Source organism: Kangiella japonica (genome assembly GCF_039523535.1).
In the GTDB taxonomy this organism is placed as follows: domain Bacteria; phylum Pseudomonadota; class Gammaproteobacteria; order Enterobacterales; family Kangiellaceae; genus Kangiella; species Kangiella japonica.
This window is the reverse complement of record NZ_BAAAFM010000003.1, coordinates 288358-403700: the sequence shown is the minus strand read 5'-3', so window position 1 is coordinate 403700 and position 115343 is coordinate 288358. Positions and strand designations below refer to the sequence as shown.

At 44.1% G+C, this 115343-nt stretch carries 104 protein-coding genes (2 of these 104 only partly in view); 56 read left to right on the top strand and 48 right to left on the bottom strand.

Annotation, left to right across the window (positions count from 1 at the left end):
* Nucleotides 1-1093: the 5' portion of a multidrug effflux MFS transporter gene (locus tag ABD128_RS05270; RefSeq protein WP_343987579.1), read on the bottom strand. It extends 95 nt beyond the left edge of the window; the window shows 1093 of its 1188 coding nt (coding positions 1-1093); the start codon lies at nucleotides 1091-1093; its stop codon lies off the left edge, out of view.
* A gap of 11 nt (nucleotides 1094-1104) precedes the next feature.
* Nucleotides 1105-1716 (bottom strand): glycerol-3-phosphate 1-O-acyltransferase PlsY, encoded by a 612-nt coding sequence (gene plsY, locus ABD128_RS05265; protein WP_343987576.1) that lies wholly within the window; start codon nucleotides 1714-1716, stop codon nucleotides 1105-1107.
* A 241-nt stretch (nucleotides 1717-1957) separates the two neighbouring features.
* Between plsY and folB the strand changes: the two genes are divergently transcribed.
* The 6 genes from folB to ABD128_RS05235 all read left to right on the top strand — a co-directional run bounded on the left by folB (nucleotide 1958) and on the right by ABD128_RS05235 (nucleotide 6124).
* Nucleotides 1958-2314 carry a dihydroneopterin aldolase gene (folB, locus tag ABD128_RS05260; RefSeq protein WP_343987573.1) on the top strand — a complete coding sequence of 119 codons (357 nt, stop codon included), beginning with the start codon at nucleotides 1958-1960 and terminating at the stop codon, nucleotides 2312-2314.
* A gap of 18 nt (nucleotides 2315-2332) precedes the next feature.
* Nucleotides 2333-2827 carry a 2-amino-4-hydroxy-6-hydroxymethyldihydropteridine diphosphokinase gene (gene folK / locus ABD128_RS05255; RefSeq protein WP_343987570.1) on the top strand — a complete coding sequence of 165 codons (495 nt, stop codon included), beginning with the start codon at nucleotides 2333-2335 and terminating at the stop codon, nucleotides 2825-2827.
* A 14-nt stretch (nucleotides 2828-2841) separates the two neighbouring features.
* On the top strand, nucleotides 2842-3555 hold the full coding sequence (locus ABD128_RS05250; RefSeq protein ID WP_343987567.1) for an SDR family oxidoreductase: 714 nt from the start codon (nucleotides 2842-2844) through the stop codon (nucleotides 3553-3555).
* Complete coding sequence (locus ABD128_RS05245) at nucleotides 3555-4790, top strand: class I SAM-dependent methyltransferase (protein ID WP_343987564.1); 1236 nt, start codon at nucleotides 3555-3557, stop codon at nucleotides 4788-4790. The genes ABD128_RS05250 and ABD128_RS05245 overlap by 1 nt, the downstream gene beginning before the upstream one ends.
* Nucleotides 4787-5044, top strand: coding sequence for a hypothetical protein (locus tag ABD128_RS05240; RefSeq protein ID WP_343987561.1), 258 nt, complete (start codon nucleotides 4787-4789; stop codon nucleotides 5042-5044). Before ABD128_RS05245 ends, ABD128_RS05240 begins: the two co-directional genes overlap by 4 nt.
* Nucleotides 5045-5302: 258 nt before the next feature.
* Nucleotides 5303-6124 carry an undecaprenyl-diphosphate phosphatase gene (locus ABD128_RS05235; RefSeq protein ID WP_343987558.1) on the top strand — a complete coding sequence of 274 codons (822 nt, stop codon included), beginning with the start codon at nucleotides 5303-5305 and terminating at the stop codon, nucleotides 6122-6124.
* A gap of 36 nt (nucleotides 6125-6160) precedes the next feature.
* Here the strand turns inward: ABD128_RS05235 and ABD128_RS05230 are convergent, their stop codons facing one another.
* Together ABD128_RS05230 and ABD128_RS05225 are read right to left on the bottom strand one after the other, a co-directional pair.
* Nucleotides 6161-7402 (bottom strand): multifunctional CCA addition/repair protein, encoded by a 1242-nt coding sequence (locus ABD128_RS05230; RefSeq protein ID WP_343987555.1) that lies wholly within the window; start codon nucleotides 7400-7402, stop codon nucleotides 6161-6163.
* A gap of 3 nt (nucleotides 7403-7405) precedes the next feature.
* A complete protein-coding gene (locus ABD128_RS05225; RefSeq protein ID WP_343987552.1) occupies nucleotides 7406-7870 on the bottom strand; it encodes a DUF4124 domain-containing protein in 465 nt (154 codons plus the stop codon).
* A 102-nt stretch (nucleotides 7871-7972) separates the two neighbouring features.
* Here ABD128_RS05225 and ABD128_RS05220 point away from each other — a divergent pair, with 102 nt between their 5' ends.
* The gene (locus tag ABD128_RS05220; protein WP_343987549.1) at nucleotides 7973-9655 is read left to right on the top strand and encodes an ExeA family protein; all 1683 of its coding nucleotides are present in this window, start codon (nucleotides 7973-7975) and stop codon (nucleotides 9653-9655) included.
* Nucleotides 9655-10371, top strand: a complete 717-nt coding sequence (locus ABD128_RS05215) for a general secretion pathway protein GspB (protein WP_343987546.1) — start codon at nucleotides 9655-9657, stop codon at nucleotides 10369-10371. Before ABD128_RS05220 ends, ABD128_RS05215 begins: the two co-directional genes overlap by 1 nt.
* A 6-nt stretch (nucleotides 10372-10377) precedes the next feature.
* On the opposite strand, the gene ABD128_RS05210 is transcribed toward ABD128_RS05215, so the two are convergent.
* The 9 genes from ABD128_RS05210 to ABD128_RS05170 form a co-directional block, all read right to left on the bottom strand.
* Nucleotides 10378-11730, bottom strand: coding sequence for a hypothetical protein (locus tag ABD128_RS05210; protein WP_343987542.1), 1353 nt, complete (start codon nucleotides 11728-11730; stop codon nucleotides 10378-10380).
* Between the two features lie 13 nt (nucleotides 11731-11743).
* Nucleotides 11744-12136, bottom strand: coding sequence for a hypothetical protein (locus tag ABD128_RS05205; RefSeq protein ID WP_343987540.1), 393 nt, complete (start codon nucleotides 12134-12136; stop codon nucleotides 11744-11746).
* A gap of 55 nt (nucleotides 12137-12191) precedes the next feature.
* Nucleotides 12192-12530, bottom strand: coding sequence for a hypothetical protein (locus ABD128_RS05200; RefSeq protein ID WP_343987538.1), 339 nt, complete (start codon nucleotides 12528-12530; stop codon nucleotides 12192-12194).
* An 82-nt stretch (nucleotides 12531-12612) separates the two neighbouring features.
* Complete coding sequence (locus ABD128_RS05195; protein WP_343987536.1) at nucleotides 12613-12948, bottom strand: hypothetical protein; 336 nt, start codon at nucleotides 12946-12948, stop codon at nucleotides 12613-12615.
* Nucleotides 12949-13267: 319 nt separating this feature from the next.
* Nucleotides 13268-14731: a 16S rRNA (cytosine(1407)-C(5))-methyltransferase RsmF gene (rsmF, locus tag ABD128_RS05190; protein ID WP_343987533.1), complete on the bottom strand. Its 1464-nt coding sequence runs from the start codon at nucleotides 14729-14731 to the stop codon at nucleotides 13268-13270.
* 84 nt (nucleotides 14732-14815) lie between these two features.
* Nucleotides 14816-18019, bottom strand: a complete 3204-nt coding sequence (putA, locus tag ABD128_RS05185; RefSeq protein WP_343987530.1) for a bifunctional proline dehydrogenase/L-glutamate gamma-semialdehyde dehydrogenase PutA — start codon at nucleotides 18017-18019, stop codon at nucleotides 14816-14818.
* Nucleotides 18020-18053: 34 nt separating this feature from the next.
* Nucleotides 18054-18662, bottom strand: a complete 609-nt coding sequence (locus ABD128_RS05180; RefSeq protein ID WP_343987526.1) for a TIGR04211 family SH3 domain-containing protein — start codon at nucleotides 18660-18662, stop codon at nucleotides 18054-18056.
* A 394-nt stretch (nucleotides 18663-19056) separates the two neighbouring features.
* Nucleotides 19057-20334 (bottom strand): inorganic phosphate transporter, encoded by a 1278-nt coding sequence (locus tag ABD128_RS05175; RefSeq protein ID WP_343987523.1) that lies wholly within the window; start codon nucleotides 20332-20334, stop codon nucleotides 19057-19059.
* A 29-nt stretch (nucleotides 20335-20363) separates the two neighbouring features.
* Nucleotides 20364-21038, bottom strand: coding sequence for a TIGR00153 family protein (locus ABD128_RS05170; RefSeq protein ID WP_343987520.1), 675 nt, complete (start codon nucleotides 21036-21038; stop codon nucleotides 20364-20366).
* A 319-nt stretch (nucleotides 21039-21357) separates the two neighbouring features.
* On the opposite strand from ABD128_RS05170, the gene ABD128_RS05165 reads away from it, so the two are divergent.
* The gene (locus ABD128_RS05165) at nucleotides 21358-22887 is read left to right on the top strand and encodes a CYTH and CHAD domain-containing protein (protein ID WP_343987518.1); all 1530 of its coding nucleotides are present in this window, start codon (nucleotides 21358-21360) and stop codon (nucleotides 22885-22887) included.
* 63 nt (nucleotides 22888-22950) lie between these two features.
* Here the strand turns inward: ABD128_RS05165 and ABD128_RS05160 are convergent, their stop codons facing one another.
* Both ABD128_RS05160 and ABD128_RS05155 read right to left on the bottom strand, forming a co-directional pair.
* Entirely contained in the window at nucleotides 22951-24909 is a 1959-nt protein-coding gene (locus ABD128_RS05160; RefSeq protein WP_343987516.1) for a M48 family metallopeptidase, read from the bottom strand.
* Between the two features lie 26 nt (nucleotides 24910-24935).
* The gene (locus ABD128_RS05155) at nucleotides 24936-25523 is read right to left on the bottom strand and encodes a LemA family protein (RefSeq protein WP_110199365.1); all 588 of its coding nucleotides are present in this window, start codon (nucleotides 25521-25523) and stop codon (nucleotides 24936-24938) included.
* A 205-nt stretch (nucleotides 25524-25728) separates the two neighbouring features.
* Between ABD128_RS05155 and glnE the strand changes: the two genes are divergently transcribed.
* Genes glnE through ABD128_RS05140 form a run of 3 tightly spaced genes read left to right on the top strand, consistent with a single transcriptional unit; the run spans nucleotide 25729 to nucleotide 30298 of the window.
* The gene (gene glnE / locus ABD128_RS05150; RefSeq protein ID WP_343987512.1) at nucleotides 25729-28623 is read left to right on the top strand and encodes a bifunctional [glutamate--ammonia ligase]-adenylyl-L-tyrosine phosphorylase/[glutamate--ammonia-ligase] adenylyltransferase; all 2895 of its coding nucleotides are present in this window, start codon (nucleotides 25729-25731) and stop codon (nucleotides 28621-28623) included.
* 26 nt (nucleotides 28624-28649) lie between these two features.
* Nucleotides 28650-28862, top strand: a complete 213-nt coding sequence (locus ABD128_RS05145; RefSeq protein ID WP_343987509.1) for a zinc-finger domain-containing protein — start codon at nucleotides 28650-28652, stop codon at nucleotides 28860-28862.
* 44 nt (nucleotides 28863-28906) lie between these two features.
* Complete coding sequence (locus ABD128_RS05140) at nucleotides 28907-30298, top strand: aspartate kinase (RefSeq protein WP_343987506.1); 1392 nt, start codon at nucleotides 28907-28909, stop codon at nucleotides 30296-30298.
* 47 nt (nucleotides 30299-30345) lie between these two features.
* Here the strand turns inward: ABD128_RS05140 and nfuA are convergent, their stop codons facing one another.
* Complete coding sequence (gene nfuA, locus ABD128_RS05135) at nucleotides 30346-30924, bottom strand: Fe-S biogenesis protein NfuA (protein WP_343987503.1); 579 nt, start codon at nucleotides 30922-30924, stop codon at nucleotides 30346-30348.
* 284 nt (nucleotides 30925-31208) lie between these two features.
* On the opposite strand from nfuA, the gene ABD128_RS05130 reads away from it, so the two are divergent.
* A complete protein-coding gene (locus ABD128_RS05130; RefSeq protein ID WP_343987499.1) occupies nucleotides 31209-33701 on the top strand; it encodes a M14 family metallopeptidase in 2493 nt (830 codons plus the stop codon).
* 49 nt (nucleotides 33702-33750) lie between these two features.
* A complete protein-coding gene (locus ABD128_RS05125) occupies nucleotides 33751-36138 on the top strand; it encodes a zinc-dependent metalloprotease (protein WP_343987496.1) in 2388 nt (795 codons plus the stop codon).
* Nucleotides 36139-36342: 204 nt separating this feature from the next.
* On the opposite strand, the gene ABD128_RS05120 is transcribed toward ABD128_RS05125, so the two are convergent.
* On the bottom strand, nucleotides 36343-36876 hold the full coding sequence (locus ABD128_RS05120) for a hypothetical protein (RefSeq protein ID WP_343987493.1): 534 nt from the start codon (nucleotides 36874-36876) through the stop codon (nucleotides 36343-36345).
* Nucleotides 36877-37041: 165 nt separating this feature from the next.
* On the opposite strand from ABD128_RS05120, the gene ABD128_RS05115 reads away from it, so the two are divergent.
* Together ABD128_RS05115 and ABD128_RS05110 are read left to right on the top strand one after the other, a co-directional pair.
* Complete coding sequence (locus tag ABD128_RS05115) at nucleotides 37042-37515, top strand: GNAT family N-acetyltransferase (protein ID WP_343987490.1); 474 nt, start codon at nucleotides 37042-37044, stop codon at nucleotides 37513-37515.
* Between the two features lie 206 nt (nucleotides 37516-37721).
* Nucleotides 37722-39101: a Na+/H+ antiporter NhaC family protein gene (locus ABD128_RS05110; RefSeq protein WP_343987486.1), complete on the top strand. Its 1380-nt coding sequence runs from the start codon at nucleotides 37722-37724 to the stop codon at nucleotides 39099-39101.
* Here the strand turns inward: ABD128_RS05110 and ABD128_RS05105 are convergent, their stop codons facing one another.
* From ABD128_RS05105 to ABD128_RS05080, 6 genes are all read right to left on the bottom strand, one after another.
* Nucleotides 39102-40430, bottom strand: coding sequence for an MATE family efflux transporter (locus ABD128_RS05105; protein ID WP_343987483.1), 1329 nt, complete (start codon nucleotides 40428-40430; stop codon nucleotides 39102-39104).
* Nucleotides 40431-40512: 82 nt separating this feature from the next.
* On the bottom strand, nucleotides 40513-41184 hold the full coding sequence (gene ung, locus ABD128_RS05100; protein WP_343987480.1) for a uracil-DNA glycosylase: 672 nt from the start codon (nucleotides 41182-41184) through the stop codon (nucleotides 40513-40515).
* Entirely contained in the window at nucleotides 41181-41507 is a 327-nt protein-coding gene (gene sugE, locus ABD128_RS05095) for a quaternary ammonium compound efflux SMR transporter SugE (RefSeq protein WP_343987477.1), read from the bottom strand. Before sugE ends, ung begins: the two co-directional genes overlap by 4 nt.
* Before the next feature lie 80 nt (nucleotides 41508-41587).
* Nucleotides 41588-42304, bottom strand: coding sequence for a ZIP family metal transporter (locus tag ABD128_RS05090; protein ID WP_343987474.1), 717 nt, complete (start codon nucleotides 42302-42304; stop codon nucleotides 41588-41590).
* 10 nt (nucleotides 42305-42314) lie between these two features.
* The gene (rnk, locus tag ABD128_RS05085) at nucleotides 42315-42728 is read right to left on the bottom strand and encodes a nucleoside diphosphate kinase regulator (protein ID WP_343987471.1); all 414 of its coding nucleotides are present in this window, start codon (nucleotides 42726-42728) and stop codon (nucleotides 42315-42317) included.
* A 123-nt stretch (nucleotides 42729-42851) separates the two neighbouring features.
* Nucleotides 42852-43568, bottom strand: a complete 717-nt coding sequence (locus ABD128_RS05080; RefSeq protein ID WP_343987468.1) for a ComF family protein — start codon at nucleotides 43566-43568, stop codon at nucleotides 42852-42854.
* Between the two features lie 119 nt (nucleotides 43569-43687).
* Here ABD128_RS05080 and bioB point away from each other — a divergent pair, with 119 nt between their 5' ends.
* The 4 genes from bioB (at nucleotide 43688) to bioC (ending at nucleotide 47657) form a co-directional block, all read left to right on the top strand.
* Nucleotides 43688-44773 carry a biotin synthase BioB gene (bioB, locus tag ABD128_RS05075; RefSeq protein ID WP_343987464.1) on the top strand — a complete coding sequence of 362 codons (1086 nt, stop codon included), beginning with the start codon at nucleotides 43688-43690 and terminating at the stop codon, nucleotides 44771-44773.
* A 48-nt stretch (nucleotides 44774-44821) separates the two neighbouring features.
* Entirely contained in the window at nucleotides 44822-45967 is a 1146-nt protein-coding gene (bioF, locus tag ABD128_RS05070; RefSeq protein WP_343987460.1) for an 8-amino-7-oxononanoate synthase, read from the top strand.
* 65 nt (nucleotides 45968-46032) lie between these two features.
* Nucleotides 46033-46809: a pimeloyl-ACP methyl ester esterase BioH gene (gene bioH / locus ABD128_RS05065; RefSeq protein ID WP_343987457.1), complete on the top strand. Its 777-nt coding sequence runs from the start codon at nucleotides 46033-46035 to the stop codon at nucleotides 46807-46809.
* Nucleotides 46806-47657: a malonyl-ACP O-methyltransferase BioC gene (gene bioC, locus ABD128_RS05060; protein ID WP_343987454.1), complete on the top strand. Its 852-nt coding sequence runs from the start codon at nucleotides 46806-46808 to the stop codon at nucleotides 47655-47657. The genes bioH and bioC overlap by 4 nt, the downstream gene beginning before the upstream one ends.
* Here bioC and ABD128_RS05055 read toward each other — a convergent pair.
* On the bottom strand, nucleotides 47654-48409 hold the full coding sequence (locus ABD128_RS05055; protein WP_343987451.1) for a hypothetical protein: 756 nt from the start codon (nucleotides 48407-48409) through the stop codon (nucleotides 47654-47656). The two genes, bioC and ABD128_RS05055, sit on opposite strands and share 4 nt — an antisense overlap.
* 133 nt (nucleotides 48410-48542) lie before the next feature.
* Between ABD128_RS05055 and bioD the strand changes: the two genes are divergently transcribed.
* On the top strand, nucleotides 48543-49229 hold the full coding sequence (gene bioD / locus ABD128_RS05050) for a dethiobiotin synthase (protein ID WP_343987449.1): 687 nt from the start codon (nucleotides 48543-48545) through the stop codon (nucleotides 49227-49229).
* On the opposite strand, the gene ABD128_RS05045 is transcribed toward bioD, so the two are convergent.
* Both ABD128_RS05045 and ABD128_RS05040 read right to left on the bottom strand, forming a co-directional pair.
* Nucleotides 49206-49625, bottom strand: a complete 420-nt coding sequence (locus tag ABD128_RS05045; protein ID WP_343987446.1) for a hypothetical protein — start codon at nucleotides 49623-49625, stop codon at nucleotides 49206-49208. The two genes, bioD and ABD128_RS05045, sit on opposite strands and share 24 nt — an antisense overlap.
* A 112-nt stretch (nucleotides 49626-49737) precedes the next feature.
* Nucleotides 49738-50337, bottom strand: coding sequence for an alpha/beta fold hydrolase (locus ABD128_RS05040; protein ID WP_343987444.1), 600 nt, complete (start codon nucleotides 50335-50337; stop codon nucleotides 49738-49740).
* Between the two features lie 89 nt (nucleotides 50338-50426).
* Here ABD128_RS05040 and ABD128_RS05035 point away from each other — a divergent pair, with 89 nt between their 5' ends.
* Nucleotides 50427-51257, top strand: a complete 831-nt coding sequence (locus tag ABD128_RS05035; protein WP_343987441.1) for a Dam family site-specific DNA-(adenine-N6)-methyltransferase — start codon at nucleotides 50427-50429, stop codon at nucleotides 51255-51257.
* Nucleotides 51258-51260: 3 nt separating this feature from the next.
* On the opposite strand, the gene ABD128_RS05030 is transcribed toward ABD128_RS05035, so the two are convergent.
* The 3 genes from ABD128_RS05030 to ABD128_RS05020 form a co-directional block, all read right to left on the bottom strand.
* The gene (locus ABD128_RS05030) at nucleotides 51261-51608 is read right to left on the bottom strand and encodes a DUF2970 domain-containing protein (RefSeq protein ID WP_343987438.1); all 348 of its coding nucleotides are present in this window, start codon (nucleotides 51606-51608) and stop codon (nucleotides 51261-51263) included.
* A gap of 63 nt (nucleotides 51609-51671) precedes the next feature.
* Entirely contained in the window at nucleotides 51672-51977 is a 306-nt protein-coding gene (locus tag ABD128_RS05025; RefSeq protein ID WP_343987435.1) for a hypothetical protein, read from the bottom strand.
* A gap of 84 nt (nucleotides 51978-52061) precedes the next feature.
* On the bottom strand, nucleotides 52062-53441 hold the full coding sequence (locus tag ABD128_RS05020) for a 3-deoxy-7-phosphoheptulonate synthase (protein ID WP_343987432.1): 1380 nt from the start codon (nucleotides 53439-53441) through the stop codon (nucleotides 52062-52064).
* 439 nt (nucleotides 53442-53880) lie between these two features.
* On the opposite strand from ABD128_RS05020, the gene radA reads away from it, so the two are divergent.
* The 4 genes from radA to ABD128_RS05000 are packed head-to-tail and all read left to right on the top strand — an operon-like array spanning nucleotide 53881 to nucleotide 57579.
* Nucleotides 53881-55245 carry a DNA repair protein RadA gene (gene radA / locus ABD128_RS05015; RefSeq protein ID WP_343987430.1) on the top strand — a complete coding sequence of 455 codons (1365 nt, stop codon included), beginning with the start codon at nucleotides 53881-53883 and terminating at the stop codon, nucleotides 55243-55245.
* Between the two features lie 53 nt (nucleotides 55246-55298).
* On the top strand, nucleotides 55299-56477 hold the full coding sequence (locus ABD128_RS05010) for an ion channel (RefSeq protein ID WP_343987427.1): 1179 nt from the start codon (nucleotides 55299-55301) through the stop codon (nucleotides 56475-56477).
* A 16-nt stretch (nucleotides 56478-56493) separates the two neighbouring features.
* Nucleotides 56494-56949, top strand: coding sequence for an MgtC/SapB family protein (locus ABD128_RS05005; RefSeq protein WP_343987424.1), 456 nt, complete (start codon nucleotides 56494-56496; stop codon nucleotides 56947-56949).
* Between the two features lie 9 nt (nucleotides 56950-56958).
* Nucleotides 56959-57579, top strand: coding sequence for a class I SAM-dependent methyltransferase (locus ABD128_RS05000; protein ID WP_343987421.1), 621 nt, complete (start codon nucleotides 56959-56961; stop codon nucleotides 57577-57579).
* Nucleotides 57580-57593: 14 nt separating this feature from the next.
* Here the strand turns inward: ABD128_RS05000 and ABD128_RS04995 are convergent, their stop codons facing one another.
* Together ABD128_RS04995 and ettA are read right to left on the bottom strand one after the other, a co-directional pair.
* A complete protein-coding gene (locus ABD128_RS04995) occupies nucleotides 57594-57971 on the bottom strand; it encodes a PilZ domain-containing protein (RefSeq protein WP_343989359.1) in 378 nt (125 codons plus the stop codon).
* A gap of 145 nt (nucleotides 57972-58116) precedes the next feature.
* Nucleotides 58117-59787 (bottom strand): energy-dependent translational throttle protein EttA, encoded by a 1671-nt coding sequence (ettA, locus tag ABD128_RS04990; RefSeq protein WP_343987418.1) that lies wholly within the window; start codon nucleotides 59785-59787, stop codon nucleotides 58117-58119.
* A 96-nt stretch (nucleotides 59788-59883) separates the two neighbouring features.
* Between ettA and ABD128_RS04985 the strand changes: the two genes are divergently transcribed.
* Together ABD128_RS04985 and ABD128_RS04980 are read left to right on the top strand one after the other, a co-directional pair.
* A complete protein-coding gene (locus ABD128_RS04985) occupies nucleotides 59884-61551 on the top strand; it encodes a peptidylprolyl isomerase (protein WP_343987416.1) in 1668 nt (555 codons plus the stop codon).
* A 9-nt stretch (nucleotides 61552-61560) separates the two neighbouring features.
* On the top strand, nucleotides 61561-61959 hold the full coding sequence (locus tag ABD128_RS04980) for a hypothetical protein (RefSeq protein ID WP_343987414.1): 399 nt from the start codon (nucleotides 61561-61563) through the stop codon (nucleotides 61957-61959).
* A gap of 351 nt (nucleotides 61960-62310) precedes the next feature.
* On the opposite strand, the gene ABD128_RS04975 is transcribed toward ABD128_RS04980, so the two are convergent.
* Nucleotides 62311-62790, bottom strand: coding sequence for a GNAT family N-acetyltransferase (locus ABD128_RS04975; RefSeq protein ID WP_343987411.1), 480 nt, complete (start codon nucleotides 62788-62790; stop codon nucleotides 62311-62313).
* Nucleotides 62791-62864: 74 nt separating this feature from the next.
* Between ABD128_RS04975 and ABD128_RS04970 the strand changes: the two genes are divergently transcribed.
* Nucleotides 62865-63680 (top strand): TerC family protein, encoded by an 816-nt coding sequence (locus tag ABD128_RS04970; RefSeq protein WP_343987408.1) that lies wholly within the window; start codon nucleotides 62865-62867, stop codon nucleotides 63678-63680.
* A 51-nt stretch (nucleotides 63681-63731) separates the two neighbouring features.
* Here ABD128_RS04970 and ABD128_RS04965 read toward each other — a convergent pair whose 3' ends face one another.
* Nucleotides 63732-64106, bottom strand: coding sequence for a hypothetical protein (locus tag ABD128_RS04965; protein ID WP_343987405.1), 375 nt, complete (start codon nucleotides 64104-64106; stop codon nucleotides 63732-63734).
* Nucleotides 64107-64127: 21 nt separating this feature from the next.
* Nucleotides 64128-66953 carry an excinuclease ABC subunit UvrA gene (gene uvrA / locus ABD128_RS04960; RefSeq protein ID WP_343987402.1) on the bottom strand — a complete coding sequence of 942 codons (2826 nt, stop codon included), beginning with the start codon at nucleotides 66951-66953 and terminating at the stop codon, nucleotides 64128-64130.
* A gap of 275 nt (nucleotides 66954-67228) precedes the next feature.
* Between uvrA and ABD128_RS04955 the strand changes: the two genes are divergently transcribed.
* From ABD128_RS04955 to ABD128_RS04945, 3 genes are all read left to right on the top strand, one after another.
* Nucleotides 67229-68602 carry an MFS transporter gene (locus ABD128_RS04955; RefSeq protein WP_343987399.1) on the top strand — a complete coding sequence of 458 codons (1374 nt, stop codon included), beginning with the start codon at nucleotides 67229-67231 and terminating at the stop codon, nucleotides 68600-68602.
* Nucleotides 68603-68667: 65 nt separating this feature from the next.
* Nucleotides 68668-69141: a single-stranded DNA-binding protein gene (gene ssb / locus ABD128_RS04950; RefSeq protein WP_343987396.1), complete on the top strand. Its 474-nt coding sequence runs from the start codon at nucleotides 68668-68670 to the stop codon at nucleotides 69139-69141.
* Nucleotides 69142-69202: 61 nt separating this feature from the next.
* A complete protein-coding gene (locus tag ABD128_RS04945; RefSeq protein WP_343987393.1) occupies nucleotides 69203-69910 on the top strand; it encodes a Bax inhibitor-1/YccA family protein in 708 nt (235 codons plus the stop codon).
* A 76-nt stretch (nucleotides 69911-69986) separates the two neighbouring features.
* On the opposite strand, the gene ABD128_RS04940 is transcribed toward ABD128_RS04945, so the two are convergent.
* Both ABD128_RS04940 and ABD128_RS04935 read right to left on the bottom strand, forming a co-directional pair.
* Nucleotides 69987-71093: a mechanosensitive ion channel family protein gene (locus tag ABD128_RS04940; RefSeq protein ID WP_343987389.1), complete on the bottom strand. Its 1107-nt coding sequence runs from the start codon at nucleotides 71091-71093 to the stop codon at nucleotides 69987-69989.
* 162 nt (nucleotides 71094-71255) lie between these two features.
* Nucleotides 71256-72386, bottom strand: a complete 1131-nt coding sequence (locus tag ABD128_RS04935; RefSeq protein ID WP_343987386.1) for an OprO/OprP family phosphate-selective porin — start codon at nucleotides 72384-72386, stop codon at nucleotides 71256-71258.
* Nucleotides 72387-72646: 260 nt separating this feature from the next.
* Between ABD128_RS04935 and ABD128_RS04930 the strand changes: the two genes are divergently transcribed.
* Genes ABD128_RS04930 through phoR form a run of 6 tightly spaced genes read left to right on the top strand, consistent with a single transcriptional unit; the run spans nucleotide 72647 to nucleotide 80163 of the window.
* Complete coding sequence (locus ABD128_RS04930) at nucleotides 72647-74890, top strand: ABC transporter permease subunit (protein ID WP_343987383.1); 2244 nt, start codon at nucleotides 72647-72649, stop codon at nucleotides 74888-74890.
* 12 nt (nucleotides 74891-74902) lie between these two features.
* On the top strand, nucleotides 74903-76510 hold the full coding sequence (gene pstA / locus ABD128_RS04925) for a phosphate ABC transporter permease PstA (protein WP_343987380.1): 1608 nt from the start codon (nucleotides 74903-74905) through the stop codon (nucleotides 76508-76510).
* 22 nt (nucleotides 76511-76532) lie between these two features.
* Nucleotides 76533-77336, top strand: a complete 804-nt coding sequence (gene pstB / locus ABD128_RS04920) for a phosphate ABC transporter ATP-binding protein PstB (RefSeq protein WP_343987377.1) — start codon at nucleotides 76533-76535, stop codon at nucleotides 77334-77336.
* Between the two features lie 39 nt (nucleotides 77337-77375).
* The gene (gene phoU, locus ABD128_RS04915) at nucleotides 77376-78110 is read left to right on the top strand and encodes a phosphate signaling complex protein PhoU (protein WP_343987374.1); all 735 of its coding nucleotides are present in this window, start codon (nucleotides 77376-77378) and stop codon (nucleotides 78108-78110) included.
* Nucleotides 78111-78167: 57 nt separating this feature from the next.
* Nucleotides 78168-78860, top strand: coding sequence for a phosphate regulon transcriptional regulator PhoB (gene phoB / locus ABD128_RS04910; RefSeq protein ID WP_343987371.1), 693 nt, complete (start codon nucleotides 78168-78170; stop codon nucleotides 78858-78860).
* A gap of 10 nt (nucleotides 78861-78870) precedes the next feature.
* Entirely contained in the window at nucleotides 78871-80163 is a 1293-nt protein-coding gene (gene phoR / locus ABD128_RS04905) for a phosphate regulon sensor histidine kinase PhoR (RefSeq protein WP_343987368.1), read from the top strand.
* Here the strand turns inward: phoR and ABD128_RS04900 are convergent.
* A complete protein-coding gene (locus ABD128_RS04900; RefSeq protein ID WP_343987366.1) occupies nucleotides 80160-80441 on the bottom strand; it encodes a hypothetical protein in 282 nt (93 codons plus the stop codon). The two genes, phoR and ABD128_RS04900, sit on opposite strands and share 4 nt — an antisense overlap.
* A gap of 139 nt (nucleotides 80442-80580) precedes the next feature.
* Between ABD128_RS04900 and ABD128_RS04895 the strand changes: the two genes are divergently transcribed.
* Both ABD128_RS04895 and ABD128_RS04890 read left to right on the top strand, forming a co-directional pair.
* Entirely contained in the window at nucleotides 80581-81555 is a 975-nt protein-coding gene (locus ABD128_RS04895; RefSeq protein WP_343987363.1) for a PstS family phosphate ABC transporter substrate-binding protein, read from the top strand.
* Nucleotides 81556-81678: 123 nt separating this feature from the next.
* Entirely contained in the window at nucleotides 81679-82548 is an 870-nt protein-coding gene (locus ABD128_RS04890) for a 1-aminocyclopropane-1-carboxylate deaminase/D-cysteine desulfhydrase (protein WP_343987361.1), read from the top strand.
* 59 nt (nucleotides 82549-82607) lie between these two features.
* Here the strand turns inward: ABD128_RS04890 and mscL are convergent, their stop codons facing one another.
* Together mscL and ABD128_RS04880 are read right to left on the bottom strand one after the other, a co-directional pair.
* Nucleotides 82608-83006 carry a large-conductance mechanosensitive channel protein MscL gene (gene mscL, locus ABD128_RS04885; protein WP_343987359.1) on the bottom strand — a complete coding sequence of 133 codons (399 nt, stop codon included), beginning with the start codon at nucleotides 83004-83006 and terminating at the stop codon, nucleotides 82608-82610.
* Between the two features lie 354 nt (nucleotides 83007-83360).
* Nucleotides 83361-86834: a M36 family metallopeptidase gene (locus tag ABD128_RS04880; protein WP_343987356.1), complete on the bottom strand. Its 3474-nt coding sequence runs from the start codon at nucleotides 86832-86834 to the stop codon at nucleotides 83361-83363.
* Between the two features lie 272 nt (nucleotides 86835-87106).
* Between ABD128_RS04880 and ABD128_RS04875 the strand changes: the two genes are divergently transcribed.
* Both ABD128_RS04875 and ABD128_RS04870 read left to right on the top strand, forming a co-directional pair.
* Nucleotides 87107-87574, top strand: a complete 468-nt coding sequence (locus tag ABD128_RS04875) for an Mpo1 family 2-hydroxy fatty acid dioxygenase (protein ID WP_343987353.1) — start codon at nucleotides 87107-87109, stop codon at nucleotides 87572-87574.
* Nucleotides 87575-87615: 41 nt separating this feature from the next.
* Nucleotides 87616-88902, top strand: a complete 1287-nt coding sequence (locus ABD128_RS04870; protein WP_343987350.1) for a DUF819 family protein — start codon at nucleotides 87616-87618, stop codon at nucleotides 88900-88902.
* Nucleotides 88903-88961: 59 nt separating this feature from the next.
* On the opposite strand, the gene ctlX is transcribed toward ABD128_RS04870, so the two are convergent.
* The gene (gene ctlX, locus ABD128_RS04865; protein ID WP_343987347.1) at nucleotides 88962-89888 is read right to left on the bottom strand and encodes a citrulline utilization hydrolase CtlX; all 927 of its coding nucleotides are present in this window, start codon (nucleotides 89886-89888) and stop codon (nucleotides 88962-88964) included.
* 447 nt (nucleotides 89889-90335) lie between these two features.
* On the opposite strand from ctlX, the gene ABD128_RS04860 reads away from it, so the two are divergent.
* Together ABD128_RS04860 and ABD128_RS04855 are read left to right on the top strand one after the other, a co-directional pair.
* Nucleotides 90336-91241, top strand: a complete 906-nt coding sequence (locus ABD128_RS04860; protein WP_343987344.1) for a transcriptional regulator GcvA — start codon at nucleotides 90336-90338, stop codon at nucleotides 91239-91241.
* A gap of 219 nt (nucleotides 91242-91460) precedes the next feature.
* Nucleotides 91461-92255: an SDR family oxidoreductase gene (locus ABD128_RS04855; RefSeq protein ID WP_343987341.1), complete on the top strand. Its 795-nt coding sequence runs from the start codon at nucleotides 91461-91463 to the stop codon at nucleotides 92253-92255.
* A gap of 43 nt (nucleotides 92256-92298) precedes the next feature.
* Here ABD128_RS04855 and ABD128_RS04850 read toward each other — a convergent pair whose 3' ends face one another.
* On the bottom strand, nucleotides 92299-93936 hold the full coding sequence (locus tag ABD128_RS04850; protein ID WP_343987338.1) for a GGDEF domain-containing protein: 1638 nt from the start codon (nucleotides 93934-93936) through the stop codon (nucleotides 92299-92301).
* A gap of 211 nt (nucleotides 93937-94147) precedes the next feature.
* Nucleotides 94148-95872, bottom strand: a complete 1725-nt coding sequence (locus ABD128_RS04845) for a M28 family metallopeptidase (RefSeq protein WP_343987335.1) — start codon at nucleotides 95870-95872, stop codon at nucleotides 94148-94150.
* Nucleotides 95873-96281: 409 nt separating this feature from the next.
* Between ABD128_RS04845 and ABD128_RS04840 the strand changes: the two genes are divergently transcribed.
* A complete protein-coding gene (locus tag ABD128_RS04840) occupies nucleotides 96282-98702 on the top strand; it encodes a prolyl oligopeptidase family serine peptidase (protein WP_425545681.1) in 2421 nt (806 codons plus the stop codon).
* A gap of 81 nt (nucleotides 98703-98783) precedes the next feature.
* Here the strand turns inward: ABD128_RS04840 and ABD128_RS04835 are convergent, their stop codons facing one another.
* Together ABD128_RS04835 and ABD128_RS04830 are read right to left on the bottom strand one after the other, a co-directional pair.
* Nucleotides 98784-99656: a BPSS1780 family membrane protein gene (locus ABD128_RS04835; RefSeq protein ID WP_343987330.1), complete on the bottom strand. Its 873-nt coding sequence runs from the start codon at nucleotides 99654-99656 to the stop codon at nucleotides 98784-98786.
* A gap of 11 nt (nucleotides 99657-99667) precedes the next feature.
* On the bottom strand, nucleotides 99668-100279 hold the full coding sequence (locus tag ABD128_RS04830; RefSeq protein ID WP_343987327.1) for a malonic semialdehyde reductase: 612 nt from the start codon (nucleotides 100277-100279) through the stop codon (nucleotides 99668-99670).
* Between the two features lie 90 nt (nucleotides 100280-100369).
* On the opposite strand from ABD128_RS04830, the gene ABD128_RS04825 reads away from it, so the two are divergent.
* Nucleotides 100370-101185, top strand: a complete 816-nt coding sequence (locus tag ABD128_RS04825) for a tetratricopeptide repeat protein (protein WP_343987324.1) — start codon at nucleotides 100370-100372, stop codon at nucleotides 101183-101185.
* A gap of 79 nt (nucleotides 101186-101264) precedes the next feature.
* A complete protein-coding gene (locus ABD128_RS04820; protein WP_343987322.1) occupies nucleotides 101265-101975 on the top strand; it encodes an SPOR domain-containing protein in 711 nt (236 codons plus the stop codon).
* Here ABD128_RS04820 and ABD128_RS04815 read toward each other — a convergent pair.
* Nucleotides 101972-102484: a thioredoxin family protein gene (locus tag ABD128_RS04815; protein ID WP_343987319.1), complete on the bottom strand. Its 513-nt coding sequence runs from the start codon at nucleotides 102482-102484 to the stop codon at nucleotides 101972-101974. The two genes, ABD128_RS04820 and ABD128_RS04815, sit on opposite strands and share 4 nt — an antisense overlap.
* A complete protein-coding gene (gene msrB, locus ABD128_RS04810; RefSeq protein ID WP_343987316.1) occupies nucleotides 102481-103749 on the bottom strand; it encodes a peptide-methionine (R)-S-oxide reductase MsrB in 1269 nt (422 codons plus the stop codon). Before msrB ends, ABD128_RS04815 begins: the two co-directional genes overlap by 4 nt.
* A 37-nt stretch (nucleotides 103750-103786) precedes the next feature.
* Here msrB and ABD128_RS04805 point away from each other — a divergent pair, with 37 nt between their 5' ends.
* The gene (locus tag ABD128_RS04805; RefSeq protein ID WP_343987313.1) at nucleotides 103787-105166 is read left to right on the top strand and encodes an AmpG family muropeptide MFS transporter; all 1380 of its coding nucleotides are present in this window, start codon (nucleotides 103787-103789) and stop codon (nucleotides 105164-105166) included.
* A gap of 45 nt (nucleotides 105167-105211) precedes the next feature.
* Here ABD128_RS04805 and ABD128_RS04800 read toward each other — a convergent pair whose 3' ends face one another.
* Nucleotides 105212-105967 (bottom strand): TIGR04219 family outer membrane beta-barrel protein, encoded by a 756-nt coding sequence (locus ABD128_RS04800; protein ID WP_343987310.1) that lies wholly within the window; start codon nucleotides 105965-105967, stop codon nucleotides 105212-105214.
* 137 nt (nucleotides 105968-106104) lie between these two features.
* On the opposite strand from ABD128_RS04800, the gene tcdA reads away from it, so the two are divergent.
* The 3 genes from tcdA to ABD128_RS04785 all read left to right on the top strand — a co-directional run bounded on the left by tcdA (nucleotide 106105) and on the right by ABD128_RS04785 (nucleotide 109561).
* Nucleotides 106105-106878 carry a tRNA cyclic N6-threonylcarbamoyladenosine(37) synthase TcdA gene (gene tcdA / locus ABD128_RS04795; RefSeq protein WP_343987307.1) on the top strand — a complete coding sequence of 258 codons (774 nt, stop codon included), beginning with the start codon at nucleotides 106105-106107 and terminating at the stop codon, nucleotides 106876-106878.
* A gap of 58 nt (nucleotides 106879-106936) precedes the next feature.
* Nucleotides 106937-108898, top strand: coding sequence for a S9 family peptidase (locus ABD128_RS04790; RefSeq protein ID WP_343987304.1), 1962 nt, complete (start codon nucleotides 106937-106939; stop codon nucleotides 108896-108898).
* A 189-nt stretch (nucleotides 108899-109087) separates the two neighbouring features.
* Nucleotides 109088-109561 (top strand): Hsp20 family protein, encoded by a 474-nt coding sequence (locus ABD128_RS04785; RefSeq protein ID WP_343987301.1) that lies wholly within the window; start codon nucleotides 109088-109090, stop codon nucleotides 109559-109561.
* Between the two features lie 95 nt (nucleotides 109562-109656).
* Here the strand turns inward: ABD128_RS04785 and ABD128_RS04780 are convergent, their stop codons facing one another.
* Complete coding sequence (locus ABD128_RS04780; RefSeq protein ID WP_343989357.1) at nucleotides 109657-110886, bottom strand: Zn-dependent hydrolase; 1230 nt, start codon at nucleotides 110884-110886, stop codon at nucleotides 109657-109659.
* Between the two features lie 112 nt (nucleotides 110887-110998).
* Here ABD128_RS04780 and ABD128_RS04775 point away from each other — a divergent pair, with 112 nt between their 5' ends.
* The 5 genes in view from ABD128_RS04775 to asnB are tightly spaced (at most 53 nt apart) and all read left to right on the top strand, a layout consistent with a single transcriptional unit that may run on beyond the window.
* Nucleotides 110999-111550, top strand: coding sequence for a hypothetical protein (locus ABD128_RS04775; protein WP_343987298.1), 552 nt, complete (start codon nucleotides 110999-111001; stop codon nucleotides 111548-111550).
* 2 nt (nucleotides 111551-111552) lie between these two features.
* Complete coding sequence (locus tag ABD128_RS04770) at nucleotides 111553-112980, top strand: sodium:solute symporter family protein (RefSeq protein WP_343987295.1); 1428 nt, start codon at nucleotides 111553-111555, stop codon at nucleotides 112978-112980.
* Nucleotides 112977-113099 (top strand): hypothetical protein, encoded by a 123-nt coding sequence (locus tag ABD128_RS04765; RefSeq protein WP_343987293.1) that lies wholly within the window; start codon nucleotides 112977-112979, stop codon nucleotides 113097-113099. The genes ABD128_RS04770 and ABD128_RS04765 overlap by 4 nt, the downstream gene beginning before the upstream one ends.
* 5 nt (nucleotides 113100-113104) lie before the next feature.
* Nucleotides 113105-114163 carry an aspartate/ornithine carbamoyltransferase family protein gene (locus ABD128_RS04760; RefSeq protein WP_425545680.1) on the top strand — a complete coding sequence of 353 codons (1059 nt, stop codon included), beginning with the start codon at nucleotides 113105-113107 and terminating at the stop codon, nucleotides 114161-114163.
* A 53-nt stretch (nucleotides 114164-114216) separates the two neighbouring features.
* Nucleotides 114217-115343, top strand: the 5' portion of a protein-coding gene (asnB, locus tag ABD128_RS04755; protein ID WP_343987288.1) for an asparagine synthase (glutamine-hydrolyzing). It continues 886 nt past the right edge of the window; only the first 1127 of its 2013 coding nucleotides appear in the window; the start codon lies at nucleotides 114217-114219; its stop codon lies beyond the right edge, outside the window.

Sequence of the window (115343 nt, the reverse complement as noted above, 5' to 3'; positions counted from 1 at the left end):
TGTAAAGCAGGGCAAGCAATGGCCCGGCGAAGGCACCGGAGCCAAATCTTAACGTGCCTATTACGGCAGTGGCGGTACCACTTTTTTCGGCGAAGGTATTAAGCACTAGTGCATCGGAGTTGGTGGTGATGAAAGCAAGCGAACCGAGCAAAAGGAAAATCGAGGCGGCGGTAATATAAAGCCCTAGGTCTAATTCTAAAACTGTAAAGAAAAGAGTACCCGTAAATAAAGCGTATACAGAGCCGAAGCGTAGGAGTTTTCGGGAACCAAACCTCTCAACAATGCGGCTATTGATGATATTGCTGATAAATAGCCCGATGACGTTTGCCGCAAACAGAATACTGAATGTTTTTTCATCTGCACCAAAGTGACTAATATAGAGGTATGAGATCGAAGTCAGGTAGCAGAAAAAGGCAAAAGTCGCGAACATCGAGGTGAACAAGTCCAGTCGCACCGATTTGTTTGCAAAAACAGACTTGTAGTTATTGGCGAATTCTCGTAACCATTGTCGGTTTTTCTTCTTCGGCATGCTGCTTGGAAGTTTCCACACCACAAATCCAAGAATAAGCACTGCATAAGCGGCTAATACGAAGAAAATATTTCGCCAGCCCGTAAAGTGAAGAATCAGACTACCAATGCTCGGAGCTATCATCGGTGCAATCATCATGATCATGCTGACGTAAGACAGCCCTTTTGCGGTATGTCGTCCGTACATATCACGAATCACACCGGGCACGACTACTGTGGCGCCGCTACTGATGGCTGCTTGGAAAAAGCGTAACGTTAGGAAACTCTCGATAGACTGTGCAAAAGCTAAGGCAACAGAAAAGAAAGTAAAACCTAATAGTCCAATGATTACTACACTCCGACGTCCAATACGGTCGGCGATTGGACCGAATACGAGCATACCTAAAGCATACCCCGCCATGTATATACTTAATGAATTTTGCACAGCGGTGGGGCTGGTATTGAATTCTTCGGCAATAGTTGGCATCGCCGGCAAGTACATATCGATAGCTAAAGGTGAGATGGCAACGATGGAGGCGAGTAGAGGTAGTAGTCGAAGGGGATTTATAGCTTTATTGTGACTCATTGTTTTGATTTCTATGCCTCGTTTTTACTACGTGATTTTTTGTCAGTGATTTTTCGTTCAGTTCCGTGCCACAGGTTTTTGATGTTCTGGCGATGGCGCCAGGTCAAGATCAAGAACATGGCGAACAACGGGAAAAAATATCTATGGTCGATGTAAAACCCAAAGGCTGCTACCGCAAAACTGGCGAGTAGTGATGCTAGCGATGAGTAGCGGCTAAAAAACGCAGTAACGGCCCAAGTAACTACACAGAACCCTAATAATAATGGCGACAGAGCAACTAAGGCACCGAAGTAGGTTGCCATGCCTTTGCCACCTTTAAAATTAAAATACAGCGGGTATAGGTGGCCAATAAACGCCATAAAGCCAACCCAGCCTAAATTTCGATTATGCAAATCTAGGGCATAACCTATTAGAATGGGAATGATGGCCTTGAGCATGTCACCCAAAAGGGTGAATAACGCGGCTTTTTTCCCTCCAAGCCTTAAAACGTTGGTTGCACCTGGGTTGTTGGAGCCGAAATCACGTGGATCGGGAAGTTGCATGACGCGACATACAATAACTGCACTCGATATTGAGCCGGTTAAGTAAGCCAGTATCCATAGTCCGACAACGCTCCAATCCATCAATTAACCTCTAGCTTTAGGCTAACGTAGATGCTGACAACGATGTTATGGGGTGCACTTTCGATACACATAGTTGCGACTAACTCCATTTCGCAGATTAGCAATTTTTAATGGTTTGGCGCCATTTGACGCGCCACCTTAATTTTTCTTTAGTGTATACAAAAAATTCAAGGATTGATAACAAATTGGCTGGAATTTGATATTCTATCAGACTACTAACTATAACAGTTTGAGAAATCGCGTGGATATTGTTTTTATTGAAGATTTAAAAGTCGATACGGTGATTGGTATTTATGACTGGGAGCGTCAAATTCGCCAAACCATCAGTATTGATCTGGAAATGGCTCATGATATTCAGCCAGCAGCGTTAGAGGATACGATTGACAAGTGTTTAGACTATAAGTCGGTCGCTAAAAGAGTCATCAGTTTTGTTGAGGAGTCCGAGTTTCAGCTGGTCGAGACGCTGGCGGAGAAGATCGCAGAAATCATTCGTACCGAGTTCAATGTCCCGTGGTTAAAATTAAAGTTGAGTAAACCAGGTGCGGTACGTGGTTCTAAGAATGTTGGCGTCTTGATTGAGCGTGGTTCAAAAGGGTAAGCGCCCACTAGGATTATTATGCCAAAGATATATATCAGTATAGGCAGTAACCAGGACGCTGAGAACCGGATTCGATTTGGCGTCGAGCAACTCGGTTATTATTTCTCTGAATTAAAGCTTTCTAAGGTTTATGAAAGTGAAGCTGTGGGTTTCGATGGTGATAACTTTTTGAATCTTGTGGCCTCGGCCAAGACTCAGATGACGGTGTCACAGGTTGACCAAGCCTTTAAGCAGATTGAAAAAGCTGCTGGGCGGATTCGCGGCGAAGCTAAGTTTAGTAACCGAACGCTAGATATCGATCTGTTGCTGTATGATGATTTAGTGTGCGAAAAGCCGGTTCGGCTACCAAGAGGTGAAGTGTTATACCATGCTTTTGTGCTGTTACCTTTGGCTGAAATCGCGCCCGATTTAAAACATCCGGTCGCAGGTAAGACCTATCAGAATTTGTGGCAATCATTCATTAACAAAGACAAACAGCCACTGTGGCCGATTGATTTCGAGTGGCAAATATAAGGAGCAAAGTAGTCATGGCTCGTAGAACGGCATTAATCACTGGGGGAGCGATTCGAGTAGGGCGAGCGATTGCCTTGGCGCTGGCTGAGCATGGCTATAATATTGCACTGCACTACAACCGTTCTTCGCACGAAGCAGTGCAAACAGCGGAAGAGATTAAAAAGTTTGGCGTGAGCGCTAAGCTTTATCAAGCCAATTTAACTGAGCCACAGCAGTGTCACGCATTGGTTGAGCGTGTCAGTAAAGAAAATGATCTCACTATTTTAGTCAACAGTGCCGCTATCTTTCCGGAGACTGACTCCATTTTAGATGGGCTAGCCGACTGGGATGAAGTCATGAATTTGAATCTACGTGCGCCACTTTTACTAGCCGAAGCCTTTGTCGCTAACACGCCTATATCTGGGCACATCATCAACGTCTTGGACGCCCGAATTAAGCGACCAGCCGGCGATCATTTAGTGTATCGATTGTCTAAATCAAGTTTGTGGCACCTGACCGAATCGTTAGCGCTCGATTTAGCACCTAACATTCAAGTGAACGGGGTTGCGCTTGGAGCAATAATGCCACCACCTGGTGCCGATCAAGATCATTTCGAACGTATGAGTGAGAAGATCCCACTTGGCAGAACAGGTTCGCCGAAACTGGTTGGTGAAGCTGTTACATTTTTAGTCGGGCAGGAGTTTATTACGGGCGCTATTCTGCCGATTGATGGTGGTGAGTTTTCTTAATGGAGTTAGATTGCTCATCATACCCCGAATTCTGTCGAAACTTTGAGGATTACCGCAGGAGTCTCACAAAGCAGTGCCAAATCTTAGAGGTTCCATGTCCGGACGAGCATGCAATAGAGGTTAGTTACCAACTAGCTCAGCGTGTTTCGCAACAAATACACTTCCACGGCAAAATTCCTTTTTCGGAATTTATGCAACAAGCCTTATACGCGCCTGGCCTTGGCTATTACAGTGCTGGTAGTCGTAAATTAGGAGTAAGCGGTGACTTTGTCACAGCACCAGAAATTTCCGCCCTCTTTGGGAAAACCTTAGCGTTAAGTGTGCAGCAAGCATGGCAACATACGACTAAAAATATCCTAGAATTCGGCGCAGGCTCTGGTCGATTGATGTGCGATATATTACGCCAATGTGAGGCTGACAGTTGTTTGCCAGACACCTATTCAGTTATGGAAGTGTCAGCTGAATTAAAACAGCGTCAACAAGATTTACTTCGAAAAGAGCTACCTCACCTTTACTCTAAAGTTACTTGGCTAGAACAATTGCCTCAGTCTTTTGATGGCGTAATGCTCGCTAACGAAGTCGCGGATGCCATTCCTTTTGAACTGTTAATGCAGACAGAGCAAGGGCTCACTCAGGGCTTTGTACAAACTGACGCGCAAGGCTTTAGCCTAACCTTTACGCCAACAGATTTTAGTCGCGGTTGGCAAAAGCGACATCAGGATATTTGTCAGCAATGGCCGGATGGCTATTTGGCGGAGGCCTACAACCACCGTTCGGATTGGCTCAGCGCATTGTTAAACTCTCTAAATCAAGGCTGTGTTCTATTACTCGACTATGGTTACGAAGAAGAAGAGCTTTACTCGCCATATCGACCACAGGGCACCCTGCAGTGCTACTACCGTCAGAAAAAACACTCGATGCCGTTGACCCTGTTGGGGCTTCAGGACATTACGGCTTCAGTAAACTTCACACAGTTAGCACATCAAGCGCTAGATTCAGGTGCACAAGTGTTGGGATTTACCAGCCAAGCACAATTTCTCACTCTAAGTGGCATTGAGCGGTTTGTGGCGCAGGATGATGATTCTGATACAATGTCCAGCGCATCCATAGCACAGCAATTACAGACCTTGTTGATGCCTAATGAAATGGGGCAAAACATCAAAGTTCTTGGTTTATCCAAAGGATTTTCTGGAACAGTCTCTGGATTTAATTCTCTCGGAAAACATACAGTATGAAAAAAATAATATTCGCTGGGTTTGCTCTGTTATTCTCACCTTTAGCTTTAGCCGCTTCGGGTAAAGGGGTAAGTTGGTATTGGCTATTGGTCATTGCGGTCGTCATTTCAGCAAGCCTATCAACATTGCTCGTATGGAAAAGTAAAAAACTCAATACCTTCACTTTAAAAGCCGTCGGCTTTGGGGCTTGGTTTTGGTTTATTATTTTTATTGAGGTTATGGTGTATGGGTTTTATGTAGGTCTTACGAAGTAAGTCTGCCCACAGGTCTTTTTTATTTGATACGGCGTTAAAAATGTACTCGATTTCGTCATTTATTAACAATAAACTCCTCATCTCCGTGCATTTTTGCCTTGTCTAAAATAAAAAATCCTATGTGTTTGGATATAAAGACAAGACCTAACGACTGAGCGTCTATTCTTTACGCCCTTTTCTTTGAACCTCAGGTAATACCTTTAGGCACTAAGAAAATGGTAGAGAATATATGAATATAAACAATATAGAGTGATCAATATGGATTGGCTTCAAGCAGTATTTTTAGCATTAATTCAGGGCTTAACTGAGTTTTTGCCAATTTCGAGTTCGGCGCATTTGATTTTGACGTCGAAGATTTTAGGCTGGCAGGATCAGGGCTTGGCCTTTGATGTTGCGGTTCATGTCGGGACATTGATGGCGGTGATGCTTTATTTTCGTAAGGAGATTGCGGAGATGGTCGTTGCTTGGTTTGGTTCAATCTCTGGGAAAGGTTCGACGCCTAATTCTCGACTAGCATGGGCTGTGATCTGGGGTACGGTTCCGGTTGGGCTGTTTGGTCTGTTCTTGGAAGCATTCGATATTGTTGATAACTATTTGCGCACGATACCTGTGATTGCCGCGACAACGATAATTTTTGGTTTGCTGTTAGGTTATGCCGAAACTCGTTATAGCGGTAAGAAACGTCAGGATTTCAAGAGTGAGTATGACTTAAGGTTGCGTGATGTTGTGACCATCGGTATAGCGCAGGCTTTGGCGTTAATTCCAGGAACTTCGCGCTCAGGTATTACCATGACAGCTGCGGCGATGTTAGGTTTTTCTCGAACCGCTGCCGCTCGTTATTCGTTCCTTCTATCGATTCCAGCAATTCTACTTCCAGGTGGCCTCAAGGGGTATCAGCTAGTCGAAGAAGGTGCCAAGTTTGATTGGAGCTTCTTAATTTTGGGTATTGTTGTTTCGGCGATTAGTGCTTTTGCCTGTATTCACTTATTCTTAAAGTGGCTTGAGAAAATCGGTTTTATGCCTTTTGTTTGGTATCGTTTAGCACTGGGAATCGGACTACTAGTACTTTTCTACAGCTAGTCGTATTTGAATTTAGAATGAACAGACAAAAGCGGCTTATTCTTTAGCCGCTTTTTTTATATCTTCAACCGTCGTTTGAATACGTTTTATCCTTTCCCGTTCAATAGCCGTGCCAAGCTTCGCGCCTTCATAACCTTGCTCTATAAGTGGCTGTGCATCTATCTTATAAGATGCTTTATAGCACTCTCGAAGTAAGTCACCTTGTGCATAAGGTTCGTCCTCAAGCCCTAAGCGGCCGTTAAAGTCTGCTTCACAAGCGACAATAAACTGTTCGAGAATAGACTCTTTTTTATAAGCACCGATAGACATTAAGACTTTATGAATGGTTTTGGGGCGAAGCTCAAACATTTTATGACAGTGTAGGTGGAAGCGGGACACCATCACAGCGAGGTTCTCATAGTCTTTTGGTGCTTTGATCCTTCGGCATAAATTTTTAATTAAGGGCACTCCAGCTTCTTCATGACCGCGGTGTTGTGGCCAATATTCTTTTTTGGTCGCACCTTTACCGAGGTCGTGCAGCACGGCAGCAAAACGTACGCTCACATCGTCAGTTTTACGTGCAGCTTGCTCAAGCACCATCAGGGTATGAATCCCTGTATCAATTTCCGGGTGCCACTTTTCTGGGTTGGGGATACCCCACAACACATTGATTTCAGGGAATAAAACCTTTAGCCCACCACAACTACGCAAGACCTCAAAATAGACCTGGGGGGATTGAGTGGTTAAAGCCTTTTTAGTTTCTTGCCACACTCGCTCCGCCGTTAAAAACTCCAGTTCGCCTTGATTCACTAGCTCGGTCATTAGAGCCAAGGTTTCTGGTGCAACGGCAAATCCTAAGTGAGCGAATCGAGCTGCAAAGCGAGCTACGCGCAAGACTCTTAAGGGATCTTCTGCGAAGGCTGGGGAAACATGGCGCAGCACTTTATTTTTCAGGTCATCTTGACCATCAAAGGGATCAATAATAGCGCCATCTTGCGCTTGCGCCATAGCGTTGACGGTCAGGTCGCGACGTTCTAAATCTTGTTCCAGTGTGATCGTTTTAGAAAAATCAACTTCGAAACCTTTATAACCGTGTCCAGACTTACGCTCCGTCCTTGCTAGCGCATACTCCTCACCAGTGCGGGGGTGTAAAAAAACAGGGAAGTCCTTACCGACCTCTTTAAAACCTTGTTGCTGCATCTCTTCGGGGGTAGCACCAACAACTACATAGTCGTGGTCGGTCACTTCAAGGTTTAATAATTGATCGCGTACAGCGCCACCAACTAGGAATATTTCCATAAACTAACGACACACCTGAGTATTTGGATTCTTTGCCATACAGTGTAGCAGGGTGTTGAGCTTGGGATCAGCTTTGTGGCAGTTTTTTACAGTGATACGCTTTTTTAAGGTTTCTAATTCCGTAAGCTTTTCTGCAAACTGCATATCATTTATCTTACTCTGGGCCAGCTCTTGTTCAATCTTCTTTTTATGGGTGGCGAAGTTTTTGCTAAAGTTATCAACCGCTTGTCGGCACATGGAGCTTGATAATGCTTGTGTTTTAAGCGGTCGCGGCATATCCACAATATTCATATTGTCGAGTTTTTGCTGAGTAGCTTTAAGTCCTTTATCTTTGGGTGGTTTGTCTGAAAAGTGTGTATTTCCTTCTTTATCGACCCATTTATAGATTTTAGCTGGACAGCTAAACGCTATCGCACTCATAATCATAAATAGTAATGCTCGATTTCCTGTGAGCCAGCTTGTGATCATAGCAATTGTACCAACATTGGCTTTAGCATATATTACCCATAATCATAGACAAAGCTGAAATAATAGACAATAAACGCTCACAAAGAGTGTGAGCCATTCTTTATGTATAACGATTTTTTTGGATTTAAGAAAACACCTTTTACCATTGCGCCCGATCCCCGCTTTTTGTACATGAGCGAACGGCACCGCGATGCTTTGGCCCACTTACTGTATGGAATCAGTAACGGTGGAGGCTTCGTTATGCTTACTGGAGAAGTCGGCACCGGGAAAACGACGGTTTGTCGCTGCTTATTGGAGCAGTTATCTAGCAACGTTCGTCTAGCCTATATCTTGAACCCAAAGCTAGATGCTATCGAGCTCATGGCGACAATGTGCGACGAGCTGGGAATCGAATATGAGCCGGGTGAAAAAAGTCTAAAGGCATTTACTGATTTATTAAGAGACCGTTTGTTAGAGAACCATGAGCAGGGGCTCAATACGGTTTTGATGATCGATGAAGCACAGAATCTAAGTGTTGAGGTCATGGAGCAAATTCGATTGCTGACCAATTTAGAGACTAACGAACGGAAGCTTCTACAAATTATATTGATTGGGCAGCCCGAGTTACAAGAGTTGCTAGCCAAAAAAGAGTTACGTCAATTAGCACAGCGGATTACAGCAAGATATCACCTTAAACCATTAAGCTTAAAAGAAACGGCTTCCTACATCGAGCACCGACTGCGAGTAGCGGGTATTCAACGCCCATTGATTAAGTCCAGTGCCATTAAGCAAATTTACCAATCAAGTGGTGGCGTTCCTCGTCTTATCAACATCATTACAGACAGAGCTCTGCTGGGAGCCTTTGTTGAGCGCAGAAATACCATTAATGACACAGTGGTCAAAAAAGCGGTGAATGAGGTCTTGGGGAATTATGAAGAAAAGAAATCATCACGAGCTGGTAATAGTCGTTGGTGGTTTGCCGCGGCATCTGTGGTATTCGTCATATTGTTAAGTTATATCGTTGTTAAACAAGCCCTCAAGCCAGCTGATTTTGTCGAGGAAAAGGAGTTATCACAAAACACTGAGAGCAAGACCCAGAGTTCTTCAGGTGTCGATACAATTTCTGAAATGAGATCTCCTCTAGTTCGCGCGACCACGAATGATGAAGTAGCTGAGCAATTTTGGCAGGAGCAAAGCTGGGATCGAACCGGCTTTGTGTCTGCGCGTAATTTATTCGCGCTCTGGGGAGTCAGCTATTACCCTTATCAATCAGGTGAACCGTGCGATTACGCGCTGAATTATAATCTCAACTGTGACTCCGGCAGAGCTGACTGGGCATACATTAAGCAACTAAACCGACCAGTAAACTTAAAGTTCAGCACTGAAACCTCAGGTCACTTTTGGGGGACGCTCAAGGAAATTGATGGTGATTACTTGGTGTTACAGTTTGCTGATAACGAAGTTAGAGTATTGCCTCGTCGGTTAAACCCTTTGTGGCAGGGGGAGTACCAGTTGTTTTGGAAGGCGCCTGATGGTTTTAATGAACATGCTAAAAAGGGGGATTCTGGTGCTACAGTGCGTTGGCTAACAGATGCGATATACAGTATTGACCAGGTGGATATTTCCCCCGCTGATTACTTTAGTCAAAAGGTCGAAGATTGGTTGATTCTGTTTCAAATGGAGAATGGTTTAGTGTCTGATGGGATTCTTGGTAAGCACTCGGTAATTATGATCAATAATCACGTGATAGCTAATATTCCTAAGCTAGTTAATGATCTATCGGTAGCACAAAGAGGAGCGCAATAATGTCTTATATTCTTGATGCTCTGAAAAAAAACAAGCCTGATAACGACAAGGAGCAGGTGCCAGATCTTTCGAGCGACCACGGTGCAGAGCATGACTACCATAATTTCGATGAAGAAAATTCATTGAAGCGATGGCTGTGGCCAAGTGTGGTAATGATATTACTCTTAGTCGTTGCTATTTTATCGTTTATGCTGCTTAACCCTTCGGCTGATGAAGCGTATCAACAGCTTATTCAACGTCAAGTTAACACGAGCATAAACGCTAACAATAGTGATAACGAAAGTGCTGTTTCGACAGTTAATTCTTCCTTAGAAGATAACGATAAAGCAACTATAAGTTCATCGATTAGACAAAATACTTCGATCTCGAAAGACGCTGTGGTGGTGAACAAGCCCCTACAAGTGGCTGAACCTGTGGTACAAAAAGTGACAAGATCTAACCTTTCTGCACAGTCTAAAAAAACGAGTCAACAAAAGGTTAAAACTACTACCACAATGACTAAGTCCGACCTACCTAAAATCATCTACACCACGCACATCTATGCAACTCAGCCGAGCGATCGCTTTGTGATGCTGAATGGCCGAGCCTATTCTGAAGGTGATAAGACGCAGGAAGGTTTTTTGATTAAGGAAATTTTAGAGAACGATCTGTTAATTGTGTATAAAGGCCAGGAGTTTACATTGCCCAGCCTTGAAGATGTTAACGCGAACGACTAATGCAGACTAATAGGTCCAGCGAGCATTGCGCCGTACGGGTGCATTAAGCCAAAGCGCTAGGTACATATCACTACTGAATTTATCATCCTGCTCAGACAATACACCCTTGCGGATAAAGTCCTCATGCAACATATCTAAAACTAAATCTAAGCCTAAAGCGTTATATTGGGCATTATTTTTCTGATACAGCTTTAGCAAACCCGAGAGTAACTCTTTCTTGCTGGTGAACTGCACTTTAAACGTTTTTCCAGTTTGTCCATCTTTGATTGCAGTTTGAGATGGTTCGAGTGGACGGGGAACGTGTTGTCTCACTTTGTCATCAACATATTCAGCATATTCATAGCTCGAGCGAACAGATAATAATAAGTCCTTGTCTCGTTTATCGATCAAATCTGTTTCTTCATCTGGTGTCTCTGGCTCTTCTTTTTCTTTTTGAAGTTCGGCAAAGTTAATCACACTATCCGTGCCAATTAAGTCTTTGAAGTAGGCCGTTTCTTTATTGTCAGCATTTGGTAAACATTTCCAATACGGAATATACTCATACTTACCTAAAGTTTCTATCATCCCCCATTCAATCAGCAATCGAATCGCTTTGTGGCGCGCATCGACGATAGAATGAGACACGGCGTAACCGAGAGAGTTACCGTCTACGCTAATGCCATAGCTACGGTCATGACCACGTTGAAATAATTGAACCGTATTGGTTGCGCTGCTGTGGTTAACGATATCGCCAACGAAACCATGCGCTGTATAAAAGTCCATGGTCATGCGGGCGGTATTTTTGTCATCAAATCGACTAAATTCAAAATCAGTCTCGCCACTACCTCCACCAACTTCGACCGATGCATCACGTGAGCGACGTGCGTTTCGGATAAAGCGATCATACTCGGTTAAAGCACCATAAATTTGAATGGTATCTTGACGGTAATGACTGGCTCCATAAGTATTGAAAAAAGGGTCTTTTTTGCCTGGAGTAGCGCCGTACTGGTAAGCACTGATGATTTCATTATCTTTTGGGATATGAACTATTCGTATTGGGCCCCCAATTTTCGAGGCTATGCTTAAAGTCATATTAGTGAAATCGTTGGGGATTTCACTATTAGGGTATTGAACGGTTGAAATATTGGTCGCATCGTTTACCGAAACAATTGCTATGCGTAATGGATCAACAGTGCCATTCCCTGCGGCGTAACGATACTCGGTTAGCATATCCCCAAAGCAACTTAAGTAGTCCGTAGCGACGGTTTTAGTTGGTTTTGGCATCTCCAACTTTTTGGAAAACTCTGTCGTTGACGTGGACACTGCACAGCCATTAATCACGGCAGCCACACTGATGACTAAAAGTCCTTTTTTCATCATTCCCCCCCTAGTCTTAACGTTTAATAGCTATCGGAAAACCTGAGCCATCGTTATAAATTATTAGCTCGTCGGCATTGACGCCAGGTAACACAAACACACTACCACTTGCTGTTGGTATGATGTATTCGTCTAAATCTTGTAGGATATCGCTACCCTCGCGGATTGATTTTTTAACAGTACCGATAATATCGGCCTTGATGTATTGAATGTTTACCAGGTCGGCACCGTAGCGACCATAAAAGCTGGTGGCTTTACCGTTTAGACCCTTTGCCTGATAGCGTTCATTGGCCTCTGTTTCGGCTGGTAAAAATATAAGTGCATGGAAGACACTAAGAAAACAAATACTCTTCAAAAGCATTTTCTTGTCTCGTCCTCCATGAAGAACAGATAAGCGTTTTGTGTTCATAATTGTCTCCTTAATGTTTCCATGCGGCTGGTAGTGACCAGTTTATGAATATGACCTACAGACCATATCCAGCGTTAATCACAACAGAGCCTGCGTTTGCTGCACCAAATGCTAGTGCATTGCGGCTTTTGTTATCGATAACAGTTTTTTTACGGCAAGGGCAGCCATTCACAACGACTGAACCTGCATTGGCACGTTTGCCGGCTGCGTAGATAAAGCCACCTTCAAGGGTTGTGCCATCGAAGCTTCCCGCTGCTGCAAATAATTCACCGCCAACTGCTGTTGCGTTTCGTGAATCATTCTTTACAACAAGTTTGCCACGCTCATGCGCCGCTGCTGCTGTGCTTGCTACTGCAATTACTGCAGCAATTGATAAAGTAGTTAATAATTTCATGATAATCTCCAAATATTTTTATTAGAAACCGGAGCCACAATCTTTTGCGGCTCCATTACCGCAAAGTTTAACCCGTTATTGATTAATCAAGTCCGGCGTTAATGACTACAGAACCCGCACTGGCAGCGCCTAGTGCCATCGCTCCGCGGCTTTTGTTATGCACCACAGTTTTCTTACGGCAAGGACAGCCATTAATTACAACTGAACCTGCGTTAGCACGGTATCCCGCCATTTCTAAGTAAGTTCCACCTGAGCCAAACACGCCAGAATAGAAACTTTCGGAAATCAGCTCACCGCCAACCGCTGTAGCGTCTCTAGAGTCGTTTTTCACGACAAGTTTGCCACGCTCATGAGCTGTTGCAGCTGAGCCAGCAGCAGCAAGTAGTGCAGCCAAAGATAATGTTGTTAATAGTTTCATTACTTCCTCCTAAATAGGATAGTTTCCATGATACTCATTATTGAGTTATTGCTTCCCTAGATTGTTCTAGGCTTTCACTACCATGTAATTTAAAAACCTAAATTACGATTAAAAATGTAACGCTATAGTGATTGAAAAAATAGATGTCGAAAAAATAGACATTTTAGGAGTTGCTAATAAAGTAACTTTAATGCAGTTTTGATTTGTTTTTGAGGCAAGTGTCATAGATGTTATGAGAACTTGGGTGGTAAATTGGCTTGAAACTGTTTCAGTTATGGAACACTTATGACAAAGGGCGTCATAAGTGTCAGGTATTTTATCAAGGTAATTGGTTGAAAGTTTTATCCCGCACAAGATCCCTTGGTAAATTATTTTTTAATTTATTCCCCAAATGTTTTACTAAACCAAGAGGCGTTTGCTTGAAAGTCACCATGAACTCCTTATTGGTCGGAGCCTTTATGGGGGTATCAAGGAAAATATCTTTTCCCTGATAATAATCTTCTGCTTGTTGTGCGTTTAGCTCGATATGTTGCTTGGAGAATGTATGCCCAAAGCTTATGGCGGCTTGGTGATGGAGTTTTACTCCATGTTTACTGATTTCCATTAATTTGATGCCATACCGATTCAGCTTAATGTGCCGACAGAGCTTTTCCGTAGACTTGGGTAGATACCAAATTTCTAGTGATTTTCCGCGATTATCTTTTTGCCACAACTGTTGTTTAATGGGGCCAATATCCCAGCCGAACAGACTCGTATGAGTAGACGCTGATGTGTAATGTTCAGAGGAAATAGGCGAAAAACTGAATCGAGTGTTTTGATTGCTGGTGTTATCAGTGATCAAAACGTCTGATGGTTTTTTTTCAAAACAGGCGACAAAAAATCCTTCGCAGTCATAAAGGTTAGGGTAGACGTGCAGATAACCCTCTTTGGTGATCGCTTTGTTTGCGCCTTCAAATAAGTCTGTTAAGGGTTTAATTTGGATAGAATCTCCGTATAAATCCAACAAGTGCTGACAGACTTCTTGGTTTTCCTCCTTCGATAAAGTACAGGTGGAATAAACCAATCGCCCACCCGGCTTTAGCGCTTTATAAGCACTAACGATAAGATCTTTTTGCAGCTGTGAGATGGCACGTACGGCATCGATATTCCAGTTGGCTAACGCTTGCTCGTCCTTGCGCACGGTGCCTTCACCGCCACAAGGCGCGTCCAACAGAATCGCATCAAAAAACTCAGGGGTACTTTCGCCAAAATGCCGAGCATCGGTATGACAAAGTACCGAGTTAGTAACACCGCAACGCTGGAGGTTGTAATGCAGGCCCTTGATCCGAGAGGATGACAGTTCGTTGGCAACGACTAATCCCTGATTGTTGATTTTGGCTGTCAGTTGAGTCGTTTTTGAGCCTGGCGCGGCTGCCATATCGAGGAAGGCTGATTCTTCGTGGCATTCAAAATCATGTAGCAACGCTTTGACTGGTAACATGGAGCTGGCTTCTTGGATGTAACATTGTCCTTCAAGGTGAGGTAACCAGTTTCCAAGGTTTTCGGGTAATGCCTTTTCGTCTTCATCAACCCAGAAGCCTTCTTCGCACCAGGGAATGGGTAACAGTTTATAGCCGTGTGACTCGAATTCTTGGCGCAGCTCTTGGGGTGACATTTTAAGGGTATTGGCTCGGATACTCTTGCGCAAAGGGCATTGGCAAGCACTCAATAAATCGTCGAGAGGAACGGATTCGGGTAGCTGTTTTTCAATGTGTTCTATAAATTGTTGGGATATTTGTGCCATAGGCGTTTGTCTGTATTTGGGTGCTTCTGAAACACAAAAGGCACAGACGAGCTGTGCCTTTTGGACGTTTTAACTAGCTAGCAATTACGAGTCCTTTAAAAACTCTGGCGATACATCTTCATCACCCAGTGATAAAAGTGTGGCGTTACCGCCGATTGCTGCTGTGTTGTTGGTACGAGTATGCTCAGTTGCAAAACGGTACAAGTAGAAAGGTCCGCCCGCTTTAGGGCCAGTACCCGATAAACCTTGACCACCGAATGGCTGAACACCTACCGTAGCACCAATCATGTTACGGTTAATGTAGACGTTACCAACACGAGCACGCTTATCGATGTACATCGCTGTTTCTTCGTTACGCGAATGCACACCAAGTGTTAAACCGAAGCCATAATCGTTAATTTGATCGATAACCTTATCCAAGTCTTTCGCTTTGTAGCGCACGATATGAACGATTGGACCGAACCACTCTTGGGTCAAATCGTTAATATGATCAATTTCGAAAGCGACAGGCGATAGGAAGCTACCGTGGCCTTCTAAACCTTCTGGCATTGGCGTTTCAGCGATAAGTTTGCCGGCTGCCTTAAGCTCATTAATGTGCTCTTGTAGCTCTTCACGCGCTGCCATATCAATCACAGGACCAACGTCGGTAGATAAGTCCGTTGGATTACCAAGGCGTAATTCTTGCATCGCGCCTGACAAGACTTCAATGATTTTGTCAGCGATCTCTTCTTGGACATAGAGAACGCGAAGGGCTGAGCAACGTTGACCGGCACTAGTGAAAGCCGAATGAATGACGTCGTCTACTACTTGCTCTGGTAACGCAGAGCTATCAACGATCATGGCGTTCTGACCTCCCGTCTCAGCGATTAGCGGTGACAACATAGCATCACGGCTGGCTAGAGTGCGGTTAATCGTGTGAGCGGTGCTTGTCGAACCTGTGAAGGCAACACCAGCAATACGGTTGTCAGCTAGAATCACCTTACCTAAGACCGAACCACGAATTGGAACAAATTGAAGCACGCTGCCTGGAATACCTGCTTGGTGCATCAATTGAACCGCACGGTAAGCGACCAGTGTTGTTTGATCTGCAGGCTTAGCGATAACTGTATTACCCGCGACAAGTGCTGCCGCAACTTGGCCGATGAATATCGCTAATGGAAAGTTCCATGGGCTGATACAAGCGAATACACCACGGCCTTGTAAGTAAAGGTCGTTGCTTTCACCGGTTGGGCCTGGCAAATGGATCTCGTGACCGAACTGGTTACGCGCGTTGTAAGCATAGTAGCGACAGAAATCAATCGCTTCACGGATTTCATCGATACCGTCTTGGATGCTTTTGCCACCATCACGGCTACAAAGTGCAATTAGTTCGTGCTTATGCTCTTCCAACGAATCGGCAACCTTGTCTAATAAAGCTGCGCGCTGTTGTACCGGCGTCATGTCCCACGCAATGAAGTTTTTATGGGCAACGTCTAAAGCTTGTAGCGCTTGCTCTTCGGTAGCTTTATGAACAGTACCTACCGTATGGCTATGGTCGTAAGGACAAATCACTTGCTCTTCAGTGCTGGTGTGTTCTTGACCGTCAATAATCGGCTTTGCGTGCCATTGGTTATCTAAGAAATGTTTGACCTGGTTCATAAAAGGCTCTGTCTCACTATGAATATGTAAATTAGTACCACTTGAGTTTTCGCGATCTTCGCCAAAGTCTCTGTATAGCTGTGGCGGTAGCGGGATGCGATCGTTATGCAAGGTTTCAAAGTTCTGCAATGTAACGCATGGATGCTCTACTAAATCATTGATCGGCGTATTCTCATCCACCAACTGGTGTACAAACGACGTGTTTGCACCATTTTCAAGTAATCGTCTTACGAGGTAAGGCAGTAAGTCTTTGTGGTTACCTACTGGCGCGTAAATGCGGCAGCTTAGGTCTGGGTATTGCTTTAATACCAAGTCATACAAGGACTCGCCCATGCCGTGCAAGCGCTGGAATTCGAAGTCTCGATTATTGCCGGCCATATCCAGAATACTATACACCGTTTGCGCGTTGTGCGTCGCGAACTGTGGGTAGAAGGTGCCTTTGGCCTGTAGTAAGTATTTCGCACATGCTAAATATGAAACATCAGTACCACATTTACGAGTAAATACAGGGTAACTGGCGTAACCACCTTGCTGTGACCATTTGATTTCCTGATCCCAGTAAGCGCCCTTTACTAGGCGTAATGGAATTCGACGGCCGTGTTTGGCAGATAATGCATCGAGCCATCCTAGTACCGGTAACGCACGTTTTGAGTAGGCTTGAACCACAAGTCCGAAACCTTCCCAGTCTTTGCACACAGGTGAATCATAGACTGCTTCAAAAACTTCCAAGGAGATCTCTAGTCGATCGGCTTCTTCCGCATCAATCGTCACCGCAACATCAAGCTGTCGAGCTTGCTCAACCAGTTGCTTAACGGTTGCGACTAATTCGGTTAATACGCGGTCACGTTGGCCGTCTTCATAACGAGGGTGGAGAGCTGAAAGCTTGATCGAAATGCTAGGAGCTTTGACGCCGTCTTGAGTTTTTACCTTACCAATTTCGTCAATTGCATTGCTGTACGCTTGGAAATAACGCTTCGCATCAGGCATGGTGTAAGCTGCTTCACCGAGCATATCGAAAGAGTGGGTATACCCTTTGTCTACGCTCTTAGAACCACGCTTAAGTGCTTCTTTAATGGTGCGACCCAATACAAACTGGCGACCCATGATGCGCATAGCTTGGTTCATGGCTTGGCGAATCACAGGCTCACCAAATTTAGCCACAAGGCCACGAATCATGCTATCTGGCTTACCATCACCATCTTTGTCGGTATCGACAATTTTACCGGTAAGCATAAGTCCCCAAGTCGAAGCGTTAACGAGGTATGAATCGCTTTGACCAGTGTGCTTTTCCCAGTCGGCAGCGGTCAGCTTGTCACGAATTAAATCGTTAGCAACGCGTGCATCAGGGATACGCAATAATGCTTCCGCTAAACACATCAGAATAATGCCTTCTTTGGTGCTCAGGCTATATTGCTGAAGAAATGCTTCCACACCGTCTTTAGAGCGTTCATCTTTGCGAATAGCAGTGACAAGATCGCTGGCTTGACGAGTAACTTTTTCAAAGGTGTCCTTATCAGGCTTGGCTAGCGCCAGCAGTTCATTCAGATAATCCGATTCATCGACTGCGTAATTTTGGGTGATCAATCCCTGCCATTCGTCCAGTGACAGGTGCTTGTAATTATCTGAAAATATATGACTAGCTCTTAACATTCTTTTATATACCTAAAACATAAACCTATAAACCTTAACGCCAGCCGGATCGTTGACGTTTCTTTTGACTAAATCTTGATACTACCCAACTTAAAAACATTCCAAACAGTAACACTAAAGCTCCCGCATAAAAAACATCTTTGTGAAAACGATCTTTTTGCAAAGATGCTTGCTGACTGAGTATGTTGCGCTCATTCTCGAGCTCTGAGACTTGCTGTTGTAACTTATTATTAAGTTGAATAATGTTGGCTTTATCAGCGATATCCTGCGCGAGCTCTTCAACCTGCTGCTTGAGTTTATTGTTTTCTTCTAAAAGCAGTTGGTATTTGGCGCGCACAGTGGGCTGATCGGTGATGTAATCGGACTGAATCCAACCTGTATCACCATTAGCGACTTGGACTTTACTGCTCTTATTGGCAGCATCACGTTCTAAGATCGTGATAGGGGTGCCGGCCGCTATTTTGCCTGTGACTCGATAACGATTGGTCGGCCCGCTTCGCAGAACTACGCCAATATCGTCTGAGATATAAAAGTTTGTCGATGCTTGAGGGCTTTCAGAGGTGTTTTCTTCCGCGGCATTAACCCGTTCAACGGATAGCGCAGATGTGAAGAATATTGCCCATAAAGTCAGGATACGTAACATATCAATCCTGGTCAGATTAAACGGTTCAAGGGGGGAGTATAAGTAGGTTTTTCTACCCAGGCAACCTGTAAATTCGCGTTTCAGAACTTTTCTAGATAACGCAAAATAGTGGTCACTGCAAAAACCATCGATTTGCGCTCGAAGTCAGCCCCTCAGAAACAACAGGAATTACCCTGATCGAAGGTATTATAGGGGGTACAGAGTATCTGTGAGAAGGTGTTTAGAGCCCATTTACAAGATTATTAACTTGCGTCAAGAGCTTGAAAAAGAAGGTTTTTTAAGTGATGAGCCAAGTATGGTGTATATTCAAAGTCGAGAAATAAAAAGAGGTGGTCAGACAAGCTGACCACCTCTAAACATTTCAATCGATTTTTTGACGCTACATCGGCTCAGCTTACGAGAAGATGGCCTTGAAGATGTAGAAGAAAATAACTGACAGAATCGCGCCTGCAGGCAATGTCACTACCCAAGACACAAAAATGTTCCTAACTACGCCTAAGTTCAAGGCAGCGATACCACGAGCCATACCCACACCTAATACCGCACCAACAAGGGTTTGTGTAGTAGAAATCGGTAGGCCGATACCACTTGCGATGATGACCGTTGATGCTGCTGCTAACTCGGCAGCAAAGCCACGGCTTGGCGTTAGGTGAGTGATTTTTTGGCCGATAGTTGCCATTACACGGCTACCTAAGACGATCAAACCAATCACGATACCAATAGCACCTACTAGTAAGATTCGAGGGTCTACGGTTGCGCTTGCACCAATTTCACCGCCACTTTGGATAACACTAACAATAGCAGCCAAAGGACCAATAGCGTTTGCCACATCGTTAGAACCGTGAGCAAAGGCCATGCCACAAGCGGTAACAATCATTAAAACAGCAAACACTTTTTCAACGCTAGCAAAGTGATACTCTTTGTTTTCCTGCTTATCTATCTTTATACGGCTAATGAAAAGAGCACCAATAACAGCAATAATCAGACCGACACCTGCGGCGATAAAGTACATTTCCGCAGTCGATAAGACGATGCTCTGATCCTTAAGAATATGCTTCAGACCTTTCATAATGGTCACTAGGGCGATAATAAAGCCCGCTAAAAACATATAAAAAGGAACGTATCGTTTAGCTTTTTGGAAAGGATCTTCAGTGTTTAGAATCAATTTTTGAACGCTTAACACGATCAGGAAGGAAATAACACCAGCCAATAAAGGAGTGACGACCCAGCTACCAACGATAGAGCCGACTTTGCCCCAGCTTACAGCATCAAAACTGACGCCAACCGCCGCGAAACCGATAATTGCACCAACGATGGAGTGAGTGGTTGAAACTGGCCAGCCGAGACGGGAGGCAATCAATAACCAGATGCCTGCTGCCAAGAGCGCTGCCATCATACCGAAAATTAAGAGTTCTGGTTGCCCCGAAAAGTAAGTGGGGTCAATCATGCCTTTGCGTATGGTTTTTGTGACTTCGCCTCCTGCTAAGTAAGCACCTGCAAACTCAAATATTGCAGCAACAATGATTGCTTGTTTTAGAGTTAGTGCTTTTGCGCCAACTGACGTCCCCATGGCATTGGCAACGTCGTTGGCTCCGATCCCGAAGGCCATAAGGAAGCCAAAGGCTACGGCGATCCAGATAATGGTATCTGAGTTTTGTAATATAAAATCCAAAAGTTCCCCCTACTGAACTTGATTTGTCTTTAGCGAGCGACGGTCATTTCGAAGCGCGAGCCAACGCTTTGAGCGCTATCTGCAAGGTCTCCGACTTGACGAATCACTTTATACATAAACATGACAGCGACTGGTGGAAGCTCTTCTTCCTGTTCGAAAATCTTGAATAGAAGGGCTCTTTGCAGTTCGTCTGTATCATTCTCAATGACATCCAGCTGTGATACGAGCTCTTCAACGAGATCAGCTTCACGGCCGCGGAATCCAGTAGCGAGTAACTCATCAAGCTCATTAATCGCTTTGAATGCTTGCTTAGAAGCATCTATAGAGCGTTTAACTAAGCCAAGTAGGTCGCTGTGAATATTTTCTGGGAACTCCATTTTCCTAGCGAACACTAGGCCCGAAATGTCACGTGCAATATTAGCAATTTTATCCTGTTTGCTGAGAAGCGATAACAAGTCAGTTCTTGCAACAGGCAAAAATAAGCCTTTTGGCAATTGCATTCTAAGACCGTGTTTTAAATCGTCAGCATCATTTTCCAGTTGACGAATCTCATCTTTTATCTTTTCAGCTTCCTGCCAATCTTTGGCTAAAGCTGCTTCGAAAAACGGGACCAGTTGCTTGGCGGCTTGGTGCACCTTGCTCATATGATCCTGCATCGGACGAATCGGTGATGACGCAAACATATCAAGTATCGAGTTGGCCATATCTACCCCAGAAAGGTTTTAATTTAATGAAATTTGATGCCACATTATAGATAAGTTGCTATTCGCTGGCTACAACTACCTACTATAACTGCCTAAAAAATATGCACAAAGGTACTTGAGGTTGAATTAGTCTTGGGCTAGGAATCATTGTGCGTCTGCTGAATTAAGTATGTAAATTCTGAGTGATAGTTGAGGCTTATGGGGGCTGGCTTTGGAAGGATAGCTTGCTTTTAATCAAGGCGCCCATAATAGGGATTTGGCAAGAAGTGATTCGCGCTGTAAACTTAGGCCATGAGTTTGCTATTAAGCATAATAAATAATGTCGATTGAAATAGAACTAAAGCTGTCTGCAAGCACTGATAAGATTCAAAGGGTTAAACAATGGTTAGTCGAAGTTGGAGCTTCTAAGAACAACACAGCCGCGATAGAGTGGGAGCAGAAGCAGCTCCATAACATCTATTACGACACAAAAAACCATCGATTGAGAGAAACGGATATCGGCCTTCGCATTCGCAAAGACGGTGATCGTTATATCCAGTCTGTAAAGTCAGCCGGCCGTGTCGTTGGTGGTTTGTACCAAAGAAACGAGTCTGAAAGTGATATTGCTGAGAATAAACTGCAGCTTGAGCTAGTGGACGAGCCATACCTGATGATTTTGCTCGAAGAGGCGGAAGAAGAAGATGGCCCTTTAGCACCTATATTTGCAACCAATTTTACGCGCGATCAAGTCACTATCGATTATCAAGGCGCTGAAGTTGAGGTTGCATTGGATCAGGGGCATATTAATTGCATTGGGGACGATGTCGTCGCTGAAAAGCTTGAGTTATGTGAAGTCGAGCTGGAGCTAAAAGATGGCGACGCCAGCGTGCTTTTTGCATTGGGTAACGAACTCATCGAACGTTTTGGACTCGCGCTAGATAGCGAAAGCAAGGCCGAACGTGGTTATCGTCTGTGCCATAACGCGCCAGAATATACGAAACGTCTAAATATTGTAAATTTAACTTCTAAAACTTCAGCGGAAGGGGCCTTCGAAAGTATTGCTCATAAAGGATTAGGCCATTGGCAGTATTACATCAAGAAAATCAAACGTGAACCCAGTGTTGAAGCGGTATTACAACTGAATAGAGCTTTGATGTTTATGCAGACCATGTATTCGGTGTTTGCTGCGGTAATTCCGCGCCATAGCCTGCTAGATCTGCGTCGAGACTGGCGCGAAATTACCAAAAACCTTTCTAAGCTCATTGTTATTGCGGAAGAAATTAACTGGCTAAAAAACAGCAAGCTTTACGGATTTGAATATTCCGAACTAACGCCAGAAGAGTCTCGCCTAGAACAAGAATTTGCCACAGAGCACCAAGAATTTGTCGAATATCTACAGACACCGTCGTACAACTTGAAATTACTACGATTTTCACGTTGGTTGTATTTAAAAAAATGGCGCGAAGCCATTGGTGAGTCAAATTTAGAGAAAATTCAGAAAAAAGAAGTATTTCCATACGCTAGAAAGCAATTGCAACATTTATTGCGTGACTTAAAGCGCCACCTTTCTGACAAGGTGTCTCTCACCAGCAAAGACTACATCAATTATTTGCCTAAGATGTCACGAACCTTGGATATCGGGCTATTTTTCGGTTGTTTATTTGATGATCGCGCGCGTCGTGAGTACCGACAAAGCTGGGCCGACATCGTCGCCAACATTCAGCTACTTGAGCAGCTGGCATATCTCGACAAAACTCTAAAAGAAAAGGGTGTTGAAGATCCGTTGATTGCCGAAATCGAGGCTGAGACCTTGATCGTTCTGCAAGAAATGCGCGAAGAAGCTCTGTCTAAAAACCCATACTGGAATTGAGTTACCGTTAATAAAGTAGCTGCATAGGGAAACCTTATGCAGCTATTGATACTTTAAGAAAGTCTACTTTTGAACTGAAGCCAAGACTTCTTTTTGAGAATTTTCAATAATCGGTGGAATAGGGCAGTCGAGACATTCGGCGATTGCTCTAAGTAGTTCAATTTCTAGGTGTTTTACGATTCCGTCGTACTCTATAGCTTCTTCTAATCCATTCAATAAAGGCTTTTTAAGCATGGGTGATAGGCGGCGTAGGGTTTTGAGTGCTTGGTGGAATTGCTCAGCATCAAAATCTTCGGCTAACAATGTTAGTTCATTTGAACTGAAGCCGGAAAAGACTTGTTTGAATACCTTCTCTTTAGTGGCCTGATCTTGACCACTGGCATGGATCACTGCAGATAATAGAATTTGCAGTTCTTTTTCGACTTTACCAAATCGTGTTATTGATTTGTTGCTCTGATCGCCATTGCCGATGAGGTGCTTGTGAATTAAACAATACAGCACATATTCAAACTGACTAACGTGGTTGTCTTGGTGAATGAGCTGACGCAATAAGCCGAAAAATTGTTTACGCTCTTCATTCGAAAGGCGTCTTAGGCTCGGTATCGCAAGATCTAAAATCGCGAGACGGAGCTGGCGCTGATCTTTGGTGATGTGGCTGGCAAGCTCTAGAATTCGTTCGCTACTTTGTGCGCCGTATATTTGCTCGATTGCTTGTAGCGAGGCTTCTTCGACTTGACCATGATCGCTTAGTAATAGAGCGAACACCAAGTGCATGGCATGACTGTTTGAGTGATGCCCGTGTGCCGCCTGAGTTATAACTTCAGGTAGAGCCAACAATAGCGCGCCGGCTGCATGCATGTGCATAGTAGTGGGTTTGCCCACGGTGTCAGCCAGTCCACCAATATCAAAGCCTTTCTGTTGTGTTTGCGACTGCTGTCGAGCTTCTTCGCGTATCGCTTCTTGGACTGAACGGCGAGCTTCGCGTTCAGCCTCTTGATCTTTCTGCTCTTTAAAACTTCTCCAACCAGGCATAATAGCTGATAACCGCTTTTCAATTGGCGGGTGGGTGGCAAGGCTGTTAAGGCTGAGCTTTATAGGCTCGGCGATACACATATGGCTGGTTTCTTCAGCGTGCGAATTATTCAATAAAGAGCTTTGTCGCTGAATCTTAATAAAAGCACCTGCCAGTCCCTCATTATCACGTGCATACTGAATCGCGGAGGCATCCGCCAAATATTCTCGTTGGCGCGAGATGGCGGCTTTGATTAAACGGCCAAAAAAGAGTCCAATAGAGCCAATGGCGTAGACGGAAATGCCAATCATCACTATGGCAACGACAATGCCACCGCTATCTTTGTTGCTGCGGGTTGAACCACCGTAGCGAAAGGCACGCATCATGAAGTAACCGGCCTGGCCGAGCATTAAAATACCGGCCAAAATACTAATTAGACGTACGTTAATCTTCATATCAGCGTTGAAAATGTGGCTGAATTCGTGCGCCACAACGCCTTGTAATTCCTGCCTAGTAAGTTGCTCAAGAGCCCCACGAGTAACCACCATGACCGTATCGGCACTTTCAATCCCCGCCACAAATGCATTGATGGTATTTTCTTGATCCATGACGTAAACCGTAGGTACTGAGGTTCCTGAGGCGATGGACATTTCCTCGACGACGTTGAGAAGGCGTCTTTCTAACAGATCGTTGGTGTCAGGCAAGACTTCTCGAGCATTAACCATGCGAGCGACGGCTTTGCCGCCATCTGCCAAGCTGATCCAACGATACAAGCTGCCGAGTAGAATTAGAGCAATCGAACCAATGGTAATGTAAAAGAACCAGCTTTCCTTAAACCACTGCGCGAGGCTGATGGATTGTGCGTTATTACTAAAACCACCGCTGAGATTGAATAAACCCCAGAGTGCAAGATTGAGAGCCGTAACGATAAGAATAACGGCGCAGAGGAAGTAAAAAACCAGCAGCTTGGTTTTGCGCCGAGCTGCTGCTTGGTGTTCAAAAAAGTCCATACTTTAACGTTAGATCGTTTTGATAATTAATCGAACGATACTTTAACGGCCTCACGAACTTGTTCATCTTCAACCTCAAACAATTCTGCTTCTTTGAAGCCGAATGGGTTGGCGATAAAGTTATTCGGTACTTGCTCGCGATAGGTGTTGTACTCCATTACTGCATCATTATAGGCCTGACGAGCAAAAGCAATTTTATTCTCAGTGGTGCTAAGCTCTTCCATCAGCTGCTCCATCGTTTGGTTGGCTTTTAAATCCGGATATGCTTCTGATAGCGCGAATAAACGGCCTAAGGCACCGGTTAATTGGCCTTCGGCTTGATTCAGGTGCTTAATAGCATCAGGATCATCAGGGTTCGCTGCTGCCGCTTGGTTCGCTGAAACAGCACCATTTCGGGCGCTGATAACCGCTTCTAAGGTTTCTTTTTCATGCTTCATGTAACCTTTTGCAGTTTCCACCAAGTTTGGAATTAGGTCATAACGACGGTTTAATTGAACATCAATTTGCGCAAAAGCATTTTTAAATCGATTACGAAGTGTGACCAGCTTGTTATATATGCCGACTAAGAACAGCACCAACGCTGCTATCACAGCCAAAGTAATAATAGTACCCATTTGGAAAGGCTCCTTTCTTTTAACAACTCTATAATCCTAGCAATGACGCCTAATTTAAACTACTTTTACTTTGTAAACAACTGTAACCATCGAATAATCAATGGCTTACAGCTTAATGTGTGATTATTAAAAATTGATTTGTTGGGTCCTTCCAAGTATTGTCATAAGATCAAAAACACCTTAATTAATGGCAACCCAAAACTCCATGAGAACTGACTTTACACTACCAGAAGCGTTACAAGATCTTGCTAGAAGGCGCTACAGCGAGTGGTGTCGAGAGCTCGAGCAATCAGATAGTTACAGTAACGAAGAACTAGAAGCTGTGGCTAAGTTAGTACTCGCTTCGAGTGATTACGTTTATCGATGGGCAATAAAAAAGCCACAATGGCTACTCGATGCTCTAAATGGTCAGTCTATCGAAGAGGGGCTGAATGATTTAAGTGGTAAGTTTGATGCCAGCCTGACCGAGTTTGATATTAAGCAAAAGCTTCGATTAGAGCGACATTATTGGTCGTTGCTGATTGCGGTTGAAGATATTTGCCAAAGACAGGACATTAAGGCCATCACCTTTTTCCAGTCGACACTAGCAGACATCCTAATCCTAGCTGCCTATCGTTGGGCCGAGCACCATTGCCATCAAAAGTATGGCGTTCCTATGTGCGCTAAAGGCGATAAACAACAACTCCTCATCTTAGCCATGGGAAAACTGGGTGGCAGAGAACTGAACTTTTCTTCAGATATCGATCTGATTTTCACTTTTCCTGAGGACGGTGAAACCGATCGTGAGCCAAAAGCCATTGAAAATCAGAAGTTTTTTACCCGTTTAGGGCAAAAGCTCATCAGTTTACTGGGTGATATTACGCCCGATGGGTTTGTCTATCGAGTCGATATGCGACTGCGTCCTTATGGGCAAAGTGGCGCCTTGGTGACGAATTATAATGCGCTACAGGACTATTATGTGGAGCAGGGACGTGAGTGGGAACGGTTCGCCATGATTAAGGCGCGCGTGCTAGGTGGTAATGATACTCAAGCGTCTGATTTAGAAGATATTATTCGCCCCTTCAGCTATCGCCGATATATTGATTTTAGTGTTTTGGAGTCGATACGACAGCTCAAGCAAAAGATCGCCAGCGAATTGTTACGCAAGGATAGCGCGGGCAATATTAAGCTGGGTGAAGGGGGGATCCGTGAGCTTGAGTTTATTGTGCAGTCACTACAGCTCATTGGTGGTGGGCGACATCCTGTATTACAAACTAAAAACTGGTGGCACAGCCTGCAAACACTAGAAGCTCAGAATTTCATACCCACGGAAGAAATTGAACCCTTACAAAAAGCTTATGAGTTTTTGCGTAAGCTCGAAAATGCGCTTCAAATTCGGAACGAAGAACAAACTCAGCAGTTGCCGATTGATAGCCTTGAACAGTGGCAAATTGTTGGCATGATGGGGGTAAGCAGTTGGCGAGCGCTAACTGACACTCTAAAAGCGCATCAAAACTATGTGGATACTTTCTTTAAGGGCTTATTCCACGATCCGCATGAAGAAGGCAAGCTCGATCAAGACTACGAGCAAGTTAAGCGCTGGATAGAAGGGCGGTTAGAAGAGTCCAACCAACAAGCGCTACAGAATAAGTTACCGCTTACTCTGGCGATGATTGAGCTGTTACAACAATTTCGTGCGGAATTTTCCGAGCGTAAAATTGGTAGTCGCGGCCTTAATCGGTTAGACCAACTGTTGCCGCATTTGCTTTTAGAAGCTTGCCGTCAGCCTGAGCCGGAAACTACCTTGCAACGTTGTGTTGAGTTGTTGCAGGGGATTGGAAGGCGCACCGCTTATTTTGAAATGCTGGCTGAAAACTTGCCGGTGTTAGAGTTTTTAGTACAACTAGTTGGGCGCTCTAGGTGGCTCGCAAAACAGGTATCTATTTATCCGTCGTTGCTCGATGAATTATTGTTTCCGAGCAACTTTGGTAAGCAGTTGAGTAAAAGTGATCTCGCTAACCAGCTTCGGCAATCGTTAATTCGAGTAGAGGTTGAGGACTTGGAAGGGCAATTAGTTGCACTCGGCGGTTTTAAGCAGTCTAGTCAGTTTAAAATAGCCGCTGGCGATCTGACCGAACGATTCGATATTAGCGCCGTCTCGCAGCAGTTAACCGATCTGGCGGAAGTTATCGTCGAATATTTATTGCAGTATGCATGGCGAGAAACGGTTGCCAAATATGGTGCACCTCCAAATTGCAATGAAACCCTGGCTTCGGGCTTTTTAGTGCTTGGTTATGGTAAGTTAGGTGGCGATGAACTGGGTTATGGCTCTGATTTAGATTTGGTGTTTTTATATCAAGGCGATCCTCAGTCGGAAACGTCTGGGCGTGATCATTCTGGCGAAAAATCATTGGAACTGCATCAGTTTTACACTCGCGTGGCGCAGCGTTTGGTGCATTATTTAGGGACTCGAACGCAACAGGGCATAATGTATGAAGTTGATACTCGCTTGAGGCCTTCTGGGCGCGCTGGCATGTTAGTGAGTCATATTGAAGCTTTTAAAAAGTATCAACATAATGAAGCTTGGACGTGGGAGCATCAGGCTTTGGTTCGCGCGCGACCAATTGCAGGCGATAAACCGTTAACAGGCGAATACATGGATTTAAGAGCCCAGATATTGGCTAAGCCCGAGTCTTCCCAAACGCAAAACTCAGAGCTGGCCGAAGATGTCGTCTCTATGCGCCAAAAAATGCGCGCCAATCTCGATAAAACGGATTCGAAATTGTGGGATATAAAGCAAGGCAACGGTGGCTTAGTGGATATTGAGTTTTTAGTGCAATATTGGGCACTAAAGCACTCACAGCAAATCATGGATACTAATCCTAAGACACAGCTTCCTTTTAATAATGTCGACTGGCTACAGTTGTTAGCGAAACATGGCTTTATCTCGCAAGACGTTCGTGACCAGCTGATAGATAATTATCGAACTTTCCGAGATATCGCCAATCGGAATGTATTGCAAAGTCAACCTCAGCTCATTGCAGAAAGCGAACTGCGCTTTGAAAGAGAGCAAGTTTTAGAACTATGGAGTTCGACTTTTAAAAACGCCAAGGTACAATGATTTTAAACAAAATATTGGGAGCAACCGTGGACAACCCTAGAGTAGATAAAGACGCCACCGAAAAAGGTTCCGAGCAGAAAGAGCAGAAGGCTATCGAGATTACTTCCGATGACTTGCCTTTGAGTTGCCCCATGCCTGACGTTACTTTATGGAGTCAGCACCCGCGAGTATATATCCCTATAAAGGACAACCAGGGGCATTGCCCTTATTGCGGTAATAAATTCATTTTGAAGTCGTAACTGATTGTTACTAAGTAAGTGGTTACTAAAAAGAATATTTGACTATGACTAAAGATTCACAAAGCCCTTCATGGGTCGTTTTAAAGTTCGGTGGCTCTAGTGTGTCCAGTCGTGAAGATTGGAATAATATCGTTGGGATTATCCGCTCTAAGTTGCAGGAAGGCTTGAAGGTCGCCGTGGTACATTCGGCATTTAAGAATGTGACAAATCGTCTTGAAGAGTTAGCTCAATTGGCTGCGAGTAATGCCCATCATGAACTACTGGATGAATTAAAGGATTACCACCAAGATATGGCGGAGCAGTTAAAGCTTGAGCCATCTCTTTTAGCCCCTTGGCTCAATTCACTGACTAAGTCTGCGAAAGACATTGTTGAAGGTGGCGAGTTAAGTTCAGCATTGCGCGCAAAAGTGGTTGCTCATGGCGAGCTTTTGTCGTCAGCACTTGGTGCCGCTTTTCTCGAGCAACAGTTAGCAGAGGATAATAAGAAGACGAAGTGGTTAGATGCCCGTGACTTGTTTATTTCGGAAGTTGAAACACACAGCAACATAAACGATCAATATTTAAATGCCGTTTGTCATCCTCGTCCTGACCATGAGTTAGCCGAGCAGTGGTCACAAAACTATGATGTGGTGTTAACACAAGGCTTCATCGCTAGCAATGAAGCCGGTGAAACGGTGCTTCTTGGACGAGAAGGCTCGGATACTTCAGCCTCCTACTTGGCCGCGTTGCTCGAAGCGAAAAAGCTAGAAGTTTGGACCGATGTTGCGGGTATGTTTACCACCGACCCCAATAAGATAGCTGACGCAAAAAAGTTGGAGCAAGTCAGTTATGCCCAAGCCTTCGAGATGGCAGAGGCTGGAGCCAAGGTGTTGCATCCGCGCTGTTTGAGCACGGTGATGCCCTACCATATTCCCATTGAAATCAAAAATACTCACCAGCCTCTTGAATCTGGAACCTTAATTAACGGCGAGGAGCAAAATTCACGCTGGGTCAAAGCGATTGCCATAAAACAGCAGGTTCCAGTCATGACTTTATTGTTAGGGCGTCGCGGGCAACAGCCAAAGACCTTGCAGAAAGTATTTGCCATCTTTAATGAAATGGCGCTTGGTTGTGAGCTATTGGCTTCGACAAAAGAGTCTTTAGTTATCGCCGTAGAAACCAGCAACAGTGTTCACGACAAACATATCTTAAACGATTTGTCTGTGAAGCTAGCAGAAATGTGTCGTAGCGTATTATTGTCACACAGCGCCATTATTACACTGGTTGGCTGTCCATCGAGCCAAGCGCTGTGGCACTTATTGCAAATCGACGCAGAGCTACCGGAGCAGTGGTTGCTACTCAGTCAAACCTCAAGCGATCAGCATTTATCCTTCCTCGTCAGCGACGACGAAGCGCTGGATATTGTGAAATTACTGCACAATCATTTAATACAATAAGAAAGGCGCTTAATAGCGCCTTTCTTATATATTATTTGGAGACAAACCTAGTAGTAAGGGTTCTCACCAGCAGCGTGTTCCGTGACGTCTTTAACGCCTTTAACTTCAGGAATACGCTCTTTTAAGGTTTTTTCGATACCTTCTTTTAGGGTAACGTCAGCCATGCCACAACCTTGGCAACCGCCACCAAACTGTAGGACAACGATGCCGTCATCAGTAAACTCAGTTAAGGTTACCTGACCGCCATGATTGGCGAGCTCTGGGTTAATCTCAGCTTCTAGATAGTAACGAATACGATCCACTGCAGGCGCATCGTCAGCCACTTTACGCGCTTTGGCGTTTGGCGCTTTTAGCGTTAACTGACCACCAGTTGCTTCTTTTTGGTAGTTGATTTCGGCGTCTTCCAAATAAGGCGCGCTTTCTTCATCGATAAACGCTGAGAAGCCATCAAATTTTAACTCTGTATCATTATCTTCCACCGCGTCAGGTGGGCAGTAAGAAACACCACATTCTGCATGCGCTGTACCTGGGTTTACGACAAAGACACGAATACCCGTATCTGCGTCTTCTTGCCCAGCAAGTAAGCGACGGAAGTGTTCTTGTGCTGCTTCTGAAACATTAATCATATACAACTAAACCATTTTGCTTTTAATGAAACCATTATACACCTAATCGACTTCGAAATGCACAGCCTGCAGTACCCACTTTGCAAGGCGGGACTATAGACTATAAAGTCATAGCTTTTGTCTAAAACTACGATTTTCCGAAGCAATCCTATGAAAAGGATCTGAGGGCTTGCAGCTGAAATTGCAACCGTTAGAATAAGGAAAACGATCAATATCTCCAGATAATGATAAACTTCAAAAAAACTGCATTATTTTCAGTAATATTAATTACTTGCGCAGCATTGTTGCCAGCTTCAAAGGCTCAAGAGCCGACATTAGAGTATTACTTCAACCAGTCGATAGACTATTCCGATGATGTCTTAACACCAAAAGATATTTTAGGGCACCAAGTGGGCACTTGGCATGTGCGCCCTGAGCAGTCGGTGGCTTACTTCCAGTCTTTGGCGCATTTGTCTGAAAAGGTTGCCTTAAAAGAGATTGGACGTACTCATGAAAATCGTCCTTTAATCACTGCTTACATATCCTCGCCTGAGAATATTGCTCGCCTTGAACAGATTAAAGCGTCTCGCCAAAACCCAGAAAAGTACGATGGGCCAAATTTAGTATGGCTCGGTTACTCGGTTCACGGCAACGAAGCGAGTGGCGCTAATGCGGCCTTGTTAGTGGCTTATCGCCTAGCAGCTTCAAAAGAGCCTTGGGTCGAAGAATTACTGGAAAATTCAATCGTTATGATTGATCCCATGCTTAACCCTGATGGCTTGGCGCGTTTTGCTCACTGGGTAAACAGCTACAAGGGCAAGCAGCTGGTAAGCGACCCTGCTTCGATTGAGCATAATGAAGACTGGCCTCGTGGACGTACCAACCATTATTGGTTTGATCTAAATCGTGACTGGTTGTTGCTACAGCATCCAGAAAGCCAAGCGCGTATCGAGCACTTTTATCAGTGGCGACCGCACATAGTGGGCGACTTTCACGAAATGAGCACCAACTCGACCTACTTTTTCCAGCCGGGCGTGCCGAGCCGACAAAACCCTCTAACCTCTCAAGAGAACTTTGACTTAACTGCGGACATCGCCGAGTTTCATGCAAAAGCACTCGACAGCTTAGGATCGCCGTATTACAGCAAGGAAGGCTTTGATGACTTTTATTACGGCAAAGGCTCGACCTTCCCCGATATTAACGGTGGCGTTGGAATTTTATTCGAGCAAGCGAGCTCAAGAGGGCACTTGCAAGAATCGGTTAATGGCGATTTAAGTTTCCCTTTCGCTATTCGTAACCAAGTAGCGACCTCATTTTCGACCTTAAAAGCCTCGCTACACCTCAAAGACAAGTTACAGAAATATCAACGTGACTTTTTCGCCGGACGAGAAAAAGCGGCAAAGAAGGATTCTATTAAAGGCGTCATCTTTAGCTCAACCGATAAAGGCCGATTGCAAGAGCTGTTGAGAATATTACAGAGTCACCAGGTTGAGGTTAAGCAAGTCACCAAAAGCATTAAGTTTGACGGCACTGAGTACCCAGCTGAATCATCATTCGTGGTCGATTTTAAGCAAACTCAGTATGGCTTGATTAAAGCTATGTTTGAAACGCGCACAAAGTTTAAAGACAACACTTTTTATGACGTTTCTGCGTGGACATTGCCGTTAGCTTTTAATATGTCTTTCACGCATCTTGATGCTGGCGATTTATCAGACGTAAAAACAAAACCGGTCGTATTAGCCTCGCAAGGGCAGTGGTTTGGTGGTGACAACCCGGTAGCCGTAGTCGTGCCCTGGAATAACTTCAATGCTGCTAAAGGTTTGACGCGTCTCTTGAAAGATAAGGCAAAACAACAACTGAACCCTAAAGTCAGCACTAAGCCTTTTTCGCTTACGGCTAAAGGCGAGCAAATTGACTTTACCGCCGGCTCGATAGTGATTCAGCTACCGGGCGACGCTCAGGCCAAGCGCGAAAGTGTGGCGCTAATCAAAAAGTCATTCCTTGAAGCTGGCGTTGATGTGTATGGTGTCGATTCTGGTTTAGCCTTAAAAGGCATTGATTTAGGCAGTCCAAGTATTCGTCCTATCAGCATGCCGCGATCGCTATTGGTCATTGGTGGTGAGTCTTCCTCTTACGAAGCTGGTGAAGTTTGGCATTTATTGGATACGCGCCTTGAAATCCCGCTGTCGATGCAGAATGCGAACTATATTGATTACAATACCATCGACCGTTATAGCCACTTAATCATGGTGAATGGCTATTATGCGGATCTTAACCCTGAGGAACACCGAGCCCTGACCGAGTGGATCATGGAAGGGGGCAACCTGATTGTGACCCGTGGTGCTGTCGAGTGGGCCATCCGAAATCAGCTACTCAGCTTCGAGATTTCTGTTCCAGAAGAGCCAAAACCAGAAGGACACCAATTTAGCCATCGTGATGATGTGATCGCTAAAGGCATTATTGGTGGTGCGATTTATCAGGCACACTTGGACAATAGCCACCCGTTAGCTTATGGTCTTACTAATGACACTATAGCTTTCACCAAGGCCGGTACTCAGGTCTTAAAGCCTGCGACGCAGGATTTTCTGACGGTTGCAAGCTACACGGATTCTCCGTTGGCTGCGGGTTATTCCTCAAAAGAAAACGTTGAGCGCATAAAAAACACACCTGCTGTATTGGCTCAGCGCGTAGAACGTGGCAGTATCGTAGTGTTTAACGACAATCCAGTGTTTAGGGGCTATTGGCTAGGGGCTTCTCGCCTGATGGTGAATAGTTTGTTTTTTAACAGAGCCTTTTAATCGGGCTGTGATCAATAATTAAAGCTAATAAAGGTATAGGGAATCGTTCATGCGACGTTTTATTCAGTCTATTGTTATCGCGTTAGTTTGTGTTGCCAGCGTCAGCGTCAATGCAGCTAGCTGGTCGGAAATTCGAAATCAATCGAAACGTGTTAATGGTTTTATTCCATATCAAGTGAGCAATAGCCAAGGAAAGATTTGGCTAGAAGTGGATGAATTTGAGAAGCCTTTTATTATGTACACAGGCTTACCCTACGGCATTGGCTCTAATGATATTGGCTTAGACCGTGGCCAGTTAGGTGAAAGTCGTTTAGTGCAGTTTGAGAAATACGGCGATAAAATTTTTCTCAAACAGTTGAACACACGGTACCGAGCCGATACTGATAATCAAGCCGAGCGTTCGTCCGTGGAGCAGGCTTTCGCCAGCTCAGTGCTTTATGGCTTTAAGGTTGAAGCGCGCTCAGGCAAGCGTCATCTGATTGATATGACAGGCTTTTTAACGAAAGACTTACATGGCATCAGTCAGCGTTTACAGGCGACCAAGCAAGGCTCATACAGCGTCGACGCTTCGCGTTCAGCATTGGTTACTGCAAGTAGCAAGAACTTCCCTAAAAACACCGTATTCCAATCGATTCTGACCTTTAAGGGCTCTAATCCTGGTCAATTTGTGCGCCAAGTCGTACCTTCGCCAAGCGAAATCACGGTACAGCAACAAGTTCAGTTCGTGGCGTTACCAGACGATGGTTATAAACCTCGCAAATTCCACCCAAAAAGCGGGTATTTTGATTTAACCTATGCGGATTATGCGTCTCCTATCACTGAGAATATTAATAAGAAGCTGATCTACCGTCACCGCCTAACGCGCGATGAAGAGGGCAATATCGAGCCGATTGTGTATTATTTAGATCCAGGTGCGCCAGAGCCGATTAAAACGGCTTTGCTTGAAGGCGCGAAATGGTGGGGCCAAGCCTTCGACGCTGTAGGTCTAGAAGGTGCTTATGAGGTAAAAGTCCTGCCTGAAGACGCCGATCCGCTAGATGTTCGTTATAACGTCATTCAGTGGGTTCACCGAGCGACACGAGGCTGGTCTTATGGTTTAGCCTTGGCCGATCCGCGCACTGGCGAAATTATCAAAGGCCACGTGACGCTAGGCTCGTTGCGCGTTCGTCAGGATTTGTTGATTGCTAATGCTTTGACTGGTGCCGCAACTAACGACGAAAAACAGCAGAAAGCTTTGGATATGGCGCTAGCACGAATTCGTCAGCTTTCTGCACACGAAGTAGGCCACACTCTAGGGATCGCTCATAACTTCGCAGCGAGCGTTAATAATCGTGCTTCGGTGATGGATTATCCACACCCTTATGTGACCTTGAACAATGGCAAAATCTCTTTAGAGAATGCTTATGCTGAGGGAATTGGGCGTTGGGATATTGAAGCTGTGCGCTATGGCTATGCGGAGTTTGAAGCTGAAGAGGAAGACAAAGCCTTGCGCGATATTGTGCGCGATACCAGCGCCAAAGGCTTACAGTTTATTTCTGACGCAGATGCTCGCCCGCAAGGCGGATCGCATCCTGCGGCCCATCTTTGGGATAATGGCGCTGATGCTGCCCAAGAGCTGAGCCGTGTGCTTCAAGTGCGCCAGCAGGCTTTGCAAAACTTTGGTCATGCCAACCTGAAAGATGGTCAGCCATACTCAGAGTTGGCCGAAACTCTGGTACCGCTTTATTTATTCGACCGCTATCAGGTCGAAGGTGCGGTTAAATTAATCGGTGGCGTTAATTTCGAATACAGCGTTAAGGGCGATAGCTATCGCCCCGTCAGCGCTGTGTCTAAAGAGCAACAAAAAGCTGCGCTGGAGATGTTGCTATCGACACTACAGGTCGAGCAGTTGAAGTTGCCAGAGCATATTTTGAAGCTGATCCCACCAAAAGCATACGGTTATTATAAAAACCGTGAAAGCTTCCCAAGCCAGACAGGTTCTAGCTTAGATCCAGTGGCGATGGCGGATGTGGCGGCTCAGCACACTCTAAAGCTACTGCTTAATCCAGATCGTATGGCGCGTCTATTGCAACAGAAAGCTCAAGATGCTGAGCAGGTGGGGCTAGAAACTATGCTCAACGAGCTCTTGGTTGCAACACTCCGCAGTACCGAGAAGAAAGGGCTAGACGCGTTAATCCAGCAGCGAGTCGATTATTTAACCGTAAAACACATACTGATAGCAGCTTCTAATCCGCAGGCCTCTCCTGAGGTTCGTGCTCATATGCACAGTGAAATTGGCAAGTTGGAAGGGTGGTTAGTGACTCAAGCGAAACGTAATCCGCTGCGTTATTTATGGTTAAAGTCGCTGGTCGATAAGTACCAAGCGGGTGAGTTCAAGGTGGACTATGTGAAACCATTGCAAATACCACCTGGCTCGCCAATCGGCATGTCGCTTTAATCAATCACTATCAATTAAAAAGCCGCGTTACGCGGCTTTTTTTATGCTGGTTTGTTTATAGAAGGAGAGAAAGGTGGCCTTGGGTTAACGCTAAAGTAGGGAGAGCGTTACTTTGGATTAAGGGGTATGTCTGGGGGAACTCGTTCCAAAAATACCCAAGGCCAAAACACTAACTAAATACTTATTCTATGTTTAGAATCTGCATTACCAACCGATGACGGAACCAAGGATTATGCCTACTGCTAACGGCTCCCAATAACGGTGGTGACAATATCTAGTATGGATATGGTGTCTTGGGAACGGGTGGTAATAACCGCCATAGTAGTACCAGTCTTGACCTAAGTAGTACACATTCGCTGGGTAGGATCTTGGGTGGTAGTGTCTATAGTGACGGTGCTTATAACGCGGGCGGTGATGATTTCTATAACGGTCGTGTGAGTAATGACGACGGTTATCGCGATAGTGGTCATCTCTATGACGTCGACTATTATCAGCATGTCGACGACGTTCTCTATCGCCACGATAGCGATGCTTGCCATTATTGTCTCTATGGCTGTCTGCTCGACGCTCGGCTCCACGATGACCTCGATCGCGTGAAACACCACGATCACGAGCGCTACTCGAGTTGTAGCTAGAGCCACGATCGGCACTTGGGCCTTTATGTTCCTTAGCTTCGGATACCTGCGAGAAGCCAAACAATAGGCTCGCGCTAATTAGGGAAATGATTACTTTATTCATGGCTAACTCCTCGAAAAACACTATAATACGGTTACGAGTGAGGCCTTTTATTCTGACAAGCTGTTTAGCTAAGGTTTGCCTTACTCATTGCGTTATCAGTTACTATATACAGAGTAAACTGAATTCTTACTGAACATATTTTGACCATATATTAAGGACCTCACATTGGATATTAGAGCCTGTACTATTGATGATTTAGAGTTGTTAGTGCCAGCTTTTGATAAATACCGCCAATTTTATCGCCAAAGCTCACAACCAGAGCAAGTTCGAAACTTCCTTAAGCCTTTGATAGAAGAAGAAAAATCAAAAATATACTTATCCTTCGACGAGGATGAGCTAACTGGCTTTATTCAGTTATACCCGTCTTTTTCAAGTATCGGTTTAGCGCAAATATGGACGCTGAACGACTTTTTTATATTTGGTGGTGAGGATCGTCGTGCAACCGCGAAAGGCTTGTTAGACGCTGCTAAAATGCTTTGCGAAGAGACTAAGGCGATTCGGGTTGAGGTGACAACGCGTAAAGAAAATCATCGCTTGCACAAAATTTATCGCGATTATGGCTTTGAGAAAGATTATAAATATGATTATTACTTTTTGCGTTTAGCCAAAGGTGAGCCTGGGTCGAGCATTCTTAAGTAAAAAACCAGTTTAGACGGCTAAACATCCATCTGTTGAATAATAGGAGCGACTTGGTTATAGTTGCTCCTTCGCGCTGATTTGTTCCGATTGCGGGCGCACTCTAGTTAAAGAGTAAATACTGCTAAAGAGAGCTTCCATTATTCTTTTCTGTCCGCATCCCCAAGCCAGCACTTTAATCCCTTGTAGCAACAACATGCAGGTATGGTATGACAGAAGAGACTCTAACTCCTACAGATAAAGCGAGCGCAAATCCCGCCATTCGCGAGAGCCACCTTAGTCAGGTGAATTCTGTAACACCGAGTTTTATTCCGCTAATTCCTATGATGGTATTTTTTGTCCTGTTTTTGGGCACTGGAATTTATTACACCTTGGATGGCGTTGAGCAGGCATTTTATCAATTACCAGCGCCCATCGCTGTGTTGCCAGCTATAGCTTTATCGATTCTGTTAGCCAAAGATTCACTAGAGAAAAGTATCGGACATTTGATCGCGGGCATGGGTGATAAAAACATTATCGCCATGTGCCTCATTTACCTGCTAGCCGGCGCTTTTGGTGCGCTGACAACACAAATTGGTGCTGTCGCTGCGGTGGTTAATTTATGCCTAGACCTAATCCCTGCCTCATTTATTTTGCCAGGACTCTTTTTAATCGCCTCGATTGTGTCTTTTTCCATGGGCACCTCAATGGGCACATTGGCTGCACTCGCGCCAATTGGCATGGGTTTAACCGAAAGCCTGCAAGTCTCGCCAGCGTTAGTTGCTGGGATTTTATTAAGTGGTGCTATGTTTGGCGATAACTTGTCGGTAATTTCGGATACCACCATCGCTGCAATAAGAACCCAAGGTGCGACCGCAGCTGACAAACTAAAGCAGAATGCACGATGGGCGGTACCGGCGGCAGTCATCACCGTAATTCTGTACAGCATATTTGCAGACGGAGGCGAAGCAGTCGAGATAAAGGATTACCAGTGGTACAACTTAATCCCTTACGCCTTTATTTTGGGCTTGGCACTGTTCGGTTGGAACGTCTTCGTTATTTTAACCATAGGTATCGTGGTTGCCATTGTTGTCGGGCTAATTGGAGGGAGCTTTGCGGGTGATTCTGGCGTTGCGGTAACCATGTATCAAGGTTTTAGTAGCATGCAGGAGATCTTCTTGCTGTCGATGTTAGTGGGCGGACTTGGAGGATTGATTAAGGCGCAGGGTGGACTAGTCTGGTTGGTGCAAAAGATCAGCGGCTTGTTTGGTGTAGCCAAATCTCAGCTACGAGCAAAGTTAGCCTTACTAAGCACCACGGCAGTAACCAACTTAGCCATTGCCAATAATACGGTAAGTATTGTGCTGACTGGCGACGTCACCCATGAATTAGCCCGTAAGAATAATATTTCTCCAAAGCAGAGTGCTAGCTTGGTGGATATTGGAGCTTGCTCAATTCAGGGCGTGCTCCCTTATGGTGCACAATGTTTATTGCTGGGGTCGAGCTTTTCCATATCGCCGCTAGCACCAGGGCAGTACGCTTGGTATTTACCATTGCTATTAGTCATCGCTCTAGCTGGAACGATAAAAACCAAACAACCGGAAGACTAGCTAGTCGACCTGAATGCGGCTCCAGTTGCGGCGCTGCCAGAGCCAAACGAAAGCGCCCGACTGGACGATACGATAGAGTAGATACGCGAGCCAGATGACGGTTAAACTTTTGCCAAGGTAGGGTCCTAAATACCATGCGACGGGTAAGAACAGTACCCATTGGGTTAGGATAGAGACATACAAGGTGGACTTGGTGGAGCCTGCACCATTAAGTGCATTGAGGAATACTAGCCCTACAGCGTCAACCACGATGATTAAGGCCGATAATTTAAATGGCCAGTGGGCATAGGCAAGTGCTTCAGGCTCTTTGAGGAAGATTCCCATGATCGGGTCAGTGAAAATAAAGAAGATGGCGCCGAGCCCAATGGCAAAAATAATCGCCATTTTGACCACATCCCAGCCCCACAAATAAGCATTATGCGGTTCTTCTCGTCCGAGCGACTGTCCAACCAAAGTGGCGGCGCCAATGCCTAGAGCGATACAAGGAAGGATTGCTACCAGCATGACGCTAGTGATGGCGTTAACCGCCGCTAGTTGATGAGTACCGACCGTTCCCACGATCCAGAATAAAGCCGTAAAACCACCGGCAAAAAACAGCTGTTGTAATGCTGAGGGAATTGAAATTTTAAGGATGCCACGAACCGTTGGCCATTTAGCTAATTGTGACAGATAGCCGTGATTCTTAGTGTGTTTATGAGCTAGAAAGTGGTAATACAAAGTTCCCAGAGCGACAGAAATTGTGGTGCCGATCCCTGCGCCAAGCGTACCTAGCTCGGGCATTCCGAAGTGGCCAAAAATTAAAGTGTAATTTAGGAAAATATTGATCGTGTGCATGATCAATAGAGTACGTAAATAATACTGGGTTTGATTAATTGCGCTCCAGTAACTGCGGTAACTAAAGTTTAAACCCACTGCGACAATGCCGACGAAACGGGCTTGCAGGTATGGGATTCCTTCCTGCAATAGTTCAGGATCATCGTTTAATAAATGAAGAATCTTCGGTGCTAAAAAGAATAAAACAATACTGGTGGGAAGCGCCAATAGTGTGATGATGGCTAGTGCAGCATTCATTGGATATGCCGCTTCAGAACTTCGTCCTTGACCAATGCGACGAGAGACCATGGCTTGGACACCGGCCGCGAAGCCGGTAAAAAATGCCACCGCCATAAAATTAATAAACCCAGCAATACCAATAGCTGCGATCGCAGCACTGCCTTGAGTACCGACCATGGCAGCATCAACCAGATTCAATATATTCTGTGAGACCATGCCGCCGACGATGGGTAATGATATTTCGAGAACTTGGCGGGATCGATCTTTATTTAGCAAACTGCAGGCCTGAAAACTATTACTAGAATGGCCCGCATTGTATCAGGTCTTGCGGGTAGCTGTCCGTTATAAAATGTAATAATCAAAGCTCTGAAGGTAGGTGCCAATTGATTGGTGTTTTACCATCATCTACTAAAATTTCGTTAGTCTTTGCGAAATGGTTACAGCCAAAAAAGCCACGGTGGGCAGAGAGTGGAGAAGGGTGCGGTGCGGTTAATACATAATGTTTGTGCTTATTGATGTGTTGCCCTTTCTTCTTGGCGTGGCTACCCCATAATAGAAAAACAATGCCTTGCCCATGCTGATCTAGGGCTTCAATGACCTTGTCGGTAAAGCGTTCCCAGCCAATTTTGGCATGAGAGTGGGCTTTACCTTGTTCTACGGTAAGCACTGTGTTGAGTAGTAACACACCTTGCTCGGCCCAGCTTTGTAAATAACCATGGGGCGGTATTTCGAAGCCTTTAATGGACTGCGCCAACTCCTTATACATGTTTGCTAAAGATGGCGGTGGCTTAATTCCCGGCTGCACAGAAAAGCATAAACCGTGGGCTTGATTGGGACCGTGATAAGGGTCTTGCCCTAATATTACGACTTTGACATCAGAAAATGGGGTGGCCTTGAAGGCATTAAAAACCTGCTCTTTCGGTGGGTATATGACTTTGCCATCTTCGCGCTCTTGCGCGATAAAGCTCATCATTTGCGTAAAGTAGTCTTGGTTCTTTTCATGACCGATCACATCACTCCAAGTTTTCACGCTTCCCCCTTAGAGACTAACTTAAGACCGACGATTCCTGTGACAATTAATAGTAAACACAGAATACGCAAAATATCTTTCGATTCATTGAAGAGAAACATACCAAGAATGGCAACGCCGACTGCGCCAATGCCAGTCCAGACCGCGTAGGCTGTGCCAACAGGGATAGTCTTCATGGCGATTGAGAGCAGCCAAAAGCTAATTATCATAGCTACGATTGTGAAGGCGGTCGGCACTGCTTTTGTGAAACCCTCTGTGTACTTTAGGCCGATAGCCCAAGCACATTCAAACAAACCTGCGATGCATAAATAGACCCAAGCCATGAAAACCCCTAAAGACAATCATTAAAAATTCGATAAATATAAAGGCGCTAGTGTAGCACCAGCTTGAGAAAAGATTAATCTTAATGAATCAGTAGCTGACCGATAAGACCAAGCAAGAAGCCGGCGACAGCACCAAGCGGTGGTCCCCAGTGTTTTTCGAGCTTGGCCTGTGGCGCAATGTCTTGGAAAGTCAGGTAAAGAATACCACCCGCAGCAAATATCATGATAGCGCCCACCACCGTTGGGAAGGCTGAAAGCCAGAAATACCCTGCTAATCCTGCAATTGGGCCGAGGAAGGTCATGGCTAGGAATGCCAAGATAATGACGGTGGGCTTAAAGGCTTTAGCTTGGTTCATTTCACGGAAGGCGTTGAACCCTTCGGGTAAGTTTTGCAGGGCGATCAAGCCTGCAAGAAGCAAACCTGCGGAACCTCCACCGGCAAAAGCAGCACCAAGGGCAAGGGCTTCTGGAATAAAGTCGGAGAGCATGGCGGCTAACTGGCTGGCGGGACTTTTTAGGTAGTCTAGAAACCAGTCGAGTGCCATAAAAGACAAACCGCCTAATGCGAAGTAAAAGGCGGTTTCTGGAATACTCAGTTTTGCACTCCCTTCGGGGACTAGCACTAAAGCGATGGCAGAAAGTAAAGCGCCACCGCCAAAGGCGATTATGCTATGGCGTAATTCTTGTTCTAGCCAATTCGGGTGGATATTCTCGAAGCGTGCTATGACTGCTCCTATGGGCATTGACAAGCCCGCACCAAAGGTCAGAAGAACAATAAGTAGCCATTCTGGGAGCATTCTTTATCCTTTAGATGTGGTAAATACCTTCACGCTCTGGCTGAGAAACCACTTCATCGACAGTAACTTTCATAATACCGCCGCCAGGTTTTGGCCACTCAATGCTATCGCCTTCTTTAAGACCAAGCATAGCGCTGCCTACTGGCGCTAAAATAGAGATGGTTTTGCCGGTGTCATCAAGATCTTTAGGGTAAACCAGTTTCAGCACAAAAGAGTCTTGTGAGTCGGAGACTTTGAACTTCACTTCTGAGTTCATTGTTACTACGTTTTTCGGCATTTTTTCTGGTTTCTTTACCGACGCCCGCGCCAGTTCTTCTTCTAGCGCCTCAATGTTCGGGTTGGTGGCCTTTGGCATCTTATCCAGTAGCGCTTCCAGTCTAACTAAATCCAGTTCAGATATAGTGATTTTAGGTAATTTACTCATGATTCTCTTTTCAATGATAAGTAGCAAATAACTCTAGGTTACTGTGCATTTATTTTTCGTCAAGACAAATAGCGTGGTTAGGCCTTTTATACATGGCTTTCAGGGGTTTTTAGGAGAAAAAGGCTAAGTTTTAGCCAAGCACCATACGTCCACGCGTTGCGCACCATATCTTAAACACAATTTAGTTGCTTCATTTACCGTCGAGCCCGTCGTTACCACGTCATCAACCAGTGCAATATGAGAAGGTAAAGTGCCACGAACATCGAAGGCATTATTCAGGTTTTTACGCCGCTGCTTTTCGCTAAGACCAATTTGATGGGGCGTATTTTTCACTCGAATTAAGTTGCCAGCCGTTGGAATGCCAAGGCTCTGCGATAAATGCTTAGTGATGATCTCCGATTGGTTAAAGCCACGCTCTTGCAACCTCTTTGGATGTAAAGGAACGGCTAAGATAGCCTCTGGGTAGGGTGCATCGAAGTAGTGCAACTTAATCTGCCGTTCAAGCACACAACAAAGACTCCGCGCATAGTGCAGTTGTTTGTTGAATTTGAGTTCACTTAAAGCTTTATCGACAGGAAACTGATAACGGCTAGCTGCAATAACTTTGTGATAGTGAGGCGGTTTTTTGATGCACCTACCACAAAGTACCGACTTTATGGTCTGTGTTCGCTTATGAGTAATAGCGCTTGCACATCGTCCACAAGATATATCGTTACTTTCAATCGCAACAAAGCAGGTATCGCAGATTCCCGTTTGTGTTTGCGCGACATTACAGAACGAACAGCTACTGGTATTAATCGTGGAATGAACCGCCGTTTTAAGGCCACTAAAGAAGCTCATTGTAAACCTAAATTCCTTTTTCTTGGTTGACAGTGTAATCTTGAGAAGTAAACTTGCACGAATATTCCAGTTTCTTACGCAAAACGTGCAAAAAACATACTATAAGGGTTAATGAAGCAATGAGCAATTTAGATTATCTAAATAGTGGTAAAGTTCGCAATGATTGGACTTTGGAAGAGATAGAAACCATTTACAATCAACCATTTAACGACTTGTTGTTCGCTGCGCAACTGATCCACCGTCAGAACTTTAACCCGAATGAAGTTCAAACAAGCACCTTGCTCAGCATTAAAACCGGCGCTTGCCCTGAAGATTGCGCCTATTGCCCTCAATCTGGGCACTACAATACAGGCCTATCGAAAGAAAAGCTGATGGCAGTGCAAAAGGTTATTGAGAAAGCACAACAAGCAAAGAAAAATGGTGCAACACGGTTCTGTATGGGCGCAGCATGGCGCTCGCCGCGTGAGAAAGATTTAGATGTAGTTATCGAGATGGTGCGCCAAGTAAAAGACTTAGGTCTTGAAACTTGCGTGACCCTTGGCATGCTTACTGATGAACAGGCAGGAAAACTCGCCGAAGCAGGCCTAGATTACTATAACCATAACCTCGACACCTCGCCTGAGTATTACGAGCAGATCATCACTACTCGTAGCTATGAAAATCGTCTAGACACGTTGCAAAATGTTCGCGATGCGGGCATTAACGTTTGTAGTGGCGGTATCATCGGAATGGGTGAAAAAATCAATGACCGTTATGGCTTGATTAAACAGTTGGCGAATATGCCTGAGCACCCACAAAGTGTGCCGATTAATATGTTGGTAGCTGTGCCGGGAACGCCATTAGGTGAAGTAGAAAAACTAGATGAGTTTGACTTCATCCGCATGATTGCGACCGCTCGAATTGTAATGCCTAAGTCTTACGTGCGCTTGTCGGCGGGACGTGAAGACATGAATGAGCAAACACAAGCGCTTTGTTATTTCGCCGGTGCAAACTCTATTTTCTATGGCGAAAAGCTACTAACTACGGCAAACCCAGAAGCCGAAGCCGATTCGCTCCTATTTAAGCGCTTAGGAATTCAGCCTGAACAACGTCATCACTCGAAAGAAGCGGTAGAAGCTGAAACTGCAGAGCTAGTGGCGAACACGGCCGAGCAATCAAACGCTGATTCCAAGCCACTGTTTTACGACGCGACCAAAGTTAGCTAGTTATAGCCACTTTACACAGATCGTTAATCATTAACCGCTAGGATATCTATGTGGAGCAAGCTGCAAAGCCAGCTAAAACAACGGCAGGCGCAAGATATGATGCGTCGTCGTTTGACCTTGGAGTCTGGTCAAGATACTGAAATAAGTATTAATGGCCAGCATTTCATCAATTTTAGTAGCAATGACTACTTGGGTTTGGCGAGTCATCCCAAACTAATCGAAAGCACGCTAAAGGCGACGCAGCGTTTCGGAACTGGAAGTGGCTCATCACATCTAGTGGCGGGGCATAGCCACGAGCATCATCAGCTTGAAGACGAGTTGGCTGAGTTTTTGGGCGTTGAAAGAACTTTGCTCTTTTCCTCAGGCTTTATGGCCAACTACGGTGTCTTAACTGCGCTATTCGATCGCAAAGATTTAATCGTTCAAGATAAGCTTAACCATGCGTCACTAATCGATGGTGGCCGTGCTAGTGAAGCCAAAATGTTGCGTTATGGTCATAACGACATGAACTCCTTAGAGCGACAGTTACAACATCAGGTCGAAACTAAAGTTGTGGTTACCGATGGTGTCTTTAGTATGGACGGTGATCTGGCGCCTTTACCGCAAATTTTAGAGCTAACCGAACACAGTAAAAGTAATTTGATGGTTGATGATGCGCATGGCTTTGGGGTATTAGGCACTTCAGGTCGGGGTACTATAGAGCATTTTGGGATCGAGCAAAATAAAGCAGACATTTACATGGCGACCTTTGGCAAAGCCCTTGGTGGATATGGTGCTTTTGTTGCCGGAAAAGAGGTTTTAATCGAAAGCTTAGTGCAGTTTGCGCGTAGCTATATTTATACCACGGCGCTTCCGCCAGCGGTTGCTGCGACAAATCGGGCTGGTTTAGCGCTTGTACAAAGCGAACCAGAGCGACGCCAACAACTGCACGACAACATTAATTATTTCAAGCAACTGGCTACAGAGAAAAGCTTACCGCTGATGCAATCGGATACCGCTATTCAGCCAGTATTATTGAGAACCAATGAACGTGCGCTTGAAGTTAGTCAAGGCTTGCTCGAAAAAGGGTTGTTAGTGGTGGCGATCCGACCACCGACGGTGCCCGAAAATAGTGCGCGTTTGCGCATAACACTAACGGCGAATCACCGTCGCCAGCACATAGAGCAATTAGTCGAAGCTATTTCCGAGCTATAGAAAAAGCGCAACTCAAAGGTGCGTTAAAGCACTTTGTAAAGGCACTTAGTAAAGAGTATTAAACAATGAGCAAATTAGAACCCTATATTGAAAGTATTGGGCAAGGTCCCGACTTAGTTTTGCTTCATGGATGGGGGTTACACTCGGGGATCTGGGAATTAATGACCGAGCAGTTATCGAAAAGCTATAGACTGCACTTAATCGATCTGCCTGGCTTTGGTCGCTCGCCGCTCCCCGGTGGTGACTATACGGTTGAACTTCTTTCTGAACAGATTCTAAAAGTTGCACCAGAAAAAGCACACTACCTAGGTTGGTCTATGGGCGGTTTGGTTACGACCAATATCGCCATCAACCATCCAGATCGTGTTGAATCATTGATTACAGTTTCCAGTTCGCCACGCTTCGTCCAAGCAGACGACTGGCAGCACGCGATGAAACCGAACATTATGGACAGCTTTTGTCGTTTTTTGGAAGAAGACTATCAAGGCACCATCATTCGCTTTCTAGCGATCCAAGCCATTGGTAGCGAAACACAAAAAGAAGATATACGACGCTTACGTGACACCGTTTTTATACACGGTATGCCGGCTTCAAGAGCGTTACGAGAAGGATTGAGTTTGCTTAACGATGTAGATTTCCGCTCACAGCTGAAAGATATTACTGTACCGTTTTTGAGGCTATACGGACGTTTGGACTCACTAGTCCCAGCTAAAGCGGCGGACGAGGTGAAAAAACTGTCGCCTCACAGCCAGCACCATGTATTTCCTAAAGCAAGTCATGCTCCTTTTTTATCGCACACCGATCAATTTATTGAAAAAGTAAATGAGTTTTTAGCCTCATGAGTCATTTAAGTTCTAGCGACGTAGCCCGCTCCTTCAGTAAAGCTGCCAGCACTTACGATGCGGCGGCATTCTTCCAGCGTATTGCTGGCGAGCGTTTATTTGAGCGCTTAGATTACTTTAAACTCGAGCCAAAAAAGGTCATTGATTTAGGCTGTGGTACCGGCGTTTTTACTCGCCAATTATCCGAGCGTTTCCCTGAGGCGGATGTGACCGGGGTGGATATCGCAGAAGGAATGATTGAATGGTGTAAACAGCAATCATCAGCAGAGCAGTACGTGTGTGCGAACGCGCTAGCACTACCCTTTGAAGACAACTCTGTTGACCTGTTCTTCTCGAACTTATCGATTCAGTGGGTCGAGAATTTACAAGACTTGTTTATTGAATTAAACCGAGTGTTAAAGCCTGAGGGCTTGCTACTCTTCACCACATTAGGGCCTGATACGTTAAAAGAGCTCAAGCAAAGTTTTGCCGAAGTTGATCAGTACCAACACGTAAATGACTTTATTGATATGCATCATGTCGGTGATGCAATGTTGCAAGCTAAAATGTTAGACCCAGTGGTAGACGCTGAACCAGTAGTGATTAGTTACGACAAAGCGTCAGAGTTAATGCGTGATTTAAAAGACATTGGTGCGCATAACATCGACAGTCGCCGTAGTTCAGGCTTGATGGGCCCAAAGAAATTACGAGCTGTAGAGAAAGCTTACCGTCAATTTGCACTGGACGATGGGCAATTACCAGCAACTTACGAATTAGTATACGGTCATGCGTTTGGGTCTGTCGAAAAAAAGGCGACTAGTTACCACGAGTATATCGTTGAGTTGGCGGAAGGGAAAAGAGACGTTTAGCTGTTTGAGTTCTTTTTGTTCTCAAACTGAATAACTTTTTCTTCGAGCTCTTGCTCTTTCGCTTTTAAAGTTTCTTTGACGTTTTTCATTTGAGCATCGTGGAGGAAGTCGCGCAGAGTTTCGAACTCTGTACGGTAGAAATCTCGCTCATCACGTAGATTGTCGGTATTTTTGCTTAAAGTTTGGTTGGCAGTGATAAGGCGTTTATGACTTTTTTTGATATGTTCGTAATCAGCCAAATAGTTGGATTTGAAGTTATCGATTTCGTCACGAGACTCTTTGCGGACGTTGTTAACTTTTTCTTCAGCGTCTTCGCGGATTTTCTTAATCGCCGCTTCTTGTTCAGTTTTTAATTGATCCATTTCGTCTTCAAGCTCACGCTTGGTATCGGAAATCGACTGTAAGGCGTCCAAGTAATTTTTTTGGGCTTCTTCATAATTTTTGAGCGTTTTTTCAAACTTAGTATTGAGTTGGCGATGCTCTTGAATCAGTGTAGTGTTACGTTCGGAAAGACTGGTTAGAGAGTCTTGAAGCTTTTTATAGTCGGACTCAAGGTCCTCTATTTTTTGCTTCTTTTTAGCAATGTTTTGAGTGTTTTCTTTGATGACCTGCTTGAGCTCATCATTTTTTGATTCAAGCTGACGCACTAAGGCATGTTTTAATGCAGCTGTAACTACAGCACCCAATATCATGACCAGAGCAAGAACGCCCAAGATCAAAAGAATCATGTTGTGGTCTGTAATGTTATCCATAAATGAACTCTTAGGCTTGAAAAAGTAACCCTTGGTACCCAAGGTAAACCGACTCTACCAATATTGCTAGTTTCCAGTATAAAGCAATAGTATATATCAATCATACTCGATTAATTGTGCGAGGTATAACAAATTGAGCAAAGCTAAATCCTTAATATTTGTCACAGGGACTGATACAGAAATCGGCAAGACCTTTGTCAGTCGGAGCATCATCAGAGCACTGGTAGCACAAAACAAACGTGTTGCAGGCTTAAAGCCCATTGCTTCGGACGCCCATCGCGTAAAGGGCGTGCTACAGAATGAAGATGCGTTACAGCTACAAAAAGCTTCAAATCTAGAGCTGAGCTATGAGCAGGTAAACCCTATTTGTTTTGAGCCGGCTATTGCGCCTCATATAGCGGCGGACTTAGTGGGGCAGCAGTTAAACGTTGATGTGCTAACGTCCAAGTTGAAAGTACCAGAAGAAGCCGATTGCGCCATTATTGAAGGTGCTGGGGGCTGGTTAACGCCGCTAAACCTCAAAGAAACCTATGCAGACTGGGTAGAAAGTCAGAACTTTGAAGTCATACTCGTTGTTGGGATGAAGCTGGGTTGTCTGAATCACGCCATGCTAACCGTGCGGGATATCGAGCGACGCGGGCTAAAACTTGTAGGTTGGGTTGCGAACTTTGCGCTAGGTGAAATGAATATGGCTGAAGATAATTTACACTGGCTAAAGCAAAATATTCCCGCGCCATGCCTGGGCATAGTCCCCTATCAGGAGAGCCCAGACTGTGCGGATAAAGTCGCTGAACTATTAAATGTTAGTGCTTTGACTTGAGTTTGTTAAACACTGGTTGCGAACACAGCTTACGCCTGGCTTTGGAGTCACAACACAGGTACCCATGAATTGATTTTCCTGGTTGTATTTTTTGCGCTGCTCGCTGTACTGTTGTCCTAAGCTTTTAAGCTTTGCGACATCAGTATTGTTTTTTGAGTAAGCCAAATAAGCTTCAGGGCCACCGCAAGGCTTGTTACCAACGGCTAATAAAGCGCAGTCAGAACTGGTGCTACAGCCTTCTACGCTGATGCTTTGTTGGATTTGGCTATATAAGTCTTGGGGCTGGGATGAATCTACCTTTTGTGCAGCTTCATCGTTATTCGCCTGTGTGCATGACTGAGTTAAAGCTAAAAGAGCTATTAAGCTTATTGAAATCAATGTCTTTCTTGGTGTCATAATCAATCCTTGTTTTGTCAGTTGGCGCCAGTTTACAGCTTGCAAAGAACGGGGTTCTTTCTACTCCCTCACAATCCTACTAAACTCTGATTGGTTTTGTCACTTAGAGATATTAAGAGTTAGTAGCTTGAATAATAAAGTGATGTGTTTTTTGTGCCGCTAAACGCCAAGTGTCTTCGGTAGTGAGCGCTGAACGCTTCAATGTCTCAAAGCTATGATTGCCATCACCGAGCCACTCCACGGAAATCTGTGGACTTAATTGGTAGCCGGCGACTTCATCGGGCTTACCAAAAGGATCGCGCGTACCTTGCAGAATCAGCGTTGGTGTTTGCAAGTCAGCTAAATGCTCGGTACGTGTTTTCTCAGGCTTACCCGGCGGATGAAAGGGATAGCCCATAGCAACAACTCCATCGACATTATGATCATCCGCGATCATGGTGGCGACGCGCCCACCCATAGACTTGCCGCCAATAATAACGAGGTCTGTGTTGACTTGGCGTATCTGCTCGCTGAAGCTTTCAATTAACTTAGGCATACGATCAGGCGGAGACTTTTTGCCGGTTTGATGACGACGAAACATATACGGGAAGTCGAAAGTGATTACGTTTATCTGATCATTAGCAATTTCTCTTTGCATAAACTGCATAAACTCTGACTGAGAGTCGGCGCCAGCGCCATGGGCTAAGATAAAGGTAATACTTGTTTGATTCATACTCGATGCCTTATAAATCGTGATTTTCGCTGTTATTCGTGATCGGTTTTGATAAACTAGCGCCAATGTCTCTTTATTAATACTACTACATGTCGATAGCCCAGCCTCTAAAGTTCCAACGACCTTTCCTTAAATGGGCTGGTGGCAAGTTTAGATTATTACCGAAAGTTCTGCATCATTTACCGCAAGGAAAAAAGTTGATTGAGCCATTTGTCGGCTCAGGCGTCGTTTTTTTAAATGCGGATTACGACCGTTATTTGCTGGCTGACATAAACCCCGACTTAATTAATTTATTTCGTGATTTAAAGCGCGGTAAAAGTAGTTTTATACATTATTGTGCTAATTTTTTTACTGAAGAATACAATAACGAAAAACGGTTTTATGAACTGCGCGAATACTTTAACCAGTTAGAAGCGAGTAAAGAGCGTTCGGCTTTATTTTTATATTTCAATCGTCACGGCTATAATGGTTTGTGTCGCTATAACCGTTCTGGTGGTTTCAACGTGCCTTTTGGGCGTTACAAAAGACCTTACTTTCCTGGCCATGAATTAGAGGTATTTGCTAAGAAGTCGCAAAAAGCCGAGTTCAAATGTCAGGGCTTTAGGCAAAGTTTCAACGCGTCACGTAAGGGCGACGTCATCTATTGTGATCCACCCTATATTCCGCAAAGCCTTACGGCAAACTTCACCGATTATACTAAGCAAGGTTTTACTTATGGTCAGCAGGTGGAACTAGGCTATCTCGCCGAAAGAGCGAGGGAGAAGGGCGTTGTAACGGCTGTATCTAACCATGATACGGTGGTTGCGCGAGAAATATATAAAGAAGCCACGACAGTTGCTAGCTTTGATGTGCAACGTTTTATCTCTTGTGATGGTAATAATCGGGCTAAGGCTAAAGAGTTATTGGCTGTGTATAAATAAGTGCTAGCTGACCCCAGCATTTTCTAGTGCTGAATTAACAAAGTATAAGATGGTTAAAATAAAGACCACTACAAAAATAATGCCGCCAATTATAAACTGAACAGGACTTCCTTTTTCGAAATCTTTTTGACGCTGCTGTTCCGATTGAACCCCAAACATGGCTCCAAGAATGGTCTGTAATGTTGATAAAATACCAGTGCCTTCTTTAGAGGGTTGATTCGTCTCAGAGGCTTGAGTGGTGTTACGGCTTGTTTGAGAATGGTTTGTTTGAGATTGGCTTGTTTGCGACTGTTTTGATTCAGCATTATTGTCCAACCCAGAGTGGCTGGAAGTAGGATGTTTTTGACTCATTATTCTATTATCCCAAATGGCTTACCTTAGATTAGGTTAACATAACCTAGTCTAAGGTAGAAATTAAGATCTTTCGAATAACTCCAAAAACTGAATGAAGTGTAGGCTTGGCATATTGTGCGACTCTGTTAACCAAGAGAACCAGTTGGTTGATTTCTTTTGAGCCATCTCAGAACCCATTTGATTGTGTGCAGGCTCTAGAAGTTCAGGTTCTATGGAGGTGATAATATGAAGCTTGTCACTGTTGTAACTGACTTGGTTACTGTCAGAGCAAATTTGAGCTTTTGCGATAGCATTAGAACTGCCCAGGATGCTTAAAGCAACGCCGGCAATTATTAATAGTTGTTTAATGCTTTTATTCAGTATCATGGTTTACTCTCCTACCCTTGTGGTGCACCCACACTTATCCCATTAGAGATATCTCCTGAATATACGATAGAATGCGCTTATGGATCAAGAGCTTGATGAGCTTTTTTGCTCACGTGAAGGGTTTTTTACAGAATTCAGTTCTAAACTATCAATTAATTCAAAGGCTTGACTCAAGTTGAGTCGAGGGTCAACTAAGCTGGTATAAGCTTCGCCAAGCTCCTTAGGCTCCACGCTGTAACTGCTACCGACACACTCCATGACTGCCTCCCCAGTCATTTCTAAGTGTACTGCACCTAAAAATGAGTCATATTCTTTATGAATATCAAAGGCTTGCTGTAGTTCAGACAAAACGTGTGCAAAGTCACGAGTTTTAAAACCATTTGCGCTGAGCTCGGTGTTACCGTGCATAGGGTCGCAGCTCCAAAGAACTTTGATGTTTGCTTTCTGTAAGGCTTCTATCATCGCTGGAAGTGTTTTACCAATCTCTCGGTGTCCAAAGCGTTGGATTAGCGTTAATCGACCATCCTCGTTATTGGGGTTAAGCCATTGGCATAATTCAACTAAATCCTGGGGGTTGACCGTTGGCCCGACTTTGATTGCGATTGGATTCGCAATACCCCGCAAATACTCCAAATGGGCGCTTTCGCTCTGCACAGTTCTCATGCCTACCCAAGGAAAGTGGGTCGATAGGTTATACCAACGACCGTTAATCGCTTGACGAGTCAATGCTTGCTCATAATGCAAATGGAGCGCTTCGTGACTGGTATAGAACTCGGTCAGGTTCTTGTGAGCAGCTTGTTTACCATTGAATTGATGAAAAATACTTAAAGCATCTTGGAAGTTGCGTAAACTTTTATGGAGCTCTTTTTTACTCGCTAAGCTCTTAAGCGAAGAAACTTCATCTTCAAGGTTAAACAGTTGATCCATCTCGCTTTCTAGTAAAGAGCGAATATAGTTCAAGGTCAGAGATGCGTAGCTATAGCCCTCTAACATTCGAGCCGGATCGGGGGCTCGAGCAGACTCACTAAAATGAACATGATTCACTAAATCGCCACGATAACTGGTTAAAGTGGTGTCACCCTGCGTTTCCGTTAAAGCTGAGCGAGGTTTTGCATATTGTCCTGCGATTCGCCCTACACGAGTAATCGGCTTTTGAGTCTTTTGGCTGATCAGAAGGCTGAGGCTGAGTAAGCTACGAACCTTCCTTGAAATAGCGTCGGCATTACAGTCCGAGAAGGACTCAGCACAATCTCCACCCTGGACAATAAAGCGTTCGCCGCGTTGAGCCTCTGCTATGTGCTCACGCAAAGTATCAACTTCAGATGAGGAAACTAAAGGAGGGAGTTGGCACAGCTTAGCGACCACTTGCTGCAAAGCTTGTGGATCACCGTATTTAATTTGTTGGCTGACGGGCTTGGATTTCCAGCTATCGGGACTCCAACCATCAGCATTACGCTTAACCATGCTGAATCATTTTAATTACTTCAATAAATCTATTCTATCCCATAAGATAGAGGCGGGCAAAAGTTGTCGCTTGCAAGGTCGGCTCGAGTAAAGTGAGGATGTGAGCCATTGAGCTTATGCTAGCGCTAGCTCTTATGAGCTCTAATAGCCACCAACAGAATAACGTAGTAAGAATTGTAATAAACAATTAGGGATATTATTCAAAAAGGGGTTGGGTTATTGGGCTCAACATCTAGAAGTTAAGAGAGTTACCAGAAAACGGTTTGGGTTTTGGGACTCACTTAAAAAGTTAGGAGAATTACTATAAAACGGCTTGTGCAAAGTGTGACGAGACAAAGTTTTAGAGATGATTTGAGTTTATTAAGCAATAAATGATAAGCATTGATTAAAGCTTTAACAAAGTCACACTGATGAACAAGGCGTTTGGGATTTTTGATTTATGGCGAAAGTAAAAACAACCTACGTCTGCCAAGAATGCGGCTCAGAAACACCACAATGGGCAGGGCAGTGCGGACAATGTAAAGCGTGGAACTCTTTAGTAGAGCAGGCTAGCGTGAAGCAAACCAAGGGTGAGAAAAGCTCTCGCTTTACGGGGTATGCTGGTGAGCAAAGCAAAGTCGTGCAGATGAATAAAGTGGACTTATCTGAAGTGCCACGCATGGGCTCTGGCCTGTCTGAGCTAGATCGAGTACTTGGTGGTGGTTTAGTGCCTGGATCGGTGGTGCTTATGGGCGGCGACCCGGGAATTGGTAAATCAACCATTCTTCTACAAAGCTTGTGTGCGATTAGTAAAGAAACACCTGTGTTATACGTCACGGGTGAGGAGTCGATGCAACAGGTCACCATGCGAGCGCAGCGCTTGGGACTAGAAACTGGCGACTTTTCATTATTGACCGAAACTCAAGTTGAACACATAACTACACAGGCGTTAATGCAAAAGCCAAAGGTGATGGTGGTGGATTCGATCCAGACGATTTACACCGAAATGTTGCAGTCGGCTCCGGGTGGTGTGGCTCAGGTTCGAGAGTCAGCGGCACAGCTTGTCAGGTTCGCCAAGCAAACAGGTACAACCCTGCTGGTCGTAGGTCACGTGACCAAAGACGGTGCTTTGGCCGGGCCTCGTGTTCTGGAGCATATGGTGGATGCGGTTTTGTATTTTGAAGGTGAGCGAGATGGACGCTTACGATTATTACGAGCCGTAAAAAACCGTTTTGGTGCAGTCAACGAGTTAGGCGTTTTTGCGATGACCGATGAAGGCCTAAAGCAGGTTAAAAATCCGTCAGCTATCTTTTTATCGAAATATACTGACCCAGTTGCAGGTAGCGCCATTGTCTCCACGTGGGAGGGTACTCGACCGATGTTGGTGGAGATTCAGGCGCTTGTCGATACCTCACATGCACCGCAACCAAAACGAGTGGCCGTTGGTTTAGATCATCAGCGAATTGCAATGTTATTAGCGGTACTGAACCGACATGGCGGAGTCGCGACCTTCGATCAAGATGTGTTTGCCAACGTGGTGGGTGGCGTACGTGTAATGGAAACCAGTTCCGACTTAGCCCTTATTGCCGCTATTATTTCTAGCTTACGCAATCGTCCTTTGGAGGAGCATTTAGTCATCTTTGGTGAAGTCGGATTGGCAGGCGAAGTGCGGCCAGTACCGAATGGTCAGGAGCGTTTAAAAGAAGCGGCGAAACATGGTTTTAAAAAGGCGATTATTCCGAAAGGAAACTTACCGTCTAAAAAACTGGAGGGCTTGGAAGTGCATGGTGTCAGTCGTTTGCAGGAAATGATTAATTTACTGTAAAGTAAACTAGCTAACCCCAGCATTATTAATGCAGTCAGAGAAGGTATGCTTCCATGATAAGTATTTTAAATGACGAGTGGCGCAAAAAAATTGAGGCATTAGGAAAAGTACTTAAAGCTAAGTACTGGTTTCCGCATGGAGTAATGGCCACGTTATTCGTTATAGGTGGGGTTTGGTTATTCCAAACAGATTTAGGTGATCACTGGCTTCCATATATAGAAAATATATTTACAGGTGATAGGGAGTTATCACCAAGAAACCTACCGCCGCTTGTTATTGGAGGTGGCATGATATTGATGTCGTTAGGTTTGCTGCTCCACTCCAGGGTAGCTTGGTCGATGTCTTTATTTCTAGCAGGTTTAGCGCTAGTGAGCATCATCTGGTCGAATAGAAGTAACTGGCAACTAATCTATTTTATCTTTCTAATTGTATCCTTAGCCTTATTCAGGCGTTCGTTCTATAAATCGAGCTTGGCGGCAAACTCTATATTTGCGTTGTCATCCACAGTGATGTTGCTTCTCTATTCGGTGATAGGCAGCTACTACTTAGGCAAGGATTTTGACCCGCATATTACAGAGTGGATAACAGCTCTATATTTCTCGGTTGTAACGATGACCACCGTGGGCTATGGGGATATCAACCCTGTGACGGTGGAAGCTAAGTTGTTTAGTATTTCAGTAATCATTCTTGGCGTTGCAGTGTTCGCAACATCCTTAACCGCAATTATCGCGCCCATGATAAAGGCGAGCCTGACGAAGATAATGGTACATAAAGGTAATTCTATGAAAAGAGAAAATCACTATATTGTTATAGGGAATAACTCACTTGCGATTAACACTTGCAATGAATTAAAAAACCGTGGCAAGCACGTCACACGAATAGTCCAACCAAATGTTGATAAAGATAGTGTTTCTGGCGACGATGTTATCTTTGGCGAGCCGAGTGATATTGATAACTTAGAAGAGTCTGGCTTGAAAAAAGCCAAGGCTGTGATTTCGTTGTTGGATGATGACTCTGAAAATGCTTTTGTAATTTTAGCGGTCAAAGAGGTTTGTGATTCAGTTAAAACGGTCACTGCCGTGAATGACACTTATAACTTGAAGCGCGTAAAACTGGTTCAGCCGGACGTTATTATTGCACCACAAATTCTAGGTGGTGAGCTGGTGGCGATGCACCTAGAAGGCGAGGAAGTTACATCAGACTTTTTGATGGAGCGGCTTTTTCAGCAGTAATCTTTAGGAGCAAACTATGTTAGAAATTGATTGGAATGTGGTACTCAATCACCTTATCACAATGGTGGTGGCTTACATTTTAGCCTTTCCGATTGCTTGGAATCGTGAAAGTGAAACGAAAAGTGCTGGGATCCGAACATTTCCATTAGTCAGTATTGCCTCTTGCGGTTTTGTCCTGATTGCAATGGATATATTCAGTGACGCAAGTGCCCAAGCAAGAATTATTGAGGGTGTGGTCACTGGAATCGGTTTTATCGGTGGTGGAGCTATTTTGAAAAACGGTGGAAGTGTTTCAGGCCTAGCAACGGCTGCAAGTTTGTGGGGCACTGCGGCGATTGGCATTGCCGTCGCAACTCACCGTCTAGAGATTGCGATACTCTTATGTGTCGTCACCTTTGTAACCCTTCAGGTCATGGCAAAAGTAAAAAAGAAGGTTCCTGAAAATGAAGAACGTTGTGAAAACGATGGTTAGTAAAGCTCAATGAATACAACAAAAGAACGAAAATTTAAGCCGGAAAAGCTGTTTGAACCACGAGACTTTAAGCGTCCTGAAATTCAAGATAAACAGTATTTAGAGATAGGTGCAGGAAAGGGTATGCATGCGATGCAGTTTGCAGAGGCAAATCCGAGTAAGCACTTGATCGCAATAGAGCGTACACGCGCTAAGTTTGATGTGTTTTCAGAAAGGTCCAGGGAGCTAGCGCTAAACAATTTGTTACCTGTTCATGCCGATGCAATTCCTTGGGTCGTTCATGCCTTGCCACCAGAATCTTTAGAAGGGGTCTTTTTATTGTACCCAAATCCTGAGCCTAAAAACTCCAGCCAACGCTGGCTTAACATGCCTTTTTTTGAATTCCTCATTTCACGAATGAAGCCTAATGCGACCCTAGTTTTAGTGACTAATATAGTGGATTATTTTAAGGAAACCACCGAAGTTAATCGTGATGTATGGAAGCTGAAAGCAGAAGAAAGTGAAGTCCCTAAAGATAGTGCGAGGACACACTTCGAAATCAAGTACCTCGCGCGTGGCGAAAACTGCTACCAGCTACTACTGACAAAGCCACATAACTATAAAACTTCTTTTGATGAATGGGCGATATAAATAAAAAGGAGAGTTTAGGAGTCTATATCTTCAGCATTTTTTTCCCAGAGAGCTTGAGATTCCTGGTGAATAGTTTCTGAGTCGTTATTGTGTAACGTTAAAATGGTTCTGAGGTGAAGCATGCTATCAATATCAATTTCCTTGCACTCGACGCCATAGTCGTGGTCCTTGTGATAAACAATCTTAGCAATCATATCGACAGGTGGAGATAGCTCATCAAAAATGATGTGCAATTTTATAGGAGCTTCACTGCTCAAGTCGGCTTCTGTGATTAGGTGGGCACCATTTAAGGAAACGTCGGCAACTTTGGCAACAAATTTTTCGCCAAATTGTTCAACTAGGGCTTTAGCCGAAACCGGAATACGAGTGAACTGTCTGCGTTCTTCGTTGATAGTACAATTCCTTTGTCTAAACGATTAAGATTTTGTTTAGGTTAGCAAAAGTGCTTGAAGTTGTCGAAGGGAAAAGGTGTGAACTATAACTAAAAGTTGGCAACACCTGCGCCGTTTGCGACGCGGATGTTGCCATGCTTGATGATTATGACTTAGTGATTTTACGGTATTTAATACGGTGTGGCTGATCGGCTTCTGCGCCAAGGCGACGCTTGCGATCCGCTTCGTATTCTTGATAGTTACCTTCAAACCAAACCGTTTCACTGTCGCCTTCAAAGGCTAAGATATGCGTTGCGATACGGTCCAAGAACCAACGGTCGTGCGAAATAACCACGGCACAACCAGGGAAGGCCAGTAGCGCATCTTCAAGAGCTCGTAAGGTTTCCACGTCCAAGTCGTTGGTCGGCTCATCGAGTAGCAACACGTTGCCACCGCTTTTCAGAAGTTTCGCTAGGTGAACACGGTTACGCTCACCACCTGATAAGTTACCGATAAGTTTTTGCTGATCGGTGCCTTTAAAGTTAAAACGACCCACATAAGCACGCGAAGGTGTTTCGTAGTTGCCTACAGTAATGATGTCTAAGCCATCAGAGATCTCTTCCCATACAGTCTTACTGTCGTCTAAAGAATCACGGCTTTGATCAACATAGGCTAAATCTACAGTTTCACCAACGATTAGCTCACCGGAATCCGGCTGCTCCTGCCCCGTGATCATTTTAAACATCGTTGACTTACCAGCGCCGTTCGGGCCAATAACACCAACGATACCACCTTGCGGTAGGTTGAAGTTTAGGTCGTTATATAACAACTTATCGCCAAACGTTTTGGTTAGGCCTTTAGCTGTGATGACCTGTGCGCCTAAGCGCGGACCTGGTGGAATGTAAAGCTCTCGTGTTTCGTTACGTTGCTGAAACTCTTTACTCGATAGTTCTTCGAAACGTGATAAACGCGCTTTAGATTTAGCCTGACGGCCTTTCGCGTTCGAGCGAACCCACTCTAGCTCTTCTTTCATGGTTTTCTGGCGAGAAGCTTCTTGCTTCTCCTCTATTTCAAGTCGAGCAGATTTTTGCTCAAGCCACGAAGAATAGTTACCTTCCCATGGAATACCTTCACCACGGTCAAGCTCTAGAATCCAGCCTGCAGCGTTATCCAAGAAATAACGGTCGTGGGTAATCGCCACAACGGTACCGTTATAGTCTACTAGGAAGCGCTCTAACCAAGCTACTGACTCAGCATCAAGGTGGTTAGTCGGCTCGTCGAGAAGCAGCATGTCAGGGTGTTCAAGAAGCAATCGACAAATAGCGACTCGGCGACGTTCACCACCTGATAAGTGTTCTACCTTAGCGTCCCACTCTGGCAGTCTTAGTGCGTCAGCAGCCCGCTCTAGAGCGTTTTCTAGATTATGCCCGTCACTTGCTTGGATAATTGCTTCTAACTCGCCTTGGCGTTTTGCTAAAGCGTCGAAGTCTGCGTTTTCTTCAGCGTAAGCAGCATAAACCTGATCTAACTCGGCTAGAGCTTCTTTGACGTGAGTCACCGACTCTTCAACAATTTCACGAACAGTTTTACTTTCGTCAAGTTGAGGTTCCTGTGGCAAGTAGCCAATTTTAATCCCGGGCTGTGGACGTGCTTCGCCATCATGATCCTGGTCAATGCCAGCCATGATGCGTAATAGGGTTGATTTACCGGCACCGTTTAGACCCAAAACGCCAATTTTTGCGCCAGGGAAGAAAGATAAAGAAATATCCTTTAAGATAGTTTTATTCGGGGGAACGATTTTGCTCACCCGATTCATGGTGTAGATGTATTGAGCCATTAAAATAATACCTTAATCAATGTTGCGGGCATTTTACATGGCCTGAACAGCTTAAGCTATACCCATTACTATGTTGAAGGACTTTAAGGAGACATGATGAAGCATTGGTTTTTATGGGGGGTGACGGGATTTTTAGCGGTTTTTTGTGCAATAGGGTCAGTAGAATCTAGAGCTTGTGTGCACCCCAATGATATTTATTACTGGGCGGACATGCGCGACGTACAGCATTATAAATTTGAGGAAGCTTTAAACTGCGATGATTTACCCTTGGAAACCCTTGAAACGACCTTAATTTCCTTTGGACGAATTGGTGGTGAAAGTGCCGTGAAGCAGGTGCTTCCGTATCTACAACATGAAAATGCCACCATCCGAAAAGCAGCTGCTTTTGCGCTAGGTCTTGCCAAAGTTCCTACCGTGGGAGCATCGTTAGCCTCTGCCCTAGAGTCTGAAAGTGACCCAGAAGTACAATATCGCATGGCATTAGCGCTAGGCAATATGGGTTATAAAGACGCGCAAAGCGTTTTGACGCAAATCATCAACCAAGGCCTTTCGGATAAGAATCAGTCAAAACAAAAAGTCCGTGGCGCCCTTCATGGCTTAATGATTCTAGCGACTTTCCATAACAACAAAGTTGAGAGCTTCGACAAGGTTGATACAAAGCAATTACTGACTTACCTCAAACATCAAGAGACTCAGCTAGAAGCCAGCTATTTACTCGCTAGAGCACCACTTCTCGATAGCGACAATATGAGTCCGTTTCTTGAGCTATTACCTGAGCTCGCGCCACCCGCGAAAGCTAACCTAATTCGAGCTTTAGCAAAAACGAAACAACGCCAAGTGTTACCAACGCTTCTAAAACACCTCGACAGTGAGCATATTGGAGTTCGTGTAAATTCGATTCGTAGCTTAGCGAATTATCAGGATAACCCAGTGTCGATAGCCGGAATTTTACAGGCGCTGACTTTTGACGACACTATAAGCCAAGTAACGGCTTTGCAAACGGTGCAGGCAGAATGGCTAAAAAGTCCCGAACTTCTCAACAGCGTGAACGCAAAACTCAAGCATGACAACAGCTGGGTACAGTCGGAAGCTTTGCTAGCTTTAATTCGAGCCGATAAGGGCGATAGAAAAACTGCGCAACAGTGGCTAGAAAGTGACGACTCCAATCATCAGCGTGCAGCTATCGCTTACTATGTGAAGCAGAATGATAAAGATAAGCTAAAAACACTGGCTGAAAGTAAACGGAAAATTATCGCAAACGGCGCCAAACAAGCACTAACGCCGGAGCAAGAAACTGCCAAAGAAGCGAGTAAGACCGAAGACGCCCTTCCTAAGCTTCCAGCTATTGTTAAGTTAGAAACTACTAAAGGCATTATCACAATAAAGCTTTTCGCTGACACGCCTTATACCTCTGCAAACTTTATAGAGCTAGTCGAGAACGGATTTTATAACAACACCTATTTCCATCGAGTTATCCCTAACTTTGTCGCGCAGGGTGGTAGCAAAGTTGGCGATGGTAGCGGCAATGTAGACTACAGTATTCGCGAGGAGCTTTCTTACCGTTCGCACTTACCCGGCACTGTCGGTATGGCGACCATAGGCAAAGATACCGGTGGGGCTCAATTCTTTATCAATACCGCCCCAAATATCCACCTCGACAGCAACTACACCATCTTTGGCGAAGTTATCGACGGCATGGGGGTAGCTATAAAACTTGAACAGAATGATAGGGTTATTTCTGCTAAAACTACAACAGATCAATAAGGAGCTACGGTGAGTATAGCAGTAAGAAGCTTATGGAAAGGTTACCTTTTAGTGTTGCTAACTTTGACTGGCATGGTATTACTATTTTTGAGCTATTACTCTTACGGGTTAGCTGGAACAGATATTATCGTTATTAGTGATAAACTCAACAGTTTTATAGGGTTATTTCTAATAGTTGAGGAAAATAGTGATGCTGTTCTTCAAGTTAAAGAGGCTCCGTGGTACTACTTTTATGAAGACCAAGCTATACAGTGGTTTGCAGTAGTAGGGTTATTTTTTGCGTTGGTGTCTCTTTTATGGATAGTTAAGCTTAGGAAGCTGCATCACTTAAAGCCTTATTGTGCTTTTGCTGCATCATTCTCCATGATTTGTTTGGTATTTGGTTCATTACACCTGTATCGATTGTAACCCTCCATTAAACCAATATAAAATTAATAGTGTTCATAGCAGATGGTAACAGCGAGCATTAAATTCTCCTTATATTGAGCCGAGCTAAACCCAAAATATAGTAACCAAAATCGTGGATGATTTTGGTAAGAGTTTTTAGCACAAGGAAGTGCTATAAACTCTGGTACGTTAAGTAATTTGGGGATTGCTCGGGTAGTCATTCTTAGAATGACCTCAATATAGGAGTGAGCTTCTCTTTGGATACTTTCTCTTGCTCATTCAAGAGAAAGTATCTCGACGAAGGGCGAAAACAACACTCAAAGACATATAACAGATGTTAAATTTATACTAATTGACACAATAATAGTTAACCTACAAAAACATCTCCATCACAATATCGCACCGACTATAATCAACCCGAGACTCATGGTTAACGAACTCTTTAAAGCCGAGCTTCTGATAAAGATTCATGGCGGGGGTGAGCTTGCGGTTAGACTCAAGGAATAGTCGCTTGCAGCCTCTTTGCTTAGCTTCTTCGATAATAGCTTCTGCTAAGGCCTGGCCAATCCCGGTGCCTTGGTATCCTTCTATCACGCCCATCTTTGACAGTTCATACTCATCATCAGCCCACTTTTTAAGAGCGCATGCAGCGACCATTTGCTGAGTTTCGTTGTCATAAACAAATAGGATATGCCCGCCAGTATCTATTAAGTACTTCTTCGGATCGTTCAAAACTCTGAGGTCTTCGGCTTCTACTTCAAAGTACTTCTCTATCCAAGCTTGGTTAATATTTTTGAAATCATCGGCAAGATTTTGTGTAAAAGGGATGATGGAAAAGCGGGATGGATTCATAATAATTCGTTCTCGAAATGTCAAAAGTCTGTGCTAAGATGCACTAGATTAATCATAAATAAAGAGAAGGAATAATGGAACTATTTACGATAGAAAACCTGTTGACGTTAGGTATGTTAATTGTACTGCAAGCGGTACTGGGCTTCGACAATCTACTTTATATCTCCCTCGAATCAAAGCGTGCACCGCTCGAACAGCAGAAGAAAGTACGCTGGTTTGGTATTGGATTAGCCGTAGTACTGCGGATCGTACTGCTATTTGTGCTGGTTCAGCTAATTGAGTATGTACAAGACACTTTGTTCACCATCCAATGGGAAGGCGTAATAACTGGTACCTTCAACCTTGAAAGTGTGATTGTGTTATTCGGTGGCTTTTTCATCATGTATACCGCCGTTAAAGAGATTTGGCATATGATGGCGCTTGAAGTTGGTGATGGCAAAGATAGAAAGCCACAGTCAGCGACCAAGGTTATTGCGCTTATCGTGATGATGAACCTTGTGTTCTCCTTTGACTCGATTTTGAGTGCTATGGCGCTGACGGATAACTTCTGGATTATGGCCATTGCGATTATCTTAAGTGGTATTGCCATGATCTGGTTAGCCGATACAGTATCTGACTTCCTTCAAAAGAATCGGATGTTTGAGGTGCTAGGCTTATTCATCTTATTAGTCGTAGGTATCATGCTTCTGGCTGACGGTGGCCAAAAGTCCGAGCTACACTTCTTCGGCTATCCAATCGAGTCAATGAACAAAGCGACCTTCTATTTCGTCATTGCGGTAATGGTCTTAAGCGATATTGTGCAGTCAAAGTACCAAAAGAATCTCATGAGACGAAAAGAAGCGGCGGCAAAAGCCAAAGCGGATCAAAAAGCTCAAGAACAGATTATGTAATTAATTTTGCTCACATAAAAAAGCCCGCGAATTGCGGGCTTTTTTATGTGTCTAATAGAGCTTTAACTCTAGAATAGAGTCGTTAATGGAATGAGGTATCTGATGTTTTTTTAATTCTTCAGAGACGCTTGCAATATTCTGACTTTTTTTCATACCCAAAGTTGTAATAAAGGTTTTGGGTATAATTATATGAGCAAGCTCCTCAAAGTGGAAAGGTTGGCCCCAAACCCCACTATCCTTTATATAACTTTCTCCAATGTCCTCTTTAGCTGGAAAGCCGCTAGTCCAGTAACCGCAGTCTGAGGCCATCAGCCTATCAAAAGTAGTCCAAGAGCACCAAGAGTCACTAAAAGCCATACTGTGTGAGCCATTGATTAAAAATTTTGAACCAGTTTCAAAAAATATTTTCCACTGATGATCTGTCATTACTGTTAAGTCCTTTTTATTCTAAAGCATCGGCTTTAGGTATTTACCGGTATAGCTACCTTTTTCTTTAGCGACGTCTTCTGGCGTTCCTGTAGCGATGATGTGACCACCTTTGCTACCGCCTTCGGGGCCTAGGTCAACAATCCAGTCGGCGGTTTTGATCACATCGAGGTTGTGTTCGATGACGACAACCGTATTACCGTGATCACGTAAGCGATGCAGAACTTTTAGTAGCTGATTGACATCGTGGAAGTGTAGACCAGTGGTCGGTTCGTCCAGAATGTAAAGCGTCTTGCCTGTATCGCGCTTAGACAGTTCGCGCGAGAGTTTGACGCGTTGCGCTTCACCGCCGGATAGGGTGGTCGCTGCCTGGCCAAGCTTGATGTAAGACAAACCAACATCCATTAGCGTCTGTAGCTTGCGAGCTACTGCTGGAATGGCGTCGAAGAACTCACGCGCGTCCTCAACCGTTAGCTCCAACACTTCGTGGATGTTTTTACCTTTGTATAAAACTTCGAGTGTTTCGCGGTTATAGCGCTTACCTTTACAGACGTCACAAGCCACATACACATCTGGTAAGAAGTGCATTTCGACTTTAATTACGCCATCACCTTGGCAAGCTTCACAGCGTCCGCCTTTAACATTAAAGCTAAAGCGACCAGGTTTATAGCCTCGAGCACGAGATTCTTGTGTGCCTGAGAAAAGTTCACGAATAGGCGTGAAGATTCCCGTATAAGTGGCTGGGTTAGAACGTGGCGTGCGGCCGATTGGGCTTTGATCAATATCCACCACTTTATCGATGTGGTCTAAGCCATCAATTGAGTCATAGGCTTTCGGCTGCAAGCTCGATTTATTAATTTTGCGTGCAACGATAGGGTAAAGCGTATCGTTAATTAAAGTCGATTTACCTGAGCCAGAAACTCCCGTGATACAGGTCAAAAGCCCTACAGGTAGGTTGAGGCTGACTTTGTTTAAGTTATTTCCGGTCGCGCCTTTGAGTGAGATAAACTTCTTTTTATCAGCTTGAGTACGTTCTTTCGGCACTTCGATTTTTAGTTCGCCAGTTAAGTATTTGGCGGTTAAAGATTCTTTCTTCTTAAGAATATCTTTTAATTCACCTGCCGCGACTACTTCACCGCCATGCACACCGGCGCCAGGGCCAATATCAACCACATAGTCGGCGGCGCGAATAGCGTCTTCGTCGTGCTCGACCACGATAACGGTGTTACCCAAGTCGCGTAGGTGAACCAATGTTTTAAGTAATCGGTCGTTATCGCGCTGATGTAAACCAATCGATGGCTCGTCAAGAATATACATAACACCGACGAGGCCTGCGCCAATCTGACTGGCGAGACGAATTCGCTGTGCTTCACCGCCTGATAGCGTGTCTGCGCTGCGTTCGAGCGTTAGGTAATCAAGGCCAACATTGACCAAGAAGCCTAAGCGGTCGCAGATTTCTTTTAAGACTTTCGCGGCAATTTCACCACGCTGACCCGGTAAATCGAGGGTATTAAAGTAATTGTGACTGTCTTCAATCGACCAGCGTGTAATTTCAGGTAATGAAGTTCCTTCGATAAAAACATTGCGCGAGCTTTCATTCAAACGAGTCGCATTACAGCTCGAACAACTCTGTGTGGTCATGTACTTTTGCAGCTCTTCACGTACAGCGCTCGACTCTGTTTCATGATAGCGGCGCTGCATGTTTGGAATAATGCCTTCGAAACGGTGCTTACGATGGTAGCTATCACCACGATCATTGCTGTATTCGAAGTTGATTTGTGTGGTTCCACTACCGTGCAAGATAACATCCTGAATTTTCTTACCAAGGCTGCTCCACGGTGCCTCGATGTCAAAGTCATAATGCTTGGCTAGCGACTGTAACATGTGGAAATAATAGACATTTCTGCGATCCCAGCCGCGAATAGCGCCACCTGCCAAAGAAATATCTTCATTAGTAATAATCTTCTCAGGGTCGAAGAACTGATCGACACCAAGGCCGTCACAAGTAGGGCAGGCGCCTGCTGGATTATTGAAGGAGAAGATTCTTGGTTCTAGTTCCTGAATCGAATGACCACAAGTTGGACAGGCATATTTCGCCGAAAAGACCATATCTTCTGAAGGATCACTTTTATTATCCATCGCCGCTACGCGAGCGATGCCATCGGCTAGATCCAGCGCTGTCTCGAATGATTCAGCGAGACGCTGTTGTTGATCAGGTTTTACTTTAAAGCGATCCACAACCACTTCAATAGTGTGCTTCTTACGCAACTCAAGCGTCGGAGGGTTCGATAGTTCATGAACTTCGCCATTGATACGGGCGCGCACAAAGCCTTTGGCTTGAAGCTCTTGCATCAGCTGAATATGCTCGCCCTTACGGTTTTGCACCACTGGCGCTAGCAGCATCAACTTTTCGCCTTCTTCTCGCTCTAATACCAAGTCCACCATTTGGCTCACGGTCTGGGCCTGAAGCGGGAGTTGATGTTCAGGGCAATGAGGCGTTCCGACTCGTGCAAACAATAGTCGCAGGTAATCATAAATCTCAGTAATAGTACCTACCGTCGAGCGCGGGTTGTGTGATGTCGATTTTTGCTCAATCGAGATCGCCGGCGACAAGCCCTCGATATGCTCAACATCAGGCTTTTCCATCAGCGATAAAAACTGGCGCGCGTAAGCCGACAGTGACTCCACATAACGTCGCTGACCCTCGGCATATAAGGTATCAAAGGCAAGTGAGGACTTACCAGAACCAGATAGGCCAGTAATCACAATTAGCTTATCTCGTGGTAGGGTAATATCAATGTTTTTGAGGTTATGGGTTTTTGCACCGCGGACGTCTATGGTATCCATCAAGCTCCTACTGCTTTAAATTTTGGTTGATTTGCATTTATGTTGTCACTGTACTTTTTACCTCAGTGGCCGCGTCATATTGAGTGACACAATCAAGAGACACATTGTGCCTGAACCTATGTGAATTAAAAGCCAACGCGGACTAATATTCATGGGATCATTAAGAAAATAAATTTGGTCTTTACGCCATAAAATGCGAGAATCACAAACCGTTAACTATAGCGTGAAACAAGGCCTTGCGAAAAGCCTTTTAGAGATTATTAATTGAATCAACTATGAAGTCTTCAGCCTTAACTCCCGTCGAACGTCGTTCTGCGATTTCACTAGCCAGTATATTTGCCTTACGAATGTTAGGGTTATTTATGCTATTGCCCGTCATTCGTATCCTAGGCGAAGACTTAGAGGGCGCGACGCTACCACTATTAGGCCTGGCACTAGGTATTTATGGCCTTTCGCAAGCCATCCTTCAGCTCCCCTTAGGGCTACTTTCCGATAAAATCGGTCGTAAGCCAGTTATCTATGGCGGCTTATTAGTTTTTATTGCCGGTAGTTTAGTGGCGGGCTTTTCAGAAACAATTTGGGGACTCATTGCTGGCCGAGCGTTGCAAGGCGCCGGTGCTATTGCAAGCGCCGTGATGGCTTTGGCGGCCGATTTAAGTCGCCCAGAGCAACGCTCTAAAATGATGGCCATGATTGGGGGGAGTATTGGTCTAGCCTTTGCTATCTCTTTGATTTTAGGGCCTTTATTAAGCGAATGGTTATCCCTACAAGGACTATTCTTTGTTATCGCAGCATTAGCCTTTGTGGCTTTAATCGTAGCGATGACGCTAGTACCACGTGGCGGCCAGACGAGTAAAATCAGCCTAAACTTGAGTTTTGCTGAGCGCTGGAAGCATGTTACCGCTAAGGGTCGAATTTTTGTGTTGGCCATTGCAGTATTTGTCATTCACTGGTCTCTAGTCGCTGTTTTCATGATAGTTCCGGAAAAGCTGGAGCAAAGTGGCTTTGCCTTGGTTCAGCACTCATGGATTTACCTCACAGTATTAGTGCTTTCTATCGTACTGATGGTGCCTATGATGCTTGGCGCAGAGCGTAAGAAAAAACACCGAGAGGTGATGCAATTAGCTTTTGTGGTGATTGCGCTGGCTTTAGTCAGCCTATTTAGTGGCTTTACGCATATCGTATTTTGGTTGGTGGTGTTAACGCTGTTTTTCGCAGGTTTTAACTTGCTGGAAGCGAAGCTACCATCGACCGTGTCCAACCTATTTGGCTCGCAGTATCGCGGCACAGCGCTTGGTATTTTTAGTACCAGTCAATTTCTAGGTGCTTTCCTAGGCGGTAGTATGACAGGGTATTTACTACCTAAATTGGGTGTCGAGGGCATCTTGATCTTGAATATCGCGCTAGCGGTAGCGGCAGGCTTGGCGTTAGCCTTCTTAGGGAAACTGCCGGAAATTGAAAAAATTGCTATAAAACTCGATTCGAGTGATGATGACTCGATAAAAAATACGCAGATTTCGGCATTAAAAATGCCTGGAGTGCTCGAAGCGTTTGCGAACGATGGTGAAGGCAAGGTATATTTACAAGTCGATAAATCAAAAGTCCAACAAAAGGAATTGTTGAAATTAGGGACTGTAGAGCGCACATAAACGTTAAACAACCCACAGGCCAATTGTTGGTTAAATTAAAGAATTTATAGAAATAGGAGTATTACATGGCCAGTCGTGGCATTAATAAAGTAATTTTAGTCGGTAACTTAGGTAAAGATCCTGAAATTCGTTATACCGCAGACGGACGCGCTATTGCCAATATTACAGTAGCGACCTCAGAAACATGGAAAGATAAAAGCTCAGGTCAGCAGCAAGAACGCACCGAATGGCACCGTGTTGTTATCTTCGGCAAATTAGCTGAAATCGCTGGTGAATATCTGCGCAAAGGCTCGCAAGTTTACTTCGAAGGTAAATTGCAAACCCGTAAATGGCAAGATCAGTCAGGCCAAGACAAATACACCACAGAGGTGGTGGTAGACATTAACGGCCAAATGCAGATGCTTGGTGGCCGTAGCGGTGGCGGCGGTGGTGATACATCTTTTGGTAACAACAACCAACAACGCCCACAGCAACAAAATCAACAGCCACAGCCAGCTCCGGCGATGGATGATGATTTTGATGATGATATCCCGTTCTAGCAGTGTTTAAATCAGTAACAAATAAATAACAATTAGATAGGCTTTAGCAAAGGAGAAATTAATGAGCTATCAAGATATTCAACAAGAGTCAGCGGTTAGTCGTCCTGGCTTGGGCGATCGCGCGCAGTTTATTACAAGAACCTACAACCACTTGTTGGGTGCTATTTTCTTGTTTGTAATTGTAAGCGTTGCTTTATTCCAATCAGGTACTTCATACAAAATCGCTTCATTCTTTGCTTCGATGGGCATGGGTGGCAACTTATTGATGATGGCGTTATTCGTCGGTATCGGTTGGTTTGCGAGCCGTTTTGCACATACAGCCGACTCGAAAGCGGTGCAGTATTTGAACTTGGTGATCTTCACTGGCCTGTATGCCGTGTTTTTCTCGCCGATTCTTTTTATTGCCGCTACAAAAGCGCCAGGCATGATTCAAAGCGCAGCGACTATCACTTTAGTAGGCGCTGGTATTTTAACAGCGATTGCTTTCGTCACGCGTAAAGACTTCTCATTCTTACGTGGTGTTGTTATGTGGGGCTTCGGTTTAGGTCTTCTAGCCATTATGGGCGGAATGATTTTTGGCTTTAATTTAGGAACCTGGTTCAGCGTTGCCATGATTGGTATTTCGGGTGCCGCTATCCTTTATGATACTTCAAATATTATCCACCATTATCCTCAAGATAAATATGTTGGCGCAGCCATCTCTTTATTCTCAAGTATCGCGATGATGTTCTTGTATATCCTACGTCTATTTATGGCGGGTGATGATTAAGTCCTAATTGTGAGTGTAAAAAAAGCGGCTTTATAGCCGCTTTTTTATTGCTAGTAATGATAATGACTAAGTCAACTTAATCCTTGGGTGGTTCGTCTGAATTTTCTTTCGAGATTTCTTTACCTTCACGACTAATCTCTTCTGATTTTGTACTGAGAAACTCAACTAGCTTAGCCTCTCTAACCTTAAGCCTTTCATAGCTTTGTTTAAGTTCCTGCTCGATCTTATCACTTTCCGCGTGATCAATGGCTTCTTTAGCTTCCTTCATACGCTCCAGTAATTCTTGGTGTTGTTGTTTCATTTCATCCAGTTTTCCGGCTTTGTCAGCTTTGTCGAAGATGACATCTTCTGGGTTTTCGACGTTCTTTTGTTGGGCTTTATTGTTGCGTTGCTTAGGGATGAAGGTGTGTTCATTAACCTGGCGTTGGTTCATGAAGGTTGGGGAAACAATCTCGACACCTGCTTGGTGCAGTTCATCGAGTACACGTCGGTTCAGCATAGATCGTGCTGACAATATGGTGGTTAAATCTTTCGCTAACCCATGGATTTTATAAACGATAGAGTAATCACCCAAGTTATCAATATAAACAAAGGGTTTTTCTAGTTCGGCTTTTTCTGCAGCCGCTAGCAACAACGGTTCAATAACTGAGTGGTCAATATCATAGCCCAGTGATATTTGCGTAGAAATAATGGTGCCATCGGAATGGCTCACAGTCACGGGGTTGGAGGCTAAGAAAAGGTTAGGCAAAGTGATCAAGTCGCGGTCAATACTTTGTAATTCAGTGTGTAATAGGCCTCGCCCAGATACTCGACCAAACATACCCTTAACTTCAACAAAATCACCAAGTCGGAAGTTTCGCACTGAACGTAACCAAATCCCGGCCATGATATTGCCTAAGAATGTAGCGGAACTAAGAGCGATTGAAGCGGAAAGTACGATACCTATTAAAGCAATAATCTGGTTTTTAAGGCTATCTTTTATTGGCAAAACAATAACGAAAATGATGATTAGAAGTAGAATAAAAACAATGTTGGTTAATTGTTTTTGTAATACAACGTTAGTATTTTTGTTTTTACTTAAGTCAAAAAATTTCTGTAGGACTTTGTAGGAAAAGAAGCCAACCACAAGGACTAGGCTAGGTATAAGCACTCCTGACCAATTAATATCGAACGATTCAAGCATAGGTTGTCCCTATTTACGAGTTCTGAAAGACGTCATTGGTTTTATGATAGATGTTTACTCAAATCTTGCAAGTCTCAATAAGATTGAGTCTGTACCCCTTTATAAATCTTAATAAAAAAGGGTGCCCTAAAGCACCCTTAATCACACATGAAGTGAACTATGTTAGAAGACGTACTGGAAGCGAAGGGCTAATGCGTTTCCGTCTTTGTTAACGCCACCTTCGTTCATGTCACCATTTACATAGTTAATACCAACGCGAACTGCTTTGTTGGCATAATAGTTTAAACCTAAAGTATAGGCATCGGCTTCATCAGATCCTGGTGCGTAGTGGCTTAAACGTCCGAAAACTTCCCAAGCACCAGCCGAACCTTTTGGCGTTACACGCTTGAACTTGCCTTTACTGTATGGGCGTGATTCGCCAGTCAACACGTAACCAAACTGGGCGTAGTAACCGTCAATATCAGTGTCAGCAGTCCAGCCACCACCATCAACTTCACCCTCAAAATACTCGGCTTGCATGTGGAAAGGTCCCGCAGCGTATGCCAATTCTAAGTTATAAGCAGTAATGCTTTCGCCCATGATAGTGCCTGAGCCCACTTTTTCATCAGCGGTATGCACTTCTAAGCGTTGATCACCATCTTTGTAAACATTGCCCGCTAAACGACTTTGACGGAAACCTGCACCTAGGTGCAACACTTCGTCATCAGTGATGATAGGTGCGAAAGTCATGCGACCAGTAATACCAGTAGCAATGTTGCCACCTTCGTCGCCATGGTCAAATACACCAAACTGCCATGTGAATTCGTTGCTAGCTGAACCAAGAGAAGCACCGTAGTTTTTGCCTGGGGCAAGAGCGTTGATGATCATAGTGCGCTCGATAGCCGTGATATCTTTAGACGAAGTTTGCTCTTCAAGACCAAAAGGCTCTTTGTGCTTACCTAGCGTTAACGCTAAGTCATCCCAGCCGTTGTACTGAAGGTAAGCGTCACCAAGTTTCGTGCTTCCATCATCTTTAAAGTCGCCTTGCACTTTAGCTTTCCAGTCACCGAACTCACCGCTGACGTAGATACGGGCACGGCGCAATTCTGAGTCAGAACCAGAACCTGTATTGCCTGTAAATGCTTCGTCATCAAACCAGTCGATGTCATACATCAGACGACCACCAACCTTAATGCTAACATCATCTGTTTTAACTTTTAGACCGCCACCAGCTTTTGCTTGTGCTTCTGTTTCTGCGTAAGCCGGAGTAGACATTATTGCGGCTACTGCCACTGTTATTAATTTTAATCTCATTGTTCTCTCCAAATGTTTTAAAAGACGGTGTGAATTTTACGGTTTTTTTGTGACAGTTAGATGACAGAATCGCTAAGGGTTTGTTAAATGCTTGATTTTATCGAAACTTTAATTCGATATTCGCCTCACAATTGGTTTGAGCCATCATTTATTACATTAAGCCACGATTGTCATATTTCTCCCCCTAATATTACAGAGGTTTAACAATACTGTCATATTTCCTACCTATAATTTTCCCATGATTTTAGTATTGGTTTGCCATGAGTACTTCAATAAAAGAGACCACACGCAAGTTGCTAGATAAGCAAACGCAAAGTGGAAAACATAAAAGACGCAAGATTAGTGACCGACTCGCACGTTATGGCATCGCCATAGGCGGTATGTCAGTGATCATGGCGGTTGGACTGATTTGTTTTTACCTATTATGGGTTGTGCTACCTATCTTTAAGTCTGCGACTGTTGACTTGGAACAAGAGTATGACTGGTCACAGCAGAACATCATGCACCTGAACGTTGAGGAGTATGGCGAGATAGCCTTTTCGCTAGATACGAAAGGGCAAATGCTATTTACCGATGTTGCGACACATGAGGTTATCGCGGAGTCGCAGCTTCCGCAGCAAAAAAGCATTACAGCTTTCGCTCAGCTAGATTTAAAGGGCATGATGGCTGTGGCCTATGGAGACGGTAGCGTGCAACTGATGCAGCAGGATTACGCCATTAGTTATCCTGATAACAAGCGAAAACTCACGCCAAGCGTTATCTATCCTTTCGGTCAAGACTCGCTAGAGTTCTCACAGTCAGAGCTAATCCTTCTCAATGGCAAGTTTTGGCAGGATGGCCTAATCCTCGCGGGGCTTACCAAGGACTATAACGTTATCATCAAGCAGTTTGATGTGGAGCAATCGTTCCTTAGCGAAGAGTTGGTATTAGAGAAATCATACTCTGGTACCCTCGAGCTTGGCTTTGAACCCCAGTATCTGTTAGTGACTCAAGGCCCTGATTGGTTGTATGCCATCGGACAGCAGGGTGAGTTAAGTACTTACCGTTTCAAAAGCAATGAATGGCTATTGCAGGATACTAAGCAGATAACCGAGTCAGGCGTTTCGGTGACTCAGGCTAACTTCCTGCTTGGACAAGCCTCTTTGATGATTGGGCAATCCAACGGTGTGATTAGCCAATGGTTCCAAGTTCGAAATGAAGAGGGTGGCAGTGAGCTGACCAAAATTCGTGACTTTAAACTAGCTGATAGTGCTATTACGCACCTAGTGCCAGAGGCTCGTCGAAAAGGCTTTATCGCGACCGACAGTAATGGGCAGTTAGGGATTTTTTACACCACTTCTGAGCGTTTATTGAAGACAATCAACTTCGGGCAACCAATAGATTCGCTCGCTATCAACTCACGAAGTAATAAATTATTGATAGTTGGCGAAAACGGTCAAGCGAATACTTTTGTCGTGGAGAATGAGCACCCTGAAATATCATGGTCGGCGCTCTGGAATGAAGTCTTCTATGAAGGGTATAAAGAGCCTACCTATACATGGCAGTCATCAGCGTCGACAAATGACTATGAGTCTAAGTTTTCACTGGTGCCCTTGAGCTTTGGTACTTTTAAAGCAGCTTTTTATGCGATGTTGTTTGCAGTGCCGCTAGCTATATTTGGCGCGATTTTTACCGCTTACTTCATGGCACCGAGAATGCGCAACATGGTCAAGCCAACCGTCGAAATCATGGAGGCCTTGCCAACGGTGATTCTGGGCTTCTTGGCAGGTTTATGGTTAGCGCCAATTATCGAGGAAACCCTTGCTGGCTTTCTATTGACGCTGGTCTTACTACCGCTATTCACGATTTTATTCGGGTTACTATGGCACAAAGCACCCAATAAACTGCGTCATGTGGTTCCGGATGGTTGGCAGGCTGCGTTATTGCTTCCAGTCATTATCGGGGGCACCATGTTTTCCTTTTGGCTCGGCGAGCCTGTAGAGGCGTGGTTATTCAATGGTGATATGCCCCGTTGGTTAGATCAGCACGGCATTAGCTATGATCAACGTAACTCCCTGGTGGTAGGCTTAGCCATGGGTTTTGCTGTGATCCCTACGATTTTCTCTATCACTGAAGACGCGATTTTCAGTGTTCCAAAACATTTAACCAATGGTTCGCTTGCGCTTGGCGCTAGTCAATGGCAGACCCTAACTAGGGTGGTACTACCAACGGCAAGTCCCGGTATCTTTTCGGCGTTAATGATTGGTTTGGGACGTGCCGTGGGTGAAACCATGATTGTACTAATGGCTACAGGCAATACGCCGATTATGGATATGAATATCTTCGAAGGTATGCGCACCTTATCGGCAAACATTGCCGTAGAGATGCCTGAGTCCGAATTGGGAAGTTCGCATTACCGAGTCTTGTTCTTAGCGGCGTTTGTATTGTTCTTATTCACTTTCGCATTTAATACGATTGCTGAAGTGGTTCGTCAGCGGTTGCGTAATAAATACGGTTCACTGTAGGGGGTACAACGGATGAGTAAAAAATTCTTTAACAGTGGGCAACACTGGGTATGGCTTAACGCTGGCGCTATCAGTATATCGATTATCATGGTCGTTGGCTTGCTGGGCTTGATTGCAGTTCGAGGCTTGGCTCACTTTTGGCCAGCGGAAGTAAAAACGTTTGTGGTAGCTGATGGTGATAAAGTCACTTTAGTCATGGGCGAGATTCACAGCACTGAAGATGATGTCCAGGCTGGCCTAGAGCGACAGCAATACCTAGTCAAGATGGGTAATCGCGATGTTTATGGATTAGATTTTAAATGGTTAGACGTTAAAAATATCGAAGCCACATCGGTTGATGAAAATGTCATTGTCGTCGAGCGTCGCGAGTGGGGTAACTTATACGGATATTTAGATAACGTGGTCAAAGATGGCGTCGTTCATGATGGTGATACACAAGCGCTAGAAGAGATTGTGGAACGCGCTAACGATTTACATCAACAGATCCGTGAGATTGAAAAAGAGGATATCGGTAGTATCAATTACGAGCTGGAGCAGTTGCGTTTAGAGCAACGTAAATTGGAGCTTGATAATGAACTAACGGACGCTGTCTTGGCTGATTTAGAGCAGCAGCGCGTAGCATTAGAGCAACAGTTTGTAGAGTACCAACAAGAGCTACAACTCTTGTACAGCGATATTAAGCGTGACTCGGCTCAATTTAGCACTATTGGTGGAGAAAAGATTACTCTAACCGCTGGCAACATAGTCCGCGCCTATCAGCCTAATCAAATGGGATTCTGGTCAAAGTTGGGGCATTACTTTTCAAAAATCGGTGAGTTTATCTTCGATGAGCCACGCGAAGCTAATACTGAGGGTGGAGTCTTCCCCGCTATTTTTGGCACCGTATTGATGGTGTTATTAATGTCAATCATCGTTACTCCGCTTGGAGTTATTGCGGCGGTTTACATGCGCGAGTACGCGAAACAAGGCCCAGTTACGCGGACGATTCGGATCGCCGTTAACAATTTAGCGGGTGTGCCTTCGATCGTTTATGGCGTGTTTGGCTTAGGATTCTTTGTCTATTTTCTAGGTGGCTCTATTGATGAGTTATTTTACCCAGAAGTAAGCCCTGCGCCGATGTTTGGCACTCCTGGGTTGATTTGGGCATCGTTAACACTAGCGCTACTGACGCTCCCTGTGGTGATTGTCTCAACCGAAGAAGGTCTGGCTAGAATCCCAAAATCGATTCGAGAGGGCAGCCTGGCTTTAGGTGCTACTAAGTTTGAAACCTTACGCAAAACGGTTTTGCCGATGGCGAGTCCTGCGATGATGACTGGCTTGATTTTAGCCGTGGCGAGAGCCGCTGGAGAAGTAGCACCGCTTATGCTGGTAGGCGTGGTTAAATTAGCGCCGACATTGCCACTCGATGGAAATGCTCCTTTCTTGCATTTAGAGCGTAAGTTCATGCATTTAGGCTTCCATATTTATGATGTTGGGTTCCAAAGTCCGAACGTAGAAGCTGCACGTCCGTTGGTTTATGCCACAGCGTTATTACTGGTATTAATCATCATCCTATTAAATATTGCGGCCATTAAGATCCGTAATAATCTGCGCGAAAAATATAAGTCGCTAGAGCAATAAAGAACTCTATTGAGGTATTGAAATGACACAAGTATTGGCTGACAAAACGATTGAACAACGTTTAGCGGACGAAAAGATCTCGATTGAGGTTGAGAAGCTTAATTTATTTTATGGGCAGAAGCAGGCGCTACATGATATTGACATGAAGATTCCTGAGAAGAAAGTGACTGCCTTTATTGGCCCTTCGGGCTGTGGTAAATCGACCTTACTGAGATGTTTTAATCGCATGAATGATTTGGTCGATATCGCGCGAGTTAGTGGCAAGATCAATATTCATGGTAACAACATCAACCAGCCGGGTGTGGATGTGGCTGAGTTACGCCGTAACGTGGGGATGGTATTTCAGAAGCCAAATCCTTTCCCTAAGTCGATCTATGAAAACATTGCTTATGGTTTGCGCTTGCAAGGCATCAACAAACGCCGTGTGTTGGATGAGGTGGTGGAGTGGGCGCTGAAAGGTGCTGCGCTGTGGGATGAAGTCAAAGACAGATTGCATGAAAACGCGTTAGGCATGTCGGGTGGTCAACAACAGCGCTTGTGTATTGCGCGAGCCATTGCGGTACAGCCGGAGGTATTACTGCTCGATGAGCCGGCTTCAGCGTTAGATCCAATTTCGACCTTGAAAATTGAAGAGCTTATTCATGAGTTAAAAAACAATTACACCATCGTCATCGTGACTCACAATATGCAACAAGCAGCTAGAGTTTCAGACTACACAGCGTTTATGTACATGGGCGATATGGTGGAATTCGATCAAACGGATACCATCTTCACCAATCCTTCGCAGAAAAAAACCGAAGACTATATTACCGGTCGTTACGGCTAAGCTTTTATTATAAGCTATCATTAAGTGAGGTTACCAAAAATGGATACTGAAAATTTAGGGCAGCACATTTCTAAGCAGTTTAACCAAGACTTAGAAAACATTCGCGAAGAAGTGTTGGCTATGGGTGGTTTAGTCGAAGAGCAGCTAAAAAAAGCGCTTGAGGCATTTAGCCAACATGATGTCGACCTTGCCAATGAAGTCATTGATAACGATGATCGGGTCAATAACTTTGAAATTTCCATCGACGAAGATTGCATTAAAATCTTAGCAAAGCGTCAGCCAGCAGCAAGTGATCTGCGTTTAGTTTCAACCGTGTTAAAAGCCATTACTGATCTTGAACGCGTCGGCGATGAAGCTGAAAAAATTGCTCGTATGGCAATAGAAATCGCGGAAACAAAGGATAAGTCGCCACTTAATGGAGAACTTCCTTACAGTGCTTTGCAAAATTTGGGCAATGTCGTTAAAACAATGTTGCACCAAGCTTTAGATGCATTTGCTAGGATGGATGCGGACGCTGCTATTGAAGTCGCCAAAAAAGACAAAAAAGCGGATGATGAGTATGATGCTATTTCACGTCAGTTAATGACCTATATGATGGAAGAGCCACGCAGTATTTCTAAGGTGCTCGATTTCCTGTGGTCTGCGCGAGCTTTGGAGCGAATCGGTGATCATGCTCATAATATTTGTGAATACATTGTTTATTTGGTGCAAGGTCAGGATGTGCGTCATTTGACCTGGGATGAAATTCATCGATTAGTGAAAAGCCGTAACTAACTAGCAATAGTAGGAATCTACAGCTATTATCCCTTTAAAAAGGAGTCTTAAAAGTTAATGAATGCCAACATTCTGATTTTAGAAGATGAACGTGACATCCGTGAGATGCTTGCCTTTTGCATGACTCAAGCAGGTTATGAGGTTGAGCAAGCGGCGACGGCTGAGCGTGTTTTTGGATTGATTAAAGAGGGGTATAAACCTGACTTGATGCTAGTAGACTGGATGTTACCGGGAGCTTCAGGTATTGAACTGACTAAAAAACTGAAAAAAGATCCAGAGATGCAGTCGGTACCGGTTATTATGCTTACAGCGAGAGGCGAAGAAGACGATCGTGTGCAGGGCTTAGAAGTAGGTGCCGACGATTATGTAGTAAAGCCATTCTCGCCTAGGGAACTGCTAGCTCGGGTACAAGCGGTGCTACGCCGTAGTGGCCTGGCTGGGAATGTGAATGAGCAGATTTCACACGGTGCGATACAAATAGATACCGCCAGTCATCGGGTGACGATTAACGGTTCAGAAGTACATCTTGGGCCAACAGAATACAGAATTCTTCATTATTTCATGAGTAACCCTGAAAGAGTGTATTCACGGGTGCAACTATTGGATTCCGTATGGGGCCAACAAGTCGTTGTCGAGGAACGTACGGTCGATGTGCATATTCGCCGATTGCGTAAAGTGCTAGCTGAGTACGGGGTTGAAAAGTATATTCAAACGGTTCGAGGTTCTGGTTATCGCTTTTCGAGCAAATAAGGCTTAATCGATGTGGACTAATCGTCATTGGCAAGCAGAGTTTTGGACATTAGCTTTTATTACGCTTGTCGTAAGTTTAATAGGCTCGCTGTTTGATAAGGCAGCCGCTTGTATCGCTGTGATTCTTTTTGCGTATTTGTTATGGAATCTGGTCCAGCTCTCTAGGCTGTTTTATTGGCTAGTAAAATCAAAATCATTGTACCCGCCTTCAGCACCTGGAATTTGGGGTGAGGTGTTTAACCATCTTTATGTGTTGCAACGCAAGAATCGTAAAGAACTCAAAAAACTTAAAAGCATTATCTCTGAGTTTAGAGCTTCAACCTCAGCACTAAGAGAAGGAGCCTTGATCATTAGTAATCAAGGTGAGATCCGTTGGTTTAATAAAGCGTCGGAAAAACTTTTGGGGTTAAAAGCCAATACGGACATTGGGCAGCGTTTGTTTAATCTACTGCGACATCCAAACTTTATTGAATATGAGAAAGCTAGGGATTATGAGAAACCTCTCACAATCCAGTCACCGGCGGACGAAAATTTAATGCTCAATGTTCACATCACTCCTTATAACAACGATCAGCGCTTAGTTATTATTCGTAACATCACTGAGAAGCATCGATTAGAGCGAGTGCGCCAAGATTTTGTGGCTAACGTTTCTCATGAGCTTAGAACACCACTTACCGTCATTCGCGGTTACCTTGAAATGTTGGACCCAGAGTTATATCCCGAACTTAAGAGTGTTGAAAAGCCTTTAAGCATGATGCGCCATCAGGCACTGAACATGGGTCGTTTAGTGGATGACCTTCTACTATTATCTCGACTCGACGCAAAGGATTTACAAAGCAGTACGTCACAACAGATAGAGGTTAACTCAATGCTCGAAAGTATTTGCACTGAAGCAAAAGCATTGAGCGGGGATAAGGGACATACCATCGAGTTTCATTCCCAAAGCAACAAAAAATTAGTTGGTTCTGAAAAGCAAATCCGAAGCGCATTTTCTAACCTTGTTTTTAACGCGGTGCGCTATACACAAAAGGGCGGTCGTATTGATATTTACTGGAAAGAAACGGAACAGAATTTAGTCTTAAGTGTTAGCGACAATGGCCCTGGTATTAAACAAGAACATATCCCAAGATTAACTGAACGCTTTTATCGCGTTGATCCTGGGCGCAGTCGCGAACAAGGAGGGACAGGGCTAGGATTGGCAATCGTAAAGCACGTTCTTGAATTGCATGATGGATATTTAAAGGTTGAAAGTACTGTCGGTAAAGGCAGTACTTTCAGTTGTGTCTTTCGGCTTCATCCTTAGAACGAATAGTTAAAACTGACAACGGCGCTAAATCCAGCTTCGGCGAGTAAGGGTAGCGTTGGATTATCGGCTGCAAAACCCAGAACGCTGTTGCTTTCCCAATAATTCTTATCCGTTACATTAAAGAGCGCGAGATTAACCTCCATCGAATCAGCAATCTGCCATTGAGTTAACAAGTCCCAGCGGCTATAACCTGGCGCTGAAAAAAGCTCTTCACCATTGTCTACAATATACCTTTGCGACTTACTAAAGGTTCGTAATAGACTTGTACTCCACAAACTAGAATCTGCTTATCTAACAAGCTCATATTAGTATTTGGAGGTAATGTCATAAAAGCGTAACACTCCAGTCACCTTGCTTTCATATAATCGCCGCATAATGACATCGTCTGTTAATAATAACTATCTGGAGATTTCTATGAATTTATTTAAAAAAGTTGCTGTCGTTGCTGCAACTTCAACTTTTGCGCTTGCGACATCATTGAGTACAACTGCACAAGCTAAAGTTGATGAAAACTTGCCTATTTACGTAAAAACAAGCGGTATCTCAGGCAACCTATCGAGCGTTGGCTCGGATACATTGGCGAACTTGATGACTTTATGGGCGGAAGAGTTCAAGCGCCAATATCCTAACGTGAATATCCAAATTCAAGCTGCCGGTTCGTCAACGGCGCCACCAGCGCTAACCGAAGGAACGGCTAACTTCGGCCCAATGAGCCGTATGATGAAGGATAAGGAATTAGAGTCTTTTGAAAAGAAACACGGCTACAAGCCAACGCCGGTAGCAGTAGCCATCGATGCTTTAGCGGTATATGTGCATAAAGACAATCCAGTCGAAGGCTTAACCATCGCTCAGGTTGATTCAATTTTTTCATCAACACGCAAATGTGGTGGTGATAGCGATATTTCAAACTGGGGAGAGCTAGGAATTGATGGTGTAGGTGATATTCAGCTTTATGGTCGTAACTCTGTGTCAGGCACTTATGGTTACTTTAAAAAGAAGGCATTGTGTAAAGGCGACTTTAAGAACTCAGTCAACGAGCAACCAGGTTCAGCATCGGTAGTGCAGTCGGTAAGCTTATCGAAAAACGGTATCGGTTATTCTGGGATTGGTTATAAGACATCGGGTGTTCGAGCGGTACCTTTAACCAAGAAGAATGATACGAACTATGTTGAAGCGAATGCTGAGACGGCAATTTCTGGCGAGTATCCACTAGGACGTCAGTTATTGTTATACGTTAATAAGCATCCAAACAAACCGCTATCTCCAATTGAATTAGAGTTCCTAAAAATGGTTCTTTCAAAGGTTGGACAGGAAGTTGTAGTAAAAGATGGTTATATTCCACTGCCAGCTAAAGCCGCAGAAATGCAGCTTAAAAAGCTAATGAAATAAAAAAAACACCCCTACCTTGGTATTTGTTGGCCGGCTGCTCCCTAACAGGACAGCCGGTTTTTTATATTAGTCTTGATAACAGGCCTCAGTTAAAATAGTTCGAAATGATCCCAAAAGGCCAAGATGCTCAAGCTCAATCCTTCACCAATTCAAAAAGTTGAGTGGCAACTCGCTAGTGATAATTCTATCAGCGTTGATATTAAGCGCGATGATCTGTTGCATTCGATCGTATCCGGCAATAAGTGGCGCAAGCTTAAATATTTACTGGCCGATGCCAAGGTAAAGAGCTCCTCGCACATTATGACCATGGGTGGTAATTGGTCGAATCATTTGCATGCAGTAGCCTTTGCTGGGAAAACGCTCGGCTTTAAAACTACGGGCATAGTCAGAGCGCATCCTGAACAAGCATTAACGCCGACTCTGAAAGATTGCAAGCGCTGGGGCATGGAGCTTCGGTTTACGACCCGCAGAGAGTACGCGAAATACCGAAAGTTTCAAGCCTGGGATTCCTTCCATAACAACCAGCCTAACAGCTACTGGCTTAGTGAGGGTGGCTTCAGCGAGCTAGCAATAAAAGGCGTCATGGATATCGCCGATGAGGTTGATAAACACTACGACTATATTGTGGTAGCTTGTGGCTCTGGGGCTACACTGTGTGGTCTTGCAAAAGCCTTTCCTAAGACTCAGATTATTGGCGTCGCGGCTTTTGCTGGAGCTGAGTATCTGCGTGATGAGCTGGCGCTCTATGTAGGATGTGAGCTTGAAAACTGGATAATAGATACCGAGCATCACTGCGGTGGCTTTGCTAAAACGAACGAGTCACTCAAAGCAGTGGCCACTGAGATTGAGAGTAATAATAACTTTAAATTAGACTTTGTTTATAATGCTAAAAGCTTTTTGGCACTGAGCACACGAATATTGACGGGGGCTATTGCGCCTGGCAGTAACGTGCTAATAATTCATACTGGTGGATTACAAGGGCGTCGGGACTAAATGTAAAAGCCCTTATGTAAGGGCTTTTTTATTGCTGACTCATAGAACAAACTAATAGATTATTTTTGCAAAAGATCCCTAATCTCAGCCAGTAACACCTCTTCATTCGTTGGCTTAGGTGGTGCGGCAGGTTTTTCTTCTTCCTTCTTTTTCATTCGATTCATGCCTTTTACCACCATGAAGATTGCGAAGGCGATAATAATGAAGTCGAGTGCGGTTTGAATAAAGTTACCGTAATTTATTGTCACTGCTGCTGTTTCGCCAACCGCCTCTTTTAGCGTGTACGAAAGCTGACTAAAGTCGACACCACCAATCATCATACCAATAGGTGGCATTAGGATGTCATTAACAAAGGAACTGACAATCTTACCAAAGGCCGCGCCAATGACGATGCCCACAGCCATATCAACCACATTCCCCTTCATCGCAAACTTTTTAAACTCACTAACCATTCCCATAATAAAACTCCTGTATCAGTTTATATAATTGTTTTGCTCGAGCTGATAGCCCAAAACTATTTATTATTACCACATGTCGATAAGGATAGGGGGCTCATGCTGTGAATTTTACATTTGCAAATAAAGATTACGAATTGCTTAAGAAAGTGCTTAGTTAAGCAGAGGGTTGCATCATATTGTAAATTTAGCGGTATCAATGATACACAAAGGTAGATTTAAGTGACGTTTAGTGAGTGACTTAGTAGGCAGTGAAAAAGTTGATAGTTTTAATGGGATAGATGACGAAAGGGCGAGGTTTCTTTCATGACATTAGAAAAGAAGCAAACGCCCATTGCTGGGCGCTTGCTAACGCTATTAATTTAAAATAGCTAAAGGAGAGATAGTATTGGTCATTGGATTGACGCTAAAACGTATCGTTTCCTTCTGTAGGCCTGTACTGCCCGATGAGCCACCCGTCTGGGTTGCATCAGCTGGGTCAGTGACTAGCTGATCGATCACGATGGTATAGGTGGTTGGCCCATTGGCGTAACCATTAACGCGCAACGTATACTCTTTGCCCGGTTGAGTTGCACCACTAACCTGTTCATTTGAACCTAGGTTACCTGATGAAGACATCTCATTACCCTCTGAATCCAATAATAAGAAATCCAGATCCGGATAAGCGACAGCATCAACATCAGCTGACAGGGTAGCAACAACGCCTAGCGCGCTTGGAAGGGCCGTGAACTTAACATCTACATAGTCCACTCCATCGACTAGAGTTTGGTCTGTTGAACTCGCAAGAATTACTCCAGAGCGCTCTTCGAGGGCATGATAGATGACTTCTTTGTTAGCTGTGCCCGAAGTATCTTTCGGATCCTGCTCGCCAGATGCTGGGCTCGAGGCGTGGTTACGATAGCCAGTAACTACAGCATCAAAAGAGAACATTTGTGCGTTAGGGTTATCAAACTTTATATAACGTGCAGCAGATGTTTCTCTCGAATTCAAAGCACCTGAGTAATCAAAGCGTGCTGGATCATTTTGAGTTCCTGAACCCCCATTATCAGCATTTACAACGGTGACTGAACTATTACTAACGTTCACAATGTCAAAGCTAATTGGGCCATATATGGTCTCGTTAGCGTTGTTAATCAGTACTTGGTTAAATGCGAAAATTCCGCCGTCGTAAGAGACATTGCTAATTCGAGTATCAACCATGTCGCTAAAGTTGTAGGCTTTGAGACCAGTTGTAGCTGTTCCTGATAACTTAGAGAAGCCAACCTGACCACTATCATTAGGCATGATTGCACGAACCACGTACTGATAATCCAGAGCATCAATCTCTAAACTAGCACCACGACCATAACCTTGACCTGTATCAGAGTACTGAGTATCGCCCATGACAAATTCTACGTGGGTATACCCTGAAAACTCTGTATCACCATCATAGTATTCGCGATCTGGTACGCCGCTAAATAAACGTGCTGGACTTTGGCCTTTACGTTTCAATACTTGATAAGCAATTGCGCCACTCACTTCATCCCAGCTGACTAAAATTTCATCTTCGCTAGTAATTTGTGCGACAACATTTTGCGGTGTTGCTGGAGCGTCCTGCTGTGCTGTAAATTCACTAACGGCAGTTGAAATTGTTTGACGTCCACCTACAGGTGCTTCCGCGTTAGAGCCTATTTCACGTGCAGCAAATACGCGCTCGATCAGTGCATGGTGTCGTCCTGGAGCATCTAACGATAATGGATCCGTTGGATAAAGCACTGAGTCTGCAATCAGAACTGCATCACGTGCCTTGACGAATGTATCAGGAGCCGTAAGACCAAGAACGTACATCGAACCTAGGAATACACGCTCCCAAGCTTCTTTACCTTGGCTAATATCTTGAGTCGCTTCACCAGTAACTGGATCTGGACGCTTAAAGTCCTGTGATGGATACATCGTGGTCATTAACTCACGCAAATCCCACATGGCACCAGCGTAAATCTCACCATCACGGTGCTCTTCAAACTCATTACCGCGAGTACCTAGCTGTGAGTATCGAATCTGACTTTGGCCACTACGAATGTATTGGTACGAATCAGGATTACCGCCGTTTTCACTCACTGCTCTGAGTAAGTCACACGAGTTGATTGGATAAGTACCTAAATCTGGAGTTTCACCAATTGTGTAAGCCCATAAATCTGCTTGACCTTCGTTCAGCGCACCACCTTCTGGGTTGCCTTCGAAGCCTGCGATAGGTGTAATTGTGGCGTGCGTGCCTTCGTGGATAGGGACACTGAAATCAAGCGCTAAGTTATTAAGCAAATTACCATGGCCATAAGCTGTTGGGTTAACCACAACTTCTTCACCATTAATTTCCTGCGATAAAGGAACTGCGAAAGCATTATCCATACCCAGTAAGTATCGAGGTAGTTCGCTTGGTGGCATGCTGCTAACTACTTCAACCGGATCTTCCTCTAATGCGACGAAAATATTCGGCATGTGCACTAAGCCAACAAGAGGCACAGATTCGTTAGGGTATTCGTTCGGGAATGAACCTTCGCCAACACCACGGCTATGAACTGCATCACCTTCTTTATGCATGTAATCCAAGTATTCCATCAAATTAGTAATGTGGATAAACTGGCTTACACCGTCTAAATGACTCGATGGAGTTGGTGTGATGTGCTCTTTTTCGTTAGGGCGTGACTCAACACCAGGAACGTTATCACGGAAATGATAAGTACCTGTAGCTGCTTGTGCAAAAGCGGCTTTTGTCGGTAGTAAGTTTTCGATTAACGCATGTTTACCGGTTAATAGACCTTCAACACCCGTTACTCGGTTTGTGTCATTGAATTTACGTAAGCCAATACGATCCATTCCAACAGGTTCTTCGATTTCGTTTCCGTTGGCATCTTCAATCTTACATTCGTTCTTTAAACCTGCCGTAATTGGCGGGAATGTTGGGAAGTAATCAGCAGTTTGTGGTAATGGAGACTCATCAGTCACAGGAACGATAGTTCTAACTTGGTCCTTACGGCTTAATACTTCGCTTGTTTGTGCATCAATCACGTACTTAAATACACCAAAAGGGTTGGTGGAATAATAGTAAAACTGCCAAGCTAGCTTATGCTCACCACCGCTCTTAACAATAATTTGCTCTGGGTGTGGAGTGGCGAATACACCTAGGCTTTTAGATAGCGCATCAAATCCAGGCTGTAATACTTCAAGCATCTCTGCTGGAATATGCTTTTGGTTTTTAGCTAAATCCAATTCAGCAGCTGCGACTGCGGATGTACCATCTAGCACCGAAGTCATGTCGACATCGATGTATGGGGCGTAATCGGCCATAACTGCTTTGACTCTATTATTACTGTCGATAACCAGACCAATACCACCGTGTAAAACCTTTACACCATTGATTGCTTGATCGAGTCTCACTAAGTTTCCACCAAGTGCCGGCTTAGAGCGGTATGGATTGAATCTCAATTGTGAAATATCAAGACCCTTAAAAAGGTTGGGGTTAGCGCTAACAAAATTAAATGCGGCTTCCTCCGCTGTCGCACCGTTGGTAGGTATACCAATGCCATACATGGCTTCGATAATCCCTGTAGATTGATTTTGGCGTACCGTAGCATTTGGGTATGTTTGCTTGATATTAGCAATCGCTTCGAGTTGCAATGCATCGCTGATATTGTTCAAGCTTGCATTCGCATCGAGCTTATCGATAGCTGTTAGCTGTTTAGCCGTCATACTAGCAACATGCTCTGGGTTTTTGTTGATAGTGGCTGCGTTACTAGCAGCAACCGCGGGTATTGCAAGCGCAATAGCTGCTGTTAGCAGGTTTAGTTTCTTCATGTATTACCCCCATTGGAATGGTTTTTTATAGGCTCCTAGAAATGATATTGTTAGACGGAGCCACGTTCGCTCAACACCCTCCCACAGAAAACAATAAACTGGCTATAAGGTAAATCCTTCATAAAATTTAGGGGGTAACCCCCTATTTTCTGGAAACAGATGTCTTGGAAAATAAATTAGGTTAGGTATTACTGCCCATAGAATCTTGGTTATCGGGAGTATTTGTAGCCGTTTGTTGTGATATGATTATTTTTTTGAAAAATGAGGGTGTCATGAAAAGCGGCCAAGAATGGATTGCTGAATATAGCGAAAGCCATCGAAATCCAACGAACAAACTGTTGCACTGGATATGTGTGCCAGCCATTATGTGGACGGTATTAGCGTTCTTATGGTCAATTCCAGTACCAGAACCCATGCAAATTCATCCTTGGGTGAACTGGGCGACAGTATTTGTCCTTATAGCACAGGTGTTTTACATAACTTTTGGCTTTGCCATCTTCTTAACTATGTTAATCGTAAGCGCTCTTATGCTGCTCTTCACGGCATGGCTCGAGCAGGTCGCACCTTTTGCTTTATGGCAGATCGCATTGGTGGTGTTTATTATTGCCTGGATTGGACAATTTATCGGTCATCATTTCGAGGGCAAGAAACCTTCATTTTTCAAAGACTTATTGTTTTTATTCGTTGGACCTGCGTGGGAAGCTAATTATTTCTTGCGTAAGATCCGTATAATTTCTTAAGATTCACTTTTTCAACCAGCTTGCAACTTGGGGATTGACTCATGGCAGTATCCGAAACTACTGAGACAGTAGCATTGATTCAGTCTGACGCCGTAGCCTTTGGCTTAATCATGGCGGTGTTAGGACTTATTTTTTATACATCGAGCCGTCAACACGGTTTCTGGCATAAATTTTATAAGCATATACCAGCATTGCTGTTGTGCTACTTTGTACCAGGACTGTTAAATTCCATTGGTATTCTGCCTTGGGTACCTGATAATTATAGCTTCTTCACGAAAGGTGCAGGAGAAAGTATTTATCACATTTCTTCGCGCTACTTGCTGCCTGCCAGTTTATTCTTATTGACCTTAAGTATTGATCTCAAAAAGATTTTTGGTTTGGGTTGGCGCGCGCTTGCGATGTTCTTTACCGCGACAGTTGGTATTATTATCGGTGGCCCTTTAGCTATTTGGCTATTCCATGTCATCAGCCCTGAGTGGGTTGCAGGCGATGTTTGGAAAGGTATGTCTACAGTAGCCGGTAGCTGGATTGGCGGTGGTGCTAACCAGGCCGCGATGAAAGAACTGTATGATGTTCAGGAAAGCCTTTTTGGCACCATGATTGCGGTCGATGTTCTGGTCGCTGAAATTTGGATGATTGGCCTTTTAATCATGGCTAAAAAATCCGACGGCATGGACAAAATGCTAGGTGCCGATAACTCTAAGATTGAAGATTTAAAAATTACGGTAGAAAAGTACACTCGCGAGAATGAACGTGTTTCATACCTGAATGACTACATGATTATTCTGGGTATTGCTTTTGCCGTAGTTGGCATTGGCCACTTGATTGGCGGCTGGTTAGCGCCTTTCTTTGATCAGTATGCTTGGGCAAAAGAGTACAGCTTAAACAGTAGCTTCTTATGGTTAATTCTTACGGCGACCTTCGCTGGAGTAGGCTTATCCTTTACGCGGACTCGTGAATACGAACACGCTGGCGCCTCGAAGATAGGCTCGGTCTTTATCTATGTGCTAGTGGCGAGTATTGGTATGAAGATGAACCTCGGTGAAATCTACCATAACTGGCAGCTGTTCTTTGTTGGCGCGGTTTGGATGTTGATTCATATCATCCTGCTATTTATTGTAGCGAAAGCCATCAAAGCACCGGCCTTCTTTATTGCCGTCGGCAGTAAAGCCAACGTCGGTGGTGCCGCTTCAGCACCAGTGGTAGCGGCAGCTTTCCACCCGTCGTTAGCTCCAGTAGGCGTATTATTAGCGATTCTAGGTTACGCCGTTGGTACCTTCGGCGCTTACTTAACAGCAGAAATGATGCGTATGGTCGTTGGCGGTTAACGTTTTGTATGGAAATAAAAAAGCGGCTATTTAGCCGCTTTTTTTTATGGGGAATTTACTTATTGCTTAGGTAAAAAGTTTTCAGCAATCATACAACGGGCACTGCCGCCACCAACACTTTCTATGGTGTGGATATCACATGGAACCAGCTTGCCGTGCGCTTCGAGCTTTTGTTTTTGCTCCTTAGTGAAAGCGTTATATGCGGACTCAGACAATACGATCAGAGGATCATTCTTTTTATTGCGCAATTGAATGAGGTTTGCGCAGAAGTGCTTTTCGGCTTGCTCTAGGCTGATATCAATAATGTCTTTTTGAGATTGCTTTAGTTGCTCTTCGACGTGGGCACGTTGCTTCGGTGCCTTTATTGAGTCGAGGCAGATTACCGCAAACTGCTCACCCACACTCATCATAACGTTAGTATGGTAAAACGGCGCGTCGTTGCTACTGGCGCTATTGAAAGAAACCGTTTCATAGTCACGTAGCGCGTTATATTCGGCAAGTAGTTCTGCGTCACAACGCTCGGAAATAGCCGCATAAGTTTTATTATGACGATGATCAAAGATCATTGCGCCGGTTCCTTCTAAGTAGGCGCCGTTGCTTTCTCGGTGGTCGTTAATCTTTTGTACTTGGTACCCATTATGGGTCAGTAGCTTTTCTAAAGCCTGTGGGCGCACTTCAACTTGCCGGTTAGGGGTTTTCATAGGGAACAAATCGATTGTGCCGTCTGGGCGCGTACAGAACCAGTTATTAGGAAAAACGGCATCAGGCATTTCAGGCTCGCCGTGATGCTTGTTTAAGAGCAATACTTCGATATGGTTATCACGCAGTTGATTAACCATCACATTGAATTCTTCAAGAGCGTTTTCTTTGATCAAATAGTGTGGCGAATCTGGGGTTTGCTGGAACTCGTTGTCTTGCGCGGTTTCATGGTTAAAGCAAAAGTCCGTTGGCGGTACCATGATTATTGAGTGAGTTGTCTGGGACATAAGGGTTAGAGGTTTTAAAACGTGAACGTAAGATAAAAAAAAGGCTTGCAATATGCAAGCCTATTATTAGCAATATGCGGGTCATAAGGACCAAATGGGGGTAGGTATATAAAACATGCCCGCTCGCTAAACAAAGGAGTCAGTCTATGAAACTGTTTACCAACTTACCAGAAGAGGACTTCTGGCTAGAATAAGCGTCGCTTATTCCTTCAAACCACTAGGCTAATCTCTTTACTCATTAAAAAAATTAACAAAGTATTTGCCTTTTGATAAGAGGATTTGACAGAATAGAGGCATCTGGCCAATATTTGTCTAGCCCAAGCTATAACTTAATGTTAGTTTGGACTCGCCCCTCAAGGCAGGTCAAATAATATACAGTAGTACGACCAGATACAAACGATATTTTTTCATGGTTCAGATTAAAAAAATTAATGTTAAGGAGAGGTAATGCCTAGACGGTTGCCCCCACTGAATAGTTTAAGAGCTTTCGAAGCTGCCGCACGACACTTAAGCTTTACTAAAGCAGCGGAAGAGTTATTCGTGACACAGGCTGCAATTAGCCACCAAATCAAGGCCTTAGAGGAATATCTAGGTGTTGAGTTATTCATCCGTAGAAATCGGAAGCTATTATTAACTGACGAAGGTCAGTTATATTGGCCTAAGATTCGTGATGTTTTTGAAAAACTAGTCAACGCTACGGAGCAGGTTAAAGCTCAAGGCGCGACTGGCTCATTGACGGTAAGCGTTATCCCGACCTTTGCAACTTTGTGGCTAGTGCCACGATTAGCAGAGTTTAGTCAGCTGTACCCTGAAATTGATGTGCGTATTAAAGCATCCGATACAGAAGTTGATTTTGTACGTGAAGATGTGGATATCGCGATTTATTACGGTCAGGGCGAATATGCTGGGTTACATTGTGATCAGCTGTTCCAGGAGCACTTAACGCCGGTTTGTTCGCCAGCGATGGCGGAGTCGGGAACCTTGAATACACCGCAGGATCTGGCGAATCATACTTTATTGCATGACGCCTGTACCGATGAGTGGAAGACTTGGATTAAACACGCTGATGTGAAAGGTGTAAATCCAGAGCAAGGCCCTGTATTTAGCCATTCTGGCATGGTGCTTCAAGCTGCGCGTCATGGACAAGGTGTGGCTATGGGACACAGTGTCTTATCACAAATGGACTTAGACACAGCTCGATTAGTGGCACCTTTCGATATCGTTGTCGATAGTGGTCATTCTTACGACTTAGTGTGCCCTGAAAATTCACACGATCGTCCAAAGATTGTGGCTTTCAGAGAGTGGTTGCTCTCTAAAGTCAACGAAGACGTTGATGACGAGGTCTTGTACTAATCTCAGCAAGTGCTACTTATCAAGTGATATATGCCATCCCTAGAGCGTTAAGGGGTGGCATCGTTTCTAGCGGTGTTTTCTCAATAAAATCTAATTTAAAAACCTCCTTCTTTATAGTTCTAATTATTCAAACTATATTTCAGTCAGCTATGGTCGGCAGTGATTATTTTCGTTATAACGGGAACAGGTCATTTGGCTGATGGAGTTATAGATAACTTTATGGTTGATATAAAAGATAAAACAGTTTGGATCACAGGTGCATCGTCCGGCATAGGCGAAGCTTTAGCTTACGAGCTTGCGAGGCGAGGCGCTAAATTGGTGCTGTCTGCCCGTCGCACAGAGGAATTAGAGCGGGTAAAAAGTGCTTGTGTGAATAGCCACGAACATAAGATTATAGCGTTAGATCTTGCTGAAAGTTCGGGCTTTGATGCGTTAGTAGAAACAGTTTGGCAAGACAGTTCTGGAGTTGATGTATTAATTAATAACGCAGGTTTAAGTCAGCGAGCTCTGGTTATGGATACGTCGATCGAAGTCCATCGACGCATCATGGAAGTTAACTATTTTGGCACTGTGGCTCTAACTCAAGCCATATTGCCGCACTTTCTCATGCAGAAAAGTGGAGGCGTTATTACCGTCAGCTCGCTTGTTGGCAAGTTTACAACACCATTACGCTCAGCTTATTCAGCCTCGAAGCACGCCATCACTGCTTATATGGATAGTTTGCGTGCGGAATTGCATGACTCAGGCTTACAGTTCACCACTATTTATCCGGGCTTTATTCGTACTAACTTAACGTATAAAGCTCTGCTTGGTGATGGTGCCGAGCAAAACTCGATGGATCGAGCGCAAGAAGAGGGCATGCCACCTGAAGAGTGTGCTAAAAAGATTATAAATGCTTACCAAAAAGGGAAGGCGGAAGCTTACATTGGTGGCAAGGAAACTAGAGCTGTACTTTTAAAGCGCTTTTTTCCAAGTATTTTCGCGAAAGTGGTGCGAAAAGCTAAAGTAACCTAATCGATATTAGATTATGAATTGTGGTAAGTGGAAGGGCGAGTTACTAAATATGGACTCGTCCTTTTTGTTTAACTTTACCTTTGATTAAGATCTCATCGGCTTCTTCGATCAATTCTTCTGCGGACTTCGTGTCTCCAGTGGTTGTGCTAACACCACCAATAGTCACACTAATCTGAAGGCTTTTTTTATCATTGGTGGTTATTGGTGTTTCGGTAATACTGGTATGAACTCGCTTTAAAAACTGAAGCGCATCATGATGGTCGGAGACTTGAGCCGCTAAAATAAATTCGTCGCCACCATATCTACCAAGTAGGTCAAATTCACGAAGTTCTCGATGTGCGCGCTTTGCTACCGTGCGTAAAATCGTATCGCCAACAATGTGATTGTACTTATCGTTGATCTGCTTAAAGTTATCCAAATCGAGTAACGCCAACACCAAGGTGCCATTATTGCGATGGATTCGCTGTAGCTCTTCGTTAAGTCGCTCGGTGAATGCCGAACGTCTTAGGCTATTTGTCAGAAAGTCATAGGTAGCGTCTTGATAATAGTGCCAGTGTTTGTGGATCAGGATGAGGGTTAAAACGATAAAGATGCCGATTAAAAATAGCGGTGATAGCAGACCTTGAAACTTACCCATGACTGGCGGGATCACTTGTAAATCAACCAAAAAGTCGATAATTACGGCGAAAATAAAAAGCCCTAAGGTCCATGCCATGAGCTTTGCGTAAGCTAGGTTCTCTTTGATAGCACGATAAAATAGGTATGAATAAAAAGGTGCTAATACAAAGGCGCTTAGTGTTTGTAGGAGGTAAACCACAGAGTAAATGTGGTCTATCGGAAGAACAAAAGGAATTATACTGAATACAGTGAGTAGACTAATCAATGACCAATAAAACCAGCGGTGAACGCGGTACTTAAAGAAACAGGTCATGAACAAAAAGAATAGCAAAGTTAAGATACCAAACAGGGCGATATTAAATCGAAAAATAGTATTAAGCTCGACCCCTGTAGTTTGGATAAACTGCGAGTAGGTCAGTATGTAGAGCGCTTCGGCGATACAGAAAAGGCCAAAATAGAGGTGATCTTTACTATCGGTCTGTGCCGCGAAATAAAATAGTTGAACCGTTGCGATAATGACCATGATGCCAATAAACAGCATCAGCAGACTTTCCGCTTCAAGCTCTTGAGCTTTAATTTTTTCAGTTGTGTCTATTGTTGGAGCTTGACCGCTAAAGCCACCTTGGCGCACGTGATTGAAAACTCTGACAACGATCTTATTGTCTTGCTCCGCTCCGTAACGCAGTAAATTATTAGGCAAAGAATAACTTCGTGAATATAGGGTCGCTTTCTGGAAGTTTGGTGGGAATTGACCCGATTGACCAATTTGCTGTCCGTTAAGGAACACTTTGTCTGCATCCCTGAGGTGTGAAATATATAGCGACAGGGCGATATTAACGAGACCTTCGTCGAGTTGGAATCTGGTGTGGTAAATGGCTTCGCCGTCGTAACCGTCAAACGTTTTTTCGATGGCGGCTAAGGTTGGCTGCTGTTGGCAGTTGATTTTTCTTTGGCCTATATTAACGCAAAGCGTCCAGTTATTGTTTAGCGTTAAAGGCAGCTGGGATTTGGCGGGAGCTTCTGCATAGAGGCTATCAGTATAAAAAATACTGATAAATAGCAACCCTATAGTTGCACTAATAGTTACTAAAATCGACTTTATAACGATCCCTCCCTACAAGCATCCTATGCCAATTCCTTAGGTATTGTAAAGCTGAAGAGTAGCTAAGCTTTTGCTATAGGACTGTGGTGCTTAAGTGTCAGAGGAGTTGAAAGAGTTTAGGGGGAAAGGTGAAAGTCTCCATGCCGAGAGATTCGGCATGGAGGGCTTGAGGCTACTGTTTTAAGCTTTCGTCACGAATGCTTTTAAACTCAGTGCCTTCGTACCAGTTCGGGAACTGATCGCTGTTGCTGAGTAAATAACCAGCTTCAAAGAAGATTTGGACATCGTCTAAAGCTGCCTGCCATACCCAGTCTTCTTGGTATTCATCACACAGCTCATGGTAGCATTTGCCACGCATTTCAGCCCACTTTTTGGCTGCTTCTTTATCAGCATCGTCTTGTAGCTCGGTACCGCCACCGCCATAAACAGCTGGCACACCAAACTTCGCTAAGCTGAAGTGATCAGAGCGGTAATAGCCGCCACGCTCAGGTGCGCTCTCTGGACTTAAAGCACGGTTTTGGCGCTTGGCTGCTTGCTCAACGAAGGTTTCAACTTCAGATTTCGGGTAACCAACGACGGTGAAGTCTTTCATGCGGCCACTGGTGTTCATGCTGTCGATGTTGAATGCGCCAACGATTTTATTCAAAGGAACTGTTGGGTTAGCTGCGAAATACTTTGAGCCGAGCAAACCTTGCTCTTCGGCTGTAACCGCCACAAACGTTACGCTACGATCAGGAGCTTCTTCCAGCTGGCTGAAAGCTTCGGCAATACTGATAATACCTGCTGTACCTGTCGCGTTATCGATCGCGCCATTATAAATATGGTCGCCATCAACACCTTTACGTGAGCCTAGGTGATCCCAGTGTGCCATATAGATAACGTGCTCGTCAGGACGCTTTTTGCCAGGAATTGTCGCAATAACGTTAGCGGATTGCGACTCTTCGATAGTGTTGTTGATTGTTACGGATGCTGTGCTTTTTAGAGGCACTGGCTTGAAGTCTTTGCTTAACGCTTTTTTCTGCATTTCAGCCAAGTCTAAGCCTGATTGCTTAAAGAGGTTGTGCGCCTGATCTAAGGTAATCCACATTTCAGCTTTTACCTTAGGCTCATTACCCGTGCTTGGTAAGTGGTATTGTGGGCCCGACCAACTGCTAGACACAACATTCCAACCATAAGAAGCAGGAGCTGTATCGTGGATAATGATGGCACCAGCAGCGCCTTGGCGTGCGGCTTCTTCGTATTTATAAGTCCAGCGACCATAATAGGTCATGGCTTTGCCTTGGAAAATGCCTGCGTCAGGCTGAGCAAAACCAGGGTCGTTAATTAGGATTACGGCAGTTTTGCCTTCCATATCAACGCCTTCGTAATCGTTCCAGTCATACTCAGGAGCAACCACGCCATAGCCCACGTATACCAACTCTGAGTTATCTAAGCTAATAGATTCAACCGTTTGCGAAGTTCCAGCAACAAAATCTTTGCTGTATTCCAAAGTCGAATCACCTAATTGCAACTCCATGTTTGAGTCTGCTTCGATGCTGATAAGTGGCACCTGTTGGAAATAGCTGTCGCCATTACCAGGCTTCGCGCCTACCGCTGCAAACTGCTTTTTCAAGTATTCAGAAGTTTTACGACCACCTTCTGTCGCAGGGCTACGACCTTCGAATTCGTCGCTTGATAAGGTTTTGACGCGCTCTTTATACACGTCAAGATCGATATTGTTATAAGCAGCAAGGAAAGAGTCAGGCGTATCATTGGTATCTTTCTTTGTGCTGACTTCTGCTACTTGTTCTTTTTTATCAACAGCTTGCGAGCTGTCTGGGTTCTTATTTGTCTTATCGTCGCCACAAGCTGATAGCAAAAGCGCAGCGATAGACAAACTTAAGGTTGTTTTTTTCATAGTACTACCTTTGTTTAATGAGTCGGCTCATATTACCCATGGTGTCGACGAATCTCAATGCTTTGATGGTTAAAGCTTGTTTTAAATCAGCGAACTCTAATCTAGCGCCTAGCTAGTTGCTTTAGGCGTATTTCGGGCTCTAAGTCGCAGTTACGGGTAGCTATAATTAAGAGAAGCTCTGTCTTGGCTATTGCCTTGCCAAATCCATTTGCCCAGTATAAAGTGCATGTCAGTTTTCGTTGGAAGGCTATTAATTGCGTGCATGTCAGGGTTACAGCCGTATCCGAGAGTGTTACTCTTGCTGAACTGCTCATGAGCCTTGAAATGGACTATCTTTCAAACTCTAAAGCCTACAGTGTCCCAGTGGGCACAGAATCATCTTATTGCAATGTGGAGTAATTAAGTGGTTATAAAACAATCCGTCAAATCGTGGCTTGTGGCAGCTGGTATTGCTACAGGCCTTGCTTTCGCCGCAAGTAGCGAAGCGAAAGATGCGCAAACGACCGTATTAACGCTTGAGCAAGTTATGGCTAATCCTGATTGGATAGGTAATGCTCCGGAGTCGCCTTACTGGGCTGACGATGGCAAAGCGATTTACTATCGTCAAAAAGTCAAAGGTTTCAGCGAGCGTCAATTGTGGCGTTTAGACTTATCTAATAACAAATTGACCACAGTAAGCGATGCTGAGCTCTTCGAAGTGGACAGTAATCGTGGGACCTTGAGCCCGAATAAGAAGCTTAAGGCTTATAATTTACAGGGCGATTTGTACGTTAAGTATTTAGATTCCGGTGATGTGCGTCAGCTTACTAAAACACTTGCCAATGAAGGGACTCCACAGTTTATTGGCAATGACAAAGTCGCATATCGCAAAGGAAATTCGTTCTATAGTATTGATCTAGCAACTGGCTTAGTGACGCAAATTGCTGATATTCGCTTAAAAGATGATCCTGCAAAAGAAAAAGAACCTGGTTATTTAGAGAAGCAACAAACGCGCTATTTTGATTATGTTCGCTTAAAGCAAGAAGATCGTGCTCATAATAAAAAGCGCCACAAAGAAATCAAAGCAAGCAGCCCTCGCGCCGTTAACGACCCTTGGTATTTAGGCAAAAAAGAAATTCATACTCTAAGCCTCTCGCCAAACGGCCAATTCGTGGTGGTGGGGACTTATGAAAAGTCTGATAAAAAGGGCCGTAGCGACAATATGCCACGCTTTGTCACCGAAGATGGTTACGTTAAGAATGAAACGGTTCGCCCTTTAGTCGGAACTTATATCCCGCGTCATGAAACGCTTTACTTGTTGGATTTGGTAAGCGGTGAAAAAACTGAGCTTTCTTATGATGACTTACCAAAGCTAAGCGACGATCCACTGGCTGACATTAAGCGTGCAACCGCGAAACGCAATGGCGAAAAGTACAAAGCTGATAAACAGCCGCGTGGCGTTGCCGTGTTTGATTGGATTGCTAACCGTGGCATCGAGTGGAATGCTAAGGGCGATAAAGCGATGATCATGCTTTATTCGGACGACAATAAAGACCGCTGGTTAGTAAGCCTAGACACTGAAGGTAAAGAGCTTAACACCGAGCATCACTTGCGTGATATGGCTTGGGTTAACGACTGGAACTTCAACGATTTTGGTTGGGTTAATAACGAGACTATCTTTTTTACCTCTGAAGACACGGGCTACAGTCATCTTCATGTGAAAGAGCTAGGCAGACGACCAAGCGCTTTAACCAAAGGGCGTTATATTGTCGATAGCGTGACAAAAGATCCAAACAGTAATTATTTGTATTACCGTGCGAACAAAAAGCACCCTGGTATCTACGAAGTTTACCGTGTGGATGCTGATGGTGGTGATTCAGAAGCAGTGACGGATTTAGGTGGTAAGAATGATTATGTGCTGTCTCCAGATAGCTCTAAAGTCCTTATTACACACTCTGAAGCCTTGAGCCCGCCAGAGCTTTTTGTAAAGCCTGTTGCTGGTGGCGACGCGAAACAACTGACTTTTACAGCCTCAGAGAAGTTTAAGTCTTTTAACTGGTCGAAGCCTGAATACGTTGAGATTCCTTCGCGCGAAGCAGATCAGCCGATTTATGCGCGTTTATACAAGCCAGAAAATTTTGATGCTGAAAAAGCTGAAAAATACCCAGCGGTGATCTTTATTCATGGTGCCGGCTACTTGCAGAACGCACACCAAGGCTGGTCGAATTATTTCCGTGAATTCATGTTCCATACCTTCTTAAACCAGCAAGGTTATGTGGTATTGGATATCGATTATCGTGGCTCTGCGGGCTATGGTCGTGATTGGAGAACGGCGATTTACCGCAAGATGGGTACGCCGGAAGTTGTCGATCTTATTGATGGTGCGAACTGGATGGAGGCGAATGCAAACGTTGATCGCCAAAACGTTGGTATCTATGGCGGTTCTTACGGTGGTTTCCTAACTTTTATGGGCTTGTTTACAGCGCCTGACGAGTTCGCTGCTGGTGCGGCACTTCGTCCTGTAACTGACTGGGTTCATTACAATCATCCGTACACATCAAACATCCTCAATACACCAGAGGTTGATCCTGTGGCCTATGAGCGTAGCTCGCCGATTGAGTTTGCGGAAGGGTTAAATAAACCATTACTGATTGCGCATGGTATGGTCGATGATAACGTATTCTTTAAAGATACAGTTCGCTTAGTTCAGCGTTTGATTGAGCTTGAGAAAACCGAGTATTTCGAAACAGCGATTTATCCAATCGAACCACACGGTTTTAAAGAGCCATCAAGTTGGTTAGATGAGTACAAGCGTATTTACTACTTGTTTGAAGAGCACTTGAAAGACTAAAGCACGATAATAAGTTGTAGTTAATAAAAAAGAGGAGCCGAAGCTCCTCTTTTTTATTTTACAGCGAATACCTATTAGTGTTTATAAGCTATTCTCTGACTTGGTAATATCGCCTAAAAATATCTCACGATAGGCGATGTAAGTAACGCCGATAAATATTGGCATTACCAAGGTGTTTATAAGGACATTGAATAAGAGGTTCACCAAAGGGTTAGCGAGGAGACTGCCAAACATGGTTAATATTAACGATGATAATAAAACGATAACAATACCGCAGACAATTAAGGTTAATACAAACACTAGTACGGCAAAGAAGTTTTTAAGTCCGCCAACTAAGCTGTTTCCCAAGGACGGGAGTGCGTTTTGTCCACTAAATAATATAAGACTAACCGCAAACCAAGTCGCTAAAGAAATTAACAAGAACAGTAAGACTCCCCACGGGATTGCAGGTGAGATCTGCTTTAGAACTGACTTTGTGTAAGCTTCGTCACCAGCTTGAACTCTTGTAAAATCAATGGCGTTCAGCGTATCAAATCCAATAATCGACATCAGCACAATCACTGCTACTATTACTAAAGCAATCGCTAAGACAGTGTAGACCATCAGCTGTACCACGTTCGGGTGTTTAAAAGCTTCGAACAATTGAAGGGGTTTGACACCGCCTTGCTTGATGTAAACCGCATGTGCGCCTAATAATAAACCGGCAACTAACATTGGATTAATGATAGCAAACAAGAATGCTGTCGGCGGCAATAAAGCAGGGATCAGCGTCGTCATTAGCGAGTAAATTAGCGCGGCTATAAACCACACTTTAAAGTGTGGTGCATAGATTTCGCTTAAACTGCGCTCCAGCCAGAAAAAGCCTCGCAGGGGCGACACTGTCTGACTTTGTGCAGGCTCGTACGGGCTTGGGCTCTGTTCGTCCTCGTGAATAAACTCGTTATTATTGTCCATTACTTCAAGCCCTAAACGATAGAGTTGACTTCATCAAAGTCAAAGCGTGGGCTTCTTGGGAATAGGTCTTTCTTTGTGCCGTAGCCAAGGTTGCACAAGAAGTTAACCTTAGTGCTAGTGCCCGAAAAGAAAGCCTCGTTAACTTTACCTGGGTTAAATCCTGACATAGGGCCACAGTCCAAGCCTAAAGCGCGGGCTGCCATGATGAAGTAACCGCCTTGAAGCGAGCTATTACGGAAAGCTGTTGATTCAATAAATGAGTCATTGCCCACGAACCAGCTCTTTGCATCCGTATGTGGGAATAGCTTTGGCAAATGCTCATAAAACTCCATATCCATACCAATGATGGCACAAACTGGCGCAGCCATGGTTTTATCCACGTTACCTTCCATCAAGCAGTCTTTAAGCTTTGCTTTGGCTTCATCACTTTTCACAAAAACCACGCGCATCGGACAGCAGTTAGCTGAGGTTGGTGCCATTTTGACCAAATCGTGTAATTTGTGTAATAGCTCGTCTGAAACTTCTGTATCTTCAAAATCGTTATAAGTACGAGCTTCGTTGAATAGGGTGTCGAGAGCGCTTTGGCTTAGCGGCTCTGCATGCTTTTTAGTGTTATCTGACATAATTACCTCTTTATCACTTGATTTATGGTGCATTTTACCGATTGTTTTACCATAATAAAGGTATCTTTATTGAGAAAATTGTAAACCTTAATGAAATTATTCCGACATTTCGCCTCTTCTGTGAAGAATGTGGGCATGATTGGTTTAGCCGTTGTCATGCTCGCTGCTTGTGACTCAGATGATAAGTCGAGTGCATTATGTGAAACGCATTTTAATGCCAAAAGTTACAAGGTAGCTGTGAAACATTGCGAAAAAGCAGTGGAACATAACTATGCCGATGCAAAATATTACCTCGGATTAATTTATATCGAGCAAGGTCAGCAGGCTAAAGGAAGTTCGTTAATTGAAGCGTCCGCCAGCTCGGGGTTTTATAAAGCCGAATTTCACCAAACAGTTAGGGTTCTACTAGAAGGGGACGACCCGGAAAGCGTAGCGCAAGCACTACACCGAATGCAGCAATACGCTGAAGCTGGGGATGATGTTGCGCAGTATTGGATGGGGAATGTTTTTCTATTTGGTAGTGCCAAGCAAAAACCAAGCCCCAATGAAGCCAGCTACTGGTATCAAATGGCGGTTAAACAAAACAACCTACGAGCTATGAATAATCTCGCATGGATTAAAGCCTTGGCTCGCGACAGTGAGCTGTATGATCCAGCTGGGGCGGTAGAGCTAGCCTTAAAAGTAGTGAAGAAATACCCCAAAAGTCATGGTTATCTCGATACGTTAGCGGCTGCTTATGCGGCTAACGGCCAGTATGAATTAGCGGTCGAGGTGCAACAGAGAGTCATTGAGCTCGCCAAGTCTGGTGAGTGCAAAAACTGTACGTCGAAACTTATTGAGTATTACCAAAGGCATCTTGAGCACTATCTAAAAGAAGAACCTTTAGAAGAAACCTTGTTCGATTAACTGCTCTAATGATAAGTTGAACTTTGTAGCATTGAGTATATGACTTGGACTTTTATATTATTAATTTATTAAGGAATTTATGAGACACACTAATACGAAAACTCTTTGTTTAATTTCCTTAAGTGTCGCCGTTGGGCTTGGTGGCTGTGTCAGCAATAAAGGTGCTCCTAGCCTTGCAGAGCAGGATAAACAATGGTTTTGTGTGCCTCAAGATTCTAAAGAGTGGGTGTGTGAAAAAGATGATACAAGCTTTAAGCAGCTCGCCCCGCCCAAGTCTACAGAAGTTGAATCCCAGTGGACGGTTGGTGAAATACCTCAAGATAATAGCGCTAACGAAGCGACTTTAGATATAGAGGACGAAGGCGAGGGAGTAAATGAACTTTCGACGCCCAAGCTAAACAATAACCGTGCCCAGCCCGTTAACTCAAGTATCGTGAGTAACCCACCTAGCGAACCCTCCTTAACCGAGGGCTCTGAGTCATCAGTTTCACAAGAGTCAATCAATGATAAAGGCTCGTCAGAACTCCAATCAATAGAGATATCGCCCTGGATTGTACAGTTAGCGGCTTACAGCACAAAAGACGCCGCCGAACGGTTTGTACGACGCTTAGGAGAAGGGACAGTTTTTAAAACTCTCGTTAAAGGAAAGCACTATTTCACTGTGGCATTAGTGGGCTTCGATAGTAAGTTAGACGCTGAAAGGGCTGCAAAAGTGTTGAAAAAGCGCCAGCTAGGAGTGTCTCCTTGGGTGCGAACTGGCACTTCCTTTGAAAAGATCTTAAGTAACTAGTCCATATTAATAATATCTAATAGCTCAATTTCTATGGGCTTTACCGTGCTTTCCACAATGCGCCCGAGCTCTTCTTGGTTTTGGTAGACGATTATCGTTGGCGTATATTTCACTTCGGCTTTTTTAGCCAGCCCTTCACTATCCGACTTTTGTCTATCTAGAGTGATCAGTTGCAGTTGTATATTGGGGTTACTAAGTGCTTTTTTAAGCTGAATGAGTCTTGGGATCTCACGCTGGCTATCGTGACACCAAGTACCAAGGTACGCAGTGATTTGAGTCGGGGTAGTTACCGCATTAAGTTGCTCGAGCGCCTCGCTATTTAAAGGACTATTTCTTTTAACTGCAAACAATGGATACTGGCTTTGCAACTCCTCTATAGTCATGGGGCCTGAGGCATCCATGTGCTGAGCGAAGCGACTGTTTTCTGATTCGCTATTATCGCTATGAGGGCTTGTGCACGCAGCAATAGTTCCAAAAAAAGTAGCAAAAAATATGAGTTTGGCTGTCATGAGTCGTCCTGTTTAAAGTTAAGGCTTACTGAGTTTACGCAAAAGCGCTGACCGGTTTCTGTAGGGCCGTCGTCAAAAACATGACCAAGGTGTGAGCCACACTGGGCACAGAGGATTTCGGTGCGAGTCATACCATGGCTGTGATCTTGTTTATAAGCGATGGCTTTGTTGTCCTGCGCTCGATCGAAGCTTGGCCAGCCACACCCTGCGTCAAATTTAGAGTCATGACGAAAAAGTGGCGACTCACAACAGACGCAATGATAAATGCCTTTTTCTTGATGCAAATTGTATGCGTCTGAAAAAGGTGGCTCAGTGCCATGTTGCTGGGTCACTTGATAACTGAGTGTGTCTAGCTCTTTAGCGCGCTGTTGCGCCACAGATTTTAGTGGAGGGTGGGCTATATGAAACTGGCTCCACAATTGCCAATTATGTGGAACTGGCGCGTTAATTTTCGCGGCTTGATCCAGCAAATAACCGTTAATAGCGTTGATTTCCGTAAGATTTCCCTGCTGAATATCTTGCAACATCGAAGAGTTATTGGCTGCTGTGGCTTGGATAACGTTTAGAGTAATATCTTTTAATGCTTGCTCAAAGTTTAAGTCGAGGTGGTCAGCAAGGCGTTGATTTTCGTTGATGAGAGCTAGTACTGTTGGTTTTTTGTCATGATCAAGCAAAGCCCCGTTTTTGCACTGGTAAATAGCGGTTAAAGGATTAATTACTGCATTAATAAACAGCTTTTGCCAGAGAACGGTTTTAATGTCTGAGTGCCACTGACCATTGACTGCTTCTAGAACATTCGAGCTTAAAAAGTCTGATGGCTCGGTGGTATGAAAACTACCAAAAGTAACAGAACCACGCCCTGCATAATGGACGGTGTTTGATTCTGAGGCAAATGCGCCGTGGGTATTGCTAGCGAAATAGATTTGTTCTGGCTTAACAAAACGTAACGCTATTTGCTCATGCCCCATACCGTTTTGAAACAGGACTATTTTGGTGGTATCGCTGATAGCGTGGCTAATGGACTCTAGAGCTGTTTCTAGCTGATGAGACTTGACGCAAAGCCAAACTTGCCCTAATTCATCACATTCAGAGGCAGTTATAGTGGGAATTTCATGGTAAATTTGTTGCTCTTGGTCATGCAGACACCATAGGCTTGAGCGAGCATTGTTTTCGGCTCTGACAATTAACTGGCAATCGATAGACGCTTCGGTTAGTTTATGAGCTAACAACTGGCCAACCGCGCCAGCACCAAGAATAGAAATCATGATGTACCATCATTAATGAATTGAGAATTATCTTATAGTGATTTTAACAAGAAAAAAACTCCTGAACAGTATTCGAAACTTTGTCTACTTTCAGCCTGAGGTCTTTAGGATGTTGTTCCTTGGGTTTTCGGCTGGTCTTCCTTTGTTATTGGTTTTAGGAACTCTCTCCTTACTGCTTAAAGACGCCGGTATATCAAAAAGCGAAATAGGCTTCGCTTCGTGGATTGGTTTAGCATACTCCATCAAAGTTCTTTGGTCGCCTGTTGTTGATAATTTTAAGCTGCCCATACTCAGTCGCTTATTGGGAAAGCGAAAAGGATGGCTCCTGTTTGCACAGGTTGGGATCGCGATTGGTCTATACATGATTTCACAGACTGACGCCGGCACACATACTCAACGGTTGGTAATATTCGCTTTAATAACAGCGTTTTTGTCTGCAACCCAAGACATAGTGATAGATGCTTTTCGGGTAGAGTCAAACGATGATAAAAAACAAGGTGCAGCGGCAGCAACTTATATTATGGGGTATAGGTTAGGGATGATTGTTGCTGGAGCTGGCGCTTTGAAGTTAGCCGCTAACTTTGACTGGTCAACTAGTTACCAAGTTATGGCGCTTTGTATGGGCGTTGGTATTATTGGAGGCTTACTATCACCGGAGCCACCACATAAAAAGCAAGTTCTCGGCGAAACAGATCTCGAGAAGGAGATCACTGAAACAGTACTGCAACCTTTAGCTGAAGATAAGGTTAGGCTAAAACATAAAATAGAATCATCAACAGCTTTTCAGTATTTCGTAAAAGCCGTGTTATCGCCATTCGTCGACTTCTTTAAGCGTTATAAATGGTGGGGCTTGGTAATCATAGCCTTTATTCTATCGTTTCGCGTTAGCGATATCGTACTAGGTGTTATGACAAATGTATTTTATGACGACATGGGTTTTACTAAGGACGAAATCGCTGATTATTCAAAGATATACGGCGTTATCATGACTATTTTAGGTGCTTTCATTGGCGGCTATGTCGTCAATAAAGTGAAAATCCTGTGGTGTCTGTTGTGGGGAATTGTTTTAGTTATCTTAACAAACCTATTATTTGCATATATGGCGACTCAACCGAAAGATGTGGGCTTTTTAATTGCTGTGATTAGCGCGGACAACATGGCTGGAGGCTTTTCGATGGGGGTCTTGATGGCTTACTTTGCTACGCTCATTAACCAAGAGTTTACGGCCACACAGTTTGCACTTTATACATCTTTGATGACTTTAACAGGAAAAATCTTAGGCGGTTTCAGTGGCGTGAACATCGAAAACTGGGGCTATCCCATGTTTTTTACTTACGCCGCTTCGTTAGGAATCCCTGCCTTTTTATTAATTCTTGCGTTACTGTATCGAGAGCGAAGGCTGAGTAAGGAACAATAAAAAAGGCGCCATGAAGCGCCTTTTAGGGTTTTGCTCAAAATACAGTTACAGGTGTAGCGTAAAGCCTGCATAAATACCGTCGATCTTGATGTCACTAGCTAGTGAATCAAAGTTATCAAACTCTACGTCAAATGTGCGGTAGCCTAGCTCCACTCCAAAGCCGCTGTCTCCCTCGTAAGCAACGTAAGCTTTGATATCAGAAATTTTATCACCAGATTTTTCGCCGATGTTCACGATGGCGCCTGTTCTAAGGCCAGTGAATGGTAAGTCGAACTGAGCTTTACCGTAGATCGTAGGAACTGTACCTTTTAAGTTTAAACGTGAGCCAACAACGCCATTTGTCGCGGTGTAGTTGATTTCAGTAAAACCATCAAACTCTTTTGCCGTTAAACCTAGATCTAAATTTACCCAGTTATCGAGTAACTCGTAATATAAAGTGTAGTCAGTATGTGAAAAGTCATAAGCAGACGTTAATTCGCTACCTTCGGCGAAGACAACACCATCGAAGGTGAAAGTCTTTGATGCATTGCCAATAGCGCTACCTTCTAAATTGTTTTGCTGGACCTTAATATTAGGTAGAAAAGGTACTGGATGCTCGAAAGCGACGTAATAGGTATTGTCGTCGCTGTCTTTAAAGCCAAGATCTTGGTTTAAATCAACATTCTGGTCGCCTGAGCTAACATAACCGTCTAGATCATAATTCCAGCGCTCTGCACCAGCATATATGCCAATAAAGTCAGCACTTGCAGTACCTGAAGCGGCTAGAATGGCGCTTGCGATAAGTGTTTTCTGTAATTTCATGGGGGATATCCTCTATTTATATTTGGTGCTATTTTATAGCTTTTTATAGGTAAAAAATACCTAACCTATCAACTGTTCTAACTTCCAGACGAATGAATTGCTATAATTGTGACATCTTTATTGAATGATAAATTATTGTGGACGAACGATTTGGTGGAATAGCGAGGCTTTATGGGCAAGCTGCGCTTGAAGTATTTAAAGAATCTCATGTATGCGTTATTGGCGTAGGTGGTGTTGGCTCTTGGGTGGTTGAGGCGCTGGCTCGGTCTGGAATCGGTAAAATCACCATGATTGACCCTGACGAAGTGAGCGAAAGTAATATTAACCGTCAGCTAGTGGCGCTTGGGAGTACAGTTGGTAAGGGGAAATGTGATGTTTTAGTCGAGCGCATTGCCGATATTAATCCTGATTGTGAAGTCACTGTGGTCGAAGATTTATTGAAGCCAGAAAATACTCGAGAGTTGATAGACACCAAGTTTGATTACGTGGTCGACGCGATTGACAGCGCTCGAAGTAAAGCAGCCTTAATTCGTCACTGTAAGCGCAACAAAATACCAATCGTTTGTATTGGTGGGGCAGGAGGCCAAGTCGACCCACAGCAAATCACTGTGGCGGATATTACACGGACCCATAATGACCCCTTGCTTGCTAAAACACGCTACATTTTGCGCTATGACTACGGATTTTCCAGTAATCTGAAGCGCAAATACCAGGTTCCTTGCGTCTATTCCACTGAGCAACTATCCTACCCTTTACCTGATGGGGGCATAACTCACCAAAAGCCCGACTCGGATAGAGCCTTGCGTATGGCGTGTGACGTAGGAATGGGCTCAGCTACACATATAACAGCAACATTTGGCTACTTCGCCGTGGGATTATTATTAAAGAAATTAGCTACAAAAAAACACTAAAACTAGCGCTTATCATCGTTTAAACTACTGAAAAACTAATTATTAGAAAGGATTTTACATGAAAAAAATAACCATTTTCCTGCTTGGCATTTTGATGGCTTTCTCAGCCACTGCGCAGTCTAAAGTCATTCCGATAGAAGACTTTGCTAAAAAATCACAATTTAAGTCTGCAAAAATATCTCCTGATGGAAAACATGTGGCTTTCACCTACGAAGATGGCAACCAGGTGAAATTAGCCGTTATGGATTTAGACAATAAAGAAATCAAAATCTCTTTTGAGGCTGGTGATGACAGAGAAGTTCTTATGTTTCACTGGGCGAATAACGAAAGAATTTTAATGCTACAAAGGAAAATTACTGGCTGGCTAGATGGCGCAAGAGAATATCCTTTGTTGGTCGCAGGAAATATTGATGGGACTAAGCGTGATATTTTGTGGGATTTTCAACGCTCAAATCTAGAAATTATTTCCAGATACGATCAAAACTCAGAACAGATTTTGATTGGGAAGTACCACTGGCAAGATCGAGATGTAAAGCTGCATCGGATGGATATTTATAAAGGTGAAATGTATTTTAACTCGGACTCGCCTCGTCCCTTAGGCGAAAACGGTATGATTCGTTCAATTGATGTCGATTTGAACGACGAACCAAGAGTTGCTGTAGAGTATGACTTGGTTGATGAAGATGACGCGACCGATGATGTGCAACGTCTGCACATAAAAAATAAGCATGGTGATTGGGAAACCCTTATCCTGCCAAGAAAAAGAGATGATATTCCGGCAGTTGCTCCTATAGGATTTAATAAAGATAACGACAAATTTTACTTCACCTCAAATCACGATCTCGATCATGATGGCGTTAAGGGGTTATTTGCAATTGATACCGAAACGAGACATATAAAACTATTATTTAGGCACCCTGACGTTGATATCCTAGGCGGTATATATGGGCCTGATGATGAAGTGATTGGCGCTTACTATGAGCCTGGATATCCAAGTTATTATTACTTAGACGAGCAATCATCAGTAGAAGAAGTTAAGTTCCACAAAAACCTAAGAAGTAGCTTTAAAGGCTCTAGGGTTAGCATGAGCAATTATAGCGATGACGGGACACTAACTGTAGTTAGGGTATCTAGCGATAAAAATCCGGGTGACTTTTATTTGTTTAATCGGAAAACAAATAAAGCAAAGTACATTGCTAGCTCCATGCCGCATATAAAACCAACACAGATGGCTTCTGTAGAGCCATTCGTTATGCAGGCTCGAGACGGTTTAAAAATGTATGGTCAAATGACTATCCCAAATGGTAAAGAATTAAAAGATCTCCCCATGGTAGTATTCCCGCATGGTGGTCCTTATGGTGTAACTGATTTCTGGGGCTATGATTGGCGTGCGCAGTTATTAGCTAATCGAGGCTACTTAGTGCTTCAGTTAAACTATCGTGGCTCGGGTAACTACGGCAAAGACTTCCAAGAAGCAGGTTATGGGGAGTGGGGAACCAAGATGCAAGACGATCTAGCCGATGCAACGCTTTGGGCCATTAAACAAGGATTTGCAGATAAAGAGCGCATCTGTATGCACGGTATCAGTTATGGAGGCTACGCCTCAATGCATGCGGCAGTTCGTCATCCAGACTTGTATCAGTGCGTTATCCCTGAAGCTGGCCTTTATGATATTGAATTGCAGTGGGACAAAGCTGATTCATTCCGAAATGCAACAACAGCCTACAAAAATAGCTGGCTAGCTCGTGCCTTTAGTTCATCAGAGGAAAATGTTTTAGAAGCTCGTTCCCCAGCTTACAATGCCGACAAAGTAAAAGTACCAGTGTTCCTAATTCATGGTGAAGATGATATTCGCGTTCCAATCGACAATGCTTATGTTATGGAAGAAGCACTGAAAAAGGCGGGAAAAGAGGTCAAGACTTACTACAGGGAAGATGGTCACGGTTTCCAAAAAGTTGAATACCGTATCGAATCATTTGAGCAAATCTTCGACTTTTTAGAAGAGCATATCGGTAATTAATCCAAGCCGTTCAGTATCCAACTCTAAGCCACCTTCGGGTGGCTTTTTTTTGATGTCTAAAATCTCCAGATGCTACTACCCCTTGAAAAAAATTGATTCGTTCCTATATAGACTATGAGCGTTAAGTCTCTGAGAGATTAGCGCCGTAACATCAACATTTTATATTGCTTCTAATGGAGGATATACCTTATGAACAGAATCGATTTAACACCTTTATACCGTAGTAGTGTTGGCTTTGATCGCTTAGCGTCATTGTTAGATAGCACATTACGTGGTGAACAAACCTCAGGTGGTTACCCACCTTACGACATCGAAATTCTCGATGAAAACGAATACGCAATTACTATCGCTGTTGCTGGATTTGAGCGCGATGAGCTGGATATCCAGACAGAAAAAGGCGTTTTAACAGTGCGTGGTCGTAAAGCCGACACTGATAAAGAGCGCAATTTCTTGCACCAAGGCATTGCCAACAGAGCCTTCGAGCGAAAGTTCAATTTAGCAGATTATGTGGAAGTGACTGACGCAAACATGAGCAATGGTCTTTTAACGATTAACTTGGTTAAAGAAATCCCTGAGGCTATGAAGCCTAAGAAGATTTCAATTGGTCAAGCGGATACAAAAACCATTGAACATCAGTCAGAGAAAAGCGAAAAGGTCGCTTAACTTTATAAACCATAAATCTTGCTTATAAAAATCTTTGTTGAAAATAAATAGGGGCCACTGGCCCCTATTTTTTATGCATGATTCTAGCATTGCAATTATTGTGCTAATCGCAATAATGTATTGAGTAAAACTTGAGTACCTTTCTCAACATCATCCCAATGCGACCATTCGTCAGGCGCGTGACTCACGCCACCGACGCTCGGTATAAAGATTAATCCAGTGGGAGTGAGATCGGTAAAGAATTGAATATCATGACCGGCGCCACTAGGCATTTTCATATAAGAGTAATCTAGGGCTTTAACTTCTTCCTCAATTAAATCCACAACTTCTGGGCTAAAGTGTTTAGGCTCGAGCCAGCTCATTTGCTCATACTCAAAGTAGAGTTTGTGTTTGCGTGCTATGGAAGACAAAACTTTACGACAACTGTTGGCTAATTGATGCATGACATCTTCCTGCATATCACGGCCGACAATAGTAAAGTGTGCTTCACCTGGAATGGTGTGGGCATAACCCGGCTTTAAATCCACTCGACCGATAGTGATACGACTTTTATCGGTGCCTTCTTCGTCGATAATACGACTAATTTCATGAGCAAAATCAGCAAGCCCCATGAACGCATCACTGCGCATATCCATTGGTGCGGTTCCGGCGTGATCGGCTTTACCCTTTAATTTCACTAACCATTTAAAAACACCAGAAATACCATCGACCACACCGATGCACTTATTAGAATTTTCAAGGACAGGACCTTGCTCAATATGCAGCTCAAGAAACGCTTTCATACTCGAAGGATCGCGACGAGCGCGCAAGGTATCATGGACATTTAAACCACACTTTTCTAGCGCATCTTTTAGATATTCGCCTTTAGGATCTCGTGCAGACTCTAACCATTCTAAAGTCAGGTTACCGCTTAATGCCTGCGCACCAAGCATGCCCCCAAAACGACCTTCTTCTTCACTGGTTCCGATGATTTCAATCGGGCAATTGACGTCGATATTATTTTCTTGGATAACGCGGATGCATTCTAAACCTGCAACGACGCCTAAAGTACCGTCAAACATCCCGCCAGCGGGTACTGAGTCGAGGTGCGAACCTATGAGGATTGCAGGTTTGTCCGGATCACCCAAACGGCCACAGACGTTGCCTGCGCCATCCATGTGTGTTGTGAGCCCTGCATCTTTAAATTTTTGCATCATCCATTGTCGGGCTTCCATATCAATTTCTGTCAAACCTTGGCGATAAATTCCTTTATCTTTTTCGTTAAAACCAAACTTTGATAATTCATATAAATCATTTTCAATTCGTTCGATATTAATTGAAGAGATAATGTTTCCTTGTTGTTGGTGAGCTTATGATTAAATTATAACCACGTGTTTGATCTAATTTCAAAGCTTTGCTAAGGTGGGTTGTCTTTCGCAGAGACAGCAACCTTAGGTTATGACCAAGTACGTGGTACCGGTCTTCCTCTTCCTGCTGACATTAAGTAGCGGGGTAGCTGGCAGTCAATGTAATGGGCGGCAATGTCCCATATATTTGCAGCTGAAGGAAGGTAAGGACGAGGTAATTACAGCTGGCCATTTTAATTTAGTGTGGCCCACCGAGAAGGAAACGCTCACTTCTAAGCAGCAAGCTTTAGAGGGTGACAGCGAAGGTGAATCTTCAGTAATTAAAAGTGCATTACTCGATAATGATCAGCACCCTGCAACACATCTAAATATCTCCAAAAATCAAAACTTTTCAGAAGTTAGCCATTCAATCAAAATTCACAGCACTCAGCGTGCGATAAGCTTAACCGGATTTTCCGATGGCGTTTATTACGCGAAGTTATTTGATGCTAATAAGCAAGCCGTGAGCAACACGGTTCGAGTTATCATTGAGCATCATTCGATGTTAAAAGTTTGGCTAATTTTTCTTTCTGGAGCCACATTATTTTTAATACTTATTGGTTATATGTTGGTTACAGTCTTTCGACATAAAGAAGAAGCATAACTATGGACTATAATCCTATCTCTATTACAGCAGCGTTGGTAATACTCGTTATTTTTGGTGCCGCTTGGATATTCTTTGGATGGTGGCTAGGGCGTAAAAATAAGTCACTTGATGACTTTATGTTGGCTGGGCGAAACGTTGGTTTAGCGTTTGCTGGCGCTACAGCTATGGCAACTTGGATCACCAGTAACACAACACTAGTTGCTCCACAGCTAACATATGAGCTTGGTATTTGGGGTATGGTCGGCTATTCGCTAGCGGCGTTAGGTTTAATCCTTTTCGCACCAATGGCGAAGCGGATCAAAGAGTTGATGCCCAAAGGATATACCTGCGGAGACTTTATACGCGTACGTTATGGTAAAACCGCTTGGATAGCATTTTTGGTGGTTTCTTTCTGTTACGCCATGGGTTGGTTGGTGAGCTTAGGAATGGCTGGTGGAGTCTTACTCAATACCTTAAGCGGTTTAAGTTATCACCTTGGAATGACAGTGATTCTTACCATCTGTGTCGGTTATACCTTGCTCGGAGGGCTTCGAGCGGTTATCGCTACCGACTATGTTCAAACCATTATTATTATTGTCGGTGTCTTATTCATCGGCTTTGTGTGTTACCAAACGGTAGGCCTCGAAAAGGTTTACGACTATAACAAAGAGCATCACCCTGAATTACTGAATCTTCTTTTCCCTGCGGCAATGATGTTCCTTTTCAATAATATATTCTTTGGTTTAGGTGAAATTTTTCATTCGAATGTCTGGTGGTCTCGAGCCTTGGCATTCCGACCAGGCATCGGCAAAAAAGCCTATTTAATGTCGGGCCTATTATGGTTACCTATTCCGATTGTGACAGGGTTTATTGCGCTATCGGCACCGGTGTTAGGTTTATATCCTGATTCAAGCGATATGGTTGGCCCGATGGTTGCTGCTAACTTACTCGGTGATATCGGCGCCATCTTTGTTTTTATTGTAGTTTTCTCAGCCTTAGCCTCTAGCTTGGATTCGCTATTAGCAGCTACTAGCGACCTAGTGACTAGGGATATTTATAACGGTTTGATTGATAAAAAAGCGAGTAAAGAAAAATTACACCGTATCAGCAAATTAGTTATTCTGGGACTTGGTTTTGTAACTTGGCTGCTGTGTTTGCCTAAAATAACAACATTAGGCGCTTTATTAAATTTCACGGGTGCCTTCGTTGCTAGCACTATATGGCCGATTGTTCTTGGTCTGTATCAACGTCGAATGTCCGGAGACTTTGTAACTGCAGCTTTAGTCTTAGGAACAATCAGTGGGCTGGTTGGCTATCACACGATCGGCTTCTATGTTGCAGCTTTATTTAGCTGCATCATGTCATTTGTCATTTGTATGATCGGTTTACTCGTGAAAAATGACAACTTTGATTGGAAACGTTTACAAGATATGGAGAAAACCCAGTGACGATTTCTCTAGAAGCATTAGAAACATTAGTAATAGCGGCGATGGCAGTGACCTGCTTTTCGCCAGTGATTTTAATTATTTTATTAATCAAGGACTGGTTAAAAGAAGAACTATGGTGAACCCAATGGTTGATGACAGCATGAAGTTTTCACGAATCAAACCCGATGTGTTTGGTGATGCGCATCCGAAGGCTTTATTGAAACGAATACAAGAAGATGGCGATAAGCTACAAGTTTTATCTAACCAACATATTGTGTCTGCTGAGCAATTTGAAGCTGACACGATATTGCAACTGTTCCGCTTGGCAAGCAAGTTTGAAAGTAATCCACAGCGCTACAGCAATCCCTTAAAAGGGAAAATTCTAATCAGCGCTTTCTATGAACCGAGTACAAGAACTCGATTGTCATTCGAAAGTGCTTGGCATCGTTTAGGTGGTGACATCATGTCGATTACTGACCGTGCCACAACGGGAATCGCAAAAGGCGAGTCGCTAGCGGATGTTGGTGAAATGTTTAATAACTACGGCGACTGTGTAGTTTTGCGTGAAAGTAACGAAGACTCAGTCACAGAAATGACCTCGACACTGCGAATTCCGATTATTAATGCCGGCAACGGAACGCGAGAACATCCTACGCAAGCGATGGCAGATCTTTATACTATCTTTAAATGGAAGCCTGAGTTACTCGAAAACAATGGCACGAAAATAAAGATTGGTGTTATCGGTGTGCCGAGCTTTATGCGTACCGTACGCAGTTTATTAAAACTGTTTGCACTATTTCCCGATATCTTTGCAGAAGTGGTATTGATTCATGATAGTGATGAAGATGAAATCTTTACGCCAGGTCAGCGTGAAAAGCTTGAAGCTAAGGGACTGAATTTAACCGTAAGCCGTACTCTTGACGATATATTACCAACGCTAGATGTAGTTTATATCAACGCTATTGCATGGGTTGGCGACTCTTACGAAGAACACGGCACTAAGTTTAAGCTAGATAAAGACTCGCCGCTAAAAAAAGATGCCATTATTTTGCACCCTCTCGCCAGGGGCGATGAGTTGTCCACAGACTTGGATGAAACTCCCCATAACTGGTATTTCTCACAGGCCAGAGGCGCTGTCTTTTTAAGAATGGCACTACTGACGTGCATGGTCGAGCGGACGGAGCGTGTCTTAGACGTAGTGTAACTGAGTACTTAATAAAACCCTTATTGTAACTAAAATCCGAGGAGATTTAGTGTATGTGCGGAATCGCGGGTGTGATTCATAACGATAAAAACCGAGCAATAGATTCGCAAACTTTAGTTAATATGGCAGCGATTCAATACCATCGTGGGCCTGATAATTTTGGTTATCATAACCCACAAGGCGCGGGTGTTGGCCTAAGCCATGCGCGATTGACGATCATTGACTTAGACGAAGAACGTGGTCGTCAACCGCATGTGAGCAATGATGGCCGCTACATGATGGTGCATAACGGTGAGTTCTATGATTTTCAGCGTATCCGAGCCTCGATGACCGCGCAGGGTGCACGCTTTGGCACAAAAAGCGATTCAGAATTAGTCTTACAAATGTACCCCCATTACGGCATTGCAAAGACCGTTGAGCAGCTGCGTGGTGAGTTTGCTTTTTCAATTTATGATCGTGAAGAAGAAACCATGTACTTGGTGCGTGATCGATTTGGTATTAAGCCGCTATATTGGACTGAAACAGAGCATGGAGTTGTTTTTGGCTCAGAATTGAAAGTGCTATTCGCGCATCCGGACGTAAAGCGAGAAATTGATTCTGAAGGTTTGTATCACCAATTGATCCAGGTCATGGTACCAGGCTCTACGGCTTTTAAAGGAATCAACCAAGTGCCACCTGGCCACTGGATTAAAATTCAGCGAAAAGATGGGAAGCTTAATATTGAACAACATAAGTATTGGGACATTAATTTCCCACAAGCCGAAGCACACCTTAATGTAAAAGACGAAGAAGAATATATCGAAGGGGTGCGCGAGCAGTTGCTTGAAGCGGTACATTTACGCCTAAACGCGGATGTTCCCGTTGGAGCCTACCTTTCCGGTGGTATCGACTCTTGCTCAATTTTAGGGCTTTCTGCATCGGTGCGACAGGATCCTGTAAAAGCCTTCACCATTGGCTTTGATGATGCAGATTATGATGAAACGCCGATTGCTACTGAAATGGCTGAGATGACAGGAGCGGAGCAAATTATTCTGCCTTTGTCTGCGGAGCACCTTTATGATCATTTTGAACGAACCATCTGGCACACCGAGCGCACGATTTATAACACCCTAGGCGTTGCCAAGTTGCTGATGAGCCAGAAGGTTCGTGAGCAGGGGTATAAAGTCGTACTGACGGGCGA

Excerpts from the sequence above, each read along its gene's own strand:
- plsY (WP_343987576.1), bottom strand. The coding sequence starts at position 1,716 with ATGGATTGGAGCGTTGTCGGACTATGGATACTGGCTTACTTAACCGGC.
- folK (WP_343987570.1), top strand. The coding sequence starts at position 2,333 with ATGCCAAAGATATATATCAGTATAGGCAGTAACCAGGACGCTGAGAAC.
- ABD128_RS05250 (WP_343987567.1), top strand. The coding sequence starts at position 2,842 with ATGGCTCGTAGAACGGCATTAATCACTGGGGGAGCGATTCGAGTAGGG.
- ABD128_RS05245 (WP_343987564.1), top strand. The coding sequence starts at position 3,555 with ATGGAGTTAGATTGCTCATCATACCCCGAATTCTGTCGAAACTTTGAG.
- ABD128_RS05240 (WP_343987561.1), top strand. The coding sequence starts at position 4,787 with ATGAAAAAAATAATATTCGCTGGGTTTGCTCTGTTATTCTCACCTTTA.
- ABD128_RS05235 (WP_343987558.1), top strand. The coding sequence starts at position 5,303 with ATGGATTGGCTTCAAGCAGTATTTTTAGCATTAATTCAGGGCTTAACT.
- ABD128_RS05230 (WP_343987555.1), bottom strand. The coding sequence starts at position 7,402 with ATGGAAATATTCCTAGTTGGTGGCGCTGTACGCGATCAATTATTAAAC.
- ABD128_RS05225 (WP_343987552.1), bottom strand. The coding sequence starts at position 7,870 with ATGATCACAAGCTGGCTCACAGGAAATCGAGCATTACTATTTATGATT.
- ABD128_RS05220 (WP_343987549.1), top strand. The coding sequence starts at position 7,973 with ATGTATAACGATTTTTTTGGATTTAAGAAAACACCTTTTACCATTGCG.
- ABD128_RS05215 (WP_343987546.1), top strand. The coding sequence starts at position 9,655 with ATGTCTTATATTCTTGATGCTCTGAAAAAAAACAAGCCTGATAACGAC.
- ABD128_RS05210 (WP_343987542.1), bottom strand. The coding sequence starts at position 11,730 with ATGATGAAAAAAGGACTTTTAGTCATCAGTGTGGCTGCCGTGATTAAT.
- ABD128_RS05205 (WP_343987540.1), bottom strand. The coding sequence starts at position 12,136 with ATGAACACAAAACGCTTATCTGTTCTTCATGGAGGACGAGACAAGAAA.
- ABD128_RS05200 (WP_343987538.1), bottom strand. The coding sequence starts at position 12,530 with ATGAAATTATTAACTACTTTATCAATTGCTGCAGTAATTGCAGTAGCA.
- ABD128_RS05195 (WP_343987536.1), bottom strand. The coding sequence starts at position 12,948 with ATGAAACTATTAACAACATTATCTTTGGCTGCACTACTTGCTGCTGCT.
- rsmF (WP_343987533.1), bottom strand. The coding sequence starts at position 14,731 with ATGGCACAAATATCCCAACAATTTATAGAACACATTGAAAAACAGCTA.
- putA (WP_343987530.1), bottom strand. The coding sequence starts at position 18,019 with ATGTTAAGAGCTAGTCATATATTTTCAGATAATTACAAGCACCTGTCA.
- ABD128_RS05180 (WP_343987526.1), bottom strand. The coding sequence starts at position 18,662 with ATGTTACGTATCCTGACTTTATGGGCAATATTCTTCACATCTGCGCTA.
- ABD128_RS05170 (WP_343987520.1), bottom strand. The coding sequence starts at position 21,038 with ATGGCCAACTCGATACTTGATATGTTTGCGTCATCACCGATTCGTCCG.
- ABD128_RS05165 (WP_343987518.1), top strand. The coding sequence starts at position 21,358 with ATGTCGATTGAAATAGAACTAAAGCTGTCTGCAAGCACTGATAAGATT.
- ABD128_RS05160 (WP_343987516.1), bottom strand. The coding sequence starts at position 24,909 with ATGGACTTTTTTGAACACCAAGCAGCAGCTCGGCGCAAAACCAAGCTG.
- ABD128_RS05155 (WP_110199365.1), bottom strand. The coding sequence starts at position 25,523 with ATGGGTACTATTATTACTTTGGCTGTGATAGCAGCGTTGGTGCTGTTC.
- glnE (WP_343987512.1), top strand. The coding sequence starts at position 25,729 with ATGAGAACTGACTTTACACTACCAGAAGCGTTACAAGATCTTGCTAGA.
- ABD128_RS05140 (WP_343987506.1), top strand. The coding sequence starts at position 28,907 with ATGACTAAAGATTCACAAAGCCCTTCATGGGTCGTTTTAAAGTTCGGT.
- nfuA (WP_343987503.1), bottom strand. The coding sequence starts at position 30,924 with ATGATTAATGTTTCAGAAGCAGCACAAGAACACTTCCGTCGCTTACTT.
- ABD128_RS05125 (WP_343987496.1), top strand. The coding sequence starts at position 33,751 with ATGCGACGTTTTATTCAGTCTATTGTTATCGCGTTAGTTTGTGTTGCC.
- ABD128_RS05120 (WP_343987493.1), bottom strand. The coding sequence starts at position 36,876 with ATGAATAAAGTAATCATTTCCCTAATTAGCGCGAGCCTATTGTTTGGC.
- ABD128_RS05110 (WP_343987486.1), top strand. The coding sequence starts at position 37,722 with ATGACAGAAGAGACTCTAACTCCTACAGATAAAGCGAGCGCAAATCCC.
- sugE (WP_343987477.1), bottom strand. The coding sequence starts at position 41,507 with ATGGCTTGGGTCTATTTATGCATCGCAGGTTTGTTTGAATGTGCTTGG.
- ABD128_RS05090 (WP_343987474.1), bottom strand. The coding sequence starts at position 42,304 with ATGCTCCCAGAATGGCTACTTATTGTTCTTCTGACCTTTGGTGCGGGC.
- rnk (WP_343987471.1), bottom strand. The coding sequence starts at position 42,728 with ATGAGTAAATTACCTAAAATCACTATATCTGAACTGGATTTAGTTAGA.
- ABD128_RS05080 (WP_343987468.1), bottom strand. The coding sequence starts at position 43,568 with ATGAGCTTCTTTAGTGGCCTTAAAACGGCGGTTCATTCCACGATTAAT.
- bioB (WP_343987464.1), top strand. The coding sequence starts at position 43,688 with ATGAGCAATTTAGATTATCTAAATAGTGGTAAAGTTCGCAATGATTGG.
- bioF (WP_343987460.1), top strand. The coding sequence starts at position 44,822 with ATGTGGAGCAAGCTGCAAAGCCAGCTAAAACAACGGCAGGCGCAAGAT.
- bioH (WP_343987457.1), top strand. The coding sequence starts at position 46,033 with ATGAGCAAATTAGAACCCTATATTGAAAGTATTGGGCAAGGTCCCGAC.
- bioC (WP_343987454.1), top strand. The coding sequence starts at position 46,806 with ATGAGTCATTTAAGTTCTAGCGACGTAGCCCGCTCCTTCAGTAAAGCT.
- ABD128_RS05055 (WP_343987451.1), bottom strand. The coding sequence starts at position 48,409 with ATGGATAACATTACAGACCACAACATGATTCTTTTGATCTTGGGCGTT.
- ABD128_RS05045 (WP_343987446.1), bottom strand. The coding sequence starts at position 49,625 with ATGACACCAAGAAAGACATTGATTTCAATAAGCTTAATAGCTCTTTTA.
- ABD128_RS05040 (WP_343987444.1), bottom strand. The coding sequence starts at position 50,337 with ATGAATCAAACAAGTATTACCTTTATCTTAGCCCATGGCGCTGGCGCC.
- ABD128_RS05035 (WP_343987441.1), top strand. The coding sequence starts at position 50,427 with ATGTCGATAGCCCAGCCTCTAAAGTTCCAACGACCTTTCCTTAAATGG.
- ABD128_RS05030 (WP_343987438.1), bottom strand. The coding sequence starts at position 51,608 with ATGAGTCAAAAACATCCTACTTCCAGCCACTCTGGGTTGGACAATAAT.
- ABD128_RS05025 (WP_343987435.1), bottom strand. The coding sequence starts at position 51,977 with ATGATACTGAATAAAAGCATTAAACAACTATTAATAATTGCCGGCGTT.
- ABD128_RS05020 (WP_343987432.1), bottom strand. The coding sequence starts at position 53,441 with ATGGTTAAGCGTAATGCTGATGGTTGGAGTCCCGATAGCTGGAAATCC.
- radA (WP_343987430.1), top strand. The coding sequence starts at position 53,881 with ATGGCGAAAGTAAAAACAACCTACGTCTGCCAAGAATGCGGCTCAGAA.
- ABD128_RS05010 (WP_343987427.1), top strand. The coding sequence starts at position 55,299 with ATGATAAGTATTTTAAATGACGAGTGGCGCAAAAAAATTGAGGCATTA.
- ABD128_RS05005 (WP_343987424.1), top strand. The coding sequence starts at position 56,494 with ATGTTAGAAATTGATTGGAATGTGGTACTCAATCACCTTATCACAATG.
- ABD128_RS05000 (WP_343987421.1), top strand. The coding sequence starts at position 56,959 with ATGAATACAACAAAAGAACGAAAATTTAAGCCGGAAAAGCTGTTTGAA.
- ettA (WP_343987418.1), bottom strand. The coding sequence starts at position 59,787 with ATGGCTCAATACATCTACACCATGAATCGGGTGAGCAAAATCGTTCCC.
- ABD128_RS04985 (WP_343987416.1), top strand. The coding sequence starts at position 59,884 with ATGAAGCATTGGTTTTTATGGGGGGTGACGGGATTTTTAGCGGTTTTT.
- ABD128_RS04975 (WP_343987411.1), bottom strand. The coding sequence starts at position 62,790 with ATGAATCCATCCCGCTTTTCCATCATCCCTTTTACACAAAATCTTGCC.
- ABD128_RS04970 (WP_343987408.1), top strand. The coding sequence starts at position 62,865 with ATGGAACTATTTACGATAGAAAACCTGTTGACGTTAGGTATGTTAATT.
- ABD128_RS04965 (WP_343987405.1), bottom strand. The coding sequence starts at position 64,106 with ATGACAGATCATCAGTGGAAAATATTTTTTGAAACTGGTTCAAAATTT.
- uvrA (WP_343987402.1), bottom strand. The coding sequence starts at position 66,953 with ATGGATACCATAGACGTCCGCGGTGCAAAAACCCATAACCTCAAAAAC.
- ABD128_RS04955 (WP_343987399.1), top strand. The coding sequence starts at position 67,229 with ATGAAGTCTTCAGCCTTAACTCCCGTCGAACGTCGTTCTGCGATTTCA.
- ssb (WP_343987396.1), top strand. The coding sequence starts at position 68,668 with ATGGCCAGTCGTGGCATTAATAAAGTAATTTTAGTCGGTAACTTAGGT.
- ABD128_RS04945 (WP_343987393.1), top strand. The coding sequence starts at position 69,203 with ATGAGCTATCAAGATATTCAACAAGAGTCAGCGGTTAGTCGTCCTGGC.
- ABD128_RS04940 (WP_343987389.1), bottom strand. The coding sequence starts at position 71,093 with ATGCTTGAATCGTTCGATATTAATTGGTCAGGAGTGCTTATACCTAGC.
- ABD128_RS04935 (WP_343987386.1), bottom strand. The coding sequence starts at position 72,386 with ATGAGATTAAAATTAATAACAGTGGCAGTAGCCGCAATAATGTCTACT.
- ABD128_RS04930 (WP_343987383.1), top strand. The coding sequence starts at position 72,647 with ATGAGTACTTCAATAAAAGAGACCACACGCAAGTTGCTAGATAAGCAA.
- pstA (WP_343987380.1), top strand. The coding sequence starts at position 74,903 with ATGAGTAAAAAATTCTTTAACAGTGGGCAACACTGGGTATGGCTTAAC.
- pstB (WP_343987377.1), top strand. The coding sequence starts at position 76,533 with ATGACACAAGTATTGGCTGACAAAACGATTGAACAACGTTTAGCGGAC.
- phoU (WP_343987374.1), top strand. The coding sequence starts at position 77,376 with ATGGATACTGAAAATTTAGGGCAGCACATTTCTAAGCAGTTTAACCAA.
- phoB (WP_343987371.1), top strand. The coding sequence starts at position 78,168 with ATGAATGCCAACATTCTGATTTTAGAAGATGAACGTGACATCCGTGAG.
- phoR (WP_343987368.1), top strand. The coding sequence starts at position 78,871 with ATGTGGACTAATCGTCATTGGCAAGCAGAGTTTTGGACATTAGCTTTT.
- ABD128_RS04895 (WP_343987363.1), top strand. The coding sequence starts at position 80,581 with ATGAATTTATTTAAAAAAGTTGCTGTCGTTGCTGCAACTTCAACTTTT.
- ABD128_RS04890 (WP_343987361.1), top strand. The coding sequence starts at position 81,679 with ATGCTCAAGCTCAATCCTTCACCAATTCAAAAAGTTGAGTGGCAACTC.
- mscL (WP_343987359.1), bottom strand. The coding sequence starts at position 83,006 with ATGGGAATGGTTAGTGAGTTTAAAAAGTTTGCGATGAAGGGGAATGTG.
- ABD128_RS04880 (WP_343987356.1), bottom strand. The coding sequence starts at position 86,834 with ATGAAGAAACTAAACCTGCTAACAGCAGCTATTGCGCTTGCAATACCC.
- ABD128_RS04875 (WP_343987353.1), top strand. The coding sequence starts at position 87,107 with ATGAAAAGCGGCCAAGAATGGATTGCTGAATATAGCGAAAGCCATCGA.
- ABD128_RS04870 (WP_343987350.1), top strand. The coding sequence starts at position 87,616 with ATGGCAGTATCCGAAACTACTGAGACAGTAGCATTGATTCAGTCTGAC.
- ctlX (WP_343987347.1), bottom strand. The coding sequence starts at position 89,888 with ATGTCCCAGACAACTCACTCAATAATCATGGTACCGCCAACGGACTTT.
- ABD128_RS04860 (WP_343987344.1), top strand. The coding sequence starts at position 90,336 with ATGCCTAGACGGTTGCCCCCACTGAATAGTTTAAGAGCTTTCGAAGCT.
- ABD128_RS04855 (WP_343987341.1), top strand. The coding sequence starts at position 91,461 with ATGGTTGATATAAAAGATAAAACAGTTTGGATCACAGGTGCATCGTCC.
- ABD128_RS04845 (WP_343987335.1), bottom strand. The coding sequence starts at position 95,872 with ATGAAAAAAACAACCTTAAGTTTGTCTATCGCTGCGCTTTTGCTATCA.
- ABD128_RS04835 (WP_343987330.1), bottom strand. The coding sequence starts at position 99,656 with ATGGACAATAATAACGAGTTTATTCACGAGGACGAACAGAGCCCAAGC.
- ABD128_RS04830 (WP_343987327.1), bottom strand. The coding sequence starts at position 100,279 with ATGTCAGATAACACTAAAAAGCATGCAGAGCCGCTAAGCCAAAGCGCT.
- ABD128_RS04825 (WP_343987324.1), top strand. The coding sequence starts at position 100,370 with ATGAAATTATTCCGACATTTCGCCTCTTCTGTGAAGAATGTGGGCATG.
- ABD128_RS04820 (WP_343987322.1), top strand. The coding sequence starts at position 101,265 with ATGAGACACACTAATACGAAAACTCTTTGTTTAATTTCCTTAAGTGTC.
- ABD128_RS04815 (WP_343987319.1), bottom strand. The coding sequence starts at position 102,484 with ATGACAGCCAAACTCATATTTTTTGCTACTTTTTTTGGAACTATTGCT.
- msrB (WP_343987316.1), bottom strand. The coding sequence starts at position 103,749 with ATGATTTCTATTCTTGGTGCTGGCGCGGTTGGCCAGTTGTTAGCTCAT.
- ABD128_RS04800 (WP_343987310.1), bottom strand. The coding sequence starts at position 105,967 with ATGAAATTACAGAAAACACTTATCGCAAGCGCCATTCTAGCCGCTTCA.
- ABD128_RS04790 (WP_343987304.1), top strand. The coding sequence starts at position 106,937 with ATGAAAAAAATAACCATTTTCCTGCTTGGCATTTTGATGGCTTTCTCA.
- ABD128_RS04785 (WP_343987301.1), top strand. The coding sequence starts at position 109,088 with ATGAACAGAATCGATTTAACACCTTTATACCGTAGTAGTGTTGGCTTT.
- ABD128_RS04775 (WP_343987298.1), top strand. The coding sequence starts at position 110,999 with ATGACCAAGTACGTGGTACCGGTCTTCCTCTTCCTGCTGACATTAAGT.
- ABD128_RS04770 (WP_343987295.1), top strand. The coding sequence starts at position 111,553 with ATGGACTATAATCCTATCTCTATTACAGCAGCGTTGGTAATACTCGTT.
- ABD128_RS04760 (WP_425545680.1), top strand. The coding sequence starts at position 113,105 with ATGGTTGATGACAGCATGAAGTTTTCACGAATCAAACCCGATGTGTTT.